80 protein-coding genes and 11 pseudogenes (1 of these 91 only partly in view) are annotated in these 97,391 nt (G+C 70.4%); 44 read left to right on the forward strand and 47 right to left on the reverse strand.

Going from position 1 to position 97,391, the window contains the following annotated elements; translation table 11 throughout:
• On the forward strand, nt 1-2,869 hold the 3' portion of the coding sequence (locus ABZS71_RS12680; RefSeq protein WP_356209366.1) for a hypothetical protein. It extends 860 nt beyond the left edge of the window; only the last 2,869 of its 3,729 coding nucleotides appear in the window; the start codon falls outside the window, past its left edge; the stop codon is at nt 2,867-2,869.
• A 13-nt stretch (nt 2,870-2,882) separates the two neighbouring features.
• Nucleotides 2,883-3,488, forward strand: coding sequence for a hypothetical protein (locus tag ABZS71_RS12685; protein WP_356209369.1), 606 nt, complete (start codon nt 2,883-2,885; stop codon nt 3,486-3,488).
• A gap of 628 nt (nt 3,489-4,116) precedes the next feature.
• Here ABZS71_RS12685 and ABZS71_RS12690 read toward each other — a convergent pair.
• A complete protein-coding gene (locus ABZS71_RS12690) occupies nt 4,117-4,530 on the reverse strand; it encodes an ATP-binding protein (protein ID WP_356209372.1) in 414 nt (137 codons plus the stop codon).
• Between the two features lie 41 nt (nt 4,531-4,571).
• Here ABZS71_RS12690 and ABZS71_RS12695 point away from each other — a divergent pair, with 41 nt between their 5' ends.
• Complete coding sequence (locus tag ABZS71_RS12695) at nt 4,572-5,333, forward strand: DUF5753 domain-containing protein (RefSeq protein ID WP_356209375.1); 762 nt, start codon at nt 4,572-4,574, stop codon at nt 5,331-5,333.
• The gene (locus ABZS71_RS12700; protein WP_356209378.1) at nt 5,330-5,551 is read left to right on the forward strand and encodes a DUF397 domain-containing protein; all 222 of its coding nucleotides are present in this window, start codon (nt 5,330-5,332) and stop codon (nt 5,549-5,551) included. Before ABZS71_RS12695 ends, ABZS71_RS12700 begins: the two co-directional genes overlap by 4 nt.
• A gap of 72 nt (nt 5,552-5,623) precedes the next feature.
• Here ABZS71_RS12700 and ABZS71_RS12705 read toward each other — a convergent pair whose 3' ends face one another.
• The 21 genes from ABZS71_RS12705 to ABZS71_RS12805 all read right to left on the reverse strand — a co-directional run bounded on the left by ABZS71_RS12705 (nt 5,624) and on the right by ABZS71_RS12805 (nt 30,209).
• Nucleotides 5,624-5,932 (reverse strand): hypothetical protein, encoded by a 309-nt coding sequence (locus ABZS71_RS12705; protein WP_356209381.1) that lies wholly within the window; start codon nt 5,930-5,932, stop codon nt 5,624-5,626.
• A gap of 5 nt (nt 5,933-5,937) precedes the next feature.
• On the reverse strand, nt 5,938-8,040 hold the full coding sequence (locus ABZS71_RS12710; protein ID WP_356209383.1) for an ATP-binding protein: 2,103 nt from the start codon (nt 8,038-8,040) through the stop codon (nt 5,938-5,940).
• Between the two features lie 5 nt (nt 8,041-8,045).
• The gene (locus ABZS71_RS12715) at nt 8,046-9,830 is read right to left on the reverse strand and encodes a hypothetical protein (protein WP_356209386.1); all 1,785 of its coding nucleotides are present in this window, start codon (nt 9,828-9,830) and stop codon (nt 8,046-8,048) included.
• The gene (locus ABZS71_RS12720; RefSeq protein WP_355851654.1) at nt 9,827-10,357 is read right to left on the reverse strand and encodes a hypothetical protein; all 531 of its coding nucleotides are present in this window, start codon (nt 10,355-10,357) and stop codon (nt 9,827-9,829) included. Before ABZS71_RS12720 ends, ABZS71_RS12715 begins: the two co-directional genes overlap by 4 nt.
• A 2-nt stretch (nt 10,358-10,359) precedes the next feature.
• Nucleotides 10,360-11,499, reverse strand: a complete 1,140-nt coding sequence (locus tag ABZS71_RS12725) for a hypothetical protein (RefSeq protein WP_356209389.1) — start codon at nt 11,497-11,499, stop codon at nt 10,360-10,362.
• Complete coding sequence (locus ABZS71_RS12730) at nt 11,496-13,559, reverse strand: hypothetical protein (protein WP_356209392.1); 2,064 nt, start codon at nt 13,557-13,559, stop codon at nt 11,496-11,498. The genes ABZS71_RS12725 and ABZS71_RS12730 overlap by 4 nt, the downstream gene beginning before the upstream one ends.
• 2 nt (nt 13,560-13,561) lie before the next feature.
• On the reverse strand, nt 13,562-14,869 hold the full coding sequence (locus tag ABZS71_RS12735) for a hypothetical protein (RefSeq protein ID WP_356209394.1): 1,308 nt from the start codon (nt 14,867-14,869) through the stop codon (nt 13,562-13,564).
• 12 nt (nt 14,870-14,881) lie between these two features.
• The gene (locus ABZS71_RS12740; protein WP_356209397.1) at nt 14,882-16,873 is read right to left on the reverse strand and encodes a phage tail protein I; all 1,992 of its coding nucleotides are present in this window, start codon (nt 16,871-16,873) and stop codon (nt 14,882-14,884) included.
• Complete coding sequence (locus ABZS71_RS12745) at nt 16,870-18,921, reverse strand: putative baseplate assembly protein (RefSeq protein ID WP_356209398.1); 2,052 nt, start codon at nt 18,919-18,921, stop codon at nt 16,870-16,872. The genes ABZS71_RS12740 and ABZS71_RS12745 overlap by 4 nt, the downstream gene beginning before the upstream one ends.
• Complete coding sequence (locus ABZS71_RS12750) at nt 18,918-20,876, reverse strand: putative baseplate assembly protein (protein ID WP_356209401.1); 1,959 nt, start codon at nt 20,874-20,876, stop codon at nt 18,918-18,920. Before ABZS71_RS12750 ends, ABZS71_RS12745 begins: the two co-directional genes overlap by 4 nt.
• Nucleotides 20,873-21,286, reverse strand: coding sequence for a GPW/gp25 family protein (locus ABZS71_RS12755; protein ID WP_356209404.1), 414 nt, complete (start codon nt 21,284-21,286; stop codon nt 20,873-20,875). Before ABZS71_RS12755 ends, ABZS71_RS12750 begins: the two co-directional genes overlap by 4 nt.
• A complete protein-coding gene (locus tag ABZS71_RS12760) occupies nt 21,283-21,978 on the reverse strand; it encodes a phage baseplate assembly protein V (RefSeq protein WP_355851630.1) in 696 nt (231 codons plus the stop codon). The genes ABZS71_RS12755 and ABZS71_RS12760 overlap by 4 nt, the downstream gene beginning before the upstream one ends.
• Nucleotides 21,979-21,980: 2 nt before the next feature.
• Nucleotides 21,981-23,162 carry a type IV secretion protein Rhs gene (locus ABZS71_RS12765; protein ID WP_356209407.1) on the reverse strand — a complete coding sequence of 394 codons (1,182 nt, stop codon included), beginning with the start codon at nt 23,160-23,162 and terminating at the stop codon, nt 21,981-21,983.
• 10 nt (nt 23,163-23,172) lie between these two features.
• Complete coding sequence (locus ABZS71_RS12770; protein ID WP_355851624.1) at nt 23,173-23,844, reverse strand: LysM peptidoglycan-binding domain-containing protein; 672 nt, start codon at nt 23,842-23,844, stop codon at nt 23,173-23,175.
• A gap of 112 nt (nt 23,845-23,956) precedes the next feature.
• Entirely contained in the window at nt 23,957-24,151 is a 195-nt protein-coding gene (locus tag ABZS71_RS12775; RefSeq protein WP_356209410.1) for a putative phage tail protein, read from the reverse strand.
• Nucleotides 24,148-24,666 carry a phage tail protein gene (locus ABZS71_RS12780; protein ID WP_355851618.1) on the reverse strand — a complete coding sequence of 173 codons (519 nt, stop codon included), beginning with the start codon at nt 24,664-24,666 and terminating at the stop codon, nt 24,148-24,150. Before ABZS71_RS12780 ends, ABZS71_RS12775 begins: the two co-directional genes overlap by 4 nt.
• Nucleotides 24,663-26,156 (reverse strand): phage tail sheath subtilisin-like domain-containing protein, encoded by a 1,494-nt coding sequence (locus tag ABZS71_RS12785; protein WP_356209413.1) that lies wholly within the window; start codon nt 26,154-26,156, stop codon nt 24,663-24,665. The genes ABZS71_RS12780 and ABZS71_RS12785 overlap by 4 nt, the downstream gene beginning before the upstream one ends.
• Before the next feature lies 1 nt (nt 26,157).
• Nucleotides 26,158-26,613: a phage tail protein gene (locus ABZS71_RS12790; protein WP_355851613.1), complete on the reverse strand. Its 456-nt coding sequence runs from the start codon at nt 26,611-26,613 to the stop codon at nt 26,158-26,160.
• Between the two features lie 20 nt (nt 26,614-26,633).
• Nucleotides 26,634-28,898 (reverse strand): phage tail sheath C-terminal domain-containing protein, encoded by a 2,265-nt coding sequence (locus ABZS71_RS12795; protein ID WP_356209416.1) that lies wholly within the window; start codon nt 28,896-28,898, stop codon nt 26,634-26,636.
• A 10-nt stretch (nt 28,899-28,908) separates the two neighbouring features.
• Complete coding sequence (locus ABZS71_RS12800) at nt 28,909-29,634, reverse strand: carboxypeptidase-like regulatory domain-containing protein (protein ID WP_355851608.1); 726 nt, start codon at nt 29,632-29,634, stop codon at nt 28,909-28,911.
• The gene (locus ABZS71_RS12805) at nt 29,631-30,209 is read right to left on the reverse strand and encodes a DUF4255 domain-containing protein (protein ID WP_356209419.1); all 579 of its coding nucleotides are present in this window, start codon (nt 30,207-30,209) and stop codon (nt 29,631-29,633) included. The genes ABZS71_RS12800 and ABZS71_RS12805 overlap by 4 nt, the downstream gene beginning before the upstream one ends.
• A 181-nt stretch (nt 30,210-30,390) precedes the next feature.
• On the opposite strand from ABZS71_RS12805, the gene ABZS71_RS12810 reads away from it, so the two are divergent.
• The 5 genes and pseudogenes from ABZS71_RS12810 (at nt 30,391) to ABZS71_RS12830 (ending at nt 33,005) form a co-directional block, all read left to right on the forward strand.
• Nucleotides 30,391-30,588 carry a hypothetical protein gene (locus ABZS71_RS12810; RefSeq protein ID WP_355851602.1) on the forward strand — a complete coding sequence of 66 codons (198 nt, stop codon included), beginning with the start codon at nt 30,391-30,393 and terminating at the stop codon, nt 30,586-30,588.
• A 154-nt stretch (nt 30,589-30,742) separates the two neighbouring features.
• Nucleotides 30,743-31,522, forward strand: a complete 780-nt coding sequence (locus ABZS71_RS12815; RefSeq protein ID WP_356209421.1) for a BTAD domain-containing putative transcriptional regulator — start codon at nt 30,743-30,745, stop codon at nt 31,520-31,522.
• A gap of 382 nt (nt 31,523-31,904) precedes the next feature.
• Nucleotides 31,905-32,249: pseudogene (locus ABZS71_RS12820) on the forward strand (hypothetical protein); the annotation flags it as partial.
• Between the two features lie 68 nt (nt 32,250-32,317).
• Entirely contained in the window at nt 32,318-32,509 is a 192-nt protein-coding gene (locus tag ABZS71_RS12825) for a hypothetical protein (protein ID WP_356209567.1), read from the forward strand.
• A 124-nt stretch (nt 32,510-32,633) separates the two neighbouring features.
• Nucleotides 32,634-33,005, forward strand: coding sequence for an ABC transporter permease subunit (locus ABZS71_RS12830; protein WP_356209549.1), 372 nt, complete (start codon nt 32,634-32,636; stop codon nt 33,003-33,005).
• A gap of 363 nt (nt 33,006-33,368) precedes the next feature.
• Here the strand turns inward: ABZS71_RS12830 and ABZS71_RS12835 are convergent.
• Nucleotides 33,369-33,488: pseudogene (locus ABZS71_RS12835) on the reverse strand (NAD(P)-binding protein); the annotation flags it as partial.
• Nucleotides 33,489-33,665: 177 nt separating this feature from the next.
• Here ABZS71_RS12835 and ABZS71_RS12840 point away from each other — a divergent pair.
• The 5 genes and pseudogenes from ABZS71_RS12840 to ABZS71_RS12860 all read left to right on the forward strand — a co-directional run bounded on the left by ABZS71_RS12840 (nt 33,666) and on the right by ABZS71_RS12860 (nt 39,394).
• On the forward strand, nt 33,666-34,859 hold the full coding sequence (locus tag ABZS71_RS12840; RefSeq protein ID WP_356209423.1) for a helix-turn-helix domain-containing protein: 1,194 nt from the start codon (nt 33,666-33,668) through the stop codon (nt 34,857-34,859).
• Nucleotides 34,860-35,595: 736 nt separating this feature from the next.
• Complete coding sequence (locus ABZS71_RS12845; protein ID WP_356209425.1) at nt 35,596-37,929, forward strand: molybdopterin cofactor-binding domain-containing protein; 2,334 nt, start codon at nt 35,596-35,598, stop codon at nt 37,927-37,929.
• A gap of 10 nt (nt 37,930-37,939) precedes the next feature.
• On the forward strand, nt 37,940-38,416 hold the full coding sequence (locus ABZS71_RS12850) for a (2Fe-2S)-binding protein (RefSeq protein ID WP_356209428.1): 477 nt from the start codon (nt 37,940-37,942) through the stop codon (nt 38,414-38,416).
• A 252-nt stretch (nt 38,417-38,668) separates the two neighbouring features.
• Nucleotides 38,669-38,869 (forward strand): annotated as a pseudogene (locus ABZS71_RS12855) (XdhC family protein); the annotation flags it as partial.
• A 270-nt stretch (nt 38,870-39,139) separates the two neighbouring features.
• Nucleotides 39,140-39,394 carry a hypothetical protein gene (locus tag ABZS71_RS12860; RefSeq protein ID WP_356209430.1) on the forward strand — a complete coding sequence of 85 codons (255 nt, stop codon included), beginning with the start codon at nt 39,140-39,142 and terminating at the stop codon, nt 39,392-39,394.
• 242 nt (nt 39,395-39,636) lie between these two features.
• Here ABZS71_RS12860 and ABZS71_RS12865 read toward each other — a convergent pair.
• Nucleotides 39,637-40,715, reverse strand: a pseudogene (locus ABZS71_RS12865) (integrase core domain-containing protein).
• Nucleotides 40,716-40,928: 213 nt separating this feature from the next.
• Between ABZS71_RS12865 and ABZS71_RS12870 the strand changes: the two are divergent.
• The 4 genes from ABZS71_RS12870 (at nt 40,929) to ABZS71_RS12885 (ending at nt 44,784) form a co-directional block, all read left to right on the forward strand.
• Nucleotides 40,929-41,804, forward strand: coding sequence for an amidohydrolase family protein (locus ABZS71_RS12870; RefSeq protein WP_356209432.1), 876 nt, complete (start codon nt 40,929-40,931; stop codon nt 41,802-41,804).
• Entirely contained in the window at nt 41,801-42,532 is a 732-nt protein-coding gene (locus tag ABZS71_RS12875; protein ID WP_356209434.1) for an amidohydrolase family protein, read from the forward strand. The genes ABZS71_RS12870 and ABZS71_RS12875 overlap by 4 nt, the downstream gene beginning before the upstream one ends.
• A gap of 145 nt (nt 42,533-42,677) precedes the next feature.
• Entirely contained in the window at nt 42,678-43,694 is a 1,017-nt protein-coding gene (locus ABZS71_RS12880) for an NAD-dependent epimerase/dehydratase family protein (RefSeq protein ID WP_356209436.1), read from the forward strand.
• Between the two features lie 61 nt (nt 43,695-43,755).
• Nucleotides 43,756-44,784: a dihydrodipicolinate synthase family protein gene (locus ABZS71_RS12885; protein WP_356209552.1), complete on the forward strand. Its 1,029-nt coding sequence runs from the start codon at nt 43,756-43,758 to the stop codon at nt 44,782-44,784.
• Nucleotides 44,785-44,874: 90 nt separating this feature from the next.
• Here ABZS71_RS12885 and ABZS71_RS12890 read toward each other — a convergent pair whose 3' ends face one another.
• The 7 genes from ABZS71_RS12890 to ABZS71_RS12920 all read right to left on the reverse strand — a co-directional run bounded on the left by ABZS71_RS12890 (nt 44,875) and on the right by ABZS71_RS12920 (nt 53,682).
• Nucleotides 44,875-46,524 (reverse strand): hypothetical protein, encoded by a 1,650-nt coding sequence (locus tag ABZS71_RS12890; RefSeq protein ID WP_356209438.1) that lies wholly within the window; start codon nt 46,522-46,524, stop codon nt 44,875-44,877.
• On the reverse strand, nt 46,503-47,489 hold the full coding sequence (locus tag ABZS71_RS12895) for an ROK family protein (RefSeq protein WP_355852818.1): 987 nt from the start codon (nt 47,487-47,489) through the stop codon (nt 46,503-46,505). The genes ABZS71_RS12890 and ABZS71_RS12895 overlap by 22 nt, the downstream gene beginning before the upstream one ends.
• Nucleotides 47,486-49,489 carry a family 20 glycosylhydrolase gene (locus ABZS71_RS12900; RefSeq protein ID WP_356209441.1) on the reverse strand — a complete coding sequence of 668 codons (2,004 nt, stop codon included), beginning with the start codon at nt 49,487-49,489 and terminating at the stop codon, nt 47,486-47,488. The genes ABZS71_RS12895 and ABZS71_RS12900 overlap by 4 nt, the downstream gene beginning before the upstream one ends.
• A complete protein-coding gene (locus ABZS71_RS12905) occupies nt 49,489-50,865 on the reverse strand; it encodes an enolase C-terminal domain-like protein (protein WP_356209445.1) in 1,377 nt (458 codons plus the stop codon). The genes ABZS71_RS12900 and ABZS71_RS12905 overlap by 1 nt, the downstream gene beginning before the upstream one ends.
• Nucleotides 50,862-51,800, reverse strand: a complete 939-nt coding sequence (locus tag ABZS71_RS12910; RefSeq protein ID WP_356209447.1) for a hypothetical protein — start codon at nt 51,798-51,800, stop codon at nt 50,862-50,864. The genes ABZS71_RS12905 and ABZS71_RS12910 overlap by 4 nt, the downstream gene beginning before the upstream one ends.
• A 107-nt stretch (nt 51,801-51,907) precedes the next feature.
• A complete protein-coding gene (locus ABZS71_RS12915; protein ID WP_356209449.1) occupies nt 51,908-52,726 on the reverse strand; it encodes a carbohydrate ABC transporter permease in 819 nt (272 codons plus the stop codon).
• Nucleotides 52,723-53,682: a sugar ABC transporter permease gene (locus ABZS71_RS12920; protein WP_355852803.1), complete on the reverse strand. Its 960-nt coding sequence runs from the start codon at nt 53,680-53,682 to the stop codon at nt 52,723-52,725. The genes ABZS71_RS12915 and ABZS71_RS12920 overlap by 4 nt, the downstream gene beginning before the upstream one ends.
• Before the next feature lie 305 nt (nt 53,683-53,987).
• Between ABZS71_RS12920 and ABZS71_RS12925 the strand changes: the two genes are divergently transcribed.
• The 9 genes from ABZS71_RS12925 (at nt 53,988) to ABZS71_RS12965 (ending at nt 65,340) form a co-directional block, all read left to right on the forward strand.
• Nucleotides 53,988-55,244 carry an extracellular solute-binding protein gene (locus ABZS71_RS12925; protein WP_356209452.1) on the forward strand — a complete coding sequence of 419 codons (1,257 nt, stop codon included), beginning with the start codon at nt 53,988-53,990 and terminating at the stop codon, nt 55,242-55,244.
• Nucleotides 55,245-55,300: 56 nt separating this feature from the next.
• Nucleotides 55,301-56,353, forward strand: a complete 1,053-nt coding sequence (locus tag ABZS71_RS12930) for a Gfo/Idh/MocA family oxidoreductase (RefSeq protein WP_356209455.1) — start codon at nt 55,301-55,303, stop codon at nt 56,351-56,353.
• Between the two features lie 39 nt (nt 56,354-56,392).
• Nucleotides 56,393-58,630 carry a heparinase II/III family protein gene (locus tag ABZS71_RS12935; protein WP_356209458.1) on the forward strand — a complete coding sequence of 746 codons (2,238 nt, stop codon included), beginning with the start codon at nt 56,393-56,395 and terminating at the stop codon, nt 58,628-58,630.
• A 3-nt stretch (nt 58,631-58,633) separates the two neighbouring features.
• Nucleotides 58,634-59,872: a DegT/DnrJ/EryC1/StrS family aminotransferase gene (locus ABZS71_RS12940; protein ID WP_356209461.1), complete on the forward strand. Its 1,239-nt coding sequence runs from the start codon at nt 58,634-58,636 to the stop codon at nt 59,870-59,872.
• On the forward strand, nt 59,869-60,630 hold the full coding sequence (locus ABZS71_RS12945) for an amidohydrolase family protein (protein ID WP_356209464.1): 762 nt from the start codon (nt 59,869-59,871) through the stop codon (nt 60,628-60,630). The genes ABZS71_RS12940 and ABZS71_RS12945 overlap by 4 nt, the downstream gene beginning before the upstream one ends.
• The gene (locus ABZS71_RS12950) at nt 60,627-61,505 is read left to right on the forward strand and encodes an amidohydrolase family protein (protein ID WP_356209467.1); all 879 of its coding nucleotides are present in this window, start codon (nt 60,627-60,629) and stop codon (nt 61,503-61,505) included. Before ABZS71_RS12945 ends, ABZS71_RS12950 begins: the two co-directional genes overlap by 4 nt.
• Nucleotides 61,502-62,464: a fumarylacetoacetate hydrolase family protein gene (locus ABZS71_RS12955; protein ID WP_356209470.1), complete on the forward strand. Its 963-nt coding sequence runs from the start codon at nt 61,502-61,504 to the stop codon at nt 62,462-62,464. The genes ABZS71_RS12950 and ABZS71_RS12955 overlap by 4 nt, the downstream gene beginning before the upstream one ends.
• A complete protein-coding gene (locus ABZS71_RS12960; RefSeq protein ID WP_356209473.1) occupies nt 62,461-63,723 on the forward strand; it encodes a DegT/DnrJ/EryC1/StrS family aminotransferase in 1,263 nt (420 codons plus the stop codon). Before ABZS71_RS12955 ends, ABZS71_RS12960 begins: the two co-directional genes overlap by 4 nt.
• 249 nt (nt 63,724-63,972) lie before the next feature.
• Nucleotides 63,973-65,340: a hypothetical protein gene (locus ABZS71_RS12965; RefSeq protein ID WP_356209477.1), complete on the forward strand. Its 1,368-nt coding sequence runs from the start codon at nt 63,973-63,975 to the stop codon at nt 65,338-65,340.
• A 336-nt stretch (nt 65,341-65,676) separates the two neighbouring features.
• On the opposite strand, the pseudogene ABZS71_RS12970 reads toward ABZS71_RS12965, so the two are convergent.
• Both ABZS71_RS12970 and ABZS71_RS12975 read right to left on the reverse strand, forming a co-directional pair.
• Nucleotides 65,677-65,862: pseudogene (locus ABZS71_RS12970) on the reverse strand (hypothetical protein); the annotation flags it as partial.
• Nucleotides 65,863-66,032: 170 nt separating this feature from the next.
• A pseudogene (locus tag ABZS71_RS12975) lies at nt 66,033-69,034 on the reverse strand (carbohydrate binding domain-containing protein).
• A gap of 641 nt (nt 69,035-69,675) precedes the next feature.
• On the opposite strand from ABZS71_RS12975, the gene ABZS71_RS12980 reads away from it, so the two are divergent.
• The gene (locus ABZS71_RS12980; RefSeq protein WP_356209555.1) at nt 69,676-70,014 is read left to right on the forward strand and encodes a carbohydrate binding domain-containing protein; all 339 of its coding nucleotides are present in this window, start codon (nt 69,676-69,678) and stop codon (nt 70,012-70,014) included.
• A gap of 164 nt (nt 70,015-70,178) precedes the next feature.
• Here the strand turns inward: ABZS71_RS12980 and ABZS71_RS12985 are convergent, their stop codons facing one another.
• The 5 genes from ABZS71_RS12985 to ABZS71_RS13005 form a co-directional block, all read right to left on the reverse strand.
• A complete protein-coding gene (locus ABZS71_RS12985) occupies nt 70,179-70,706 on the reverse strand; it encodes an ATP/GTP-binding protein (protein WP_356209558.1) in 528 nt (175 codons plus the stop codon).
• Nucleotides 70,707-70,755: 49 nt separating this feature from the next.
• Complete coding sequence (locus ABZS71_RS12990) at nt 70,756-71,193, reverse strand: DUF742 domain-containing protein (protein ID WP_355944105.1); 438 nt, start codon at nt 71,191-71,193, stop codon at nt 70,756-70,758.
• 37 nt (nt 71,194-71,230) lie between these two features.
• Nucleotides 71,231-71,707, reverse strand: coding sequence for a roadblock/LC7 domain-containing protein (locus ABZS71_RS12995; protein WP_356209480.1), 477 nt, complete (start codon nt 71,705-71,707; stop codon nt 71,231-71,233).
• Entirely contained in the window at nt 71,704-74,256 is a 2,553-nt protein-coding gene (locus ABZS71_RS13000; protein WP_356209483.1) for an ATP-binding protein, read from the reverse strand. Before ABZS71_RS13000 ends, ABZS71_RS12995 begins: the two co-directional genes overlap by 4 nt.
• A gap of 234 nt (nt 74,257-74,490) precedes the next feature.
• Entirely contained in the window at nt 74,491-76,068 is a 1,578-nt protein-coding gene (locus tag ABZS71_RS13005) for an ABC transporter substrate-binding protein (RefSeq protein ID WP_356209486.1), read from the reverse strand.
• Between the two features lie 491 nt (nt 76,069-76,559).
• On the opposite strand from ABZS71_RS13005, the pseudogene ABZS71_RS13010 reads away from it, so the two are divergent.
• Nucleotides 76,560-76,794, forward strand: a pseudogene (locus ABZS71_RS13010) (transposase); the annotation flags it as partial.
• Between the two features lie 146 nt (nt 76,795-76,940).
• Nucleotides 76,941-77,759, forward strand: coding sequence for a DeoR/GlpR family DNA-binding transcription regulator (locus tag ABZS71_RS13015; protein ID WP_356209489.1), 819 nt, complete (start codon nt 76,941-76,943; stop codon nt 77,757-77,759).
• 125 nt (nt 77,760-77,884) lie between these two features.
• Here ABZS71_RS13015 and ABZS71_RS13020 read toward each other — a convergent pair whose 3' ends face one another.
• Complete coding sequence (locus ABZS71_RS13020) at nt 77,885-79,378, reverse strand: FGGY-family carbohydrate kinase (protein WP_356209492.1); 1,494 nt, start codon at nt 79,376-79,378, stop codon at nt 77,885-77,887.
• A 65-nt stretch (nt 79,379-79,443) separates the two neighbouring features.
• On the reverse strand, nt 79,444-80,223 hold the full coding sequence (locus ABZS71_RS13025; RefSeq protein ID WP_356209495.1) for an HAD family hydrolase: 780 nt from the start codon (nt 80,221-80,223) through the stop codon (nt 79,444-79,446).
• A gap of 264 nt (nt 80,224-80,487) precedes the next feature.
• On the opposite strand from ABZS71_RS13025, the gene ABZS71_RS13030 reads away from it, so the two are divergent.
• From ABZS71_RS13030 to ABZS71_RS13055, 6 genes are all read left to right on the forward strand, one after another.
• Nucleotides 80,488-81,969 carry a rhamnulokinase family protein gene (locus tag ABZS71_RS13030; RefSeq protein ID WP_355852746.1) on the forward strand — a complete coding sequence of 494 codons (1,482 nt, stop codon included), beginning with the start codon at nt 80,488-80,490 and terminating at the stop codon, nt 81,967-81,969.
• A gap of 97 nt (nt 81,970-82,066) precedes the next feature.
• Nucleotides 82,067-83,092 carry an autoinducer 2 ABC transporter substrate-binding protein gene (locus ABZS71_RS13035; protein WP_355852743.1) on the forward strand — a complete coding sequence of 342 codons (1,026 nt, stop codon included), beginning with the start codon at nt 82,067-82,069 and terminating at the stop codon, nt 83,090-83,092.
• Nucleotide 83,093: 1 nt separating this feature from the next.
• On the forward strand, nt 83,094-84,647 hold the full coding sequence (locus ABZS71_RS13040; protein WP_356209498.1) for a sugar ABC transporter ATP-binding protein: 1,554 nt from the start codon (nt 83,094-83,096) through the stop codon (nt 84,645-84,647).
• Nucleotides 84,644-85,642, forward strand: a complete 999-nt coding sequence (locus ABZS71_RS13045; RefSeq protein WP_355852737.1) for an ABC transporter permease — start codon at nt 84,644-84,646, stop codon at nt 85,640-85,642. The genes ABZS71_RS13040 and ABZS71_RS13045 overlap by 4 nt, the downstream gene beginning before the upstream one ends.
• Nucleotides 85,639-86,673: an ABC transporter permease gene (locus ABZS71_RS13050; RefSeq protein ID WP_356209501.1), complete on the forward strand. Its 1,035-nt coding sequence runs from the start codon at nt 85,639-85,641 to the stop codon at nt 86,671-86,673. Before ABZS71_RS13045 ends, ABZS71_RS13050 begins: the two co-directional genes overlap by 4 nt.
• Nucleotides 86,674-86,723: 50 nt before the next feature.
• On the forward strand, nt 86,724-88,208 hold the full coding sequence (locus ABZS71_RS13055) for an FGGY-family carbohydrate kinase (protein WP_356209504.1): 1,485 nt from the start codon (nt 86,724-86,726) through the stop codon (nt 88,206-88,208).
• On the opposite strand, the gene ABZS71_RS13060 is transcribed toward ABZS71_RS13055, so the two are convergent.
• A complete protein-coding gene (locus ABZS71_RS13060) occupies nt 88,205-88,333 on the reverse strand; it encodes a hypothetical protein (protein ID WP_356209507.1) in 129 nt (42 codons plus the stop codon). The genes ABZS71_RS13055 and ABZS71_RS13060 overlap by 4 nt on opposite strands.
• Nucleotides 88,334-88,454: 121 nt before the next feature.
• Nucleotides 88,455-90,431: an aconitate hydratase gene (locus tag ABZS71_RS13065; RefSeq protein WP_356209510.1), complete on the reverse strand. Its 1,977-nt coding sequence runs from the start codon at nt 90,429-90,431 to the stop codon at nt 88,455-88,457.
• Nucleotides 90,432-90,858: 427 nt separating this feature from the next.
• Between ABZS71_RS13065 and ABZS71_RS13070 the strand changes: the two genes are divergently transcribed.
• Together ABZS71_RS13070 and ABZS71_RS13075 are read left to right on the forward strand one after the other, a co-directional pair.
• Nucleotides 90,859-91,422, forward strand: a complete 564-nt coding sequence (locus ABZS71_RS13070; protein ID WP_356209513.1) for a diguanylate cyclase — start codon at nt 90,859-90,861, stop codon at nt 91,420-91,422.
• 4 nt (nt 91,423-91,426) lie between these two features.
• A complete protein-coding gene (locus tag ABZS71_RS13075) occupies nt 91,427-92,434 on the forward strand; it encodes an SMP-30/gluconolactonase/LRE family protein (protein WP_356209516.1) in 1,008 nt (335 codons plus the stop codon).
• 53 nt (nt 92,435-92,487) lie between these two features.
• Here the strand turns inward: ABZS71_RS13075 and ABZS71_RS13080 are convergent.
• A pseudogene (locus tag ABZS71_RS13080) lies at nt 92,488-92,831 on the reverse strand (transposase); the annotation flags it as partial.
• Between the two features lie 185 nt (nt 92,832-93,016).
• Here ABZS71_RS13080 and ABZS71_RS13085 point away from each other — a divergent pair.
• The 3 genes and pseudogenes from ABZS71_RS13085 to ABZS71_RS13095 form a co-directional block, all read left to right on the forward strand.
• A pseudogene (locus ABZS71_RS13085) lies at nt 93,017-93,256 on the forward strand (site-specific integrase); the annotation flags it as partial.
• Between the two features lie 29 nt (nt 93,257-93,285).
• Nucleotides 93,286-93,612: a helix-turn-helix transcriptional regulator gene (locus tag ABZS71_RS13090; RefSeq protein WP_356209519.1), complete on the forward strand. Its 327-nt coding sequence runs from the start codon at nt 93,286-93,288 to the stop codon at nt 93,610-93,612.
• Nucleotides 93,609-94,121 (forward strand): hypothetical protein, encoded by a 513-nt coding sequence (locus tag ABZS71_RS13095; protein ID WP_356209522.1) that lies wholly within the window; start codon nt 93,609-93,611, stop codon nt 94,119-94,121. The genes ABZS71_RS13090 and ABZS71_RS13095 overlap by 4 nt, the downstream gene beginning before the upstream one ends.
• A 76-nt stretch (nt 94,122-94,197) precedes the next feature.
• Here the strand turns inward: ABZS71_RS13095 and ABZS71_RS13100 are convergent, their stop codons facing one another.
• From ABZS71_RS13100 to ABZS71_RS13115, 4 genes are all read right to left on the reverse strand, one after another.
• Nucleotides 94,198-94,503: an MFS transporter gene (locus tag ABZS71_RS13100; protein ID WP_356209525.1), complete on the reverse strand. Its 306-nt coding sequence runs from the start codon at nt 94,501-94,503 to the stop codon at nt 94,198-94,200.
• 14 nt (nt 94,504-94,517) lie between these two features.
• Nucleotides 94,518-94,892: a hypothetical protein gene (locus ABZS71_RS13105; RefSeq protein ID WP_356209528.1), complete on the reverse strand. Its 375-nt coding sequence runs from the start codon at nt 94,890-94,892 to the stop codon at nt 94,518-94,520.
• The gene (locus tag ABZS71_RS13110; RefSeq protein WP_356209531.1) at nt 94,880-95,431 is read right to left on the reverse strand and encodes an MFS transporter; all 552 of its coding nucleotides are present in this window, start codon (nt 95,429-95,431) and stop codon (nt 94,880-94,882) included. The genes ABZS71_RS13105 and ABZS71_RS13110 overlap by 13 nt, the downstream gene beginning before the upstream one ends.
• A gap of 325 nt (nt 95,432-95,756) precedes the next feature.
• On the reverse strand, nt 95,757-96,131 hold the full coding sequence (locus tag ABZS71_RS13115; RefSeq protein ID WP_356209561.1) for a VOC family protein: 375 nt from the start codon (nt 96,129-96,131) through the stop codon (nt 95,757-95,759).
• 559 nt (nt 96,132-96,690) lie between these two features.
• On the opposite strand from ABZS71_RS13115, the gene ABZS71_RS13120 reads away from it, so the two are divergent.
• From ABZS71_RS13120 to ABZS71_RS13130, 3 genes and pseudogenes are all read left to right on the forward strand, one after another.
• Nucleotides 96,691-96,972 (forward strand): hypothetical protein, encoded by a 282-nt coding sequence (locus ABZS71_RS13120; RefSeq protein WP_356209534.1) that lies wholly within the window; start codon nt 96,691-96,693, stop codon nt 96,970-96,972.
• Nucleotides 96,969-97,299: pseudogene (locus ABZS71_RS13125) on the forward strand (DNA cytosine methyltransferase); the annotation flags it as partial. The gene ABZS71_RS13120 and the pseudogene ABZS71_RS13125, both read left to right, overlap by 4 nt.
• A pseudogene (locus ABZS71_RS13130) lies at nt 97,299-97,391 on the forward strand (IS5/IS1182 family transposase); the annotation flags it as partial. The pseudogenes ABZS71_RS13125 and ABZS71_RS13130, both read left to right, overlap by 1 nt.

Here is a 97,391-nt window from a genome sequence, read left to right on the forward strand (position 1 = left end):
ACGGCACTCCGCAGCGGCCCCCGGCCAGCTGCGCAAGCACGAGGCGGGCGAGCTGCGCCAGTCCACCGCGCAGGCGAAGCGGCTCGGCACCGCGGCCATGGGCGCGATGGGCACCCAGCGGGTGCGGACCGGGCAGCGGGTCGACATGGGCAAGACCGGCACGAAGGGCCGGGACGAGGAGAAGCGGGCCCAGGTCACGGCGGTCCTGCAAGGGGTCTTCGACACGATGAAGAAGGACGTCGAGGCCATCCTCGACGGCCTCGACAAGCTGGTCGACGACCAGTTCGGCAGGGGTGAGAAGGCGGCGCGGGACGCGTTCACCGCCGAGCACAAGCGGAAGATGGACGAGTACAAGGACCGCCGGTACTCGGGCGTGAGGGGCAAACTGCGCTGGGTACGGGACAAGTTCGCGGGGCTGCCCGCCGAAGCCGACAAGATCTTCGAGGAGGCCCGCGACAACTACGTCCGCCGGATGCGGCAGGTGATCTCCGACGTCGCCGACACCATCGGCACGGAGCTGAACCGGGCGAAGCGCCGTATCGCGCAGGGCCGGACCGAGTTGCAGGCCGCGGTACGCAAGCTCCCGGCCGACCTGCGGTCCATCGGGCGGCAGGCGGCCGCCGAGTTCACCGACAAGTTCGACGAACTCACGCAGTCCGTGGACGACAAGGGCACCCAACTCGTCGACACGCTGGCCACCAAGTACACCGATGCGCTCAAGTCCGTCGACGACGAGATCGCCGCAGAGAAGGAGAAGAACAAGGGCCTTGTGGCCAAGGCCGTGGACGCGGTCAAGACCGTGATCAACACCATCCTGGAGCTGAAGCGGCTGCTGTTGTCGGTCCTCGCCAAGGCCGCGCAGGCGGTCATGCTGATCCTCAAGGATCCGATCGGCTTCCTGCGCAACCTGGTCTCGGCCGTCGGCGCCGGTCTGCGGCAGTTCCTGCAGAACATCGGCCGGCACCTGCAACAGGGCATCCTGTCCTGGCTATTGGGCAAGACGGCCGAGGCGGGCATTGAGCTGCCGTCGAAGTTCGACACCCAGGGCGTCCTGAAGATGCTCGCCTCCCTGCTCGGCCTGACTTGGCAGAACATCCGCTCCCGGATCGTCCGCAAGGTCCCGAAGATGGAACCGGCGATCGCGGCGGCCGAGACCGCGGTGCCGCTGGTCGCGGAGGTCCGCAAGCGGGGCGTCGCGGGGACGTGGGAGGACCTCAAGACACGCGTGGGCGACCTGAAGAAGGATCTGCTGGACAAGGTCATCGCCTACGTGACGCCCACGATCGTCGTCGCCGGGATCATGTGGATCATCTCGCTGCTCAACCCCGCGTCCGCCTTCGTACGGGCGGTGAAGCTGATCATCGACATCGTGCGCTTCATCGTCACCCAGGCACGCCAGATCTTCGAGTTCGTGGGCGCCGTGCTCGACGCGGTCATCTCGATCGCGAGGGGCGGCAGTGGCGGCGTACCGGGCCTGATCGAAAGCGCCCTGGCCCGCTCCATCCCGGTCCTGCTGGGTGTCCTGGCCGCGATCCTGGGCGTGGGCGGCATCGCCTCCCGCGTCAAGCAGATCGTCCAGGCGATGTCCAAGCCGGTGAACCGGGCGGTGGACTGGGTGATCGACAAGATCGTCGGCCTGGTGAAGAAGCTCTGGTCCAAGATCAAGTCGAAGTTCGACAAGAAGGACAAGAAGGAGCCGCGCAAATCTCGCAAGCCCAGCAGACACCAGAAACCAGGACGTCGGCCCGCAGGCTCGCGAAAGCCACGAGCCCGGCCAGACAAGAAGAAAGAACACGACGGCAAGGATGTCGAAGTACCGAAGCGGCTGACCGAACCCACAGAGCTCGCTATCAGCCAGGTTGGTCGCGAACTCGCCAAGGAAATCCAGGAGGCCCGCGACGGAAAGATCCTCCACCAGACCGGCGGCGACCCGAAACAGGTCACCAAGGTCCTGCTGGCCCAACACGGCGATGCCCGCTACAACAAGGCCAGTGGCACACTCATACTGCCCAGGCTGTCCGGCGGCATCACCGGTTCCCTCTCGGCACTCGGTGTACAGATCGCCGGCCAGACCGGCGTCTCGAAGGTCACGCTCGAAAAGAAGGGTGAGAATGCCGAGGTCTGGGGAGGGATCAACCCGCGGGTGCGGCTCGCGAAAATCAAGGGCCTACCGACTGATGAGGCGATTTTGCGGATCGCGGTGACGCAGGTCGGCATCGTGCAGTTCCTCAAGAACATCGCTTCCGGTACACCCATGACCGTTACTCAAGGCACGGTAACCGGCACAATCGGCATGCCTGAACTCCAAGCGGCGTGGACGAAACAGCCCAACGTCGACTTCCTCAAGACAAGGTTCCGTGGCGCGATGAAGGGACATCACGAATGGCTGCCGAGCGATTACATTCTCGAGGTGACCCAGCGCGCGGCCAGAGACCTCGTCGCGGGCCCGAAATGGATCGACCTGCAGCATGAGCTCCGCAGCGCCACGTTCCAAGTTGTGTACAAGCCCGCGTTGGCGGCGCCCATGATCGTCCAGGACAAGGTTGCTTCCGATACCACGAAACGCCCCTACAGCGTCCCGCACGGCCACGTTGGCGCGGTCTACTATCCGGGGCGGTCAGGCAAGGAGAAGACCGATGGCTCATCCACTTTCCACAACGAACTCCGTACCGCATTCACGGGCGCGTCAACCGTCAAGGCGTCCGCGCAGGCAGCGCACGCAGTCGCGAAGAGGTGGGTCTGGGACGGATCGCTGATATCGCCGGACATCCACCCCAAGTGCGTGGACAAGAACAGCAAGCAGATTACGGCTGCTGGCCAGGCGGTCAACGTGGCCAACATCGAAGCTCTCTTCCAGAAGTTCATCTGATGGACAGGACGATATGACCGAGTTCGACCACGAGCAACACCTGATCAAGGGCGACGCTGACGCCGCGCGCTCCTGGATCCAGTCGTCCGCCCTGCCCGAGGACCAGAAGGCCGACCTGCTGCAGTTCGTGGCCAACTTCTCCTCACTTACGTTCGTCAAGGAAGACGACGCCATCCTCGACCACTACGCCGAAACCGACAGGGTGGCGCTTCCGGCATGGCTACGCGAGGTGCGCTCAACGCTGGCTTTCGTCGATCCACCGATGCTGCTGCAAGTCGACGACTTCCAGTGGTACAACTCGCCGCGTTCCGACGACGTGGACGACATTTGGTACCAACTGCTATTCGGATACCACGGCGAGGAACAGCGCACGCTTTTCTTCGAAGACGCCAAGATCTACCGGATTGGAGTGTGGTGGGGAACCGATGAGTCCTACCTGGGGGTTGACCTCCACGCCCCAGGAGATCAGCGCATCTTCGACTTCTCCGGCGCTGACCTGCGCGATAACAAACTCGCCGGGCGTCCGGTGCGCGGCTCGCTATACCCGGTTTTCGAATCCTACGCCCAGTTACTCGCACACGTTGCTGAGGTACAGCCCCTCGACAGCGCCGCACTCTAGCCCAGGCCACCGGTCACTACCCCCACGAAGCGCGTCCAACCGGCGGCAGGCATATTTACTACATAACCACAAGTGGAACGACCGGCGTCGTGTGCATCATCGTCTTGGCCACGGCAGCGGCGTTGCAGGTATGGCAGGGGCCACTATGGCGCTATCCTCCGCAGTCGAGACATGACGTGGGGTGTCCGACTCTGGTTGACGGCGACGGCCGCCCAATTCTTCTGGGCCGTCGCCGGTGGGGCGGGCGCAACGGCTCGGGCCAGCGGGAATGGTGGTTTGGTGGGCGGCATCTGGGTCACCCCGGGGTTCCGCCGTCGAGCAGGTGAGCGTCCACCAATGCGGCTGCGTGAGGTCCTCCACCGCCAACTGTGCACGGAGGGCTCCGACTACCTGCCGGTACGCCCGCCACTCCACGCGCCGATGGGTTGGGCAGCCAGTTCCTCCTGCGAATACTCCCCGAGTATCACGCCCACGGACCCCTCCTTCAAGCGATCACCGGAACGCAATCACACCAAAATCTCAAGTCCGGTTGAGGTCAAAACGGCTTCGCTGCCCGACTCTCACCGTCACAAGGCAGGCCAAGCCCGAAGCGCGTTGGCAACCTTGGCGAACATTAGTGGGGCAGCCCTTAGAGGGGCAGCTCGAACCAGACGAACTTGCCGATGATGTTCCGGGGGCTTACACCCCACTTGGCCGCTAGCGTGTCCACGAGTAGCAGTCCGCGGCCGCGCTCGTCGTTGTCATCCGCTGTGCGCTGCTCCGGCTGTTCGTCCGAGGTGTCGGCGACTTCGACTCGCAGATAGCTGTCTGACAGCTCGTAGCGCACCTCGATCTCTCGCCCCCGTGGGACGCGTGCGTGTTGCACGGCATTGGTGACCAGCTCCGACAGGAGCAGTTCAGCCGTCTCCAGCACCTCCGTAGCGATCCGTCCCGTCGCCAGTTCCTGCCGCAATCGCTGGCGTGCACGCCGCACGCTTCGTGGGTGTCGCGGGAATCGCCAGCGTGCTGCCGAGCTGTCGGCCGGCATGGCGGGAGATGGCATGACTACTCCTCAGATCGAGCGGTAGCGCGCAGACCGGAGCAGTGAAGGGGCGAGCTTGGGCTGCGCATGAGAAGTGGCAGGACCGGGCGCGCATCCGCTGGGCCACGGTCAAGGCGCTTGCCGACGCCTGTGACGCGTCGGTTGAGGAGCGGGACGCTCTCGTGGGGGTGGCCAAGTCGCAGACCGATGGTTGGTGGGTCGGCAACAGCTCCGTGCCGGAGTGGATGGACCCGTTGGTCTCCTTCGAGCACGAGGCGGCGTACGAACACGTCTATGCCAACACCGTTGTGCCTGGTCTGCTCCAAACCCGTGCCTACGCGTTGGCGATCCACCAGGCGCGGGAGATGCGCAGCTCCGGCGACGAGATCGAGGGCATGGTGGAGGCTCGGATTCAGCGACAGCACATCTTGCGCAGAGACCCGGCTCTGCATCTCTGGGTGGTGCTCGACGAAGCCGTGCTCCGGCGTGACGTCGGAGGAGAAGCTGTCATGGCTGAGCAGATGGCCCATCTGCACGACATGGCTCAGACTCCGAACGTCGACATCCAGGTTCTGCCGTTCACCGCTGGAGCCCACGCAGCAGGCACGGGACACTTCGTGATCCTGGGCAGGGACGATGAGCAGAATCCGCTCAATTCCATGGCTGTTGTCTACATCGAGATGCGCCGTCGTGGCCTGTATCTGGACGACGCAGAAGACGTCGGGTCTTATAAATTGGCGTTCGACTACCTTCGTTCGCAGGCAGCCGACCCCTCAGCTTCTCTACGGCTGCTGGCCAAAGCCCGACAGGAGCTGTCCCCGTGACTGAGCGTGCCCCCTCTGGCCCGATAGCGCCGATTTGGTTCAAAAGTAGCCATAGCGGTGCAGAAGGCAACGAATGCGTTGAGGTGGCGACCGTCCGGGGCCGAGTTGGGGTGCGTGACTCCAAGGCTCCTGGTGGCCCCGTACTGTCCATCGCGGTTGATGCGTGGGCCGCCTTTGTAGGAGGAGTACGGGAAGGCGAGATCCACCACGGCGCATGAGTGCCCTGTCGGATGTGACGTCGGCCGTACTCGGCCATCACACGCCTGCTGCCAGCGAGCCTGTCAGTCGGCTCACCGACTCGGCGCGTCCTCGCAGCGCGTCTTCATCGGCATGACGAGCAGCGGTACAGCCGGGGCCGCCTGTGCGGCCACTTTGGTTGTGGCTGCGTTGCCGAGCTGGTCCTGGGCAGCGGTCGATGGTGTCTTGGCCAGCGCGTGCATGCCGTGGGCCAGCGTCGCATTGCTCACCGGCACCGGCACCACCTGTACCGGCGCCGGAGTCGGCACCTGCCGGGTGGCGGCCGCGGCCTCTGGGGCTCGGGCCGGGGGGATTGGGGCCACCAGGCGGTGGAGGGAGAGCGGGGGTTCGGTGGGCAGCATCGGCTTCACCCCTTGGACGCGTGGTCGAGCAGATGGGCGTGCGGGCCCAGTTCGGCCGGGCGGAGCAGGCGGGCCTCGCGCTGGAACTGGCGCGCCACGCCGCGTACGACATGGCGCATGCCGATCGCGGCGCCGCCGCCGTCCGCCGCGGCGAGGGCGGCCGTGCGGGCCGCCGCGGTGATGCTGGCGCCCGTCATGTCCAGGCGGGCCAGGGCGTCCAGGTCCACGTCGGGCGCCAGCGGTGCCTCCTCGGGGAAGACGAGGCGCCACAGTCTGCGGCGTTCGGCGGCGGCCGGGCGGGGGAAGTGGACGACGAAGTGGAAGCGCCGGGTGAACGCCGGGTCGATGTTGTCCTTCAGATTGCTGGTCAGGATCACCAGGCCGTCGCTTTCCTCCAGGCGTTGCAGCAGATAGCCGACTTCCAGATTGGCGTAGCGGTCGGTGCCGTGCTTCACCTCGCCGCGCTTGCCGAACAGGGCGTCGGCCTCGTCGAAGAGCAGGACCGCGTGGCTCTCCTCGGCCTGCCGGAACGCGGTCTCCATGTTCTTCTCCGTCTCCCCCACCCATTTGGAGACGACCTGGGCGAGGTCCACCTTGAGCAGTTCCAGGCCGAGCATGCCGGTGACGATCTCGGCGGACATGGTCTTGCCGGTTCCGGGCTCTCCGGTGAAGAGCGCCTTGACCCCGCCGTGCGCCGAGTGGCGGGCGAAGCCCCAGCTCTCGGCGATCCGGGGCCAGGCGCGGAAGGCGGAGGCGATCTCGAGGATCTGGCGGAACTGGACGTCGGGCAGGACCAGGTCGTCGACGGTGCGCCGGGGCATGATCGAGTGGACGGCGCTGCCGCCGCGTCCGCGGGTGACGGTGGCGATGGCAGGTTCGACGTGGTCGGCGACCGGCTCCGGATGCCCGTTGCCGGCCACGCGTGCCCCGGCGTCCGCGACCGAGGCCACGGCGCGCAGTTCGCCGCCGCTCATCCGGTACCGGACGGCGAGGTCTTCGAGGAGGGTTCCGTTCAGGTCCGGGAGCGCGGCCGACCACATCGCCCGACGGTCGGTGAACCCCGGTACCGGAACGGTGAGTTCGGCGTAGGCGCGCGCGGCCAGCAGGCCCGCCGGACGCCAGGGCTTCAGGCCGGTCAGGCACACCGGCACGCGCGAGCGCAGCAGCACGGCGGACACCGCGTCTGCGTGGAGGCGCTGCGGCTCGCCGTGCAGGTCGTCGGTGGGGATCCACAGCACCGCGCCCAGCACGACGGCCGTCCGCAGGTCGGCCTCGGGGTCGGCGGTCAGGGTCCGCAGCGGTGCTCCGGCGGCCCGGGCCAGCGCCTGTACGGCATCGAGCTGGCCGTCGGGCGGGCAGCCCCACAGCCCGGCCAGGTTGATCTCGCCGGAGCCCAGCGCACGGCCCAGCCGGGCGAGCCGGTCCGAGGACAGATACGGGGACGGCAGGCGCGGTTCCGGCGGCGCGACTTCGCCGGGGTCGTGGCCGACCAACCCGACGTCGCCGCCCCAGCCCAGCAGGAAGTCCAGCACCCCGGGGCCGAGGACCAGCTCCTGGGCGAGCTCGACCGCGGCCTCGCCGTGCGCGCGCAGCAGGCCGTAGCGGCGCAGCGGCCCGGCCGGGCCCAGGGAGCGGCGCAGGGCGAGGCGAGCCGCCGCGCTGTCCGCGCCCACCGCCACCAGCAGCTCCACGCTCGGCAGCCGCCGGTTCAGGTTGTCCACGATGTAGGCGTAGATCCGCTCGTAACCGCGGTCCAGTTCGGGCGCGGCCACCAGGAGCAACGCGTCCTGCTCCGCGCGGGTCAGGCCGAACCGGGTGGCGAGCGCGTCCAGCGGCAGGGTCGTGCCCTCGGCGGACACGCGCCGCCTCAGGTCCCGTTCGGCTTCCGGCTCCGGCTGCCGGGGTACGTACGGCTCGGCCATGGTGTCGGTGAAGGCGTGCACCTCGCCGAGCAGCACGTCGACCTGTTCGTCGGTCACGCAGTACGGCGTGAGGTCCGGCCTCGTGAGCCGGGCCGCGATCCGCGCCTGCCGCTCGACAGCGGCGCGCAGCGCCCGGTGCGCGTCGGCCAGCCGGATCCGCAGGTGCTCCACCGCTGGTTCGCCCATGTGTCTCACCCGGCCGAGAAGGTCAGGGTCCGGCCTCCCAGCCAGACCACGTCGGGCACGTCGGCGAGCAGGCCGCCGCGCAGGAGGTCCGCGTGGCGCCGTCCCATCGGGACGCGTACCCGGACGGCCCCGGGCTCGAACCGCACCGTGGCCTCCAGGTCGGCGAAGCGGCTCAGGGCCAGCAGCGGATCCGGTGTCTCGCGCTCGCGCCAGAGCGTCCAGGCGATCGTGGACAGGCCGAGCGCCGCGGCCAGGGTGACGGTGCGCTCCAGGCCGCCGTCCTGCGCGAGCGGTACCGCCCGGCGCTCGGTGACCAGGGCGGTGACCAGGTCCGCGAACCGCTCGGCGTGGGCGGGCAGTCCCGCGGTGAGGCGCACGTCCGGTGCCACGCCCGCGGCGGTCCACAGCGGCGTGCGCCAGGGCAGCCGCGCCACCGGATCGCCGCGCAGCGGCCGTACGCCGGTGAGGAACGGCACGCCCGCCGAGGCCAGTTCGCGCAGGGTGCCGGGGGGCAGGGGTCCGTCGCAGAGCAGCACGGGCGGCCGCCCGCACGCCTGCCAGTGCGGCAGCAGCCCGGCGGCCTCCGCGGCCCAGGCGATCGGGAACATGCCCTGGGCGTCGACGAGGAGCAGCCCGTCGTCGGCCCCCGTGATCAGGAGCGGGTCGGCGGGGTCGTGGCCGCGGCACACCGAGAGCGCCAGGACGCCGTCGAGGACCGGGAGCGCGGGGCGCACCTGGCGGGCGAAGGCGGCCAGCCGCTCCTCGGCGACGGGTGGGTGGAGGCCGGCGAAGGCGGCCGCGGCCTCGCTGTCCCGTTCGGTGCGGCGCCGGCCCCGTGCGGTCACGCCCAGCACTTTGTACGCCAGGGCCACCGCGAACAGCGGTGCGTCCTCGGCCAGTTCGATGCCGGCCAGGGCGGGTCCGATCGCGTCGAGGTACCCGATGCGTGCCAGTGGCCCGGCGAGCAGGAAGGGCAGCGCGGACCACACCCGTACCTCGTCGGTGGTACGCACCGCGACGGTGCCGCCCGCCGCCCCAGGCGGCTCCTCGGCGTCCCGGTCGTACGGGCCGGCCGGGGACCGCGCCAGCCGTACCGCCTCCTCGCGGTCCGCCGACGCCAGGAAGTCGGCGAGCAGCCGGGGCAGGTCCGCCGCGTCGACGCCCGCGACCGCGGCGCGCAGACGCTCGGGCAGCGCCTCGGCGGGCCCGGCCGCGAGGGCGCGCCCGACGAGTTCGGCGAGCAGCCGTGCGGCCGCCGTGTCGTCGACGCCGAGCAGGGCGAGCAGGTACGCCCGCACCGACTCCTCCGGCAACAGCGCGAGCAGCGCGTCCAGTTCGCCGCGCTCGGCGAGTTCGGCGAAGAGCGCGGCGGCGCTCGCGGCGGTCCACGGGTCCGGCGCCGCCGCGAAGGACTCCTCGAACGACACGGCGTCGGCGGCGGGCGCGTCGACGGGGATCTCCACCATCGGCACCGGCGCGAAGTGGACCTCGACGGGCGGCCCGCCGCTCGCGGACCATCCGGGCCATCCGGGCCGGCCCGGCCGGACGGTGACGGTCAGCGGCTCGGTGATCTCCACGTCGGGTCCGTCGGCCGCCAGCCGCTCGGCGAAGTGGTCCGCCAACAACTCCGGCAGGGCATCGACCACTTGGCGGACCAGGCCGCGTGGATCGGGCCCCCAGCTCCACCCACCGCGCCGGACCACGGTCACGGTGCACCGGTGCACCGTGATCTCGCCGGTCTCGCCGGTCTCGCCGGTCTCGCCGGCGGTCGGCGCGGTGGGCGCGCTCACGTCACCCCCGCCTTCTCCAGGTGGCCCGCCCAGCCGGTCACGAGCACCAGCACACCGTGCACGCTGCCCCCGACGAGGGTCACCGGCAGTTTCACCTGGGTCTGCTGGGCGGGGATCTCCCCCGCGAGCACATGGGTGTCCTGCTCGTCGGAGACCAGGGCGACGACGGGGGTGGGGCGGGCCGCGGCGACCTTCACGGTGACGGTGAGCCCGTCCTTGGCCAGCGCGATGCCGTCGGTCCACGACGCGAGGCGCACCAGCGCCGGTTTGGGTTTGCCCTCGGGCGTCACCTCGACCCCGAAGGCCAACGGCTCGGCGAGAGCGGCCGGTTCGTCGTCCACGGCCGCCACGGCGAGCTCCCTGGCGCTCAGCGGAAGGGTCGCGACGCGGCCTCCGCCCAGGGAGACGCGCAACGGCAGCGCGCGTCCGAGGAGTGCGGCCACATCGGCCGGGGCGCTGGCGCCGGTCAGGGCCAGCGCGCCCACGACGTGGCCGGTGTCGACCGCGTACACCACGGAAAGAGCCATCGTCAGCCACCGCCGTTCGTTGCCGCGACCGTCGCCAGGACGAGGAAGTCGACCGCCCCGGGCTGTTCGACGACCTCGGCCGGGGCGTCCAGGGGGTCGTACCGGCGCACCCGGCAGCGGACCCGCCGGTCGCTGTCCACGGTGACCTCCACCGGGCTGTACAGCGTCGAATCCCCCGCGGGCGGCGGTGTGCGCGGGGTCAGATGGACATGGAGCACGACCCGGCCGTCGGCGACCTGTTCCGGGGTGACGCCGGACGGCAGCGGGAGCAGCATCCCGTCGGTGGCCGCCCCGGACGTCACCAGCGTGCTGCCGGCCGGCATCCGGCCGCTGAAGGTGCCCGCGATCGCCAGGTTGCCGTTGGCGGCCACGGTCATCAGCGGAGCGACCGTGCCACTGCCCTGGTAGAGGCCGAAGACCAGGCTCGGCTGGTCGCCGCCGGACAGCACGAGCGCGGGCTTGCCCTCCTGGGCCGCCGGGCCCGTCCGCAAGGTCAGCGAGCCCGACCGGGCCGAGACGGTGTCCGCGCGCACGCCCGCGAAGCGCACCGCGACCCCGCGCGCCGTGGTCTCGACGCCGCTGAAATGGCCCTCCGTCCAGCGGACGTAGCCGAGCAGGACGAGCCAGCGGGCGGGCGGGTCGGCCGGTGGAGCGCCGATCGCGGGCGGCCGCTGGTCCGCGACCAGCCGCTCGTCGCCGAGGCGGCCGAAGAGGATCTGGTACGACTCCTCGACCCGGGTCTTCGCGGCGGTGCCGGTGCACGCGTCCGGCCGGGAGGCCGTGGCCGGTTCCCGGTCGGCCGCGGTGAGGAAGACCGGGTAGGGCTCGTCCGTCGGCTGGTCCGCGCCGTTGACCTCTTCGAAGTCGCTCTCGCGCAGCACGACCGGCTCGGTGACGACCACCTCGCGGCCGGTCCCGTCGACGGCGATCCCCGCCGAGACGCTCACCTCGACATGGCGGACGTTGGTCAGCGGGTCGGTACGGGGCTCGGTGACGAGGCCGAGCCCTTCGACGCTGCCCCACTCGTGCAGGTGCCGCGCGTGCCGGGCGGCCCGGCCGCGCGCGTACTCCACCGTGGCCGACAGGTCCGCGGCGGCCAGCACCTGGCCCTCGTGGAAGGCAGGGCGCAGTGGGCCCGTCATGACGTCTCACCGGGCTTCTGGGTACGGGGCGACCGGCTGCGCTTGGCCGGGGGCTTGGCGGGCTCGTCCCCGTGGTCCGGTGCTTGATCCGGTGCCTGGCCCGCCGCTTGGCCCGCTGCTTGGCCCGCCGCTTGGCCCGTTGCTTGGCCCGCTGCTTGTTCCGGTGCGCCTTCGAGCTCCGCGAGGCGGGGCGCGAGCCGTTCCGGCAGCTGCTCCTCCAGGTGGGTCACCTGCGCCCGCGCGCTGCCCATTTGGGCGCGCAGCCCCTCCAAGCTGGCGGTGAGATCGACGACTTGCGTCCTGAGCCGGGCGAGTTCCTGCATGCTGTCGGTGACTTCGCTGGGGGTCGTGTAGACCTGTTCGTGCAGTGCCTTGGGCGGCGTCTCGCCGGGTGCGGGGGTCAGCAGCAGGGACAGCATCTCCTCCAGGTCCCCGGTGCGCGGCCCGTCGCCGAGCAGTCCCTCGGCGTACGGGCGCACCACCGGGCCCTGCGGCGGGAGCGTCGGCTTCTGGTACCACGGCAGGGGTTGGCAGCACACGCGCTCGGCGAGCTCCCGCAGCCGGTAGAGCTTGGGCAGCCACTCGCCGTACGCCGATCCGCCCGGCAGCACCTGCTCCCGGGTGGCGGTGCAGACCCGTACGACATCGCAGCCGTCCAGCTCCAGATGCGCGAGCAGGACGTCGGTGTCGGTGCGGTCGCCGCACGGCGGGTTCAGCGTGGCGCACGCCGCGTCGGTCAGGAACCGGCGCACCGCGGTGCCCAGTGCCGCGGCCGCTTCCGCGATCTGCTGCACCTCGGCGATGGTCGCCTTCTCGGCGCTGTCCGGCGGCGGGGGCGGCAGCAGCGGCGGTACGTCGACGGCGGCGACGTCCTTGCGCAGCGCGCAGTCGGCGAGGTCGGCGGCCTGGTCCAGCCGGCACAGCAGCCACTCCCGGATCAGGCCGATGTCCGCGCGGAACTCCACCCGCAACGCGTGGCCGAGCGGCGTGCCCTGGGCCAGCATGCGCACTTCCAGCGGCGCGTCCGGGTCGCCCCGTTCCGGTACGACCCGGGCCGCGGTCTCGGTGACGACGGCGCGGGCGATCGTACGGCGCAGCGGGTCCGGCCACGCCGCTTCCCTGTCGGCGCCCCTGAGCCGCTCGCACGCCGTGCCCAGTACGCCGCGGGCCTCCTGCACGGTGGCGAGGTCCGGGTAGTCCTTCCGGAGCTGGTCCTGCCCGGCCGGGTCGTAGGTGTCGAACCGGGCGACGGCGGCGGCCAGTGCGCGTACGTGCTCGGTCATCTCGCGGGCCGTCGGCGGGGGCGGCGGGCCCTCTCCGCCCGCGTTCTCGCGCAGCCACGCGAAGGCGGTGGCGTACCGCTGCGCGTCGGCGGCGTCGAAGCGGAAGGTCCGGCCCGTGCCGAGCGACGCGACGAACAGGGCGTCGGCGTAGTGCCCGAGCCGCCGGTCGCGGGTGCGGGCCCGGTCGGCCCGTGCGAGGTCGCCGAGGCTCGCGAGGAGCCGGGTGCCGGGGTTGTGGCGGTGGTCCTCGAAGTCGTCGCACCTGACGACGTAGCGGAACCCCTCCTGGATCCTGGAGGGCACGCATCCCGGTGAGGGGCAGGGCTCCTCCGTGGCGTACGGTGCCACCGGCTCGACGGGGAGCTCCTGGTAGCGCACGTAGAGTCCGTAGCGGCGCCCGCCGTCGTCGGCGTTGTCGGCGCAGTCCTCCCCGCAGTCCACGCCGAGGGCGCTGATGCGCCGCTCCTGCACCAGTGCCCGTACGTCGACCCGTTCGGCGCAGGTCACCACGATGTCGTTTCCGGCGCAGTCCAGCGCGTGTCCGGGGTGGACCGCCACGGTTCCGCCGCCGCACGGGTCGCAGGTGACGCCGAGGCCGCAGATGACTCCCGGCCCGTACAGGGACCGGTTGCGCAGTCTGCTCTTCGCCGTCGTGTACTCGACCAGCAGGCTGAGATCGTCCTCGGTCAACAGTTGCCCTGCGAAGAAGCGGGGACGTACGAAGGCGGAGGTCCGGGTGGCGTCGCCACCGCAGCCGCATCCGCGGTCTGTTCGCATGATCAGCGCTCCTTCACAAAGAACCAGCTCTCGAAGACGTCCCCGCCCGCACCGGTGCCGGACGTCCAGGGACCGATGCCCGAGGGCGGGAGGTCGCAGCCGCCGTACGCCGCCGACAGGGTCGCGTCGGCGTCGATGGTCGGTACGCGTCCGCCGACGTGGGTGCCGTCGACCGGGCGGCAGCAGCGGTCGAGGATGAACGCGGCACGGACGGTGATCAGTACGCGGTCGCCGTCCTGCAGCGTCTCGCGCGTGGTCTGGCGGTAGCGGAACTGCCGGGTGAACTCGCCGCACTCGGCGTCCGGTTCGGCGAACGTGCCGCCCATGTACCAGGTGGAGGCGTTACGGCCGCTGCCGCCCTCGATCACCTGGAGCTCCACCACGCCGGGCTGCAGCGTGTCGGACCGTACGTCGGCGGAGAACCGCACCACGAGCCCGCCGTCCTCGTCCTGGGTGCCGAGGAGGGCCTTGGCCTCGTCGATGGTGTAGGTGTGTCCGTGTATCCAGTTGATGCCGGTGATCACCGTGGGCAGGTGGCGGCCGAACGGACGGCGTACGTTCATGTGGATCCGGTCGCGGCGCACCGGCTCGTGCCGGTCCACGCAGTCGATCCTGGCCAGCCACAGCACCTTGTGCTCGCAGCGGGAACAGCACGTGTCACAACGCTCGTCCACCGGCGGCTCGCACCCGGTGACCCGCACCTTGTAGCACTCCTCCGTCCAGCCGAACTCGCAGTCGGAGGTGTCCGCGCAGGCGTCGTTGTAGACGGCGCGGGTGGGTTCGACGGGCCGCTCGGCGTACTCGATGCCGACCCAGACGGTGTCGGTGTCCCGTTCGTGCGGGGGCAGCGCCTTCCACAGGTCGATCACGCAGCCGCCTCGCACCACGACCTCGTTGCCGTCGCAGTCCACGGCGAGACCGGGAGTGATCTTCACCTTGGCCCTGCGCCCGGTGTGCTCCGGCTCGGCACCGCTCCGTTCGGCCTGCTCCGACTGCCCGGCCTGCTCAGCCTGCTCAGCCTGCTCAGCCTGCTCCGACTGCCCGGCCTGCTCGGCCTGTTCGGCCCGTGCCGGCTCTTCGGCGGCGTCCGGCGGGCAGTCGTCCTCGTCCCGCGGCGCCGGTTCCACGTGCAGGCCGCACACCACGCCGTAGCCGAGCAGACAGCGCATGCGCAGTCTCAACTTCTCGCGGTAGTACCCCTGTTCGCGCTGGAAGTCCCGCGCGCCCAGCATCTGGCCGTGGAAGTAGCGCAGCCGGCGCAGCGGTGGCGCGTCGAACTCCTCTGTCCTTGATGTCTCTGTCTCCGTCATCGCCCCGTCCTCTCACGACACTTGTGTATGCGTACCGACGGCGGAGACGACTCCCACGCCGACCCCTCGGCGCAACCCTCTCGGTCCCGGCCTCAGCACCCCGTCGCGGTTCAGCCGCACGGGGTGCGCGCCGCCCAGCACGGGCGCCGGCAGCGGGACGAACGCGGTGTCCACGCCGACCGTGGACCGCGAACCGACCACGAACCCCGCGCCGCCGGTCCGTACCGACCCCACCGTGTGCGCGGGCGCCTGCCGCTCCACCAGCCGCCGCAGCGCCGTCCCGTCCGCCGATCCGGCGGGCAGGAGCACCCGGAACCGGTGCGCGTGCACGGTGAACGGGTCGCTGTCCGGCGCGCCGAACGCGCGCAGCGGCGCCGCGCCCAGCGCCGAGCCGCCGACCCGGAACCGGCTCGCCGACCGGCCGAACAGCCGCCCGGCGCCGAGCCCTTGGCCCGGCCCCGGCCCCTGTCCCTGTCCCGCTCCGGAGCCGCCGGCGGCCTCGCGCAGGTGCGCCCAGCGGCGGTCCGTCGCCAGCTCGTCGATGACCGGGGTCACCCCGAACACGATGCGTACCGCCTCCCGCAGCGCCCACGGCGTGCCCCGGCGCCGGTACAGCTCCGGGGCCGCGGCCAGCAGCGCGCGCCGGGTGCGGGCGTCCCAGCCCGCCTCGAACGACAGGCCCAGCAGACCGGCCAGCCACGGCAGCACCCGGTCCGGGACGCCGGCCGGGTCGAGGAGCGCCGGATACCGCTCGATCACCCGGTCGAGCTGGGCGAGCGTGGCGTCGAACAGCGACAGGAAGCGCTCGGTGAAGTCGTCGGCCGCGGGGTCCTGGCGGAAGGCGGGCGGCAGCAGGTCGGCGCTGGTGACCCGGGGGAAGTCCAGCCGGATCCGGCGTACGACCGGAGTCGTACCGCCGTCGCCCGACAGCCGCAGCCGCAGCCGCAGGAAGCGGCCGGGCGGCTGGTCGACGAGGAAGTCCGTGGCTCCCGGAGCCGACGCCTGCCAGTCGCTCTCGTCGTACCGGCCGTCCTCGCTCACCACGATCTCGACGGCGACCGCCGTCCCGGCGGGCACGCCGGCGTCCACGCGTACGCGGTGCCAGCGGCACCGCGAGATGCCGCTGTCGATCAGGGTGGTGACGTACGACCCGCTGGTCACGTACGCGTCGGTGGCCGGCGGCGCGGGATCCCGGGGCAGGCCCTGCCAGGTGCAGCAGGTGGTCTCGGGGCCGTCCGGGCCCTTCTCGCTCAGGCAGAACCCGTCCCCGTCCGCCGAGGAGAGCGCGGACGGCGGCAGGGCCGCGGCCAGTTCGTCCACGGTGACGGTACGGAAGGGGCGGCGGTGACCGCCCCGGTGGATCCTGAGCCGTCCGCCGTCGTCGGTGAGCAGCCACACGGTCCGCTCCGGTCCGGTGCGCAGGCCGATGACCTCGCCGCGCGCGCCGGTGCGGAGCACGCCGCGGAAGCCGCCCGTCGAGGCGAACCGCCGCAGGTCCGTGCTGCCCTGACAGGCCACCAGGACCTCGTCGCCGGGGGCCAGGGCGGCCCACCGCGGCCGCTCGGCCTGGATCACACCGGCGAGTTGCTCGCCCTCGCGGCGCCACACCAGGACCCGGTCGGACTCCACCACGGCCAGCCGGTGTCCGCGCGCGGCGACGGAGACCGGCTCGCGCAGCGGGGCGGGGTCGCAGTCGGGCGGCCGGACGGGGGTGAAGGCGCCGCTGCAGACGTCGCGGCGCAGCAGCCGCCGCTCACCCGGGACGAGCAGGTACCAGGCGCACGGCCCGCACCCCGGCGCGAGGCGGGGGTCGGGGAACCACGGCAGCAGTCGGCCCCTGGTGGGTCCTTCCGGCGCGGGGCCGCGGTAGGCGAGCCGGAGGCCGGCCGGGTCGTCGAAGCCGACGATGCCGTCCACGCCCGGCTCGCCGCCGCCGGTGGACTCGTCCCAGCCGACGTGGACGTCGAGGAGACGGAAGGTCGCGGGGTGTGGTGTGCACGTCATGGCCGGTCTCCTACCGGGATCAGCAGCGGGCGCTCCGGCCAGACGAGGGTGTGGGGCGGGAGGGCGTGGTCGGTGCAGGGCGGCCGGCGCACTCCGTCGACGGTGAGCGAGAGCCGGGTGACGGCCAGCACCCCGTCGACCGCCAGGAGCCGTCGGACCAGCGCCGTGTGGAGCAGCGCGCCGCCGAACGGCCAGCCCGCGCCGTCCTCCCCTCCGCGCAGCGGATCCAGGTAGGTGCGCACCGCGTCGCCGGCCCGGGCCAGGGCCGCGGCCCGGTCGAGGTCCGGGTCGAGCGTGACCCAGGACTCCACTCCGACGCGGCGGTACGGCGCGGGGGCGGCGACCACCGTGACCCCGGCGGGGGCGGCTTCGCGCGACAGGAAGTCGGCGACGGCCCGCAGGGTCGCGGCGGTGGGGACCGGCGGTTCGCTTGTGTCGTCGCCCGACGGTACGGGCGGTACGACGAGGACTCCCACGACGCCGGGGATCGGCACCCCGGCGAAGTCGGGGTGCAGGCCGGGCACGCCCCGGGCGCGGGCCACCGACGCACCGGGCGCGCGGGTGGCGAGCCGGCCGTAGTCGGCCGGGGCCACGGCCCGGCCGCGGGCCCGCAGTTCGCCGACGCCGCGGCGCATAGCGCCGGCGTCGGGCTCGGCGTCCGTTCCGCCGGAGGCCGGGAAGGGGTTGTTGACGCCGGTGACGAACGGGAGAGCGGTCACAACCCCGTTGACGGCACCCGCCCGTACGGCGCCGGCGCTGCCGCCGCCCACGCGGTAGCGCACTGCGCGGACGTTGCGGAAGCCGGGCGGGACGGCCGCGCCGTTGACGCCGTCCCCGAAGGTCACTTCGCCGCTGTCGTGGTCCACGGTGAACACCCGGTCGTCGGCGCCGTACCCGGCCAGGCTCTCCACCTCACGCCACCGGGACGAGGTTCCGGCCGTGGTGCCGAACACGTCGCCGCCCGCGTCGTCGTCGACCTCGATGACCACCGAGCCGGCGAGGATGGGCACCTGACTGAGGGTCATGCGCCGCCGCCCGGTCGCCGCGGGGTCCTGGACGGGCTGCAGCGGCTCGTCCCGGATGGTGCGGGCGGCGGTGGCGGCGACCACGTTCAGCCGCAGTCCGGACAGCACCGGCGCCGGTCCGGCGAAGGCGCCGTGCGCGATCCGCAGGCGCAGCCAGCGCAGCCGGGGCCGGGTGCCGAGCGGACTGCCCGGCTCCCACGAGCGCGGGACCCTCAGCTCGACGGTCCCGCTGGCGCTGAGCCCGGCCGTGGAGTCCCGCATCAGCTCGGCGGGTACGAGCCGGGTGCCGTCCAGCACGTCCCAGCGCAGCAGCGGCGCGGGCGGCAGCGGCAGGGGCACCGCCCCGCCGGCGCTCGCGGGCGCGGGGGGAGCGGCGACGACCACGAAGCCCAGCGACAGCCGCGGGTAGGGGCCGGCCGGCCCGGCGAGTCCGATCCACAGCCCGTTGCCGGGCTCCGGGTCCCGGCCGAAGGGCGCGAAGGGACGGCTGGGCCCGGACGGCCCCAGCGGCAAGGTCTCCAGCGTTCCGGCCTCCTGGACGGCGAGGGCGCCGAGGGTGGCCGGTGTGGCGTACAGGTCCTGGTCCGTCTCGTAGACGACCTGCCCCGCCGGGGTCGAGGCCGCGCTCTGGAACCCGGCCGGGACGAGCACGGAGGCGCCGTCCGGCGGGTTCACGGTGAACTCCAGGAGCGCTGCCGCCGCGCCGGCCGGGCGCCGTCGCACGCCCGCCGTCGCCAGGTGTTCGGCCAGCACCTTCTCCGGCAGCCGGTTGACGCGGCCGAGCACGGGTTCGGCCTGGGTGCCGAAGAGGCGGACGAGCGCGACGCCGGCGTCCTGGCGGTCGGGGTCGGTCCAGTCCGGGGTGTATCCCGCGATCCGGCCGCGTACGTCGGCGCGGACCGCCTCACGGGTCGCGTCGACCAGTTCGGGCTGGACGCCGGCCGGTCGGGGACCGGGCACGATCCGCCCGTCTGCCCTCTCCCGTTCCTGGGCGTCCTTCTCCCACCACACGTCGCCGGTCATGCCAGCCCCTCCCCCGGTTCGACGGCGGGCACGATCCGGGTGCGGACCGCCCGCAGGACGGGAAGTTCCCCGGCGCCGAGCGGCACCTCGTCGCAGTCCTCGGCAGTCCCGTCCGGGTCCACCCCGTCGAGGCCGATCGCCACGGCGGCGACGTCCGCGAGGTCCCCCAGCGCCCGCTGCGCGGCCCGCAGCAGGGCCGAGGGCCGCAGCGGCTGTCCGAACGGCCAGCCGTCCTGCTCCTCAGCGCCCACGAGCGGGTCGAGGAAGCGGCGCAGCGCCGCGGTGAGCACGGTGGACACGCGGGTGCGGTCGGCCGGGTCGCCCGACAGGGCGACCCGCAGCGTCACCTCGCGGTAGCGGGGCGCGCGGACGAAGACCTCGGAGGTGAGCAGCCGCGCCTGTTCCAGGCGAGCGGCGACCGCGCACAGCATGCCCGGGTCGGGGAGCGGCGCGGCGACGAAGTCCTCGCGGGCGAGGTCGTCCCGGGGCGCCGCCGGGACGATGTGGACGGTCACCGCGCCGGGCACCGTGGAGCACGGGAAGCCGGGGTGCTCGCCGAGGGACGGGTACGCGCGGGCGACGTCGACGCCCGGTGTCGTACGGGCCAGGGTGACGAAGTCGTTGGCGGTGACCGCGCGGGTCACCTCCCCCAGGGACGCGGCCGCGCGCCGGCGCGCCTCGGTGATCGTCTCCGGGTCCGCGCCGCCTTCGGCCCGTACGAGGTTGGCGGCCGAGACCGCTCCCGACGGGGCCGGAAGGTCCGCGGCCAAAAGCCAGTTGCCGGTCATGCCGCCGTTGCCGCCTCGGCCGCCGCCGGTCACGTACGCGACGTGCCCGTCCGGGTCCGGGCGGGGGATGCGCCCGGTGAGTCCGTCGCCGAACACCAGCGCGCCCTCGGCCCGATCGAGCACGAAGATCCGGTCGGCCGGCGCGCCGAAGGTGAAGTCCGGCATCGGCTGCCACTCCTGACCCGCCAGGCGCAGGGTCGCCTCCAGGAGGCGGTCGGCGGCGTCCGGCAGGACGAGATGCTGGCCGGGCAGCCTGAGCCACGCGTCGATCTGCTCCTGGAGGTCGGCGCCGCGCGCGGTGCGGTGCCGGCGGTGGTGCGCGGCGGACACGTTGACGGCGAGTTGGAGGAGGCGGGGCGGGGCCGCGTACGTGGCGGCCGGGGTCGACACCAGGAGCCCGGTGTCCCGCGTGGACCAGCCGGCCGGGGGGTGCAGCCGGACGACACCGGACCGCCTGAGCCCGGCCGTGCCGTCCTCGACCTTCTCGAACCCGCCGGAGACGTCCGTGCCCGGCCGGAACCAGGACCAGGTCAGCTCCGCGGGAGGCGGCACATCGGCGACCGCCCCGGGCAGCCACGACGGCGCGGACGCGGCGGGCGCGTCCAGCTCGACGAGCAGGCTGAGCGGGCCGGGCGCGGGGTGCGCTCCGGTGAGCGGCAGGGTGAACCGGACCTGTGCCGGGGCGCCGTCGCTCGCCAGCAGCGCGATGCCGCGGCGGGCCCGCAGGTCCGCTGTACGGTCACGGTCGGTCCACACGGTGGCCTCACCGCCCTCGGCGAGCGGGAGGACGGCCACGTCGTCGTCGAGGGTGAAGACGACCTGCCCCGTGGGGTCCCGGGTCAGCGCCGTCCCGGCGGGGACGACCGGGACGGCGGTGCCCGCCTGCCGGGCGGCGACGCGCAGCACGGTGGCGGCGGGGCGGGCGGGGCGCGGCGGTTCGACGCCGAGCAGCCGCAGTACGGCGACCACGAGCGCGTCCGGCACCTGGTCGAGCCAGTACAGCCGCTGCTCGAGGAGGTAGGCGAAGAGTTCGAGGAGGGTGACGCCGGGGTCGGCGGGCGCGTGCAGCGTCCAGGTGCCGTCCGACTCGGCGGGGATCCGCCGGCGGATGGCCGCCATCATGTCGGCCCAGGTGAGGTCGTCCAGCTTCGGCGCGGGCAGCGTCATGGTGTGCTCCCGGTGAGGCCCGTGAGTCCGGTGTAGAACGGGAACACCAGGTTCGCCTTGGTGTTGCTGCGCCGGATGCGGTAGACGACCGAGACGGTGATCCGCGACTCGTCGGCCGGGTCGGCCTCCGCGCGGACCTCCTCCAGTTCCACCCGCGGCTCGTGGTCACGGACGGCGGCGGCGATCGAGTGCTCCAGGTCGCGCAGGTTCTGCACGCTGCCGGGCGCAAACACCAACTCGTGTGCTCGGGTGCCCAGTTCGGGCCTCATGACCCGCTCGCCGGTGCCGGTGAGCAGCAGTGCCCGCAGACAGTGCTCGATGCTCTCCTCGCCGACGGCGTACCCGAGCCGCCCGGACGCGTCGGGCAGGATCGGGAACCGCCAGCCGGTCCCGAGGAACTCCTCGCTCATGCCGTCCTCGCCTTCTTGGCCAGCACGGCGGGGGTGAGCGGCGGGGTCGGCAGGCCGGTCGGCCCGGCGGCGGAGGGGTGGGTGTGCGTGTTGAACGCCTGGAGCAGCGCGTTGCCGAGCACGAGCGGTTCGGTGGCGCCGCCGCCGAGGTCGATGGAGGGGGAATCGACCGTCACCTTCGGCGCCTTGAGGGTGATCTCGCCCTGCGCGGTCACGGTGACGCTGCCGCCCTCGGCCGCGGTGATCCGGATCGCCTTGCCCTGGTCGTCCAGCTCCACCACGTGTCCGGCGGCGGACTTGATCCGTACGGCGGCCTTGGACTGTGTGTCGTCGAGGAGCACTTCGTGGCCGTGCCGGGTCCGGATGATCTTCTGGTCGCGGCCTTCGGTGCGGGCGGTCGGCGGCTTGTCCTCGCCGTTGTAGAGGCCGCCCAGGACGATCGGGTACCGCATGTCCCCGTGGACGAAGGCGACGAGCACCTCGTCGCCCTTCTCAGGGACGAACACCGAGCCGTAGCCGTTGCCCGCGTACAGCTGGCCGACGCGGACCCAGTCGGTGACCGTGGTGTCGTCGAACCAGGGGAACTTCAGCTTGACCTGGCCTTCGTCGTCGCCCTCGTTCTCCACGACGAGCGCTTCGACGACGCCGTAGTAGCGCTTGTCGGTGGAGCGGGCGCGTGGCGTGCCCCTCATGGTCACTGGTCCCCCTGGTGGATCCGCCGTGCGGTGAACTGGGTGAAGAAACCACTGGTGTTGAGGGTGTGCTCGACCCGTTTGACGAAGTACGTGCCCGAGAAGCGGCGGCCGAGGCCGTAGATCTCCAGGTTGTCGCCGGGCCGCAGCTCGGGCAGGCCCGCCACCTTGCCGGTCGCGGTGATGAACTCGTAGGCGCGCTCGCGCAACAGGCTGATCGCCAGTTCGCGGGCCTCCTGGTCGCTGCCGACCGGCGCGTCGACCATGACCTCCTGGCGGCCCTGCAGGGTGGACTCGGCGACCTGCGGCCCACTCTGCCCATCGGCCGTGTTCTGCCCGGCCGGCAGGTTCTCGGCGGTCGCGGTGAACGCGATCGGCTGTTTGGTACGGGGATCCCAGCCGCGCACGGTGACCTTGCTGACCTGCTGGGACACCGTCAGCGTCGGGGTGAACTCCATCAGGTTGGGGACCAGCCCCTCGGGCTGGTTGGTGGGGCCGGTGCTCAGCCCCGGTGCGTACGCCAGCCGGTATACCCGAATCGGGCGCCCGTCGCGGCCGTCGGTCGGCTTGATGAAGTACAGCGTGTCCTCGCCGGTCTTCGGGTCCGGCAGGATGTAGCAGTCGAAGTCGAGCCGCTTGGCCCGCTCCAGCAGGAACGTCGCGTCGTCCTGGTTCTTCTGCACCACCCGGTCGTGCGTGGGCCCTTCCCCGGTGACCTCGATGCGCAGGTGGTTGCGCTGGGCGATCTGCTCGGCGATGCGCCAGTCGGGCAGATTGCGGTAGATCTTGGTCTCGTTCTCGGTGGGCTTGCGGTCCTTGAGCCGCAGCAGCCCGTCCACGCCGCTGACCTGGACGGTGGGCGACGCGCCGTCGGTGAACTTCGGGCTGAGCGTGGAGATGGTCCCGGTGGCGACGGTGAGCAGCTGGTCGGCGTAGCCGAGCCGGACCGAGACCCGGCCGCCGAGCCGGAAACGCGGCGAATCGCTGTGCTTGAACCGCAGGTTGGCGTCGTCCCAGTTGTTCAGGGTGAGGTCGAAGCCGGACATCTCGTCGATGTCCCGGTTCACCTTGATATCGATGATGTCGTTCTTGGTGGACGGGTCCATCTCCAGGCCCTCGATGCGCACGTCGAACTCGGGCGCGTACCGGTCGGGCGATGCGACCTCGGGTACGGGGGTGCTCATCGCGCGCTCCTCACGGCAGCCGGGGCACGGTCAGCACCCGGCCCGGTCGCAGGTCCCGTGGGTCGCTGATGCCGTTGGCGCGCGCCAGCTCCCGCCAGGCGTCGGGCCGCCGGTACAGCGCGGCGGAGATGGAGCTGAGCGTGTCGCCGCGGCGCACCACGTAGCTCTTCTCCACCGTGGGCGACGAGCGCGGTGTCTCGGCGACCTGCACGGCGGCCGGGCGGAACTCCTTGAGCGAGAGGTCCAGCATGGCTCGCAGCGGCACGCCGTCCGGCCGGAACAGCTGGTAGTTGACGTCCAGCTTCTCCACGACACCGGTGAAGACCTCCTCGTCCCAGACGAACCGGACGACCGGCGGCGCGTGTTCGCGGCTGTCGGGCCGCAGCAGGTTGCGCACCGCGTTGACGTAGGCCTTCCGTACGTTCTCCAGGGTGTCGGAGGTGTCCACCAGTGCCTGGACCGTGAGGGTCTCCGTGCCGCCGCGGACGTACTGCAGGGGCGGTGTCTCCAGGCCGGGGATGGTGATCTCGGCGAACGTGTTGCTCTTGCTCAGCTTGTAGTCGGTGGGGTTGAACCGCAGCGGGATCCGCCGCTGCCGCTCGTCGGCGATCACCGGCCGGACGATCTCCAGGCGAGCCTGGGCGGCGCCTTGGCGGGCGAAGGACACGGGTGTCACGCTCACGGCGCCTCCTCGTTCTCCCCCGGACTCCGTCCGGGGGCACCCCCTTCTCCGCCCGCGCGGCGACAGCGCGGCTCCCCACCCGGCTGCGGCCCGGCGGCCGCGCGCGCGACGCTCACTGGTGGCCCTCCCCGTCGCCGAAGCGGCGTTCGGTCTCGGTGTGCCTGGCGCGCGCGCACTGGTCCTCGTACAGCTTCGCCCAGGCCTGGATGTGCTTGTTGAACAGGCGGGTGAACACGGCACCGTCGTCGCCGTCCACCTGGAACCGGACCTCGAGGTGGTGAATGGTCACCTTCGGCACGTCGGTCACCTCCCTTGGCTCTGGCGCGACAAGGCGTTCGCCGCGGCGTCCTGCAGGACCTTCGTCAGCCCCTCGTGCGCGATCTCCAGCGACTCGATGGCGATCGCGTTCTGCTCCGCGTGCAGGTCCGGGCCGCTCCACTTGGCGGCGAGCCCGCCATGGAAGGCCCACGCCGCGCCGGGCACCCCGTCCGGGCCGAGCACGATCACCGCGCCGTCGCGGCGGGCGCCCAGCGAGTCGGCGAGCCCGGCCTGGTACCAGGCCCACAGCCCCGGGTCGCGCACCACCCCGCGCTTGAGCGTGATCCGGTTCCACGAGTGGCGCAGCGGCAGTTGGTGGACCGAGTCGTTGCGGCCGCCCTCCGGGTAGCTCGTCACCTCCAGCTGCGCGCCGAGCCCGGTGACCTCCTGGAACGCGCCGGACGCGGCCAGTGGCAGCAGCAGCGCCTGCGCGGGCGGCAGATACGCGTCGCCGGGGTCGAGGGTGACCAGGAAGCGGTATTTGGGCAGCGGATCCAGGGTCATGCCTCGATCACCTCCAGGCCTCGGTCCTGGCCGAGTACGAGACGCAGCCGGATGAACTCCATGGGGACGGCCGGGGCGACCTCGATCTCGCAGACCAGCTGCCCCGGGTCCTGCTCGGGCGGGTTGTTCGTGTCGTCGCACACCACCCGGAACGCCTGCTCGGGCCGGGCGCCGGCGAGCGCCCCGGACCGGAAGGCCGACAGGAGCACGGAGGTCAGCCCCCGCACCAACGTCAGCCGCAGTTCGGGCGAGTTGACGTCGAACACCAGCGGGCTCGCCACCCGCCGGATCGCGCGCACCAGCAGGTGCACCAGCCGGCGGTGCGCGATGTAGCGGGTGCGCGGGTCGGCGGACAGGGTGCGCCCGCCCCACACCATCAGCCCCCGCCCGCGGGTGCACCGGATCAGGTCGATGCCCGCGTCGAACAGCCGGACCTGCTGCGGCTCGGGGTACTCGGCCACGAGGTCGACCGCCTCCAGGATCACGGCGTTGGCGGGCGTGTGGTGCGCCCCCCGCTCGCCGTCGAGGCGGGCGATGACGCCCAGGACGTGCCCGGACGCCGGGACGGTCCGCAGTCCGTGCCCGTCGGGGGTGCGCAGCGGCGGGTGGTAGACGGCGGCGCAGCCGAGCAGCCGGCTGTCGCCCGTGGCCGCCAGGGAGCCCACCCAGTCGACCGCCTCGTCCACGGAGGACAGCCGGGGCGGTACGTCCAGGACGGCGAGGCGGTCGTGCAACGGCTGTACGCTCCGCAGCAGTTCGAGCACCACGTCGGTGTGCGTGGTGCCGGACAGGTCCGCGCCGAGGTCCGGCAGCGCCACCAGCGCCGGTTCCGGCAGTTCGGCCTGTACGGTCACGGCGTCCGCGTACTCGCTGCGGGTGGGCGCCGCGTCGGCGCCGCCCGCGAGCGTCAGGTCCCAGGACATCGAGATCGGGCCGGGCCGCCCCGGCGGCGGTGGCGGCCCGTCCGGGACCAGCCGGATGTAGCGGGACCCGGTCAGCCGGTCGGCCACGTCGGCGAGCGGCAGTCCGGGGAAGGTCTCGGGCGCCTCGCCGGGCATCAAGACCCGTACGCCCACGGTGGGCGGTCCGGCGACCGTGCTGGCCTGGTAACGGATGGCGACGCGCCCGCCGTTGGCCCAGGCTCCGGGGCTGGTGGCGACCACCTGGTAGCGCGTGGCGGCCCATCCGCTCAGCGGACCGACCGTCCACCGTGTCCGGGCCGAGGTGGCCGGCCCGGACACGCGGAGCACCCAGGCGGTGCGGCCGCCGTTCTCGAAGAAGCCGCGCAGTGCGTACGGGGTGGCGAAGGCGCCGTCCGGCGGTCCGAAGGCGCCCACGACGTCGTTCCAGCTCTCCACTCGTACCGGAGTGCCGACCGGGCCCCGGCGGAGCCGGCCCAGGAACGCCGCCACGTCCGTGCGCAGCGGCTCCGTGGCGGAGCCGCGTGGCGCGAACGTAAGGGATACCCCGGGGAGCGCTTCAGCGGCCATGTCAGACGTCGATCTCCAGCTTCTCGACCGCCAGGACGAGCGTCTCCATGGCGATCTCGTTCTTGGTGGCGCTCAGCGTCGGACCGGTGTACTTGGTCGGCCAGCCGCGGTCGAAGTTCCAGCGCATCGCCTCCTGGCGGTTCTCGTCCAGCAGCACGATCGAGCCGGAGGTGCGCCGTACCTTGCCGTTGAGCGCTTCGACCACCCAGGTCCAGAAACCGACGTGGCCGGTGACGCCGCGCTTGAAGGTGAGGTTGGTGAACTTCTTCAGTCCCGGGATCTTGCGGACGGTGATGTCCTCGCTCCCGGTGCGGTACTCGATCGGCGGAACCTCCAGCTCCAGCCCGCTCACCTCGGTGAAGGACCCGCTCACCGCGACCCCGTCGTCGCTGACGTTGGTCACGATGATCTGGAAGTTGTAGGACGCGTACGGATCGTCCCTGGTAACGGGCGGCATGGTGGCCTCTCCTCGGGCACTCAGGCGAGTTGGGTCTCGCGGGTCTTCTGCTGGATCCGGAAGATCACGAACTCCGCCGGGAAGACCGGCGCGACGCCGATGACGCAGATGAGCCGGCCGTTGGCGAGGTCGTCCTCCGTCATCGTGGTGCGGTCGCAGGCGACGAAGAACGCCTCGTCGGCGGTCGTGCCGGCGAGCGCGCCGCTGCGCCAGACCGTGGTGAGGAAGTTCGTGACCGTCTGGCGGACCAGGGCCCACAGCGCCTCGTCGTTCGGCTCGAACACCACCCACTGGGTGCCCTCGTCGATCGACTCCTCCAGGTAGAGGAACAGCCGCCGGACATTGATGTACTTCCACGAGCTGTCCGAGGAGAGCGTGCGCGCGCCCCACACCCGGTGGCCCAGCCCGGGGAAGAACCGCAGCGCGTTGATGCCCTTGGGGTTGAGCAGGTCCTGATGCCGCTTGGTGACGTCCTGGGCGATGCCGTCGGTCAGCCGGATGCCCCGGATGACCGCGTTGGCCGGTGCCTTGTGCACCCCCCGCTCCACGTCCACGCGCGCGTAGACCCCGGCCATGTGGCCCGATGGCGGCACCTCGACGTCGCGGTTGGTCGACGGGTCGCGGGTGACCAGCCACGGGTGGTAGAGCGCCGCGTACTTGGTGTCGAACGGCTCGCGGAACGCCTGGACGCCCTCGATGTCCAGGCCGTCCTGCGGATCGAGGATCGCGAACCGGTCCCTGAGCAGCTCGCAGTGGGTGACCAGGGCCGATTCGACCGTCCCGGACCACACACCCGGCACCGCGCAGACGGCCACCTCGTCGATGTCCTCCAGCCCGGCGATCCCGGTGCGCTTGCCGCTGCCGCCGTCCTCGCCGACGAAGTCGGCCACGCTCAGGCTCCCGTAGGCGTCGTCCCCGTTCGCCAGCGTCAGCCAGGATCCGACCGCGGGCACGGGGAACTTCGTCGGGTCGGTGGACAGGGCGGCCAGAGCCCTCGCCCGCACCAGCTGCGAGCGGCCGGCCAGGGTGGTCACCAGGTTCGCCGGCGCGTCGCCGGTGAGCCGGAGGTTGCGGTACGTCTCCGCCACCACGGCCCCGGACGGGTCGGTGAACCGGGCGTCGACCTGCGCCTCGACCAGGTGCAGCCGATCGGTTTCGAACAACGTCCCGGGCACGTTCCCGTCGAGGGTGACGACGTCCGCGGCGATCGCCTCGACGGTGCGGATGGTCAGGTTGGTGCCATCGTCGAGCTGGACGACGGCGCCCTCGTACAGCCGGCTCGCTCCGCCGACCCGCAGCGTCGGCCCCGCCGAGGTGTTACCCCGGCGCACGCGGCGCACCAGCAGCCCACTCCGCCACGCCTCATGTGCCGTGCCGGACGGCAGGGTCAGCGTGACCTTCCCGTCCGCCGGCTGGCTCACCCGGACCTTGAACCGGCCGGAACCGATCTGCACCCAGACGTCGGGCGGCAGGTCGTCGGGGTCGAGCCCGGTCACCGCGGCGACCTCGACCGTCTCGCTGTCCGCGGCGGCGTCCGCGGCCAGCTGCGTGACGAACAGCGCGCCCTCCTGCGGATCCGGCAGCACCGGCAGCGCGGCTCCGGCCATCGGCTGGATCCGCACCTGGACCGCGCCGCCCCACGAGCCGGGGCTGACGGCGGTGAACTCCAGTGCCTGTTCCGCGCTGCGCGTCCCGATCTGCACGTAGTCGCTGCGGCCCGTCCTGACCTCCGCGGGCAGCGCGGCGTCCAGTTCGATCCGGTGGGCGGGCGCGTCGTAGGCGGCGACACCGGCGGTGTGGATCGACTGCTGGTCGTCGCCGCGGAAGATCTGGATCTGCTGCCCGACGCCGGCGAACCCGATCAGGTGGCCGAGTTCCAGGCGGGTCGCGCCCTTGGCGGCATCACGGGCGACCGGGCTCACCAGGCCGTGGCCCAGCACGCCCGAGGCCGGCCTCGCCTGCCTGCTGGCGACCCGCTTGACGTACAGCCGCTGACCGCCGTTGTCGAAGAAGCCCTTGACCGCCAGCGGGAACAGCCACCAGCGGCCGCCTTCCGCCGGATCGTTCGCCCACGTGTCCCGGACCAGGGCGTCCGGCTCGCGGAGGAACCCGCCGAACGTGTTCTGGAACTCCAGGAAGTTGGTGACCAGCTTGGGCTTGCCGGTGTACGGACCGCGCACGGTGACCCCGGCCATGCCGGCCGTACTGGTGCTCACCCCCGCGATCGGCCGTGGTCCCGCATCGATCTCCTCGATGTAGACCCCGGGGCTCAGATACTCCGCCATGGACGGCTCCTCACTGCTCGCGGATCTCTATGACGTGTCGGCGCTCGGTGTCCTGGGGCAGCCGCACGACCAGCGATCCGGACCGGCCCGGCCGTTCGGTGGCCTGCAGGCGGAATGTCTCCTCGACGGCGTGCTCGTCGGCCTTCTCGCCCTCCCACCGCAGGGCGAGCCGGAAGGCGCCCGCGGCATCGGACAGGGTGCGCTCGTGCCATGGCGTCAGGTCCAGGCTGGTCCGTCCCCGGGCCTCGACCAGCACGTTGGCGATCGGCGCCCCCGTGGCCGCGTCGACCACGGCGCCGTGCACCGTACGCAGACCCGGCGGGTAGGGGAAGGAGACGCTCGGCAGCAGCCGGACCAGCCGCGGCTCGGTCACCACCGCCGGCGGGTGGGCGTCGTCATGCGGGTACACCAGGAACTCGACGCCCACCAGACCGGCCGAGAACGGCTGACCGTCGGCCGGGTACAGCGGCTGGTAGCCGGCGGCCGCGAAGCGGGCCCGGTGGCGCCGCGGCCGGGCCGCCCACGGCTCGCCGCACCTGCCCAGCCCCGGATAGGCGAAGGCAGCGCTGGGTGTGCGCACCGCCACGTCGTCCAGCGGCAGCCAGTCGCCGTCGTCGAACCGGTCCAGCTGGACCGCCACCCCGGCGCCGCGCACCCGCCGGGCGTAGTCGTCGAACGGTATGAACCAGGCCGGGCTGGAGAGCGTCGAACGTTCCAGCGGTACGAAGCGGCTCATGGCATCGCCGCCCCGCTGATGACCCGGCTGTGCACCGGGCGGACCGCCGTCTCGACGGCGGAGTCCAGGTTGACCACGCGGACCTCGTAGTTCAGCGACAGCCGGTACGGCTTCTGAATCGCGTACCAAACCCAGGACTTCTGGTCCAAGGTGAGCGGGGTCAGGCTGAGGTGCAGCGAGTCGGTGCTCGCCGCCAGGCTGCCGGACAGCTGTGCGCCGTCCAGGATCGCGTCGTCGTAGAACGTCTGCAGGGCCCGTCCGAGCATCCGGTGCTGGGTCGCCTGGTCACCGCCCCAGGGGGTGACCAGGTACCGCAGCAGCAGAGCCATCGGCGGCTTGCGGGAGGTCGGTGCGTCGGGTGGCTGGGAGCGCACCGGCGGCCGGTTGCGCGACGTCGGGTCCTCGGCGATCTCGTAAAGGAACACCGTGAGTTTCGGCGGCGGTGTCTGTACCGTCTCGGAGAGGTCGTTGAGTTCCGCGATCGGCGGTTCCACCTGGCTGAGCCCGCGCAGGGCCTGGGTCAAGGTCTCCACGACGACCGTCGAGACGTCGGCGACGACGCCGAAGTCACCCATTCGAATCCTCCCCCGCTCCGCGCTCGAAAGCGTGTACCGAGAGGATGCCGGTCCCGGCGTGGCCGGACCGCGATTCGCGCATCACACGAGCGTCACCAGCCCGTTTTCGCAGCCGGCGATGACGTAGCCGGACACGCACCGACAACGCCGGGGTGACACGGACCAGGCATATTTTCCTTTCATGGAAATCCCCTCAGAGCGGACCGGCGTCCTGATCCTCCGGGTGTGGGTGGAAGACGGCAGGCCGGACGGGTTCCGTGCACGCATCTTGCGGACGGGCGGCCGGCACCAGGCGCCCCCAACCGCGGTGAGCGCGGTCGACGACGTGCTCACCGCCGTGCACGCCTGGCTCGACCAGTTACTCGAGCCGGACAGGTGACGTTCCCGCGACGTTCCGGTGATGCCTGGCCATATAACGTCCTTTACCCCAAAGGCCGAACACACGATCATGATTTGCTCATAACATGGCTTCTGAGCATCCCGATTGCCAGCATGGGATGGGTCGCTGAAGCCAATATCGTCCCGGGGGGCCGATGAGCGCAGAAGGCCACGTCATAACGTTGAGACTGCTCAAAAGCTTCGCGCTATCGGTCGATCACAAACGCGTTCCGATTTCTTCCAGCGCCCAACGCCTCCTCGCGTTCCTCGCCCTGCAGGACATGCCACGAACCCGAACCTACGTGGCCGGAATGCTGTGGCCGGACGTCACGGCGTCCCGCGCCAACGCCAACCTCAGGTCGTCTTTGTGGCGCTCGACGCGAACGGGACATCAGGTCATCGACGCGTCCACGCAGGAACTGGCGATCGCCAAGCAAATCAACGTGGACATACACGCGGCGGCGACGCGCGCGCACCGGCTGCTCGACATGTCACGCCCGTGCGACGACATCCTCACCGCGCAGACGCGGGCGGACCTCTCGGCCGACCTGTTACCCGAGTGGTCGGAGAACGAGTGGGTGCTGATCGAGCAGGAGCAATACCATGAACTCCGGCTGTATGCCTTGGAGGCGATGACCGAACGGCTGACAGCGGCGGGCCGCCACGGCGAGGCCGTCGCTGCCGGGCTCGCCGCCGTACGCGCGGAACCCTTGCGGGAAAGCGCTCATCGCGTACTTATGAACGCGCATCTCGCCGCCGGCAACAGAGGCGCGGCACTGCGGCAATACGAACAATGCCGCCGCGTCCTGCTCGACGAGCTGGGCCTGGAGCCCTCCCAGACGCTGACAAACCTCGTGCCACCTCACTCCGAGGGGGCACCCCGGAGACCCCAGCGCGTCGGATCGTCTGCCGCCCAGCGAGCGATGTCCCGGTAGAAGGCGCGGACGAAGACGAGCGCGTGGCGGTAGCCCGCGCTGGGCCGCGCCCCCCTTCCGGGGTCCCAACGTGCCGGAGCCGGCCCTTATGGGGCTCGGAAAGTCATCGCTGCAGCTTTCGTCAGGAAGCATGATGGGTCGTGTCAGTACGCCTGTCAGCTCTTGCGATGGCTTGCACTGCTTGCTCGGTCAAGTGCGGCGGCCGTACAAGGCTCTGTGAGCACAAGCGTCCCGGGGAAGGCCAAGGCATCGTCCAATGCGTCTGAGATCGCGAGTTCCCGTGCCGATGGCGCCCTGCACGCACCCGCCTGTCCGTACGTCCACGCCACTCGACGCCCGCACGGTATCGTACGTCGAGCAATCCCCCGCACCGGAGGTCATCGTGAGTGCGCAGCCAGACGGCCCGTATGGACCACTGATCCCCATGCCCGACCTCACGCCGGATGCCCTGCGTGCGGCTGTTGCTCGTATCGCTCCCAGCAGGATCCCCGCGCTCACTCAGCACCTGTTCGAAGCAACGACAAACGCACAGGAGACACAGAGCCTCGCCCCCCTGCGCGCTTTCGTCCACTCATGGGCTGTGTTCATCGCCATCGAGCGACATCCGGCACGTGCCGCCCGCCTCCGTGAACTCGAACAGATTGTGGATATGGCCGAACAGGACCCAACGGCTGCCATCGACGAAATTCAGCAGATCCGCAAGGCGGCGGAGGCCGAGGCCGGGCTGCGACCGACTGGACGTGGGAATACAACCCGAGCGAGGAGCACGTCGCCGGCGGACTTGGGCCGGGCGTCGTGGCAGAGGTCGAGCGGCTGGCAACCGAACTCGCCGCGCTTGGGGTCGACGCGGCAAAGGTAGGTCGCCCCTTCGACAGGGAAGGCGGACTCCGAGAATTCGACATTCTCGGCGGACGCGGCTTCATCAACTTCCTCGCAGTAGCACGCCACCACCGCATCTACGTCTGCAACGTCACCTGGCACGGCTGAGTTGCGACCCCGTGGCGGACGTCGGCGGGGTAGCCGGAGCGCTCGTCGAGCAGCGGAAAGGTGTATGGGATGAGCGACGCCCACTCGGTGGTGAGGGGCGGCCCCGTCGGGTGCCGCTGGCCGTCTGGAATCTCACCGCGTTCTTCCGGCAGATGCCGACGGAGCTGGAGAAGGCCGCCAGGTCGACGGGTGCACGCCCGCACAGGCCTTCCGCAAGGTCGTCGTCCCGCTCGCCGCGCCCGGCATCTTCACCACGGCGATCCTCGTTTTCATCTGTGCCTGGAACGAATTCCTCATCGCCGTCAGCGTGGTGAACGACAAGCAGATGATGAACGCCAACGTGATCGTTTCCCTCTTCACCGGACAGTACAAGTACGACCAGCCGTTCGGGACACAGATGGCGGCCGGCGTCGTGGTGACGCTGCCGCTGGTGCTCGCGGTGCTGTTCTTCCAGCGCCGCATCGCGGACGGACTCACCGCAGGAGGACTGAAGTAATTGACCCCGCCGACGAGCACCCGTGCTCCCTTGCAGGCACCGGAGGAGTGGGTGCTGACCACGGACGACAAGCCACCTGACACGCCTGGGCCTCACCCTGGCCACCTGACGAACCATTAGGCAACACAGTCCCACAGGGTTAGACAGGCGACGGCCGTGCTGCAGCGCATGCCACCGCGCTCAGTCAGCTGATACCGCCGGACCCCGAACCGCGTCTGGCCGTTGCAGTCCTCGTTGCGCTTGTGTCCGGCCTGCTCGGCAGCCTCGACGAACGCCGTGGCGAGCGGGTGGTCGGACCGGCCGTCGCTGACCGTCAGCGGCCCACCCACCCCGTGCCACTCGTCCTCGCCTCGCTTCCTGGGCGGTGTCGGGACCGCCCGCCTCGATCAGCGCCACTTGGACGCCGGGATCTTCGGACAGCCGCGCCGCCGGCACACAGCCCGCGGACCCGGCACCGACGATGACATAGGCGTATGCAGTCATCCAGTCTCCGGTGACCGACGAGGACACGGACTGAGCGAACGCTCCAGGCCCAATCCGCGGTGAAATACGCAGACCCGGATGTTTGCGCCGCCGACGCGACCGGGGCCATGGGCAGTGGCCGACAATAACACCGCACTCTTCGTGCCCGTGCACAATTGCGGGGTCTACCATCTGCGCATGACCATGCCGCCCAGCGCTGAGACGCGCATGACCGATCTGCTCGACCGGCTCCTGGGCCCGGTGGACTCGCTGACCGACGAACTGACCGCAGAGATCCTCAACGGCGAGCACTCGTACGCCGAGAGCACGCTGCTGAGCCATGAGCAGCTGCGGACCGCTGTGCACGACAACCTGTGCACACTGCTCATGGCCTTGAAAAACGGGGGTGTGCCCACCAACATGGACGCCCCGCGGGCGGCAGGCCGCCTCAAGGCCGAACGAGGCATCCCCCTGGCCGCCCTGCTGCATGCCTTCCGCCTCGGCGGGCGGTTCATCTGGGACCGGCTGCTGGCCATGGCCCTCGACCAGGACAGCGCCACCTGGCTGCTGCACAGAGCCTCGGACGTCTGGGTGATCATCGACGAGTGCTCCAGCGCCGCTGCCGATGCCTACCGCACCGCGGTGGAGGAACAGGCACGCCGCGATGCCTCCGCACGCAGCGTCATGCTCACAACGCTGCTCGACGGCACCGCGGGGAACAGCTCCAGCGCCTGGGAGGTCATGCGGGTCCTGCGGCTGGACCGCAAAGGACCCTTCCTGGTGGTATGCGCCGAGATCAACGACGGCGCCGATCCCCTGCCGGCGGTCGAGGGACAGCTGCGGGCGGTCGACATCAATTCCGAGTGGATCCACGGGGCAGGCAGCCTGCTCGGCCTCCTCGCCCTCCCGAACGAGCACATGGCCGTGGCGGTGGAGGAACGGCTCGACGGCATCGCGCTCTCCCGCGTCGGCATCAGCCGGTCCTTCACTTCACCCATAGACGCGCCGAACGCTCGGCGGGAGGCCCAACTGGCGGCCAAGTGCCTGCCCCCAGGGGCCCCCGGCACACACATCTACGGCAGCTCACCGATAGCCCTGCTCGCGGCGACCTCACCCGACGCCGCTTCCGAGGTGGCCCATACGGTCTTCGGGCCGCTGCTCACCCTGCCGACGGCGGAACGAGCCGTCCTGCTGGACACCTTGGACATCTGGTTCACCGCCGGCGGCTCGACCACACGGGCCGCCGAGCACCTGCACTGCCACCGCAACACCGTCCTGTACCGGCTCAACAGGATCACCGAACTGACCGGCCGGCGAACCAGCGATGCGGACTCCTCCGCGGAGCTGTACGTTGCCCTGCAGGCCGCGCGTCTGGGCACCATCCCGGGATGAGGCCTCGACCGGCATGGACACCGGTACGCGCAGCCCACCCCGACACGCCAGTCCCGCCCCGAGCGAGGTGCTTTGTGCGGGCTCCCGGCTGAATGCGGAGCAGCGAGCGGCGCGGCCCGGCCGGTCGGCGCACGGACGACGCGCTGGGTAGGCAGCCGCAGCGTGCGGAGGCACTGGCGGTCGCCTGTGATGGCATTGGGTAACAGCTCCAGGCCGAGGGAGCCGGCGCAGGCGATCATGGCACCGCGATGCTGCACAGACAGGGAAGCCCTGGCGAGCGCGGTGTCGTCCACCCAGTACGACGCTGAGGTCCTCCCGGAGCGCAGGCCAAGCGGACGCGCTCCGGCGATCACACCGAAGGCCGGCGCGGCGCAATCTTCTGGTGGGCGGGGAACTGGCCGACGCGGCACTCGCAGATCAGCCGGCCTCGGTCCAGGACGTGGAGGAGCTGGTGTTCCGGCACGGTACCGGCCGAGGGGGCACGGGCGTCAGCATGCCTGTCCGTGTCTCCTCATTCGAATGCCGGATTCCGTTTGTGATCGCGCACAATCTGCTGCCCTCTTCGCTGGTGCTCGGCCCAAAGACCGGGAATGTATGCGGTTCTAGGCTCTGGTCCGCTCGCCGATGGGGAGCCCGACAACTGGTTGTGCCCAGTGCTCCCTGCCGCGCTTGTCCCGGGAATCACCTGTCTGCCGATCTCGAGAGCGGACGACTGGGCTAAGGAAAGGAATGCGCAATGACCGACGTCCCTGCCAGGGGTGGCCGCACCACTGGACGCGGGGAGCGCGCGCAGCTCGGCCGCCGCGCGTTCATTGGCTATGTGCTGGGCGGAGCCACGCTTGCCGTGGCCGCCGACCTCCGGCTGGGCACACCTGCCTACGCCGTGGTGCCCTCGGCGCCCCAGACCCCGGAGCTGTACGACCTTGAGGATCTGCAGACCGACGCCGCGCGCCCCACATCCGCGCTGATCAAGATCGTACTCAACGAGGACGGCACCGCATCGTTCGAGCTTCCGCGGATGGAAGTTGGCCAGGGAATCACCACCTCGACAGCGATGATCATCGCTGAGGAGCTCGACCTGCCGGTCGACAAGGTGCACGTGACGTTGGCGCCGGCCCGCCCCGAGTTGGTGTTCAACCAGCTTACCGGCGGATCAAACACCACGGTCTCAACCTTTACCCCTGTACGTGTCGCCGCGGCGATCGCCAGGAAAGCGCTGCTGGAAGCCGCGGCGATCGAGCTCGGGTCGGCAGTGGCGCTGCTGAAGTCCAAGGAAGGAGTGATCGTCGCGCCTGACGGGTCGTCACTGACTTATGGCTCGCTGGCCACCAAAGCGGCCAGCCGCACCGTCAAGGCGGTGGAGGTCGAGCTGAAGCCCGCTTCGAGCTTCTCGGTGATCGGCAAGCCCTACGGGCGGGAGGACGCCCGACGTGCGGTCACCGGGCGGAAGCAGTTCACGATGGACCTTCAGGTGCCAGAGGCGCTGCCGACCATGGTCTGCCGTCCGCCCACACTGAACGGATCGCCGAAGTCGGTGCGCAACAGCGCCACGGTGCTTGCCATGCCGGGCGTAACGGATGTGGCGAAGGTCGACACAGGAGTCGCCGTACGTGCGGAGACGTTCGGGCAGTGCATCGACGCGGTGCGTGCGCTCGACGTGGAGTGGGAACCGGGCCCGGTGGAGGGCGAGTCCGACAAGACGATCCTGGCCCGGCTGAGCAAGGCCGAGCTGCCGCTGGCGGTCCCGAAAGTCCCGCTGCTGGCGGGCAAGGTAGAGGCGGACTTCACCTTCATGTTCCGCAGCAGCGCCGCGCTCGAGCCGAACTGTGCGATCGCCGACGTCCGGTCGGACCGTGCGACGGTGTGGGCGGGACTGAAGTCGCCGATCGTCGCGCAAGGTGACATCGCCAAGGCCGTCGGGCTGCCGCAGAACGCGGTCACCGTCAACGTTGTGACCGGCGGAGGGTCGTTCGGACACAAGCTCTTCGGTGACGCCGCCATCGAGGCCGCCAAGATCTCCAAGGTGATGGGCAAGCCGGTCAAGCTGATGTGGCATCGTGCCGACGAGCCTCGGCAAGGGCGGGTGCACCCCATGGCGAGGTCGCGGATCCGGGCTACGTACCTGGCCGGGGAGGTGCTGACCTTCGAACAGCGGCATACCAGTGTAGTCACCGACTTCAGCCACGGACTCGGCGAGATGGTCACGGCGATGGCCGACAGGCTGCCCACCGGGCTCGGCGGACTGGGGTTCTCCGAGAGCATCTTCACGCTGACCCAGGAACTTCCCTACAACTTCGGCGCCGTCACCCAGCTGCTCAACGAGACCGACACGCGCTTCAACACCGGAAGCATGCGCAACATCTACTCGCCGGATGTGGCGTGTGCCAATGAACTGGTGGTCGACCAGCTCGCCCGGAAGATGGGCAAGGATCCGCTGGCATTCCGGCTTGCCGTCCTCAAGAACGACCGGGTCAAGGCGGTGCTCCAGAAGGTCGCTGACGTGGGGAAGTGGGGCAGGTCGATGCCCGCCGGGACGGCGCAGGGCATCGCGATCCACAGCGAATACAAGGGAGCGACCGCGGTGCTCGTCGAGATCGACTGTCGACCCGAGACCGTGAACCGCAAGATCAACAACGCGGTGACCGGGCCCCGGGTGACCAAGGCGGTGATCGCCGTGGACGCCGGACTGGTGATCAACCCCAAGGGCCTCGAGGCCCAGATGCTGGGTGGTGTCGCGGACGGGATCGCACTCGCCCTCACCAGCAGCCTCCACCTGCGCGACGGGCGCTTCCTCGAAGCCAGCTGGGACAACTACTTCTACACCCGGCAGTGGAACGTCCCCTTTGACTTCGAGTGCATCGTGATGCCTTCTGACTCCGAGCAACCCGGTGGTGCGGGCGAAGCCGGGGTGGCCGCATCCGTGGCCGCGGTCGCGTGCGCCTACGCCCGTGCGACCGGCACGATGCCCACACGGTTCCCGATCAACCACGACACGCTGTCCTTCGAGGTCAAGTCCTTCATCCCACCCGTTCCCGAGTCGCCGTCCGACGGCCTGAGCCACACCTACTGAGGAGCGCACCATGAGCACGCACACCTTCATCCTCAACGGCAAGCGCGTCACCGTCGACGTCGATAACAACGTTCGGTTGCTGTGGGTCCTGCGTGACGTACTGGGCGTCACCGGACCGAAGTACGGCTGTGGCATCAACGTCTGCAAGGCCTGCACGTCCCACTTCAACGGCAAGGCCTTCAACCCTTGCTCTGTGAAGGTCGAGGACGTGGGGCCGGACGACGAGATCACCACCATCGAAGGCCTGCCCGCCCCGGTCGGCGCAGACCTGCACCCCATGCAGGAGGCCTGGCTGGAGTACGACGTGGCGCAGTGCGGCTACTGCCAGCCCGGGCAGATCATGGCGGCGGTGGCCAAGGTCAAGCAAGCACGGGCTGCCGGTCATGAGATCGGCGACTCCGATCTCGACGAGATCCGGAACATCTGCCGCTGCGGTACATACAACCGCATCCGGGAGGCGATCAAGGCGGGCGCTGCGAACATGTGACCCGCCCCTGCCCCGAGTGCGCGCCGCACAGGGCAAGACGCGCACCTGCGCCAGCTTCGCGGGCAGACGTGCATATGTACTGGCGGACCATCAAGGGCCTCCCTCACAGTCGGCAAGGCCCTGCGCCCGAGCAGGCCTGGCGTGCGGCGTCGCACGGTGCGGCGGCCAGGCCGGACGGATCACGGCCGCCGTCGCAGCAGTCAGTGAACGCCGCCGGCGGCCACGAGATCGACGACGCCGACCTCGATGAGAGCGGATGCGGTGGTCGTCGACTGGCCGCACCGCTACCTGGAGTCGCAGGCGTTGGACGGACGCAGCGTGATCTGCGTGCTCACCCACGACGCCAAGTTCGACGTCCCGCTTTTGCAGCGGGCTTTGCGGCTACCGATCGCCTACATCGGCGCGATGGGCTCGCGTCGAACCCACCTGCAACGGCTGGAGCTGCTCGGGGAGTGACCGCCCCGTGATCCAGAGAAAACATCCAGCTCAGCTGCCGTGGTGGCCGCCCGCCGAAGTTCGACAAGGCGGACCGCGAGCGTCCGCCCCGGTGACCGTCTTCGGCATCCCGCACCGCCTCACGCGACTGCGCCATTGGAGGGGATCGAGCGACCGCCATTGGGCCGAGCGGACCAATTTCAGCGTTCCTATACGACTTCTTCGCGGTTTTTCTTGTTAGATCTAATTGCCAGTTGATTTTCCGACTGCCACTCATTCGGAGGAATTATGCAGATCAAGAAGAAGGCGGCCTTTCTCGCCGCAACCGCCGGCACCCTGGTGCTCCTCGGGGCCGGCACCGCGGCCGCCCACGGTGGCGAAGAGGAAGTTGCGACTCCCAGCACTGTCCAGACGTGCAGCGTCAACACCGGCGACATCTCCTTCACCTCAGGTGACACCAAGGCCGGGGACGTCGGGGAGAACTCCCCCTTCGGTAACAACGCGGTCGTCATCAGCGTCAGCTGTTTCAACACTCCCGGCTAACACCTGGAGCGGCTTCGGCGACCACCGTCACTGAGCCAGGGCGTTCCCCTCAGCCCCTCCCGGGTTGAGGGGAACGCGGCACTCACCGCCGTACCCGGATCAGCGCATGGGTGCCGCTCGTACGCCAGGTGTCTTCCTGGGCGTCCAGCGCGGCCACCGTCGGCGCGTCGAGGTCCGCGACTCCCTACCTGTGCCGCTCGAAAACACGATTCCGTGTCGTGGGTGGTGGCGATGCAGCTCGGTCAGGCGGCGTGGTGGTGCTCGTTGCTCAAACCACCCAGGATGGGATGTCGTCGGAGTCGGTTGGCTTGAAGGTCGGTGACGGTGGCTGGGGTGGGCGGTTCGGCGCTTTGCGGGGGTAGTTGTTGACGGGACTGAGGTGGGCGGTGTTGGTTGTAGTGCCGGACGTACTCGGCGAGCACGGCGTGGGCCTGGGCCTCGTTGTAGATCAGGATCCGGTCGAGAATCTCGCGGCGTAGGGGCCCACGGCTCTTTCGCAGATCGCATTCGCTTTCGGTGCCCGGGGCGGGCTGAGCAGGACTTCCACCTCGTCGGCTGCGAAGACGGCGTCGAAGGAACGGGTGTACTTGGTATCCCGGTCCCGGATGAGGAAGCGCAGCGAGTCCATGCGGCACCCCATGGTAATGGCGAGATTCCTCGCCTGCTGGGCGGTCCACTGGGCCGTGGGGTGGGCGGTGACACCGGCGAGGTGGACGCGCCTGGTGCCGTGCTCGATGAAGACCAGGGCGTACAGGCGCCTGAGTGACACGGTGTCGAGGTGCACGAAGTCGGCGGCGATGATGCCCTGGGCCCGGGCGGTGAGGAACTTGCCCGGGTCGGGCCGGAGCGCTGCGGTGCGGGGTCGAGGCCGGCGGCCTGCAGGATTCCCCACACGGTGGGAGGCCATCGGGTAGCCGAGCCGAGCGAGTTCGCCCTGTATCCGCCTGTGGCCCCACGTGCGGTTCTCCCGGGCCAAGCGCAGGATGAGTTGCTTGACGATAGGCGCGGTGGAGGTCTACCAGGGCGACGGCGCGGTGGGAACGTCCACTTCCGGGCGATGTTGCCGGTGCCAGACCAGCGGAGTTGTGGGGGTGACCGCGAAGACCTGGCACCAGCGCCCGCGCGGGACCAACCGGGAGAGGACGGCGAGCCAGAGCCGATCGGCCGGCTCGTACCGGACCCGGGCGATCTGACGGCGCAGCACCGCGTTCACATGCCGCAGCGCCAACACCTCCGCATCCTTGGCCATGCGACCGCGCAACACGGCAGCGGGCATCTCGATCAGATTCCGAACCAGCGCGCAGACGACCGACAGCGACATCCACAGATCGTCCCAGACCTGTCAGACCTGTCGAGGCCGAGTCGCCAGGATCAGCAACATGCAGGCCACAGCGCCGAATCGTGTTTTCGAGCGGGACACGCCGACAGGAACGCCGAAGGGTCCTCGAGGGATTGGGGATCCCATGCATCTTCATTATCGGCGCTCTCTAAGATATATTTTCGGACGTCCTAAATAGGCTTCGGGGAGGCCGGGGTGACCGGACCGCACATCACTGACGCAAGCGGCGAAGCACCACATCCACGCGACGCACTCGGTATCGATCTGTGCATCGACCTCGACATCGACACACTCCTCGGGCGGTACCCCGACCGGCCCGGCCCGGCCGGCGACCCGGCCGGCGATCCGGAGGGCATCCGCGAGACACTGCGCGCCCACGGCATCGCCCGCGCGGTCGTCAGCTCGCTGCGTGGCGCGCTGTGGGACACCGCGGCGGGCAACGCCGACCTGCTGTCAACCGCGGCCCGGCACCCGGACCTCTTGCCCGCCGGCGTCGTCGACTTCCGCGATGCCCTGTGCGCCGACCGGGTGATCGAGCAGCTCGCGCGGTCAGGCGTACGGGCCGTCAGACTGTTCCCGGACGAGCAGCACGCCGACCCGGACTTCCCTGCCTTCCGGCACATCGCCAAGCGCGCGGTCGCCCACGGCCTGGTCGTACTGGCGGGAGGTGACATACGGCGAGTGTGGAGACCGCTTGCCGGCCTCGACGCGCAGGTGGTGTTCCTCGACACGCACTTCTACGCCTTGGCCGACTTCATCCTGGTGGCCCGGGACGAGCCCGGCTTCCATACCTCGACCAGATTGCTGAATTCGCCGGACGCCTTGGAGACCGTAGCTGCCGAAGTGGGGCCGGAGCGCCTCCTGTTCGGCTCGCGAACACCGCTGTACGAGCCGGTGGTACCTCTGCTGCGGCTGGCCCGGTCCGGCCTGAACGACGAAGCGCGGGCCATGGTCGCGGGCGGCAACGCACGCCGGCTGCTCGCGCCGGCGTGCGTACGTGCCGACGGGGACGCGGGCCCCCGGACCGCGGGGGCCGAAATAGCCGACGGTGGACCGGAGGGGAAGGCGTGATCATCGACGTACACGCCCACTGGGGCCCCTGGTTCTTCGCCATGGACGTCTCCGACGTAGTGGACAACGTGCAAGTGATGGACCGTTACGGCATCGACCTGCAGATCGTCTCCGCGACCGAGGCGGTCGTCTACGACCCGCGGACGGGCAACCGCCGTCTCGCCGACGTCCTCACCCGCACCGACCGGCTCCTCGGCTATCTCGCCATCAACCCCCGCGATCTCGCGGCAGCCGAGCACGACATCGCCGAACTGCTGCCCACCGGGCGTTTTGTCGGCGCGAAGATCCACACCGACTACACCGACAGCCCCGTCGGCTCACCCCAGATGCGGGACGCGCTCACGCTTCTCGACGAGTTGGACCTGCCGGTTCTCGTGCACACCTGGGACCGGGCGGTGCTGGAGCTGGCGCAGGTCTGTGCCGAACTGCCGCGGCTTCGCGCCATCGCCGGGCACATGGGCGGGCTCGGCTCGCACTGGGCGGTCGAGGCGACGCGTGTGTGTCCACGGTTGTACCTGGAACCCTCCTGCTCGCACGCCCCCGCCGGCCGGATCGGGCAGGTCGCCGAGCACGTCAACCCGCACCGGCTGCTGTTCGGCACGGATTCGACGCTCATCGACCCGGCGGTGGCGCTGGGCGCTGTGGCGGCGGCCAGGTTGCCCAAGGACGTCATGGAACGCGTGATGTGGCGTAACGCGGCAGAGCTCTTCGCGCTCCCGACTCCATGACTCCGACTCCCCATGTCCGGCCCCGCCAGGCGCCATGGCATCCGTCCGTCGGCACGGTGCGGGGCGGCCGCGGACCGGCGGGCCCTTCCTGCGTAAACCAACAGAAAACGCCGACGACGGGCCGAAAGCCCGACCGGGAGGTTGTGTGCGTACCGAAGCCGAGCTCGACGAGGCGCTGACCAGGCCCTCTCAAGCTCTCATCGAGTCATTGTCCGGCCTCGACGGCGACCTCGTCGTCCTCGGTGCCGGGGGCAAGATGGGACCGAGCCTCGTCCGTCTGGCCCGGCGTGCCATCGTCGAGGGCGGTCTCGCCACCAAAGTGATCGCCGTCTCCCGTTTCGGCTCCGGCGACACGGCCGAGCGGCTGAGCGCGGACGGTGTGAAGGTGATCCGGGCCGACCTCGGCGACGAGCGGGACCTCGACCGGCTGCCGGAGGCCGCGAACGTCGTCTACATGGCCGGAGCCAAGTTCGGCACGACCGGCAACGAGCACCGCACCTGGCACGCCAACAGCTATCTGCCCGGGCGCATCGCCGAGCGGTACCGCGGCGCGCGGATCGCCGCCTTCTCCACCGGGAACGTCTACCCGCTCCTACCCGTGCACTCCGGCGGCGCCACGGAGGCCACACGCACCGGACCGATCGGCGAGTACGCGATGTCCTGTCTTGGCCGGGAGCGGCTACTGGAGCACGCCTCGGTCACCTTTGGCACCCGGGTCGTGCTGCTGCGCCTGAACTACGCCATCGACCTGCGGTACGGCGTGCTGCTCGACATCGCCAGGCGCGTCCGCGACGGCGAGCCCATCGACGTGTCGATGGGCTGCGTCAACGTCTGCTGGCAGGGCTGGGCGAACGAGGTGGCCCTGCGGGCGCTGCACCTGGCGGCGATTCCGGCGGTGCCGCTCAACGTCACCGGGCCGGAGACGGTGTCGGTGCGCCGCATCGCCGAGGCGTTCGGGGCCCGGCTCGGTGTCGAGCCGCTGATCGTCGGCGAGGAGTCGGGGACCGCGCTGCTGACGGACGCCACCGAGGCGCACCGGCTGTTCGGTTACCCCACTGTTGCGCTGGGCCGGCTCATCGGCTGGACCGCGGAGTGGCTGCTGAGCGGAGCCCCGGTCTGGGACAAGCCGACGAAGTTCGAGCGACGCGACGGGAGTTTCTGACGTGACCATCCCCCCACCATCCGTGGAACCGCCCGCCGAGCTCCCCGCGGAGTTGTCCGCGATGCTGCACAAGGGCTGCGTCATCCCCGCTCACCCGCTTGCTCTGGACGAGCACCGCCGACTCGACGAGCGCCGCCAGCGCGCACTCACCCGCTACTACCTCGACGCCGGTGCCGGCGGCATCGCCGTCGGGGTGCACACCACGCAGTTCGAGATCCGTCGGCCCGACGTGGGACTGCTGCGGCCGGTGCTGGAGCTTGCCGCCGAGACGGCCCGCGAACACGCCGACCGTACGGTGCTGCTGGTGGCCGGCGCCTGCGGGGAGACCGCTCAGGCGGTCGCGGAGGCGGAACTGGCAGCGTCGTACGGCTACTCGGCGGTGCTGCTCAGTCCGGGCGGTCTGAAGCACAGGAGCGAGGAGGAACTGCTCGACCGTGCGCGGCGCGTGGCGGCGGTGCTGCCGGTCATCGGCTTCTACCTCCAGCCGGCGGTCGGCGGGCGGGCGCTGTCGGCGGCGTTCTGGAGAGCCCTCGCCGACACCCCGGGCGTCGTGGCGATCAAGATCGCGCCGTTCGACCGCTACGCGACGGCGGACGTGGTACGTGCTGTCTGTGCGAGCGAGCGCAGGGACGAGGTCGCCCTCTACACGGGGAACGACGACAACATCCTTGCCGACCTGGTGACTCCGTTCCGCTTCCGTGCCGGCGAGGAGATCGTGGAGAAGTGGATCGTCGGCGGGCTGCTCGGGCAGTGGGCCGTCTGGACGCACAGCGCGGTGCACATGCTGGAGCAGGCGCACGCGGCCGCGCGCGGGGACCAGGCGGCAGCGTCGCGGGTGCTGCGGCTGGGGCCGCAGCTCACCGACGCCAACGGTGCCGTCTTCGACGTGGCGAACGGCTTCAGCGGTTGCATACCCGGTATCCATGAGGTGCTGCGCGGGCAGGGGCTGCTGGCGGGCCGCTGGTGCCGGGATCCGGCCGAGGGCCTCTCGCCCGGTCAGGCCGAGGAGATCGGGCGGGTCCGTCGGGCCTACCCGTGGCTGACCGATGACGAGTTCGTCGCCGACCGCATCGACGGCTGGCTTCGCTGACGCCCGGCCACGGGAACCTGACGGCTCCCACAGACCCGGCCGCCGCATGCTGCGTCTCCGCGCGCGGCGGCCGGGTGCGGGCCACTCGGGTCAGGACGCCAGCTGCTGCGAAACCTCCCCGGCCAGTTGGGCGAGGTCGGCCAGACCCTGAGCCTTTGCCGCACGGCCCAGTGCCGCGGCCCGACGGGCCGCGGGCTCCGGGCTGCCCGCGCGGTAGTCCCTGACCACGAGGTCGGCCATGGCGGTGAGCGACCTGCGGGCGTCATCCGACACCGGTGCCGACCTCGCCCCGAACAGCAGCTGGTACACCCCGTACACCTGCTGCACCTCGTGGTACGCCTTCGTCGCCCGCTCCGGGTCGTGTATGTCGAAGTCCGGCAGGAGCGCACGGGAGTTGGCGGACAGGTTCCAGCCGGCCCGCGTCTCGAATCCACCGTTCGCGACGCCGAGGCCCGTGGTCTCGACGTCGTCGATCAGCGTGTCCACCCAGAAGTTCGTCACGCCCTTGGCCTCGTACAGCCGGAAGGCGATCGTCGCACTGGTCTTGCCCGCCAGGTACGGAGCGAGATCGACCTCGACGGTCTTGTAGCGTCCCGCCTCGTCCAGTGCGGCGTCCTGCTGCCAGGCGACCTGCCCGTCGACGAGGAGCTGCTTGAGGTGGTAGCCCGCCGACACACCGCCGTTGTAGTACGTGTCGTCCTGCTGGAAGCGGATGCGGTGCGGCCCGTCCGGATCCACCGTCACTGTCTGGGCGGCCTCGGCGTAGCCGCCGGGTTGGGTGGGAACGCCGGCCGGGACGAAGAGGCTGAGCCGGCCGTCGCCGGTGCGGGCGTGGTTGTCGTTGCGCCAGTCGTCGGCCGGGTCCAGCGGCAGGATGTAGGTCATGGTGCCGCCCAGCTTGCCCGCCGCGGTGTACTCGGCTCCCACTTGGGTCGTCTCGCGCACGTACTGCGGTGTCGGTGGCATCGGGGTCCCCGACAGTGCGCTGGTGTAGTTCATCAGGTACAGCTGCTTGCCGTACGGCACGAGTTTGGCCGACGCGGCGTCGAGCTGTGCGCGCAGTGAGTCCGTGCGCTGGGTGTTGCGGTACGGGTCGTCCCGGTAGGCCATGATCAGCCCGTCGGTCACGGGGGCGTACGCGTCCGCGAACTGCTGGGTGATCGTGCCGTTGTAGACCTGCGGCATGAATCGCAGCGACGGGTTGACCGACTTGGAGGTCTGCCGCATCCGCTGGACGTAGTCCGGGGTGAACAGGCCGAGGTTGTGGTTGAAGTCGTCGATCGCATAGCCCTTCAACGCCGGATAGCGCGTCGAGAGCGTCGCGATCTCCTTCGCCCACCTGAGGTAGTCGGTGGTGAAGGGATAGGAGCACCGCGACGGTGAGCACTCGGTCGGCGGGACCAGATAGACCCACACATCGAGCCCGTGCCGCTGCGCCGCGGGGAGGAACTCGGCACGCAGATCGTCCCAGTCACTGGGGGCGTCCCAGATCAGGTAGATGAAGGTGTCGTTGTGCAGGTGGTCGAGCTTGCGCAGGGTCGCGGGGGTGTCGACGTGTCGGTAGCCGTCCGCCCGCGGGTCCGCCTCCCGGATCTCGCCGCCGTACGACGCGAGCATCCCGTCGGAGTGGGGCGCGGACGGCGGCCCGGCCGCCGCCGGCATGGTGGTGAGGGCCGTCGCGACCAGGGCAAGGAGCGCGATGAGGGCACGCGTGGTCGTCAGGAGCCTTGGGATGTGCAAGGGTCCTCCTTCTGGGGTGAGGTGGAAGGGTCGCGGGCGGTGCCGAGCCCGTCCCAGGCGAGCGCGGCGGCGCCGATCGCACCCGCCCACGGACCGAGGCCGGCGGGCAGCAGGGGCACTTGATGGATGCCGGCGAGCCGTGTGCCCAGGGCGGCGTGCAGCGGGCTGAACAGCGCGGGTCCCGCAGCGGCGAGGCCACCTCCGACGATCAGCGCGTCGGGATCGATGACGGCGGAGGCCGCGGCGATGCCGTGGGCCAGGGCGTGCACGGCTTCGCACCACAGCCGGGCGGCGACGGCCTCTCCGGCGTGGGCTCGTTGGGCGACCTCCTGTGCCGTGACCCGTTGGGGCACCTGGCTTTCCGCCCGGTAGCGGCGCTCCAGCGCCGCGGCGGAGCCGATCGCCTCCACGCATCCGGACTTGCCGCACACGCAGCGCGGACCGGCGGGGTCTGCGATCAGGTGCCCGATCTCGCCGGCACTGCCACGCCGACCGGGGCGGACCCGGCCGTCGAGAACGATCGCCGCGCCGACACCGGTGCCGACCGTGACGACGACAAGATCGCGCAGCCCGCGGCCCGCCCCCGCGCGGGACTCGGCGAGCGCGGCGAGCCGCACGTCGTGTCCGACGCGGGTGGGCAGTCCGGTGCGCGCGGCGGCAAGCTCGCCGACGGGCCAGTCGTGCCAGCCGATGTTCTCGGAGAAGAGACCGATGCCGGCGTCCTCGTCGACCTGGCCGGGGATTCCGATGCCCATCGAGGCGATCCGGCCGGACATGCGGGAGGCGTACGCGAGGACCTCGTCGACCGCTCCGAGGATGCGCCGTGTGGCCGCCTCCGGTCCGCCGTCGGCACCGGTCCGGAAGGTCCAGCGTGCCAGTGTGCGCAAGTTCCGGTCGGCGACCACGGCCTTGACCGAGGTACCTCCGACGTCCACGCCGATCACGTACGCGGGGGCCGGATTCACCGCGCGTCGCCTTCTGTGTGAGCAGCACCTGCAGGCGGATCCGGGGCCGCCTCCTCCGCCGGATCCGCCGCCCAATCCTCGGTCGGATCTGCCGTCGGATCCGCTGCCAGTGCCCGCAGTCGACGCAAGGGGTCCGCGGTCTTGGCGGCGGCGACTGCCTCGGCGCCCTTCCCGGCGTACTGGTCGGACAGGGCCGCGGTGAAGGCCTCTCGCCATCGGGCCCATGCGTCCAGCAACCGCCCGACCTCCCGCTCCGAGCGGCGATGTGCGGCGTCCAGTGCCGGATCGGCCTGGGTACGTCCGTCGGCATGTGCGTCGGCGTGCCACGCGGCGGTGCGGCAGGCTGTCTCGGTCTCGAGTTCCAGCAGTGCGTGGCGGGCGCACAGCGCGAGCACCTCCTCGCCGTGCTCGATGAACAGCGCCTCGGCGGAGCGCAGGTAGTGCGGTTCGCGGCGGGTTACGCCGGCTTCCGCCTGGCGTAGCCCGGCTGCCGGCGGTCCGAGCAGCCGGTCGATGTCGTCCCTGGTGGCATCGGCGTTCCAGTACAGCTCCCCGGAGGCGGCCAGGGACGGCCAAGCGGACGCCAGCGGCTCGGTGGGCGGCGAGACCGTGCTGTAAGCAGCCCATGCCGTGCTCACGACGCCGGCGGCGCCCAATGCCCGTGCCTGCCGGGCCCATACCGCGGCGTTGGCGATGCGGCGCCCCCACAGGGGAAAGCAGACGTTTTCGCCGTCGCAGCCGCGCACGCCCGAGGCCCCGATCAGGCGGCGACCGCGGGCCGTGATCGCGCGGGCCCACGGCAGCGCATGCCCGCCGAGGTCGTCGGCGTCGTACTTCACCGCTCGCAACAGCCTTTGCTCGTCGGCAGGCAGCGACTCCAGGTCCACCAGCCGCGCATCGGGGGGAAGCCCGGGCAGCGCCTCCGGGTCGAGGCGCAGTGCCGCGCTCGCCACGATCGCCGGCGGGTTGCCCCACCGCACATGTCCGGTGCGGTCGCGGTGGGCGGCGTACTCCCAGGCCATCACGATCGTCTCCGGGGGCAGCTCGTCGATTATCGCGGGATCGCGCTCGGCGTACAGCACGTCGTCCCAGACCACCGGTCGCCGGCCCCGCTCGACCACCAGCCGCGCGGCCCGGGAGACGTACTGGCTGTACAGCTGCGGGCGTCCGTGGTCCGCGACATACGCGAGGCAGCGTTCGCAGGTTCCCAGCGACCACGGTTCGTCGCCGCCGATGTGGACGAGTGAGGCGTCCGGGTGGGCGGCGAGCACCTCGTCGAGCATGGTCGTGAACAGGCCGAGCGATCCGGGGTGCAGCGGACACAGTTGCTGTCGCCGGTCGTCCTCGGCGAGGTGGGCGTGGGCCGGACGGCACAGCGCGTACTCAAGGTGCCCCAGGCACTGCACGAGCGGGACGACGTCGATGCCGAGTCGCGCGGCGTCGTCGAGCAGGCCGCGCAGTTGGTCTTCCGTCAGCGCGTGCGGGGCACTGATCCCCAGCGTGTCGCCGTAGGGGAACTTGTCCTCGTACTCGACGAGCAGCGTATTGATCCTCCACCGGCCGAGCCGGCCGAGGACGTCGCGCAGGAGGTCGAGGCTCGGCATCGGGCCCTTCAGATCGAGGTGCACGCCGCGCAGCGCCAGGTCGGGGAAGTCCACCAGGCGGCCGCAACCGGGCCCGACGGCGGCCAGCGTGGCGGCCGCGTACAACAGACCGCGCGCATCGTGGGCGACCAGCTCGATGCGGTCCGGGCGGGTCTCGACGACGTACGCGTCGGTGTGGTCCGGCGGGGAAGTGGCGCGCCCGTCCCGGTCGGCGCCGGCCACGATCCGGCCGGGTGCGCCATCCGGCCGCAGCCGCAGTCCGGTGAACGCGGCCACCGCGCGGCCGGCCTCGACCGCGTCCGGCGGACAGTGCACCACCGAGCCGGGAGGCGCGGTGAACCGGCCGGGCCGCGGGTGCACCGCCTTGGGGCGAGGGAACACATCCCGGGCGTCCATCAGCGGATCCCGTTCCTTCCGATGTCGGGGACGTACAACTCGCCGTCCCGCACCCGCAGCAGTGCGGGCCGGTGGGCGGCCAGTTCCGCGTTGCCGTCCGGGGCGTACTGCCGGCTGTTGCACTCCAGCGCCGGCACGCTGCGCGACAGGTGCGCGGCGAACGCGGCGGAGTGCTCCAGTGCGGCACCGACGCTGGTGAGGTCCTGCAGGGTGAGGAACCTGCCGTGGCGGCGCGCCCAGCAAGCGGCCAGCAGGGTCTGGGTCTGGCCCTTGGCGGTCTTGACCGCCACGCCGCTCCATCCCTCGGCGGCCAGCTCGTCCAGGCGGGTGGCGTCGTCGGCGCCCTCGTCGGCGACGATCGGCAGCTCGGCCCCGAGGGTGGCCAGGGCTCCGGGGTGATGGGACGCATCGCGTGGGAAGGGCTGCTCGGCGTAGACGAGGGCGCGGCGGACTTCGGGGGCGTCACGCTCCAGCAGGCGGAGCACGGTGAGCAGTTCTTCCGGACCGCCGTATGCCTCGTTGGGGTCCAGCGACAGGCGCGGCCGCGCCGGTCCGCCGCCGCGGGCGGCCAGCGCCTCGGTGGCCACCCGGTACACCTCGCGCACCCGTGCGGCGTCGTGGTCCGGGGCGGTGCCGTGCACCTTGAGCTTCAGCCACCGCACTCCATCGCGGCGTACCCAGGTAGCGAGGTCCCGGGGCGGGCCGTCGGCGGTGGCAGGGCGGTCCGGGCCGCCCGATTCGGCGGGCGTCAGCGGTTCGTCCACGCCGACGACGTGCTGCACGGGCAGCCTGGTGGCCGGCTTCCCGGCGAGACAGTCGGCGGGGTGGCGCCCGGCGAAGGCCGGGCCGAGGTAGTCGGCCAGGTCCGCGCCCAGGTGGTCGGCGTCGTAGAGCCGGTAGGCACTGGCGCCGGCGGCGCGCGCCCAGGCGTCGTGCAGCGCGGTGTCCACGGGCGCCAGGCAGAGCAGCCCGGCCAGCCGCGGTATCGGGTGCGGCAGCCGGCGGGCGGTACGGGCGTGCCCGGGCAAGTCGCCGAGTGCGCGGGCAAGTCCGACGCCGAGGCGGAGCGGGTCGTGGTACCCGTCCGCCGCGAGGACGGCGTCGCGTGCCAGCTCGACGACGGTGCGCATGACCGCGTCCCGGTCCTCGCCCTGGCACGGTGTGCCGCCGTACGCCCAGGGGTGGGAGAGCAGCACCGTGCCGTGCCCGCTCGCCCTGGCGCCCTTCCGATTGCGCACGCCGAGGGTGACCTGCGCCTCGGTCAGGCCGGTGATGGGTCCTGAGCTGAGCACCAGGGGGGTGCGGAAGGGTACGGCCCGGTACCGGACTTCGGCATGTTCGACGCGTACGTCGCTCGGGCGTGCGGTGGGGGTCACCGCGCCGCACCGGATCGCCCCGCGGCCCCCGGGTACCGCGCGTCCCGGTATCTGGCCGCGAACGCGGCGCCGTCGTAGGAGACGCCGTCCACGGCGGGGTCGTCGAGTGCCACCCAGCGCCCGCCTTCGCGTTGCGAGGCGCGTGCGGCGAGCGCGGCCAGCTCCGGCTCCATCAGTGCGGTGAGCGGCAGCGGTGCGGGGGCCTGCCCGGCGAGGAAGGGGAGTACGGCGGTGAGGAGGCTTTCGTAGAGCCGGCCGGGCTCGCAGATCAGGTGCTCGACGTCCGTCTCGGTCAGGACGGTGGCGTGGAACGGGTGCCGCGCGGCCGTGGGGCCGAGACTGACCATGCCGGTACGCCCGTCGTGCCAGGCCAGTTCCACCCTGTGCTGGACGTGTCCCCCCAGATGCCGTGCGGCCGACACGCCCGGCCCCAGCAGCCCGTGCAGCAGTGAGTAGGCGTGGACGCCGTAGTCGAACGGGTCGCCCGAGCAGCCGACCAGCGCGAATTCCGCCGGGTCCGCGGGGTGGCGCTCGTGCCATGCGGCGGCCTCGGCACACCAGCGCAGCGACGAGCCGCCGGCGATCCGCACTCCTGCCTCGGCCCACGTGCACATCTGCCGCAGGTCGGCCGCTCGCCCACCGAAGGGTTTGTCGACGAACAGGGCGACCCCCGCCTCGGCGAACGGAGCCGCCCGTTCGACGCGCCGGTCCCAGTCGCAGCCGTGCAGGAAGGCGGCGTCCACCTCGGCGGCCATGTGCGGCAGGGAAGTGAAGACCTGTGCGATGCCGTGGCGGTCGGCGAACCCCCGTGCGTAGCCATGGGGGTGGACGTCGCCACTGTCGTGAACGCCGACGACTTCATGGCCTGCGGCCCGGATCAGCGGCAGAAATGCCTCCGGGTGCGAGGTGTCGAGGTCGACCAGCCCGATGCGCATGGTGTGTCCTTTCGGGTCGGGGGTGTACGGCAGCGCGGGCAGGGCCGGCCCAGGGCGGCGGCGGCCTCCCGCGGTCGGCGGCCGTGCCGAGGCGCCCGGTGGGGCCGTCAGCCCTTGACTGCGCCCTTCATGCCGTCGATGAAGTGCTTCTGCATGGCGATGAAGAAGACGATGACCGGCAGGATCGCCATGACGGTGCCGGCGGCCAGGCTGCGCACGTCGTCGCCGAAGATTCCCTGCAGGTACGCCAGGCCGAGGGAGATGGGGTACTTGTCGTCGCTCTTGAGCACCACCAGCGGCCAGATGAAGTTGTTCCAGACGTTGAGGAATCCGAAGATCGCCAGCGTCGCCAGGGTGGGACGCACCTGGGGCAGCACCACTCGCCAGAAGATCTGGAACTCGTTGCAGCCATCGATGCGGGCGGCGTCGGAGAGTTCACGGGGCACCTGCTCGAAGGCCTGGCGCAGCAGGAAGACGCCGAACGCGCTGAGCAGGCCGGGCAGGACCACTCCGGCGAAGCTGTCGACCATCCCGAGTTGGGAGATGACGAGGAATCGGGGGACGAGCATCACCTCGCCCGGCAGGAACATGGTGGACAGGATCAGGAAGAACATGAACTGCCGGCCGCGGAACCGCATCCGGGCGAGCGGGTACGCCGCCAGGGCGGATACGGCCAGATACGCCGGCACCGTCAGCAGCTCCAGGAGCAGCGAGTTGAACAGATAACGGGGAAAGGGGATCTTGGTCCAGGCCTCGGCGAACCAGTGCAGGACGGGAGGGAGGGGGAGGATCTGCGGTGGGAAGGAGTAGACCGGCTGGTCCGGTGACTTCAGCGCCGAGGACACCAGGATCAGGAACGGCCCGATGAACAGGAGTGAGACGAGAGAGAGCAGCGCGTAGAAGAAGATCTTCGTGCGAGTCTTCATGTGTCGGTCACCGTCCTCCCGCGTGTGACCTTGTAGCTGATCACCGACAGGACGACGAGGATCGCCCACAGCACCAGGCCCATGCTGTTGGCGTAGCCCACGTCGAACCGGCGGAACGCCTCGTCGTAGATGTAGTAGCCGAGGGTCATCGTCGAGTCCTGCGGCCCGCCCTGGGTCATCACGAACACCGAGGTGAAGACCTGCATGGAGTCCAAGGACGCGAGTACGACCACGACCGCGACGTACGGGCGGATCAGCGGGATCGTCACGTACCGGAGCCGCTGCACCGGCCCCGCGCCGTCCACGTGCGCCGCCTCGTACAGCTCACGCGGGATCGACTGCAGCCCGGCGAGATAGATCATCATGTAGTAGCCGATTGACTTCCAGCTCTCGACGACGACGAGCGCGGGCAGGGCCCAACCGGGTTCGAGCAGGTACTGCACCGGCTGGTCGAGGATGCCGAGCGAGGTCAGCACCCAGTTCAGTATGCCGCGCTGGTGGAACACGTAGTTCCAGGCGATGGCCACGGCCACCATCGAGGTGACGACGGGCAGGTAGTACAGCAGCCGGTATGCCTTGATGCCCCGCAGCGGCAGGTTGACCAGGACGGCCAGCAGCATCGGCACGACCACGAGGATCGGCAGCATCCCCAGCATGAACAGGAACGAGTTGCCGAGCGCGGTCCAGAACCGGGGGTCGTGCCAGAGGTGTTCGAAGTTGCCCAGCCCCACCCACGTGGCGGGCGACACCACGCGGTAGTCGTAGAAGGACAGTTGGATCGCCGTTACGGCCGGCCAGGCGAAGAAGACCCCGAGCAGCCCGAGCGCCGGTGTCAGGAACAGGTAGGGAGTCGTCCGCCGATGCCGCGGCACCCGGCGCTTGTGCGGTGCCGGTTCCGGCGGGCCGGCGCCGCGCCGCTCCAGCGGCGCGTGTTGCAACGTGTGAGTCCTCGTCATGCCTCACCCTTCGTCGGGGCCGGACCGGGGCGGCCGGCAGCCCTGCGCGCTTCTCGATCGCCGTTCGCCGCAACCTCTTGACAGCGCGACAGCGATGAATAGCCTGTGTCCGAAACAAAGATTTGGGACAGCCGAAATTGGAAAGTGGGGGGAAAGTAGCCCCGCGCGTACGGGCTGTCAAGGGTTCCTACGGCCCGTCACCTCACCCGTTGGAAGCCGTCGGTTGATGCAGCCTCCGGCGGTCTGCACACACCTGGAGGTCTGCTGTGAGAACGGGCTCGCTGCGCCGACAAACCGCCATTGCCTTGGCGGTAGCCGGCCTTGTCACCGCCTGCGCCCCGGGGGCGCAGAAGTCGTCCGACGACGACCAGGACTCCGGTCCAGCCAAGATCGAGTTCTGGACGATCAATCTGAAGAAGAATTACAACGACTACATCCAGGGGCTGATCGACCGCTACCACAAGGACCACCCGGACGTCACGATCCGCTGGGTCGACATCCCCGGCACCAACGTCAAGCAGAAACTGCTGTCGGCGATCGCGAGCGGTGACACGCCCGACGTCGTGAACCTCACCAACATCGACCTCGAGCAGTTCGTGCCATCACTGGCCGACCTCGGCGAATACGTGACGCCCGAGCAGCGCAAGCAGTACATCCCGTCGCTGATGGCACCGCTGCAGCGGGACGGCAAACTCATTGGGATCCCCTGGTACAACGGCGGCGCGCCGATCTCCATCGTCAACCCCGCTCTGGTGCGCAAGGCCGGACTGAACCCGGACGAGTCACCCAAGACCTTCGACGAGGCGCTGAGTTGGGGTGCGAAGGTCCACAAGGCCGATGCGAAGACGTACGGCATGAACGGCATCCCGGACGCAACCATCCTGCAGATGGAAGGCATCGACGTCCTGTCCGCGGACCGCAAGAAGGCGGCGTTCAACACTCCCGAGGCAGCCGCCGTCCTCGACAAGTGGCGCGCCGGCTTCAAGAACGGAGCCATCGCTCCCGGCACCACCGTCAAAGACGACCGGCAGTATCCGCAGACGCTGGACAACGAGCAGGTCGCCTTCAGCGCGAGCACCCTGCCGTTCAACCTGCTGAACATCCAAAAGAACAGCCCGGACGTCTACCGCAAGCTCAGGGTCGGGCCGGCCGCTGTCGGTGGGAGCGGCCGCTACGTGCTGCCCGACCAGCAGACGTTCGTCGTCCCGGCCGCGTCCAAGCACCGGAAAGTGGCTGCCGACTTCACGCTGTACTTCACCAACGCGGCCAACCAGACGGCCTTCTGCAAGCTGGTACCGATCTACCCCTCCACCAAGGAGTCGTTGAAGGACCCCTTCTTCAGCACGTTCAAGCAGGGCAACCTCATGGACCAGGCGCGCAAGGTGATCGCCGAGGAACTGCCCAAGCTGAAGCTCGGGTTCTACGGCACCGGCAAGGACGACGAGCTCAACGAGCGGTTCAGAGAGCACATCAGGGCCTTCCTCACCGGCTCGAAGTCCGCGAAGCAGACGCTGGGCGAGACCGAGAAGGAGTGGAACGACATCCTCGCCAGCAAGAGCTGACCCGCGTGTGCCGGCCGGCCGCCGCGCGGCACGTACATCGACACAGGAGATCAGGGATGGATCAGGTACGAGTGGGCATCGTCGGCGCCGGCATCATGGGTCGTGCGCACGCCGACGTGCTGCGCGGACACCCGGGGGCCGTGGTGACCGCGGTCAGCAGCCGCCGCCGTGGGCCGGCCGAGGAGCTCGCGGCCCACGCGGGCGGCGCCCGCGTCCACGCCGGCTACCAGGAACTGGTCGCCGACGACGCCGTCGACCTGGTGGTCGTCGCGACCCCTGACCACCTGCACGCCGATGTCGTCGTGGCCGCCGCGGAGGCCGGACGGCACGTGCTGGTCGAGAAGCCCTTCACCACCTCCGCCGCGGACGCCGACCGGGCGCTGGCCGCGGTCCGGCGGGCGGGCGTCAAGGCGATGACGGTGTTCAACCACCGGTGGGTGCCGTCCTACGCACAGGCCAAGGACCGGATCGCGGCCGGCGACATCGGCACTCCGGTCCTCGGCTACGCCCGCAAGAACGACCGCATCCACGTGCCCACGCGGATGATTCCATGGGCCGCCGACACCACGGTCTCGTGGTTTCTCTCCAGCCATGACATCGACCTCGTGTGCTGGCTCTTCGACGACCAGGTCGAAGAGGTCTACGCCAACGCGGTCAACGGACGGCTGACCGGGCTCGGTGTCGACACCCCGGACGCCATCCAGGCCCAGGCACGCTTCCGCGGCGGCGGCGTGGCGACGTTCGAGGCCTGCTGGATCTACCCGGACACCTTTCCCACGATGACCGACTCGTTCGTCGAGATCGTCGGCAGCGACGGAGTCATCCACCTCGACCGCAAGGTCGAGCAGATCGAGATCGCCACCGCCACGGCTCACGAATACCCCCGCAACCTGCTGCAGCGCACCGTGCACGGACGTCCCGCCGGAGCCGTGGCCGAGGCCGTGTGGCACCTCGTCGACTGCATCGCCGGCGACACCGAACCGGTCGTGAGCCTGGAGAGCTCACGGCACGTCACGGCGGTACTGGAAGCCATCCACCGTTCCATCGAGACCGGTGCGCCCGCGCCGGTGGCGGGGTCGACGGTGGCGCACCGGACAGAGGCGGACTGAATGCCGGTCGAGAAGCCACCGCACGTCGACGAAAGGAGGATGCGGCAGATTACCGACGCCGCCCTCCTCGCCGGCCTCGACGCGGACAAGCCGCAGCTCAGGGCCGTCACGGCCGCGGCCGCCACGGGTGACCTATCCGCCGCGCTCGCCGCGCTGCGCGGGCATCTCGCCGGCCGCGAGGACCCCGCACCGGCCCTCGACACGCTCCGCTGGGCCGGCCACGTCGCCGGCACCGATGCGGCAGCGAGGGTGATCGCCGCCGCCGACGGGCTGCTCACCGGGCGCACGGACTTCACCGACCCGGCGCACGGCAAGTCCGGCCTGTACGCGTACCACTACCTGTACTGGGCTCAGCCACTGGTGCACGCCGCGGCCCTCACGGGCGACGAGCGGTACGTCCGCCGGTTCGCCGGGATCCTCGACGCGTGGTACGCGAGCCGGGACCACGTCCGCGGTGAGTGGCCGGGCCTGCACCCCGTCTGGTACACCCTCGGTGTCGCCGGCCGGTCCCAGGTCCTGATCCAGGCGCTCCGCGTGCTGGGAACCTCGGTGGCGCTGCCGGACGGCACCTGGCTGTCGATCGTCAAGACGCTGCTGGGCGGCGCGCGCTGGCTGACCGAGGAGCACGACACGTTCCGGCATGGCAACTGGCAGCTCACCGGCTGCTCCGTGCTCGCCCAGATCGCGGCGTTCCTGCCGGAGTTCTCCGAGTCGGCCGGCTGGGCGGAGGTCGCGCGCGCCCGGCTGGACGACCACTTGGAGCTGGACGTCTACGCCGACGGCGGGCACTACGAGCGCACGCCGTCGTACCACACGATGTGCCTGGGCTCCCTCCAGATCGCGGCCGTCGTGGGCGAGCAGTACCTCGGCTGGGATCTCGCGGCGCACCCGCGGTTCGCGGCCATGCACGACTGGCTGCTGTCCCTGACCGCACCGCCCGGCTGGGTGCCGCCGTTCAACGACTCGCACCTCGTGTGGAGCGGCGAGCACCTGCTGCGCGGCCACTACCTCCTCGGCCGCCCCGCGTACAAGGAGCTCGCGGAGCACACGCTGTCCGCGGAGCGGATCCGCGAGGTCCTCGCCTGGCTGCCCGCACGGCCCGGCCGCGGCGCTCCGGCGGACGAGTTCGCCGCGGCGCCGGGCGCGCGCCCCCCGGCTGGATCGGCGTTGCTCCCGCAGAGCAAGTTCGCGGTGCTGCGGGCGGAGGGCGGGGACGCCACCGGTGCCGACGGCCTGTACGCCGCGGTCAACTGCGGCCCGCTCATCGAGCACGAGCTGGAGAGCCACAGCCATCTGACCGCGGTCGATCTGCTGCTGTGCGGGTACGGCGAGCCCCTGGCCTGGGAGGCCGGCGGCCCGGACAGCTACGACGACCCTCGCTACCACTCGTGGTACCGCTCAGCCTGCGCGCACAACACGGTGACGCTGCCGGGCGAGGACATGGCCGAGGACCACGATGCCGAGGTCGGGTTCTTCGCCACGCTCCCGGAGGCTGACGTGCTGGCCGCCGTGCACACCGGACACGGCACCCCCCACCGCCGCACGGTGATCTTCGTCCGGCCCGGTGCGGCCGGCCCCGGATACTGGCTGGTCCACGACGAGTTGGCGGAGGCTGGCGCCTTCCAGTGGCTGCTGCACTCGCCCCGCCCGTGGATGCCGTCGGGCACGCACCGGCACGGTTACCGCACCGCCCGGGGACCGGGCCTGCTCGTCCTCCCCACCGAGCCGCACCGCGTGCACGAGGTGCGGACCAGCGAGGGACCCTGCACCGTCCCGGACCCCGCGGCCCGCGGCTCGGCCCCCGGCACGCTGCACGGCCTGGCCTTCGGCTACGACGCCGGACCGGCCGCCGTCGTGCTCGCACCGTTCCGCGAGACCCCGCCCCCGGTGGAGGTGACCGCCGAAGGCCAGGACGTCCTGGTGCATACCGGGCCGACGACCGACCGGATCGGACCCGGCCGGCTGGTACGGGTCGGCGCGGACGGCGTGCGCGTCGCCGCGCTGTGGCAGGGCGATCGGCTGGAGCACGAGGGTCGGGTGCTGCTCGCCGGCCGTGGCATCACCGCGGCCGGCCTCACCCGGACCGCCGACCGGCTGACCGTCACCGCCGAGTGCCGCGCACGGACGACCCTCACGGTGGGCGAGACCTCGGCGCGGCAGGTCCGGCTGAGCGGCGTCATCCTGCCCGAGACCACCCACGGCGCCGGCGGCGGTCCGGTCCGCGTCGTGCTGCCCGCCGCGGGCCGTTGGACCGTCGAGATCGAAAGGAGCCGGTGACCGATGCAGCCGACCCGTACAGGGGCCTCCGTCCCACCGACACCGGTTCGCACCCGTCCATGGCCCGAGTGGCCGATACCCGACGCGAGCGGACGCGCCCGGCTTGCCGACGTGTTCGACGGCGGCGAGTGGAACGGCGTCACCGCCCCCGCGGTCCTGGACTTCGAAGCGGCGTTCGGCCGCTATCTGAACGCCCGGCACGCCACCACCTGCGTCAACGGCACGGTGAGCCTGGAGATCGCCTTGTCCGCACTGGGCGTCGGATCCGGCGACGAGGTGGTCGTCCCGCCGTACACCTTCCTCGCCACCGCCACGGCCGTGCTCGGGGTCAACGCCCTGCCGGTTTTCGCCGACATCGATCCCGAGACGTACTGCCTCGACCCCGAGGCGCTCGAAGCGGCCATCGGTCCGCGGACCGCCGCGGTGATCTGCGTGCACCTCGGTGGCCACCCCGCCGACCTGGACCGGCTCACCGAGATCTGCGAACGGCACGGCGTCGCCCTCATCGAGGACGCCGCCCACGCGCACGGGGCACGGTGGCGTGATCGGCCGGTGGGGACGTTCGGGCAGTACGGATCGTGGTCGTTCCAGGGGTCGAAGAACCTCACCGCCGGTGAGGGCGGCGCGCTGACCACCGACGACGACGCGCTCGCCGTCGCGGCCCGGGAGATCCGCAATTGCGGGCGGGCCGAGGGCGGCCCCTGGTACGAGCACTACCGATTCGGCGGGAACTGGCGGCTCACGGCCTTCCAAGCGGCGCTGCTCTCGGCCGGCCTGGAACAGCTGCCGGGCCAGGTGGAACGGCGCGAGGAGTGCGCCGCCCGCCTGGACGCGGAGTTGGCGCGCATCGAGGGCATCCGCCCGCTGCGCCGCGACCCCCGCGCCACGACGCACGCGCACCACCTCTACCTCTTCCGCTACGAGCCGGAGGCGTTCGGCGGACTGCCTCTGGACGCGTTCACCGCGGCGCTGCGACACGAGGGGATCCCCGCGATGCCCGGCTATCCGCGACCGCTCAACCGGCAGCCGCTCTTCGCGGAGCGGCGGTTCGACCAGCGCGCCACGGGATGGCGCCCGGAGTATCCGCCGACCCGGTTCGACCGGCTCGACCTCCCCGTGTCCGAGCGGGCGTGCCGCGAGACGGTGTGGCTGCCGCACCACGTACTACTCGCGCCGCCGGAGGAGATGAGCGACGTCGTGGAGGCTGTGGACGTGGTGCGGAGGAGGCGGCTGGCGTCGTGACGTCCGGGCCCGGCGTCGAGTTGATCGACGCGAACGCGATGCTCGGCCGGCTGCCGACCACCGACGTGGGTGGGGGCAGCACGGCGGAGCTGACCAAGACGATGGACCGCATGGGCATCCGCGAAGCCGTGGTGACCCACACCGCGGCGTGGCGGCACGACGCGCCCACCGGCAACCGGATGCTGCTGCGGGAGACCGCGGATCAGCCGCGGCTGCTGCCGTGCTGGGTGGTGCTGCCGGACACCTGCGGGGAGACGGGCCCGCCGGAGCGGTTCCTCGCCGATGCGGAGCGGGGCGGTGTGGTGGCCGTCCGGGCGTACCCGGCCGACCACGGTTACCACCTCGGTGGTCGCTCGGCCGCCGGGCTGCTCGAGGCCCTGGCCGCGGCCCGACTGCCGCTGTTCGTGGACGCGGAGCAGCTGACCTGGACGGAGGTGGAGCAGACCGCGACCGCTCACCCCGACCTGCCGATCGTGGTCTGCCGCACCGGCTATCGGGCGCTGCGGGAACTCGCCGGCGTGCTCGCGCGAACCGTCAACGTTCACGTCGACCTCTCCGGACTGTCCAGCCACCTGGGGCTGGATTGGCTTGCCGAGCGGTTCGGCCCCGAACGGCTGATCTTCGGTACGGGACTGCCGGTCCGGGATCCCGCCGACGCGGTGACCGGGCTGCTGTGGTCGGAGCTGGACGACGTCCAAGTGGCGGCGGTGGGCGGGGGCAACCTGCGTCGGCTGCTGCGGCGTCAGGAGGCTGTATGACGCGCCCACCCCACCGCGCGAGCGGTGCGCCCGGGAACACATCCGGATCGGCGGCCTGCGACCCGGCCGCCGATGTCTTCGCGCGCCGCCCGATCACCGGGATCGACGTCGTCGACGCCCATGCCCACCTCGGCCCGTACAGCCGGTTCTTCACCCCCGACCCCGGCGCCGAGGCGATGATCCGGGTGATGGACCGCTGCGGAGTACGCCAGGCCATCCTGTCCGCCACCCTCGCCATCGAGCTGGACGCCCGCGCCGGAAACGACGAGACCGCCACCGCGATCGCCCGCCATCCGGACCGACTGGCCGGCTACCTCACCGTCAACCCCTTCCAGGACCCCGAGGAGGAGATCACCCGGTTCGCGGACCATCCCGGCATGGTGGGCGTCAAGCTCCATCCGGACCTGCACGAGTACCCGATCACCGGACCCCGGTACGCGCCCGTGTGGGAACTGGCCGAACGCACGGGACGGCCGGTGCTCACCCACACCTGGACCGGCTCGGCCTTCGACGATCCCGGCATGGTGGCGGAGGTGGCCGAACGGCACCCGACGGCGCGCATCCTGCTCGGTCACTGCGGCGCCCTGCCCCACGGCTACGCACGCGTCATCGAACTGGCCGGACGCCACCCGAACCTGTATCCGGAGATCTGCGGCTCGTACTTCACCGGGCCCTGGCTGACCCGCATGGTCGCCGAACTGGGCGCCCACCGAGTCGTCTACGGCTCGGACTTCCCCTTCATCGATCTGCGCCACTCCATAGGGCGGGTGATCTTCGCCGACCTCGACCCGCTGGAGCGGGCCGCGGTCCTCGGCGGCACCATCCGCTCCCTGCTGACCCCCACCGCTTCACAACCCAACGAGGTGCCCCTGTGAGACTCGCCAGCATCCGCGTCCCCGGCGGACTGCGGCCTGGAATCGGCGTGGCCGCCGCCGACGGCTGGTCGGTGGTCCGTGTCGACCTGCTGGATCCGGCAGCTCCCGAAACCGTCCTCGACCTCCTCTCGCTGCCGGGCGAAGAGCAGCGCCGCTACGCCCGGCTGGCTGCCGAGGCCGCCGGCCGATCCGGGCACCCGGCGGTCACGGCCTTGGAGGAGACCCCGCTCGGTCCGCCCGTCCAGCCGTCGCCGAAGGTGATCTGCCTCGCCCTCAACTACCGGGCCCATGCCGCGGAAGGCGGCTTCGTGGCCCCGAAGCGACCGGTGATCTTCTTCAAAGGGCCGAACAGCCTCACCGGGCACGGCGCGGACATCGCTGTGCCGCCGATCACCCGCCGCATCGACCACGAGGGCGAGCTCGCCGTGGTCATCGGCCGCCGCTGCAAGGGCCTCACCGACGAGAACTGGCAGGAGGCGGTGGCCGGATACGCGGTGATGAACGATCTCACCGCGCGGGACCTGCAGTTGGCCGACATCGAGGCGCGGCACCCCTGGGACTTCTCCAAGAGCATCGACGGCTACGGTCCGATCGGCCCGTGGCTGGTGACGCCGGACGAGGTGCCCGACCCGCAGGTGCTGGACCTGGAACTCCGAGTCGACGGTGAACTGCGGCAAAAGTCCACCACCGGCCGGATGATCTTCGGCGTACGCGAGCTGCTCACCTACATCTCGTCCGCCGTGACGTTGGAACCCGGCGACGTCATCGCCACCGGCACCCCCGACGGCATCGGCCCGGTACCGGACGGGTCGACGGTCGAGGTACGTGTGGGAGACCTCGGCGTTCTGCGCAACCGCGTCGTCTTCGACCACGCGTCCCCGCGCGGGCCGGCTGCGGGCCCTCCCGGCGAGCCGGCCCGCACGACCACCCCCGATCAGGAAGGAGGCGAGCCGGCGTGAGCGACCGTCTGGCACGCGATGGCGGAACCCCCGTACGGAGCACGCCGTTCCCCACCGCCATGGATCCGCAGGGCCGGACGCTCGGTCCCGCGGAGGCAGAGGCTCTGGCGCGGGTTATCGACTCCGCGCGTCTGTCGTCCAACGGAGGCACCGAAGTCCCCGCGCTGGAGCAGGAGTTCGGCACCATGTACGGCGTGCCGCACGCCGTGGCCTGCACATCGGGCACCGCGGCCCTGCACCTGGCGGTCGGAGCGGTCGATCCCGCGCCCGGGGACGAGATCATCACCACACCGGTCACCGACTTCGGCACGATCATCCCGATCCTGGCGCAGAACGCGGTACCGGTCTTCGCCGACGTCGACCCGCTCACCGGCATCGTCGACCCGGCGAGCGTGGAGGCGTGCGTCTCCGAACGCACCCGGGCGATCATCGCCGTGCATCTGATGGGGGCGCCCGCACCGGTCGACGACCTGGCCGCGATCGCCCGCCGGCACGGCCTGATCCTGATCGAGGACTGCGCCCAGGCGTACCTCACGGAGCTGCCCGACGGTAGCTACGCCGGCACCCGCGGGCACATCGGGTGCTTCAGCCTGCAGCAGTACAAGCACGTCACCTGCGGAGACGGGGGGCTCGCGATCACCGGCGACGACCACCTCGCTGAGCAGATGCGACTGTTCGCCGACAAGGGCTGGCCACGACACACCGGCGAGCGGACCCACCTGTCCTTCGGCATGAACTACCGGATGACCGAGTTGCAGGCCGCTGTGGCCCGGGTGCAGCTGACGAAGCTGGCCGGTGTCGTGGCCCGCCGCAGGGCCGCGGCCGCCCGGCTGGTGGCGGGACTGCGGGAACTGGAGGGGCTGCACCTGCCGAACGAGCTCGACCGGCATGCGGTATGGCTCTTTCCGCTGGTGCTCGACCCCGAAGTGGCCGGTGGCACCAACGCCGAGTACGCCAAGGCGCTGGAGGCCGAGGGGATTCCGGTCTCCGCCGGTTACCTGAGCCACCCCGTGTACCGCTACCCGGTGCTGTCCCACAAGCGCCTCTACGGCGGCGCCGGCTTCCCCTTCACGTGCCCGCCCGCGCGCCGCGACTGGGAATACGGTGAGGGCCTGTGCCCGAACGCCGAGGAGCTGATCAACCGAACCTGGCTGATCGTGCACTGGAACGAGGCCTACTCCGACTCCGATGTGGACGACATAGCCACCGCGTTCCACAGGGTGCACCGGGCCTTGCGCAGCACGCGGCCGGCGGTGTGAACCGGCGGTGAGGCGTGATGGATCTTCCGGCCGGTACCGCGTCCGTCCCGGCGGCGGTACCGGCCGGAAGGTCGAGAGATGGCAGGAGCCCCGCGGCCGGGCCCACCGGAGGAGGGGGCCGATGGGCGATAATGACGTGCTGAAGAGGGCCTGGAGCGGAATAGGGACGGTCACCGCCCCTGTCCTGTCCGGGCGGCCGTCGGCCATGCCATTGCGCAAGCTGATCCGACTCAAGAGTGGGAGCTCACGGTGAGCGACGCCTACGAAGGGGCGATGCCGTACCGGCCTGTCGTCGGCGTGGTCGGGCCGACCGACCTGGTCGAGCAGATCATGCACCTCGGTGCCGACCTGTCCGGGGACGGGCTCGAGTGGCGCCTCGTCGGCGTCGCATACGAGGACGAGACCGAGGTGGCCCGGGAGCTGGCCCGGGTGGAACCGGATCTCGACGTCTGCCTGTTCGCCGGTCCGCTGCCGTACGACCTGGCACGCAAGGCGAGCGAGATCGACGTGCCCGCCACCTTCATACCACTCTCCGGTTCCGCCCTGTACGGCGCCCTGCTGCGGGCGGCTCTGGAGGACCGCCACGACATCCGCCGACTCAGCGTCGACTCGATCCCGCGCCGGGAGATCGAGGACGCCTACACCGACATCGGACTGCCGATCGACGACGTTCATGTGCTGGAGTACCAGAGCCCGGACTCGCCGGCCGAGTTCGTCGCGTTCCACGAGGAGCTGTACCGGCGCGGCACGACGACCGTGGCGCTGACCAGCGTGCGTTCAGTCGCCCACCGGTTGTCGGCATCCGGTGTCCCGGTACTGCGGACGATGCCGACCACGGAGACGATCCGGACCGCGCTGCGCACAGCGGCCCTGCTCGGCATCGGCAACCGGCTGGAAGACTCACAGATCGCGATCGGCATTGTCGAGGTACCGGCCGTGGCCGGCGGACCGCTGAGGACGGCTGGCGACCTCGGATACCAGGAACTGCGGCTCGCCTTGCACCGGTTGCTGCTCGACGAAGCGCGTGCCATGGGCGCAACGGTGCTCCCCCGTGACGATCACAGTTACCACGTCGTCGCGACCTTCGGATCGGTGGTGGCGGCAACTCGGGACTTCAGTGTCCTGCCCTTCGTCGAGACGGCACGCAGGGAGCTGGGGCTGGATGTGGAGCTCGGCATCGGCCTGGGCATGACCGCTCGTGACGCCGAGGCGAACGCTCGGACCGCCATGTCCCGGGCGCGGGGCGAGGACGGTCAACAGAGCTACGTCGTGGGGCACGACGGCCACGTCCTGCAGCTGTCGGGGCGTTCCCGCACCCGCCGTGCCACGTACGACGACACCCGTATCAAAGCCTTGGACACCATGGCACGGCTGGTCGACGCGCTCCGCGACACCGATGGTGCCACGGAAGCCGGTCCCGTCGTAGTGGACGCCACCATCGTGGCCGAACTGCTCGCCGTCACACCACGGACGGCCCGCCGCCTGCTGCTGTCGCTGGTGGAGTTGGGGCTCGCCTGGCAGATGCCACCGCTGCGTACACCCGGGCCCGGTAGACCGCGCCAGACTTACCGTCTGCTCCTAGAACGGTTCGAGGAGACGGACACCGCCCGAGCCTGAGCCGCGGAAACCAGCTTCCCCCATCCCATGACCGTTCAACATCACCGCCGGCGGCCCCGGCAGGGGCCTGCGCCCGCTGCGCGACCCGGACGCCGCCAAGGACAGCGGCGACGACGCATAGATCCAGGTAGGGAGGCTGCGCCGGGGGCACTGCCCTCGGCGCACCCCGCGAGAACGCACGAGCCATGGCGCCTCAACCGTCGGAGGCGAAGCGGTCCAGCCAACATTCGAGGTGTTGGGGTCAGGCTGCTTACCGGGTGCGTGCCTGGCCCCAGCGTCGCTGGCACTCGGACCCAGCTCTCGGCTTCAGCCTGAACACATCCACTTGACTGGTGCGCGAGCATCGGCGTAGCCGAGCATCCGCGGCTTGCCGGCACCGAGGATGTGGAGCGCATCGGCCAGCTCCTTAGCGCGCTGGGTGTCCTCTGCCCAGGTCGCCGTGACGACTGCGGTTCGAGCTCCTGCGGCCGCGTGGCGGGCGAGCACGCCGCCCGCCGATGGCCACCTATTACCGGGAGGCACGGTGTGACTCCGCCTTCCAGTTGACCCGACTGGCCAACTGGAACGCTGAGTTCAACCCCGCTTGGTGGCAGCGCCTGAGCGCTACCGAGGTCGCGACAGTGACCGTCGTGGCAGGAGTATGGGGCCGGCAGCGTTCACTGCCGGCCCCACGATTCGAGACTCTTGCCGTATTACTTCAGGTAGGGACCGGCGGTTCCGATCTTGCCGGTGCCGCCCAGGACGTAGACCCGCAGGTTGCCCTTGCCGGGCGCGGCGACGGTGAGCTTGCCGTCGGTGACGACCTGGGTGTCGCCGGTGACGGCGTCGGTGTAGGTGCCGTTGGGGATGCCGGTGTAGGTCGCGCTGTGGGTGACGGTGACGAGCGCGAAGCTGTCGGTGGTGCCGCTGGTGTAGCGCCGTTTGAAGGCCATCTCGCCGGTGATGCCCTCGGTGGAGTACTGGCCCATCTGCAGGGCGGGGATCGCCCGCCGGATCTCGTTGAGCCGCTGCACGTGCTTGACCAGCGGCTTCTCCAGTGTGGTGGCGACGGCGCCGGTGGCGGAGTCGACCTTGGAGAAGTCGGAGGCTTTCACGTCACCGGCGACGTGGTCGCCGTAATAGGCGCGGCCGGTCGTGGCGAGCGGGCAGGTGGGCCCGCAGTCGATCTTCTTGCCGGCCTGGAACTCGATCTCCGACCCGTAGTAGAGGGTGGGGATGCCGCGGAACGTCCACATCAGGGACATGTTCTCGGCCCAGGCGTCGGTGCCTCCGGAGTAGCGCTCGCTGCTCTTGTTGGGGCCGTAGTCGTGGCTGTCGACATAGACGACGTTGTAGGTGGCGTCGTTGTAGCTGTCGTCGGAGTCCTTGCCGTTGTTGAAGGCGTTCTCGGCGTTGCCGAAGTTCATGTGCATGCGCATGTCGATGACGTTCATCCCGGAGAACTTGCTGTGGTCCGGGGCGTGGTACGTGTTGCCGTTGAGGAACGCGTTCGTCGACGTGGGCTGGCTCGCCGGGCCGGCCTGCTGCTCGTAGTTGTACATCTCGAGCGCGGCCTTCTCGTCGTCGGCGCTGTACTCCTTGCGTTCCTTCCAGGTGAAGAACTGTGCGGAGTGGTTGACCGAGCCGCGGTTCCACTTGTCGTTGACGAAGGCGGCGACCTCGCCGAAGACGAAGAAGTTCTTCGCGGCCTCAGCGCCGTGCTGCTGGGTGACGCGCTCGTAGATGGCGGGCAGGAAGCGGCGGTTCCAGGTGGTGCGCGGGATGTGCACGGCGGTGTCGACGCGGAAGCCGTCGACGCCCATGTCGATGTACTTGTTGTAGGCGCCGATCAGGTAGTTCTGCACCTGGGCGTTCTCCGTGTTGAAGTCGGCGAGGTCGTCGTGCAGCCAGCAGGAGCGGGAGTCCTCACCTTCCCAGTTGCCGATCCAGCAGTTGTGGTAGAGCGCCTTGGGGAACATGCCGGAGGTCGGGTTCGGCCACTGGCAGTTGTAGATGCGGTAGCCCTCGGGCGAGGTCCACTGGGTGGGCTTGCCCCAGTCGACGCAGGTGTTGCCGGGGGGTTCGGCGGTGGACCACAGGTCGCCGTTGTAGTACGACTTGCCGGTCTTGGGGTCGATGGTCAGGCCGTCGTACTCGAAGCCGGGCTGCTTCTCGTCGTAGTACCAGGCCCAGTCCTTGTCACGCACGCCGTAGACGGTGGGGACGAACAGGCCCTTGGCGCCCCAGCGGGAGGAGTGGTTGTAGACGACGTCCTGGTAGATCTTCATGCCCTTGGCGTGGGCGGCGTTGATGAGGTCCTGGTAGGAGGCGCCGGCGGACTCCAGGCGGGGGTCGACCTTGTAGAAGTCCCAGCCGTGGTAGCCGTGGTAGTCGTAGTCCGAGCGGTTGAGGACAACGGGGTGATCCACACAGCGGAGAAGCCGAGGCCCTTGATGTAGTCGAGCTTGTTGACCAGGCCCTTGAAGTCGCCGCGGAACATGGGGTCGTTGTTGGCGGCGTTGCCCGACTTCTCGTGCTGGTTGCCGCCGCGGTTGTTGGAGCTGTCGCCGTCGTTGAACCGGGCGGTGAGGACGAAGTAGATCGGGTCCTTGCGCGGGTCGGTGCCCAGCGGCTTGCCGGGCGCGGGCGTCGGGGGCTTCTCCCCGGTCGTCGCCGTCGCGGCGGCAGAGGCCGCGGAGACGTTGCCGGCCGCGTCCGCGGCCTTGACGGTGTACGTATAGGTGGTCCTCTCCTCCAGGTTCGCGTCGGAGAAGACGGTCGAGCCGGCGTCGGTCACGACGGTGCCCTTGGTGCCGCCGGTGCGGGTCACCTGGTACTTGGTGACGCCCTTGTCGTCGGTGGACGGCTCCCAGGTCAGCACGATGGACACGCCGTCGGCCTTCGCGGTGACCTTGGTCGGGACGGTCGGCGCCTTCGTGTCGGGCACCTCGCCGGCACACGGGTCACTGGCGTCCTTGGTGACGGTGTTGTTCTTGACGGTGGTGACACCGGTGGGCAGGGCGTAGTCGGCGCCCTTGTTGTTGTCCCAGACGCCGTTGCCGTTGTTGAACGCGGCCTTCATCGAGGTGGCCGTGCCGAGATCGATTTCCTTCTTCCACCAGCCGGTGCACGCCGCCTGCATGCCGACGCCGGGCACGGCGGTCCAGGAGCCGCCCGTGGGCTGGTAGTGGATGTTGGCGGTGGTCCAGCCGAGGGTCTGGGTGGAGTAGTAGACGGTGGCCTTGTTGCCGTCACCCGGCGTGGGTGTGGGCGTCGGGTCCGGGTCGCCGCCACCCGCGCAGGGGTCGGAGTGGGCGACGACACCGTCCTTGACGGTGACGTTGCCCGTGCCGAGGTCGTAGTTCTTGCCGGAGTTGTTGTCCCATGTGCCTGAGCCGTTGTTGAAGGTGACCTGCAGGCCCTCCGCGGCGCCGAGGGTGACGGTCTTCTTCACCCAGTCGGTGCAGGCGGTCTCCATCTTCACGCCCGGGACCGTGGTCCAGGAGCCGCCGTCGGGCGCGTAGCGCAGGCTGTACTGAGCCCAGCTCTTCGTCTTCCTGTAGTAGAAGACGGTCACCGTGTTGTCGGCCGCGGCGGCAGGGGCGGTCGTGGGTGAGGGGTCGCCGGGTAGGACGGACACCAGGCCCAGGATGCCGCTGGCAGCCACCGCGGCGGCTAAGGGCCGTCTGAGCAGCCGTGTGCGGGTGCGTTTCATGCATCTCTCCAGAGAAGGCCGCGGCGTGGCCGCGGCGGCCGGCACTCCGGGCGCCCGAGGGGTGCGCCCCATCCGGTCGCCTCCCTTGACGCGCCTCAGGGCTCCAGTACGAGTCCCCGTACTGGAAGAACGAGCGGAAGCTTGCAGAAACTCCTTACGACAGCTGGAAGTTACCCGTACCTGACGGAGCCGTAAAGAGGTCGGGCTAGGGCTGAGGTCAGGTACGCCCGATCGTCCTCCTGGCGCACTGCTGCGCACCGGGATGCGGATGTTCATTGCGGGTAGATGACGGTGCAAGCAGACAGGCGCCCGGCAGGTCCCCACCGCGAACGGTTCCCGGCGCTGCAAATTGTTTCGCAACTTCTTGCATGCAGGCGGCCGTGGTTGAGGCGCGCAACCCGGCTCGATCCGCTTCCCCTTGGCCAGTCAAGGAGCCGTTGACACATGAAACCCCTGTTGAGACATCGCCTGCGCGGGCATCGCTCGGTGCCCGCTCTGGGCCTGGCAGCCGCCTTGCTGGCGACTGCCGTGCCCGCCACCGCGGCGACGCCTGAGGCCGCGACGGAGTCTGCACCACTCGCCGCCCAGACGGCACGACCGTCTTCCACTACACCGGGACCCGTAACTGGTCCCAGTACAACCTGCACTGGGCACCCACCGGGAGAACGTGGACGACCGTACCCGGCACCCGCATGGAAACCGCCTGCACCAACTGGGTGAAGAAGACCATCGACCTCGGCTCGGCGACCGTCCTGCAAGCCACGTTCAACAACGGCTCGGGCACCTGGGACAACAACGGCGGCCGCAACTACCAACTGCCGGCCGGCAACGTAGCCGTCCGCGACGGGCAGGTCGTCCAGGGCGACCCGCGCGGCCCCGGAACCGACCCCGACCCGGGCGACAAGCAGGCAAAGGTCTTCTACGCCACCGGCTCCTTGAGCGCGGCGAACATCCACTACCGCCCCGACAGCGGCTCGTGAACCACGGTCCCCGGTGTGGGCATGACGTGCCGTCGTAGTTCGCCCACGCAAAACGCTCGGCTGGGAAACCCCAGCCGAGCGCCTGCACAAACTCCTCGCTGCCTGATCAACCGTCCACGTGTTGCAACGATCCCCAGAAACCGCCGTGAACGGGCGTGTGCTGCCTACGCCTCGGCGCGCTTCAGCGCATGGTCGAGTACCACCAGCAGTGCGTCGAGCACCGAGCCCCGTTCGCGGGCGTCAAAGACGAACAGCGGGACGTGGTCGCTGACGTCCAGCGCCCAGCGCACCTCATCGAGCCCGTGGGCGACCTCGCCGTCGAAGGCATTGATCGCCACCGCGAACGGGATGTCCTTGTGCTCGAAGTAGTCGACCGCGGCGAAGCAGTCGTCGAGGCGGCGGGTGTCGACGATCACCAACCCGCCCAACGCGCCATCCACCAGGTAGTCCCACATAAAGCCGAAACGTTCCTGGCCAGGCGTCCCGAACAGGTACAGCTTCAGTGTCGGGTCGAGGGTGATGCAGCCGAAGTCCATGGCGACCGTGGTGGTGGTCTTATGGGGGGTGTGGCTGAGGTCGTCCACGCCCGCCGCCACCTCAGTCATCGACGCCTCGGTGGTGAGCGGTTCGATCTCCGAGATCGACGCCACCGTCGTGGTCTTGCCGACGCCGAACCCACCCGCGATCACCATCTTCACGGGAAGGGGCGGCTGGTCGGTCTCGCCCGGGACGCACGGTGGGTCAGTCCCGTTGGCTGTCAAGGTGTATCCCTTCGGATTCGGCGACGGCACGAAGACCATCGATCACCTTTCGCAGAACGGAGGCGTCACGGAAGGCATCGGCACTGGGCACGTACACGGCGAGGAGCGCGTCGGCGCGCAGGTCGGCCGCGAGCACACGGACGACGTTCAGATGCAGGCGCAGCTTCGCGGCGACCTCAGCCAGCGACTGCGGCTGCCGGCACGCGGCGACGATGTCGCGGTGTTCGAAGGCCAGGGTGTCGAGGGTGGACAGGCCCAACGAGGTAGCCACGACCTGGGTCTCGATGGGGAGCGGCGCTTCTGCGTCGCTGCCCGCCACCCTCCCCGCGGTCAGCAGGAACGGCCGGATCGCCGAGGGGCGGCCGGCGGATCCCGAACCGCCGGAGCCCGGGTGGTGCTGACCACCCTCGGACGCCATTCCAGTTCTTTCCTTTCTCCATGTTGTGCCGGACCGATCACCCGGTGGTTGCGGAACCGACGCTGTTCTTGAGCTCGAGGACCAGCTCGGGGCTGAGGGCCGCGCCCACGCGGTTGGCGAACAGGGTCATCTCGTAGGCGACGCTCCCCAGCTTCGCCTCGTTCGAGGTGACCACGCCGAGCACGGATCCGCTGCCGATCGCGGAGACGAGGAGATGGCCTCCTTCCAGATCTATGATCACCTTGTTGAGTGCGCCGAGGCCGTAGTTGCCCGAGGCGCCGACGGCCAGGCTCGTGATCCCCGAGACGATCGCCGCAAGGCGCTCGGAGTCCGCGTGGTCGCGCAGCCGCGAGACGGCTATCAGCAGACCGTCGGAGGAGACGGCAATGGCATCCACCACGCCTGCGGTCTCCGTCGCGAATCGGTTGAGCAGCCAAGTGAAGTCCTCTGCGGCGGCACGCAGGTCAACGGGCTCCACTGGGTTGGATTCAGTCCCACCTGTCGACGTGGTCACTGCCCCACTCCTTCCGGTCCCTCCGGGGGTTCTGGTGTTGCCGGCGTCTGAGTCGGTTGTTGTCCCGGCTGTGCGCTCTCGCGCTCGGCCCGTTCCACCGCCTCCTCGAACTCTTCGATGGAGGAGCGGACCGCCTCGGCGTCGAGGGGCTGCCGCGACGTCGGAGTCGGTTGGCGTGCCGCCGAGGCGTTCGTGAGCGTCGCTCCGCGCACGCGGCGCCGCAGCGGCGGCGTGGCCGGTGCCGGGGTGCGCGCCTCGCCATCCGGGTGCTCCCGGGCCTCGGCGGTGGCCCTTTCGGCGGTGTTCCCGGACCCGGTTTCGGGGGCCGGTCCGGCCGCGTGCGCGGTCCGCGGGATGCGTCGCGGAAGCGGTGCGGGACCCTTCCCGGTGCTGTCCTGCGGTGCGGTGCCTGCGGGGGCCCACCGCGATGGCCGGGGATGCTGCGGCGGAACGGCGGATGTCTCGGCAGGCCCGGTGAGCGCTGGGGACTTGGCGGGTCCCGCGGGCCCGCTCCGGGTGGAGAGGGCCGACGAGGGGGAGTCGTCGTCGCCCGCGAACGTCGCGGGGGCGCGGCTGGGCGGCACGAGCAGCGTCGAGGAGATGAAGACCCTGCTGGTGACCCCGCCGCCCAGGGTCGGGGTCAACGTGGCCCCGATGCCCCAGCGCCGGGCGATCCGGCCGACCACGAAGAGCCCGAGGACCTTGGTGGGGGCAAGGTCGAGCCGCTCGCGGCGCACCAGCCGCTCGTTCTCCTCCTTCAGGCGCTCCGCGCTCAAGCCGAGGCCATGGTCGACGACCTCGACCACCGCCCCCTCGGCCTGGGAGCGCACCCGCACCTCGACACGGCTCTCGGCAGGGGAGAACGCCACCGCGTTCTCCATGAGCTCGGCGAGCATCAGGGTCAGATCGCCGACGATGTCGGGGGCGACGGTGACCTCGTCCAACACGCGCAGGTGGATCCGCTGGTACTCCTCGATCTCGCCGAGCGCGGCCCGTACGACGTTGGTCAGCGCCGTCGGCCGGGCCTCAAGTGCGGTCTCCGCCACCCCCGCGAGCAGCATCAGACTGTCGGCATTGCGCTGCAGGCGTACCGCCAGGTGGTCGATCTGGTAGAGCTGGTCGAGCAGCGCCGGGTCGGTCTCCTCACGCTCGACCGCATCGATCAGCGCCAGCTGGCGGGCGGTCAGGTTGTCGACGCGCCGCCCGACGTTGCCGAACATCTCCGCCACGTTGCGCCTGCTGAGCACCTGGCGCTGCAACAGGGCCGCGGCTGTCTCCTGCACCTCGTTGAACGCCTCCGCCAGCGTGCCGATCTCGTCGCGTACCGGCACCGGGACCGCCTTCAGCCTGAGCCGGGTGTCGTCCTCGGCCTCGTCGTCCGCCACCCGCGCGAGCTCCTGCCCCGTCGCCCTGGCCACCTGCTGGGCCGCGGCGGTCAGCATCCGCACGGGCCGTACGACGGAGCGCCGGACCAGGAGGGAGAGCAGCAGCCAGAAAGCGAAGATCAGCACCACGCCGGCGAGCAGCCACCCCACTCGCCACCAGGCCTCGGAGGAGGCCCGGTCGCTGTCGTCCGCGATCTGGTGGATAAGTGACCGGGTGACCTCCAGCCGGGTGGACGCCTGCTTCTCGTACGTCGGATACGCCGCGATGGCCTTGTCAACGGCCGCCCGCACCTCGTCGAGGTTCTCGGCCTCCAGGGAGGAGGGATTGAACTGGAGGGACGCGAACTCCGACCGGATGGCGTTCTGGTGCGCGTTGCGCTCGATCCGGGTCAGCTGGCTGCTCTGCGCCGCCGAGGCGATCCGGGTGAAGCGCTGGGCGTGGTGGTTGTAGAGCTGGAGACTGCCCACCGCTCCGGTGAATTCCGTAAACGCGCTGGAGTCGCCGGTCTGGGCGGAGAAGACGCCCGTCTCGAACGTGGCGTGCGCGGCGTCCGCGCGCAGCAGGGTGTCGAGCACGTTCTCGGGCGACGACACCACACCGCCCGCAGATCCGCCGAGGCCGAGCCCGTCGATGAGGTTGGAGACCACGGGGCCGTAGGCCGGATCGATGCTCTCGGCCGGGAGGTAGGCGCCTTCGACTGTCTTGCGCAGCCCGGTCAGCCCGGCGACGCCCTGCAGCGCCCTGCCCTCCGCCGCGGGAAGGCGGGATCCGAACGCGGAGCGGACCTCGGCGACCTGGCGGTCGACGGCGCGCTGGGCCCGGCGGTAGTCCCGGGGCGACGGCGCGGGCCCACCGGGCTCGGCGGCCTGGTAGTGCACCGAGAGCAGAATCGCCTGCTGATGCTCCCTCTGCAGGTCGTCGACGAGGGAGGCGACCTGTTCGCTGTTGCGGACGAGGGCCGCGGTGCGCGCCGCTGACTGGGCCTGTGCGACCTGGCCCGCGACGACGTAGACGAGGATGGCGGCGACGACCGCAACGGGGATGATCACCAGCACATTGAGCTTGCGCTGGAACGGCCAGCGGTCGAGGAGAACATCGGCCCTTCGCCGAACCCGGGCTCCCCGACGTGCCTGTTCCGCTGCTTCCACCTTGTGCGGGGACACCGAGCCTCCGGAACGATTTCGTACGGGCAAGCTGCTCTGTTGCCCCTGCTTCATCTGTACCGCTTGTCCGAACAGGCGGAGACTACAGCTTTTTGGCCCGTGCGGTTCAAGCGTCGTGCATAGAGAACTGTGACGATCGGCATGCCGGTCGGTCCCGGGCCGTGCCTCCGAGGAGCCCGGCGTTCGAGCGGCGGACTGTGCCCTGCTGGGCGGCGCCCCTGCCCGGCTTCGGCCTCAGCCGCCGACGGAGAAGTCGCGGAACCGGTAGTCGGACAAGGGGTGGCTGGGGGTCGGGACCAGTCCGCTGACCCCGGCCGCGTACGCGTCGACCTGGTTCTTGAAGCCCCAGACGATGTAGCCGCCGCGCTCGTGCTCGATCTTCTGGGCCGCCTTGAGCAGTTCGTTGCGCTTGCCCTCGTCGAACTGGCCGCGGGCCTGGTTGATGAGGGAGACGAACTCCGGGTCGTTCCAGTGCGTCTCGTTGTACGGGGCGCCCTTCATCGAACCCTGTTCCACCTGAGCCAGGTAGTTCCGCGTGAACCAGTAGTCCATGGCGAACGGCCACCTCAAGTACTTGTCACCGTAGAAGGTCCCGGAGTCCGTCTTACGGACCCGCACCGTCACCCCGGCGCCCCTGGCCTGCTGGGCGAAGAGCTGCGCGGTCTCGACCGCGCCGATGCCGATGCCGTTGGAGGTGACCAGCTCCACGTTGAGCCCCTCGTACCCGGCGGCCTTCAGCAGGAATTTGGCCTTGTCGAGGTCCTGGACGCGCTGCGGCAGATCGTGGTTGTACGCCGGGTCGAAGGGTGAGTACAGGTCGTTGCCGATGCGTCCCTGTCCTCTGAGTACCTGGCGGACCATCTGAGGCCGGTCGACGATCAGCCGCATCGCCTGGCGGACCCGGTCGTCCTCGAAGGGACCGGCATTCACGCGCATGGTCAGCGGGGTCCAGGCACCGGGCTCCGAGATCAGCACCTTGCAGCCCTGGGCTTCGACCAGCTTGATCTGCTCGAGCGGCAGGTTGTCCATGGCGTCGATCTCGTGCCTGAGCAGCGCGTTGACCCTGGCCGTGTCGTCGGGGAAATCGATGATGTGCAGTTGGTCGACGTAGGCCGGGCGGCGCCAGTAGTCGTCGAACCTGGTGAAGACGCTTTGGTCCCCGGGGGTGAAGGACTTGTACACAAACGGGCCGGTGCCGACGGGTTTCCTGAGGTCGAAGTCGGCCGGGACGATAGCCATGACAGTCTGCGCGAGCAGGTCCTCCAGCAGGGCATACGGAGCCTTCAGCGGGATCCGCACGGTCAGGGAGTCGAGCCTCTTGAGGTCCGCGACGTCGACCACGGAGAGGCTGGTCGCCCCGGCGGTGGGCACCTTGGGGTCCGCGATCCTGCGCAGGGAGGCGATGACGTCGTCGGCGTCCAGGGTCTTGCCGTTGTGGAACTCCACCCCGGAACGCAGCCTCAGCGTCCAGATCGTGCCGTCCTTGGACGGCTCCATCGACTCCGCAAGCAGGGGCTTGACACGGTATCTCTCGTCATGCACGAACAGCCGCTCGAACAGATTCACCGCCCGCGCGTGATCGGGCCAGATGACGGGGTTGTGAGGGTCGAGGGTGTCCTTGGCGCTGCCGCCGGTACAGCCGATGCGCAGGAGACCGCCCTTGTTCACGGGCTTGGCTCCCGAGGAGTCGCCGCCGGACCCGGAGCACCCCGAGAGCAGGCCCGCGGCTGCCGCGGCCAGCAGGCCGCCACCACCGCGCAGGACGGTTCTTCTCCTGATCGTGTCGGTGGGGCGGTTTGCGTGCTCGGTCATGGGCAGGTCTCGCATTCACATCGGGGCCGCTCTCTTGGCGCGCTGACCGCTCGGCTGACGCGCAGCACCGAGACATCTACAACGCGGCAAAGGACAGTCGGCCGGGCTTCCCGCACACCACAGCCGACCACCACGCCAGCGCGGTCATCACCCCATTACGCTGGTCATGGAGATTAGAACATACACATATCGAACACCCATCGAACATCGGGAAAAGGTACGAGGACCCGGGCCGGGTCTGCCGAACGGGGTGGATCGGCTCATGGCCGGGGATCCTGAGCAGTTCACCGCGGGCGCCACGCCGGTCACCGACGCGGACGCGGCCGAGGCCGACACGCCCGGCCCCGACTCTGCCCGGGCCTTCATCAAGGACTTGATGTGACTGCTCCGGGCCCGGACCGTTGATGCGGGCATGGGGCGGCGCGATGTGACGGACCCGAAGTGGAGCGGCTTCGGGCGTTTCTGCCAGTGAGCAATGGCCGTTGTGGTCGGTGGCGGATCACCGACAGGTGATCGAAGGGATCCCGCATCGGGTGCCGACGGGGGCAGTGGCGCCACCTGCCCGAGAGATACGGGCCGTGGAAGACGGCGTATGAGCACCATCGGCTGTGGTCGGCCGACGGCACCGGGGAACGTCTGCTGCGGCAGGTCCAGGCCGCGGACGACGCCGCAGCCGAGATCGACTGGGACATCGCAGCGGACTCCACCAGCGTGCGTGCACCGCAGCGGCACACGGGCTCGCCGGTCCGCCGGGGTTGTGACAATCACCTCCCATTGTTACGTGCGGAATGTGAAATGAAACAGTCATGAGGTGAGATACTAGCTGGCCGCGCTGAGCGCGCCAGCTGATCCGAATTCATCCTGGGGGTCGAATGTCCAGCTCTAGAAAGGGTTCCCGCCAGGCTTCAGGCGTCGGCGTCCAGCCGAACGTGCAACGCCGGGAGCGGATCCGGGAACAGGTACTGGCTACGGGCTTCGCCCGGATCGAGAATCTTGCCGAAGAGTTCTCGGTGAGTGTGATGACCATCCATCGGGACCTCGACGTCCTGGCAGAGCAGGGCTGGCTCCGCAAGATCCGCGGAGGTGCCACCGCGCATCCGTCGGCGCTGCTGGACACCAGCGCCCGGTCCCGGCTGTCGGCGATGGTGGCCGAGAAGCAGCAGATCGCCCGGGCGGCCCTCGGTCATGTCTCCCGTGGCCAGACCGTCATCATCGACGACAGCACGACCGCCTTGCAGCTGGCGCAGCTGCTCCCCGCACAGGGCCCGATGACGGTGATCTCGAACTACCTGGCGGTGGTGAACGCGCTGGCCGGCGAGGCGGGTATCGAACTGATCGCGCTCGGCGGTGCCTATTACCCGGCCTACGACGCCTTCTTGGGCCTCCAGACCAGGGAGGCCATCCGCCCGCTGCGGGCGGATGTGCTGTTCATGTCGACCACGGCGATCAGCGATGGTTCGTGCTTCCACAAGTCGCAGGACACCATCATGATCAAGCGGGCGCTCATGGAGGCCGCCGAGAGACGCGTCCTGTTGCTGGACCACACCAAGTTGGGCAAGCGCGCCCTGCGCCAACTGGCACCGCTGACGGCGTTCGACATCGTGATCGTCGATGCGGCCATTGGCCCTGAGGATCTGGCGGAGCTGCGGGGCTGGGGGGTCCCGGTCGAGGTCGCGCCGCCGACGCCCTGACAGTTTCCCGGCGGGACCGCACCCTCGGGGACCTCGGGGACCTCGGGGCCCCCCACCGCGGCGTTCGGCCGTCACCCGCCGAGCGGTGGTCTCCACACGCCGGTCGCCCGCCCAGGGGAGATGCCTCACCCGACGCCGGTCGCGGAGCGGGCCTCCGGCCGCACGCTGCCGCTCCACCACCCCCGCTGCGCCAGCTCGGCGACGAACCTCCCGTAGCGGTCCTCCAAGGCCGCTTGCTCGGCGGCGCAGGGCTCGATGACCGGGCCGGTGCGAACCATCGCCGCCGTGGCCTCCGGCAGGCCGCGGTGGGCGCTGCCGACGGAGGCGAGCATCGCCGCGCCGAAGGCGCTCTCCGCCTGGGCCACGGGCTCGATCGGCCGACCCAGCACCGTGGCCCGGATGCGCAGCCATGCCTCACTGCGGTTGCCCCCGCCCGCGGTGAACACCCGGTTGACCGGAGCGCCGAGGCCCCCAAGGCAGTCGTAGGCGAGCCGCTCGACGAAGGCCACGCCCTCCAGCGCCGCCCGGTAGGCGTCGACCTCCCCGTCGGGCATCCCCGTGGTGAACCCCCGCGCCTCGGGCACGGCGAAGGGGAACCGCTCTCCCGTACGGGCCAGGGGGTAGCACACGACGCTCGCCGGACCGCGTGCCTGCGCGGCGGCGTCCAGCACCGGACGGCGCGCGGCCGGCCACGTTGCCAGCGCTTCGCCGCCGGTGTTGGAGGCGCCCCCCGGCATCCAGTGGCCGTCCGGCAGCCGATGGCTGTAGACGGGGCCGCCGGGGTCGCGGATCAGCGTCCGCGAAATGCCCTTGACGACCAGTGTGGTTCCGAGCACCGAGACGAAAGACCCGGGGAGGGTGCCACCGCCGGCCAGCTGCCCGGTGCAGCCGTCGGTCATGCCGAGCCGGATCTCGCATCCCCGCGGCAGCCCGGTCCGGGCCGCCGCGGACGCTCCGATCGCCCCGACCGGCGTAGTCGGTGGCAGGACCGTCGGCAGCAGGCCGAGATCCGCGCCCAAGGCGTCGAATGCCTCCAGCGCCCACTCACCGGCCAGCACGTCGTAGCCACTGCGCAGCGCATGGCTCCAGTCCAGTGCGGTGGGTGCCCCCACCAGCCGCCAGGCGAGCAGGTCGGCGGTGTGGCACACCCGGAAGACCTCCTGCCCGCGGTGTTCGGAGAGCAGCCGGGCGATCCGGCCGGGACCGAAGGTGGGACCGACCCGGACCCCGAGCCTGGCCCAGCGGTCGCGGCCGGCGAATGCCGCGGTCGCGGCCTCGCTCCGCGCGCGGGCGTCGTCGTACATCACCGCGGGCCCCAGCGGCCGTCCGCGCCGGTCGACGGCGACCACGGTGCCGGAGGTGGAGGTGATGGCGAGTGCCCGGATGTGTTTGCGGCGGGGCCCGAGGGAAGTGGTGACCCGCATCAGCGCCGTGACGGTCGCCGGCCACCAGGACCGCGCGTCCTGTTCGGCGGCACCCGGCTGCGGGCGCACGGGTGACGGCAGTTCGGCGACGGCCCGGGCGTGGACGGTACCGTCCGGCCCGCAGCACAGGGCCCGTACCTGCCCGGTGGAGACGTCCACACCGACGAACAGCGGATCGGCCGACCCGGACCTCATGACCCGTACCTCCTGACCCGTACTTCCTGATGCGCGGTCCTCACCCGTACCTCCAGACGCGGACCTTACGGCACTGCCGCCCGCCGTTTGCCGGAGCGCTGCAGGGCGTCCAGCACGCCGGGGAGTTCGGTGAGGGAGGAGACGGCCGCGTCGGCCTCCCGGAGCTGCTCGGCCGTGGGTGCCGACGGTGCCTCGCCCCGCAGGACCCACACCGTTCGCACGCCCACGGCCCGTGCCGCCCGCACGTCGTTGTCCAGACGGTTGCCGACGTGTGCGGCCCGCTGCGCCGGCACCCCCGCTTCCGCCAAGGCGTGCCGGAAGATGGCCGGGTCGGGCTTCTCCGCCCCCACCACCCCGGAGAGGGCCCAGACATCCACGTAGGCCGCGACTCCGTCCCGGTGCAGGGCCTCGGAGACCCGTGGGTGCTGGTTGGCGACCAGGGCGATCCGGTACCTGCCCGCCAGCGCCCGAAGCGTGGGCAAAACGTCCGGATAGAGCGCGTCCGGTGGATGGTGCCAGTACCGGGACGCCAGGGCGGAGAGCCGCTCACGGTCGGCCCCGGGGACGAACCTCTGCGCCAGCCGGGTGCGCAGGGAGCCGCGCTGCTCCCGGCGGTGCTGCTCGCACACCCGGTGGAAGGCTGCTTCCTCGACCTCTCCGCCCAGCTCCCGCACGGCGCGCAGCAGGGCTCGGGCGTAGCAGGCGTCGTCGTAGACGGGTCCGCCGACGTCGAGCATGACGAGTTCGATCGGCTCCGGCGCCCCCGGCTCGCTGCCCGCTCCGGCCCCTGTCGTCATGATGCCCGCGCGCGGCGCTGGGCCTGCGGCGACAACCTCGCGATCCATCCCGCCCCCTCTCGTGTCACATTCAGGTTGAGAATCTAACGTTAAATCTTGCCGTCCTAGCGCAGGCAACGTTAAATTTCCTGAGCTTGGTGACATTGGTCGTCGGTGAGCGTCCCATCTGTCGGGCCGCCGTCCAAGGAGGGAGAGCGCTGTGCCCTGTACCGTCCTGTTCCAGCCGGTGAGTGCCGCGCCGACACCGCTCCTGTCTCCTCGGGCCGGCACCGCGGGCCCGGAGAGTCACAGGATCGCGGGCGGGGGCCGGCGATGACGGCGATGCTCGCGGTGGATCTGGGCGCGGAAACCGGGCGCGCCACTGTCGGCCACTTCGACGGGGAGCGGCTGCGCCTCGAGGATGTGGCGCGCTTCCCCAATGTGCCCGTCCGTATCCACGGAAGGATGCACTGGAACGTCCTGTCGCTGTTCGGGAAGGTGCGGCGCAGTCTCGCCGAGGCGCGGGCCCGGACCGGCGGGCGGATCCACTCGGTCGGGGTGGACACCTGGGGCATCGACTTCGGCTTGGTGGACCGGGCCGGGCGGCTGCTGTCCGGTCCCGTGCACTACCGCGACCCCCGCACCGAGGGGGCCACCGTTTCCGCTGCCGCGATCGCCGACGCCTTCGAGGTGTACCAGCGCACCGGGACGCGAACGATGTCCATCAACACCCTCTACCAGCTCTACGCGATGGCCATGGCCGAGGACCCGGCCCTGCAAGCCGCCGACCGGCTGCTGTTCGTCCCCGACCTGTTCCACTTCTGGCTGTCGGGCGAGGCGGCCAGTGAGTACACCGTCGCCACGACAAGCGAGTGCTTCGACATACGCGGCGGACTATGGGACAAGGACCTGGTGGAGCGGTTCGGGGTGCCCAGCCGCCTGCTGCGGGAGACGGTCGCGCCCGGTACCGACCTGGGGCCGCTGACCGCGGAGATCGCCGAGGAGACCGGGCTCTCCGGGACTCGTGTGGTCGTACCCGCGTCCCACGACACGGCCAGCGCCGTGGTCGCGGTCCCCCTCCCAAGCGCCCCCGACGGCTCGGCCTTCGTAAGCTGCGGCACCTGGGCCGTGGTCGGTGTGGAGCTCGGCGCCCCGATCGTGGACGACCGGACTTTCGCCGCGGGACTGTCCAACGAGGGTGGCCCCTTCGGCACGGTGCGGCTGCTGCGCAACGTGATGGGGCTCTGGTTGCTGCAGGAGTGCCTGCGCTCCTGGGTACGGCAGGGCGCCGACTGGTCCTACCAGGAACTGGTCACCATGGCTGCCACCGCCCGCCCGCACCGCTGCTTCATCGACACCGACGCCACCGAGTTCCTCCGGCCCGACGAGCACATGCCCGCCCGGGTCCGCGGCTTCTGCACACGCACCGGGCAGCCCGCTCCCAACAGCCCGGCCGAGGTGGTCTGCTGCGTCCTGGAGAGCCTGGCCATGCGGTTCCGGGCCACCCTGGACGACATCGAGGGCATCACCGGGTGTCCCATCGGCACCGTTCACATCGTCGGCGGCGGGGTGCGCAACGCCCTGCTGTGCCAGTGGACCGCGAATGCCACCGGACGCCGTGTGCTGGCCGGACCGGTGGAGGCCGCCAGCATGGGCAACCTGCTGGTCCAGGCACAGGCACTCGGCTGGATCGACTCCCTGGACCAGGCACGGGAGCTCTCCCGGGCCTCCACGGCCCTCACCTCCTACGAACCCCGGGACCCGAAGGAGTGGCAGGACGCCTACGAGCGGTACTCGGCGGTCCTGGCCACCTGACACACCCCCACCCCCTCGGGCCGCAGCCGTACCGGAGGCGGCCCGGAAACCCCCACCCGAAACCGCTCGGCGCGAGCGGACCGAAAGGAACACCCCGATGGTGCACATGCGTAAGTGGATCGCTGCCGCCGGTGTTGCGGCCACCCTGGCCGTGACCGCCTGCGGTTGCAGTACGACGCCGAACGGCGGCTCCGGCGCGGGCAACGCCGGCAAGAAGGTCCGGGTGGCTTTCGTGCCGAAGCTCGTGGGCATTCCGTACTTCACCGCCATGCAGAAGGGCGGTCAGCAAGCGGCCAAGGACCTCGGGGTGGACTTCACCTACCAGGGGCCCTCGACTGCGGACTCGGCCTCGCAGATCCAGACCATCGACGGTCTGATCTCTCAGCACGTCGATGCCATCGCCGTCGCCCCCGACGACCCGGCCGCCATCGCCCCCGTGCTTCAGCGGGCCAAGGCCGCCGGCATCAAGGTTTTCACCTCCGACACGGACGCCCCCGGCAGCGTTCGCCAGGCGTTCGTCCAGCAGGCCACCGACGAGGCCATCGGCAAGGCCCTGGTGGACTCCCTGGCCTCGCAGATGGGCGGCAAGGGCAAGTGGGGGATCGTCTCCTGCGGACCCACCGCGAAGAACCTCAACTCGTGGATAGCCGAGCAGAAGTCCTACACCCGCAGCAAGTACCCGGACATGCAGCTGGTGGGCGTCAAGTACGCCGGCGAGGACCAGGACAAGGCCGCCAGCATCGCCAAGGACCTGATGAGCGCCAACCCGGACCTGAAGGGCCTGGTCGGCGAGTGCACCACCTCCGCCCCCGGTGTCGCCCAGGCCATCACCGACGCCGGCAAGATAGGCAAGGTCTTCTCCACCGGCGTCGCCACGCCGAGCGCGATGAAGAACCACATCAAGAGCGGTGCCATGGCCAAGGTCGTGCTGTGGAACCCAAGCGACCTGGGCTACCTCACAGTCTGGGCGGGCAAGCAGCTCGTTGAGGGCAAGACCCTGGACGCCTCCACTGTCGGGAAGATCAAGGGCGTCAGCTACAACGGGGCGGACAAGACGCTCCTGCTGGGCGAGCCGCTGGTCTTCGACAAGGGCAACGTGGCCCAGTACGCCGGGAAGTTCTGACATGGCGCCGGTTTCCACCACCGGTGAAGCGGAGGGCGGGCACACAGTGCCGCTGCTCGCCCTCCGCGGCATCGAGAAGCACTACCAGGGGGTCTACGCCCTGCGCGGAGTCGACTTCGAGATCCGCCCCGGGGAGGTGCACGCCCTGCTCGGTTCCAACGGCGCCGGCAAGTCCACCCTGATCAAGGTGATCGCCGGGGCGGTCCAGCCCGACGGCGGCGACATCCGGCGCCTGGACGAGCCGGTCCGCATCACCGGAGCCCAGGCGGCCTTCAAGCTCGGCATCGCCACCGTCTATCAGGAACCCCACGTCTTCGCCGAACTGTCGGTCCTGGAGAACGTGTTCGCCGGGCGCGAGCTGCGCACCCGCTTCGGCGGCGTCGACTGGACCGGGCAGCGAAGCCGGGTCCGGGAGCTGCTGGACGGCCTGCGGATGGACCCGGACCTGGCGGACGCGCGGATGAGCGACCTGACAGTCGGCCGGCAGCAACTGGTGTCCATCGCCAAGGCGCTCGTCCACGAGGCCCAGATCCTCATCTTCGACGAACCCTCCGCGATCCTGTCGGACCAGGAGACCCAGGACCTCTTCGAGGTCATCACACGCCTGCGGGCCGACGGCGTCGGCATCGTCTACATCAGCCACCGGCTCGGAGAAGTCTTCACCATCGCCGACCGGGCGACCGTGATGCGCGACGGGCAGGTCGTCGCGTCCGCCCCGGTCAGCGAGCTGACCGAGAGTGAGATCGCGCGTCTGATGGCCGGCCGGGCGCTGGCCGGGCTCTCCCAGGAGCCCCGGCCCGCTCCCGGAAAGCCGGTCCTGCGGACAAACCGGCTCGGACGAGCCGGCGCGTTCCGCGATGTGGACATCACGGTCCGCGCCGGGGAGATCCTCGGCCTGTACGGCCTGATCGGATCCGGCGCGGACGAGCTCGCCCAGTGCTTGTACGGCATCGCGCCCGCGGACACGGGTGAGGTCCACCTGCACGGAGAGCGCATCACCGTGCGGTCCACGGCGGACGCCGCCAAGCGCGGCATCGCTCTGCTCCCCAGGGACCGCAAGGCACAGGGCATCTTCGGTCCGCAGAGCATCGCCTACAACATCTCCATCGCCCACCTCGGCGAACTGCGCCGCCTCGGTGTCGTGGTGGACCGGAGCCGGGAGAAGTCGATCGCCGCGGACTTCCTGCGGCGGCTCGCCATCAAGGCTCCGGACGTCTCCACCCCCACCAGCGCGCTGTCCGGCGGTAACGCGCAGAAGGTCGTGCTCGCGCGCCAACTGGTCCGGCGCCCGGAGCTGCTGCTGCTCGAAGAGCCCACCCAGGGCGTGGACGTGGCCGCCAAGGAGGAGATCCACCGCATCATCCTCGAGCTGGCCGCCGAGGGAACCGCGGTCATCGTCGTCAGCACCGACCTTCCCGAGGTCATGGCACTGGCCGACCACGTCGTGGTGATGCAGGACGGCGCCGTGCGCCGCACCTTCGACCGTGGAGCGCAGAGCGCCGACGTGCTGCAGGCCGCCATCGGCACCGTGCGCGAGGAGGACACCACCGCATGAGCACCCTTGACACACCCACGGCGGCCGGCGGCCGACGGCAGCTCCCCGCCGCGCTCGGCCGGTTTCTGCGAAGCAACGAAGCCAGCCTCATCGGCGTCCTCGTCGTCCTGTGGCTGGTCCTGGGCGTCACCTACGACCCCTTCTTCACCGGCCACAACATGGCCAACATTCTGCGTGACATCTCGCTGATCGGGATCGTCGGCGTCGGCATGACCATGGTGATCATCACCGGCGGCATCGACGTGTCCGCCGGATCCGCACTGGCGGTCTGCTCCGTCCTCATCGGCCAGAGCCTGCACGCCGGTCAGCCGACCGCGGTGGCCGTGCTGATCGGCGTGGCCGCCGGCGCGCTCCTCGGGCTGTTCAACGGACTGCTGGTCGCCTACGGCCGGATCCACCCGATCATCGTCACCTTCGGCACCCTGAACCTGTTCCGGTTCGTCTCTTACCAGCTCACCGGTGGCAACTGGGTCACCGGGCTGCGCTCGAGCCTGCACGACCTCGGTGTGGGGACCCTCCTCGGCGTTCCGGTCTCCTGGTGGCTGACCATGCTGCTCGCCGTCCTCGGCGGCCTCTACCTGCGCCACCGGCCCACCGGCAGGCACCTGTACGCGCTGGGCAGCAACTCGGAGACGGCACGGCTGTCAGGGGTGAACATCCCCCGCCGGCACATCGCCGTCTACACGCTGACCGGTCTCCTCGTGGGCATTGCCGCGCTGGTGTTCGTCGGCCGCAACGGCGGCGTCCAGACCAACGTCGGCACCGGCTTCGAACTGCAGGTCATCGCCGCGGTCGTCCTCGGCGGCACCAGCATCCTCGGTGGCAAGGGCACCGTCCTCGGCACCTTGCTCGGAGCCTTGCTGGTCGGCACCGTCGCCAACGCGCTGACCATCACCGGCGCGCCCGCCCTGTTGGAGGGCCTGTTCCTGGGCCTGCTCATCGTCGCCGCGGTGGGCGTCGACATCCTGCGCCAGCGAAGGAGGACCGCCGCATGAGCACCGTCACCACCCCCACCCCCACCCCCACCCCCACCCCCGCGGCCGACCGCGGCACCCACCCGGTGACCGCGGTGGTGCGCCGGGTCCTCACCGACCGCACCCTGCTGCTGGCGGTCGTGCTCATCGCGGTCGTGCTGTTCTTCGGCGCGCGGGTGCCCTACTTCCTCACCTACACCAACCTCGCGGGCAGCATGGGCTACGCCGTCGAGGTCGGCCTGCTCGCCCTCGCCGAACTCATCGTCGTCGTCAGCGGCCGCGGCGCCATCGACCTGTCCGTCGGCTCGATGGTCAGCCTGACGAGCATGATCTTTGGCCTGGCGGCGACCCAATGGCACCTCGGCCTGGCCGGCGGCGTGGCGGCCACCCTGCTCTGCGGCCTCGCCCTGGGCGCGATCAACGGCTTCCTCATCGCCTATCTGCGCTTCCCCGCCATCATCGTCACCCTCGCCACTCTCTACGCCTTCAGCGCCATCCCCCTGGTGCTCACCGGCACCGTCCCGATCTCGAACCTGCCGCCCGAGCTGTTCAAGCTGACCCAGTACCTCTCCGGCATCCCGACACAGGTCTTCTTCATCTACGTGCCCGTCATCGTGGTCGTCTGGTTCCTCCTCAACCGCACCGGATTCGGACGCCGGTTGTACGGCGTGGGGACCAACGACGTCGCGGCCCGCTTCGCAGGCCTCGACGTGGCCCGCACCCGCTTTTGGGCCTACGCCCTCTCGGGCCTGCTTTCCGGACTGGCCGCCGTCGTCACCACCGCCCGCTTCGCCAGCGCTCGCCCTGACGCGGGCGTCAACATGGAGCTCATGGCGATCACCGTCGCCGTGCTGGGCGGCGTCGCCATCACCGGCGGCGTGGGCCGGGTCTCCGGAGTGGTGCTGGCCACCCTCACGGTCACCGTCATCAACAACGCCATCAGCGTCGCCAACTACCCGGCGATCTGGCAGGTCGGCACCCTGGGGTTCGTACTGCTGCTGGCCGCGCTGCTCAACTCGGTGGCCCAACGCGTCTTCGGGAGCGGCGGATGACCCCCCGTCTGTCGGTTTACGCCCGCGCCACCACGGCGCCAGAGCGACCGATGAGCGCACTCGTCCTCGGCATCGACATCGGCACGTCCAGTTCCAAGGGGGTACTGGCCCGGGCAGATGGCACCGTGGTCGCACAAGCCGAGATACCCCACACGGTGTCCCTGCCACGCCCGGGCTGGGCCGAGCACGACGCCGAGCAGACCTGGTGGGCGGATGTCGTTGAGCTGTGCCGGCGCCTGCTGCCGCACGCCGACGGCCCCCTGGCCGCCGTGTGCACCAGCGGCATCGGACCGTGCCTGCTGCCCGTCGACGCCTCCGGCCGCCCCCTGCGCCCGGCCATCCTGTACGGCATCGACACCCGCGCGACCCGGGAGATAACAGAGCTCACCGAGCGCTATGGCGAGGAGCGGATCCTGGCCCGCAGCGGCTCGGTCCTCACCTCGCAGGCCGTCGGACCCAAGCTGGCCTGGCTGCGCCGCAACGAACCGGAGGTCTACGCCCGGACCAAGCGGTTCCTCATGGCGTCGTCCTACGTGGTCGAACGGCTGGCCGGCGAATACGTCCTTGACCACCACTCGGCCAGCCAGTGCGACCCGCTGTACGACCTGCACACCGCGAGCTGGATCGAGGAGATCGCCGCCGAGATCGCTCCCGGAGTCCGGCTGCCCCGGCTGCTGTGGCCGGGCGAGGTCGCCGGCCACGTCACTGCGGCGGCGGCCGAGGCCACCGGCATCCCCGCAGGCACGCCGGTCGCGGCGGGCACCATCGACGCCTGGGCCGAAGCGCTCAGCGTGGGCGTACGGGACCCCGGCGACTGCATGCTGATGTACGGGACCACGATGTTCCTCGTCCAGGTACTCGACCGACCCGTGGTGGACCGGCGGTTGTGGGCCACCCGCGGCATCGTTCCCGGCACGGCCAACCTGGCCGGAGGGATGGCCACCTCCGGGGCGGTCACCGACTGGCTGCGCCGGCTGGTGGGGGGGTCGTTCGGGGACCTCACAGCCGAGGCTGCCCAGATCCCGGCGGGGTCGCACGGCCTGGTCATGCTGCCCTACTTCGCGGGCGAGCGGAGCCCGCTGTTCGATCCGGACGCCCGCGGCGCGGTTCTCGGCCTCACGCTGCGGCACGGCCGGGGGCACCTGTACCGGGCGGCGCTGGAGGCGACCGCGTACGCGGTGCGGCACCACCTGGAGGTGATGGCGCAGGCGGGCGCCGAACCGGCCCGACTGGTCGCCGTTGGCGGCGGCACGACCGGCGACCTGTGGACCCAGATCGTCTCCGACGTCACCGGCCGCCCCCAGGACCTGCCCGAGCAGCGGATCGGCGCCAGCTACGGCGACGCCCTGCTCGCCGCCGTCGCCGCGGGTCTGGTACCCGAGGAGGGCGCCACCTGGGCGCGCACCAGCCGCACCGTGCAGCCCCGGGCCGAGGGGCGGGAGGTCTATGACGAGTTGCACGACGTCTACCGGCAGCTCTACCCGGCCACGAGGGACCAGGCGCACGTGCTCGCCGGCCTGCAGCGCCGCGGCTAGTACTCGCTATCGCTGCTGGTCAGGGCCTTGTCGTCGAGGACGACTCCACCTTCAGCGCCTGAGCCCGCCTCGCGGCGAAGTCCGGTGGATCCGGCCAGGGCCGTCTCGACGTCGTCGCGGGTCATCTTCGAAGGGCCGGCGGGCCGACCGCGAGTCGGCCGAGTCACTGCCGGAGGTGAAGGTGACGGCCCCGGGCCGTGGCCGTGGGGACCGGAACCTCGGCTCGTCACTTCCGGCCCTGGCCGGTCAGCGTGCGAGCGCGGGGATGATGCCGCCCGCGAGAATCGCCTCACGCTGCCGGGAGGAGAGACGGTGGCGGACGAGGTACTCCTCATCCCGGGTCGCGTTACGGATGCGGAGTGTCGGGTCGCTCGTCGGGGAGAGGGCCTCGTGCAGACCGGACAGGTGCAGCCGGTCGTTGACCTTGATGCCCGCGTAGTCGTCGGGATCGTCGAACTGGAGGGGCAGAACACCGAAGTTGATGAGGTTCTGCCAGTGAATGCGGGCGTAGGATTTCGCGATGACAGCTCGCAGTCCGAGGTAGCGCGGGGCGATGGCAGCGTGTTCGCGGGAAGAACCCTGTCCGTAGTTCTCGCCGGCGACAATGAGGTGTCCCGTGTCCTGTCGGACCGCCTCGGCGCGCCGGGGGTAGTCGGGATCCAGCCGGGTGAGGGTGAATTCCGCCAGCTTCGGGATATTGGACCTGTAGGGCAGGGCTTTCGCCCCGGCCGGGGAGATCTCGTCGGTCGAGACGTCATCACCGGCCTTCAAGAGGACCGGGCCTCCGATGCTGTCGGGCAGAGGATCGAGATCGGGTAGTGCGGAGATATTGGGGCCGCGTTCCAGCTGAACCCCCCTTGCCTGGTCCGGCGGCAACGGCGGTTCCAGCATGGCGTTGTTGACCGATGGGGGCTTGGGTGCGTCCGGCGCGGGAGTGGTCACTGAGAGGCGGTCGGCCCAGTCACGCGGATCCGTGATGGCGCCGGTCAACGCGGAGGCGGCGGCGGTCTCCGGTGAGCACAGCCACACCGCGTCGTCCTCGGTGCCGGAGCGACCGGGGAAGTTGCGCGGGAAGGTCCGAAGGGAATTGCGTCCTGAGGCCGGCGCCTGTCCCATGCCGATGCAGCCGAGGCAGCCTGACTGGTGGATTCGGGCACCGGCAGCGATCAGGTCGAACGTCGCACCGGTGCGCGTCAGGTCCTGGAGGATCTCGCGGGATGTCGGGTTGATGTCCAAGCTCACCCCGGCTGCGGTCTGACGCCCCGCCACCATGGCGGCAGGGACGGCGAAGTCGCGGAATCCGGGGTTGGCGGACGAGCCGATGACCGCCTGGCTGATGGGCTCTCCGGCGACTTCCCTGACCGGGGCGACATTTCCCGGGGACGTCGGCCGTGCGATGAGCGGCTCCAATGACGACAGGTCGATCTCCTCGTCGAAGTCATAGGACGCATCCCGCTCCGCGACGATCTCGACGAAGTCATCAGCACGCCCCACTCCGTCGAGGAAGGCGCGCACCGCCTCATCCGAGGGGAAGACGGTCGTGGTGGCGCCGAGTTCCGCCCCCATGTTCGCGATGACGTGCCGGTCCATGGCGGTGAGGGAGGCCAGACCGGGTCCGTAGTACTCCAGCACGCGCTGGACACCTCCTTGCACCCCATGACGGCGCAGCATCTCCAAAATCACATCCTTGGCGCTGACCCACGGCGGCAGTTCACCTGTCAGCCGAACGCCCCAGACTTTCGGCATGGTGAGATGGAGGGGCCGCCCGGCCATGGCGAGTGCCACTTCCAGGCCGCCGGTGCCGATCGCCAGCATTCCGAGTGAACCGCCCGCACAGGTGTGCGAGTCGGAGCCGGCCAGAGTTTTGCCAGGAGCACCGAAGTGCTGCATATGGGTCGGGTGTGAGACACCATTGCCGGGTTTGGAGAACCACAGGCCGAAGCGGCGGGCCGCCGAACGCAGAAAGAGATGGTCCTCGGCATTACGCTCGTCGGACTGAAGAATGTTGTGGTCAACGTACTGAACGCTGACCTGTGTCCGGACCCGGTCCAGGGCCAGTGCTTCCAGCTCCTGCATCACCAGCGTGCCGGTAGCGTCCTGGGTGAGCGTCTGGTCCACACGCAGCCCGATCTCTTCCCCCGGCTCCATACGGCCGGACAACAGGTGATCGCCGATCAGTCGCTGCGTCACGGTGCCTTGTGCGTAGCCACGGGGCGGAGCCATCGAGGTACCACCTTCCTGGGGCGGAGCGGCCGGACCTTCCGGGCGCCCCACGGCGAGGTTCCCGGTCAGCCACACCCATAGTGCACCAATCGCTATGAGTCACCAGGTAGCCCCGTCCTGCACCGGACACCACGGACACCGGATCCTCGTGCCGTCGGCCCCCACAGACCCTTCCGGCCCTGACGCGCGTACACGCCGGGCGCGTGGAGCCCTGTGCGCCCGGGAGCCGCCTCTCCACGGGGGGCTCAATCAGCGGGGCCCCGAACGGGCGAAGAGTCCTCCACGACAGTTTGTCCCGGATGCGACCAGGGCACCCGGCTCACACGGTTTTCGCTCTGGAGGCGGTATGACTCTTCCCCGTAGTCCGGTGGCCCGCGCATGGCGGCGTTGGCGGCGGCCACGCGACCTGTTTGTGCCGCGGGAACCCATGGATGTCGAGGACGCCAACCGGCGTTTTCTGATGTACGGGGCACTGCCGCTGTGGTTCGTACCGGCCGTGGTGGACTGGGCCATGCACCGCCGGACCCGGATCGAGGAGACCTCCGGCACGCGCGAGTCGGCGCTGCACGCGCTGATGATGACGGAGGCGGGGGTTCCGGTCGCGATGGGGCTCCTCGCCCGGGTCAATCCGCTCGTACTGTCGGTCATGGGCGGTGCTGCCGTGGTCCACGGCGCGACTGCCCTGTGGGACGTCAGTCTGGCCACCGGCGAGCGTGAAGTGCGCCCGGTGGAACAGCACATCCACAGCTTCCTGGAGGTCCTGCCGCTGTCGGCGCTGGCATTCACATCGTGTCTGCACTGGGACCAGGTCCGGGCCGCCCTGCGCGGGGGCGACACGGCGGAGGACTGGAAGCTGCTGCCCAAGGAGAACCCGCTGCCCGCCCGCTATCTGGCGGCGATCGGGGCAGCCATCGGCGCCTTCGTCGCCCTGCCCTACGCCGAGGAGATGACGCGGTGCGTCAAGGCGGCCAGGGCCCGTAAGACGGCGTGAGCCCATGGTGCGACAACACCGCTCGCGAGCGGCTGGGGCAGCCGGGGCGACCGGAACGGTCGAGCCGCTGCCTCACCCGCGCATCGTCGCCCGTGACACACGAGGACCGGAACACGTGGCGCTCGACGCCGACGGCCGGATCCTGACCGGTACGGCGGACGGGGCGATCTGGCGGCTGACCCTGTCGAAAACCGCGGAGCTCGCCAGGTCCGAGGTGATCGCCAACACCGGCGGAAGGCCGCTGGGCCTCGTCCCCTCCCCCGACGGCGAGCTGCTGGTATGCGACGCCCGGCGCGGCCTGCTGCGCGTCGACCCGCGCGGCGGGGCGGTGCGCGTCCTCGCCGACGAGGTGGACGGCGTCCCGCTGCGGTTCTGCAGCAATGTCGCCACGGCGGCGGACGGCACGGTCTACTTCACCGTCTCCAGCCGCCGCTACGCCCTGGAGGACTGGCTGGGCGACATCCTGGAGCGCACCGGCACCGGGCAACTCCTGCGGCTGCGGCCCGACGGCGAGCCGGAGGTGCTGAGGGACGGGCTGCAGTTCGCCAATGGAGTCGCGCTGGCACCGGACGAGTCGTTCGTCGCCGTGGCGGAGAGCGGCGCCCGCCGCATCAGCCGCTACTGGCTCACCGGCCCGCGGGCGGGGAAGGACGACACGCTCATACGCGACCTGCCGGGCTACCCCGACAACCTCTCCCGCGGTGCCGACGGGGTCTTCTGGGTCGCCCTGGCCGGGCCGCGGGAGCACGCCGTGGACGTACTGCACCACGCCTCCCCCGCGCTCAGAAGGGCGGCATGGACCGCCGTCAAGAGGCTCCACCCCCGCCCCCGGCCCACCGTGCGCGTGCTGGCGATCCGCCCCGACGGCCAGGTCGCCCGCCATCTGCTGCGCCGCCGGTCCCCGTACCGGATGGCCACGAGCGTGTGCGAACACGGCCGCCATCTGGTGCTTGGCAGTCTGCTGGAGCGGGGCATAGCGGTATGCGAGCTCCCGGCTCACCCGTCGTCGTAGCATCCGGAACGACGGCGCTGAGCCTCATCCCGGCGCCACCTGACCCTCATCAGCGCGTCCAGGTGGCGGCGGCGGAACCGGGCGATCGAGCGGAAGTCGGGGGCCTGGTCGGCGGCGAGGAACCGGAAGGCGACATCGTCGGCACACTTGCGCTCGATCGCGCGCGAGGAGCGGACGTGGTGTAGCCGTAGATCAGCAGCCGCACCATCAGCCGCGGGTCGTAGGGCGGGTAGCCGCGCTTTTCGGTGTAGTCAGCCAGGACCGGCCCGCGATCGAGCACCTCGTCAACCAGATCGGCGACGAACCGGGCCAGATGATCCTCCGGCAGCCAGTCGTCCAGCGACGGGGGCAGCAGCAACACCTGGTGTGGATCGAACGCCCGGAACGTCTTGTCCACCCCCGTCGGACGAACCTGCGGCTGCTCCTTCTCGACCGGCTCTCGAACAGCCCATCCCCACCATGCATACCGAGATCATCCCGCACGAATGATCACGAACCGCAGGCGGGTTACCCGTTACTGAGACACGCTCCTAGCCCAGGAGATCGGAGCGCAGAAACGCAGACGGCACGTCGAAGCAGGTCAGCTCGCAATCCCTGCGTGACGGCCTGAACGAAGCCGTCGAGCGGCACCTTCCCTACTGGGCCGCCCGGCTGACCCCGCACGTCCTGCGACATTTCTGCGCCAGCCAGATGTACCTGGCAGGCATGGATCTGCTGGCCATCCAGGAACTGCTCGGCCACAGCTGGATCGCCACCACCATGCGGTACGTGCACGTCCGGCGCACCCACATCGAGGACGCCTGGCTGCGAGGACAGCAATGAGCCGCCCAGCGTCTGGAAGGACTGATCCCATGAAGTGGAACCTGCGACTCGCGGCAGCGAACCGCGGAATCTGGAAGGCCAGCGAACTGCAGCGAATGCTCGCCGAACGCGGGCTACCGATGAGCGCGGGCAAACTCTCCGGGCTGTGGTCGGGCCAGCCGAACAGCATCAAGCTCGACGAACTCGAAGTCTTCTGCGCCGCGTTGGACTGCGGCCCCGAGGAACTGCTGATCCGTGAGCCAGAATCCGTAGCCGCCGCCGCACCCTCCGAGTCGGAGACGTCCGAGGCGATCTGCCAGTCGTCTCCCGTGATCCGGCCACGTAGTCCGCGAGGCCGCAGCAAACCACCGCTATGACCAGCGCTCGGTACGACACGAGACCGGTCGGCTCGTGCCTGGACTGCTTCGCATGGGGACCGTTGTGGTGGTACGGACGGTGCACGGCCTGCTACGCCTTCCGCCGGCTCCATTACGAGGGCAAGTGCGGCAGCTGCCGGCGGCACATCGCCGTCAAGCAGCGTTACTGCCGCCTGTGCTGGCGCGAAGCGCACCGCCGCGTGAATATCGACCGGATCACCACAGGGGCGGGCATCCCGCACTGCGGGCCCCTGGCCCCGTTCCTCCAGCAGATCGACTGCCATCAGCTGGTGTTCGTGACGGACTATTTCCTCTCCAACCTGTTCAGCGGCCACAACGCCACCCTCGACCGCTTGCGAGCAGACCGCTGGCTCGACGAAGCTCTCGACCGCGGGCCCGACCCACTCCACCTGGCCGCCGTCTTCGACATCAGCACGGCCACCGCCATCCGCTACGCGAACGCCGCCCGCTCAATCCTCGAACCGGACCCCGAACAACAACCGCCCTGACCACCCACGTCACGACGAATAACAAGTCATCTCATTCGGCGAGTCTGCGGTAGGGGATGAGGGTGCAGGCAATCGCTCACCGTTGCCCCTCCGCCGTCACCGCCCGATCATCCCTGGTCGTCGCACGTTGTTTGCGCGCTGCCGTTCGGTCCCACCAGGCCGGGACGAGGGCTGCCAGCATCAGGAGCGCGGTCAGGACGAATGCCCAGGGGTAGCCGGTCAAGCCGGCCACCGCGCCGAAGCCGACCGCACCGATGCCCATACCCGCGTCGTAGGCGACATTCCACAGGGCGCTCACCGTCCCATACCCGGAGGCCGGGACCCGGGAGTACATCAGCGTGATGGTTGCGCTCTGGGTGATGCCGAAGCCGACCCCGAACACGGCCGCACCCACGACTACCGCGACGGGGACGCCCGTGAGGCAACGACGAGGATGCCGGCGGCTGAGGCGACCAGCCCCGGCACGACCAGCCCGGCGGCTCCGCGCCGGTCGGCGTGCCGACCGGCGAACCAGCGGGATGCGGTCGCGGCGGCCGGTTGCACGAAGAGAGCCGCGGCGACCACGCCGGAATAGCCCGGCGCCACGGCCAGTGGCAGAAAGGTGACGACGATCCCCGCGCCCACTGCCGTCACCGCGAACACGGCCGTGGGGCGGCCGAGCGTGCCGGAACGGGCCCCAGCGAAGATCCCCAGGGACGGCCCCGACGCCGCTTCCCGGCCAGGCAGGCCCGGGACGGCGGCGATGGCGACCAGGGCGATCAGTGCCGCCACCGAGCAGACGGGCCCGTACCCGTGTGCAATGCCAGCCAGGCCCCGAGCGGCAGGCCCACCAGCGACGGCACACCGGCCATGATGCCGATCAGGGCCAGCCCCTCCCCGCGGCGTTCGGGCGGGATCAGCGACGCCGTCAGCGCCCCACCCGCCACCAGGGTGAACGCGAAGCCGAGCCCCCGAACAAGGCACACCGCCACGATGCACGCCAGACTCTGCCACACGGTCAGGGCCAGTGCCGGAGCACCCAGCAACAACAACCCCGCCCCCAGCATCACGCGATAGCCACAGCGTGCGGCCAGCCATGGAGCTATCAGCTCGCCGGCCACCGTGGCCAGCATCAGCGCACCGGTGACCAGGCCCGCCTTGTCGCTGCCCCCGCCCGGCGCGCTCTGCGCGTACGCCGGGACGACCGACAGCAGCAGATAGAAGCTCGCCGAGGAGCCGACGACCGTCACAAAGCGCAACAGGAGCGGGCGGGTCACCAGGCGCGGCCGCGCCTCGGCAGCTCGGTGTTCAGGATCGACGGATGAGGCCATAGGGTGAAACCTAAGGGGACGGAGCCGCCGCCCAACACCGGTGACCGCTTGCAAGAGCCACGAACCGTGCAACTCCCTTACCACGTCATCTCATTCAACGATCCCCACCCCGACAAGTTATCGAACCAGCAAAATGAGATGGCCTGTGAAGCATATTGCACAAACCCACGGCGCAAACCCACGGCGCAAACCCACCACACCGTCTTCGACGCGCTGGTGCTGGCCGTGGCGCTGGGATGCATCTGGCTGATCGAACGCGGGGTCGAGATCCCCTCCCGGCGGCAGATCCTGACGCCGCCTCAGTGGCTGTTGTGGCCCGGTGGACTCAGTGGAGGCAGAGGCAGAACGGATGGCCGGCCGGGTCCGCGTAGACCCGCCAGTTGGCCTCCGGGCGGAGCTGGTCCGTCCGCTCCAGCACGGTCGCGCCGAGGGTGAGCGCCCGCTTCTCCTCCCCGTCGAGGTCGTCCACGTCGAAGTCCAGGTGGAGCTGCTGCGGGCGTTGCTGGCCGGGCCATTCGGGCGGTCGGTATCCGTCCACCCGCTGGCAGGCCAGCGGCGTCCCCTCGAACCCGTGCACCTCGACCCAGTCGGGATCCTCCGGATCCGCGACCACCCGGCCGCCGAGCAGATCCGCGTAGAACTCCGCGAGCCGTACCGGATCGGCGCAGTCCAGCGCGACCGCCTGCAGCTTTCGAATCACTTCCGACACCCCTCGCTCCTCGGCCGCTTCCGCGACGCCGCTGTACGGGAGGGGTCGTACCCGCCGCCGCGGCGGGCATGCGCGGCGGTACGCCGGACCGCCGCCGGGCTTCACCCGAGAGGGGAGGCGGCAGCGGGATCCGCCATCCGCTACGCGAACGCCGCCCGCTGAATCCTCGAACCGGACCCCGAACAACAACCGCTTTGACCACCCACGTCACGACGAATAAGGCACATTGCACAAACTCACATCTAAGCCCCGCATGCACCGCACCCCCCGCCCGTCAAAGAATCCAACTCCCCAAACCGGGCTTCCGGAAACTTCCACCCTCATTGCGCGCAGAGCCGCCCTGTCCATCGAAGTTCAACACAAAGAAGTTTCAGTTCCGCTGAACTCCGGGCGGTACATCGACCTCGGATGGTCCCGCGCAGACTGCGTCCGTTATCTGACCTCCATCGGCCTGGCGGGCACTCCGAAATCGAGCTGCCTCGGTTGTCCATTTCACGGAAACGCGAAGTGGCGGAATATCCGGGACAGCAGTCCGGAGGAATGGGCGGACGTGGTCGCGTTCGACGCGGCCATCCGCCGGGACAACGCCCGCGCGAACGCCTCCGGGAACCGGCTGCTGGGGCAGGCGTTCCTGCACCGCTCCCGTGTGCCGCTCTACCAGGCCCCCATCGATCACGTCACGTCCGCCGAGTGGGCTGCGCGCCAGCAGGAACTCGACGACCGTGCTGCCGCGGTGGAGGAGCTGGAGAACGGCGTGGTCAACGGCTGCTCCCCCTGGGCCTGCCGCGGGCAAAGTGAGCCGGTGCAGGACGACTTCGGGCTGGCCACTTGACCGTTCCGGACCTGTTCGCGGGACCGGGCGGCTGGAGCCACGCGCTGTCGGTGCTCGGCGCGCGGGACATCGGCCTGGAATGGGACGAATGGGCCTGCAAGGCCCGTGCCGCAGCTGGCCAGTTGACCATCCAGACCAATGTGGCGATGTATCCCGTCCGGCCCTTCGTCGGTAAGACCCGTGATGCATTGCCAGTCCGCCCTGTCAGGCATGGTCGATGGCCGGCAAACGCCTCGGGCTGGTCGACCAGCCGCTGGTGCACAGGTCGCCGACCTCGCCGCCGGCGGCACTCGCGCAAAGCTGCTCGCCGCCTGCCAGGACGAGCGGAGAAGGTCGACCAGGCCGCCAACCGCAAGAAGAAGGGTTCTCGCGGCGGCCGCCCAGTCGGTCACGATCCGGACCTGTACAAGGACCGCTAC

The sequence above is a fragment of the Streptomyces sp. NPDC005393 genome, from assembly GCF_040606675.1.
Lineage (GTDB): Bacteria > Actinomycetota > Actinomycetes > Streptomycetales > Streptomycetaceae > Streptomyces.

Coding starts and splice junctions, on each gene's coding strand:
- ABZS71_RS12685 (WP_356209369.1), top strand. CDS start 2,883: ATGACCGAGTTCGACCACGAGCAACACCTGATCAAGGGCGACGCTGAC.
- ABZS71_RS12690 (WP_356209372.1), bottom strand. CDS start 4,530: ATGCCATCTCCCGCCATGCCGGCCGACAGCTCGGCAGCACGCTGGCGA.
- ABZS71_RS12705 (WP_356209381.1), bottom strand. CDS start 5,932: ATGCTGCCCACCGAACCCCCGCTCTCCCTCCACCGCCTGGTGGCCCCA.
- ABZS71_RS12710 (WP_356209383.1), bottom strand. CDS start 8,040: ATGGGCGAACCAGCGGTGGAGCACCTGCGGATCCGGCTGGCCGACGCG.
- ABZS71_RS12720 (WP_355851654.1), bottom strand. CDS start 10,357: ATGGCTCTTTCCGTGGTGTACGCGGTCGACACCGGCCACGTCGTGGGC.
- ABZS71_RS12725 (WP_356209389.1), bottom strand. CDS start 11,499: ATGACGGGCCCACTGCGCCCTGCCTTCCACGAGGGCCAGGTGCTGGCC.
- ABZS71_RS12730 (WP_356209392.1), bottom strand. CDS start 13,559: ATGCGAACAGACCGCGGATGCGGCTGCGGTGGCGACGCCACCCGGACC.
- ABZS71_RS12735 (WP_356209394.1), bottom strand. CDS start 14,869: ATGACGGAGACAGAGACATCAAGGACAGAGGAGTTCGACGCGCCACCG.
- ABZS71_RS12740 (WP_356209397.1), bottom strand. CDS start 16,873: ATGACGTGCACACCACACCCCGCGACCTTCCGTCTCCTCGACGTCCAC.
- ABZS71_RS12745 (WP_356209398.1), bottom strand. CDS start 18,921: ATGACCGGCGACGTGTGGTGGGAGAAGGACGCCCAGGAACGGGAGAGG.
- ABZS71_RS12750 (WP_356209401.1), bottom strand. CDS start 20,876: ATGACGCTGCCCGCGCCGAAGCTGGACGACCTCACCTGGGCCGACATG.
- ABZS71_RS12755 (WP_356209404.1), bottom strand. CDS start 21,286: ATGAGCGAGGAGTTCCTCGGGACCGGCTGGCGGTTCCCGATCCTGCCC.
- ABZS71_RS12760 (WP_355851630.1), bottom strand. CDS start 21,978: ATGAGGGGCACGCCACGCGCCCGCTCCACCGACAAGCGCTACTACGGC.
- ABZS71_RS12765 (WP_356209407.1), bottom strand. CDS start 23,162: ATGAGCACCCCCGTACCCGAGGTCGCATCGCCCGACCGGTACGCGCCC.
- ABZS71_RS12780 (WP_355851618.1), bottom strand. CDS start 24,666: ATGACCCTGGATCCGCTGCCCAAATACCGCTTCCTGGTCACCCTCGAC.
- ABZS71_RS12785 (WP_356209413.1), bottom strand. CDS start 26,156: ATGGCCGCTGAAGCGCTCCCCGGGGTATCCCTTACGTTCGCGCCACGC.
- ABZS71_RS12790 (WP_355851613.1), bottom strand. CDS start 26,613: ATGCCGCCCGTTACCAGGGACGATCCGTACGCGTCCTACAACTTCCAG.
- ABZS71_RS12795 (WP_356209416.1), bottom strand. CDS start 28,898: ATGGCGGAGTATCTGAGCCCCGGGGTCTACATCGAGGAGATCGATGCG.
- ABZS71_RS12800 (WP_355851608.1), bottom strand. CDS start 29,634: ATGAGCCGCTTCGTACCGCTGGAACGTTCGACGCTCTCCAGCCCGGCC.
- ABZS71_RS12805 (WP_356209419.1), bottom strand. CDS start 30,209: ATGGGTGACTTCGGCGTCGTCGCCGACGTCTCGACGGTCGTCGTGGAG.
- ABZS71_RS12810 (WP_355851602.1), top strand. CDS start 30,391: ATGGAAATCCCCTCAGAGCGGACCGGCGTCCTGATCCTCCGGGTGTGG.
- ABZS71_RS12815 (WP_356209421.1), top strand. CDS start 30,743: ATGAGCGCAGAAGGCCACGTCATAACGTTGAGACTGCTCAAAAGCTTC.
- ABZS71_RS12840 (WP_356209423.1), top strand. CDS start 33,666: ATGACCATGCCGCCCAGCGCTGAGACGCGCATGACCGATCTGCTCGAC.
- ABZS71_RS12845 (WP_356209425.1), top strand. CDS start 35,596: ATGACCGACGTCCCTGCCAGGGGTGGCCGCACCACTGGACGCGGGGAG.
- ABZS71_RS12850 (WP_356209428.1), top strand. CDS start 37,940: ATGAGCACGCACACCTTCATCCTCAACGGCAAGCGCGTCACCGTCGAC.
- ABZS71_RS12860 (WP_356209430.1), top strand. CDS start 39,140: ATGCAGATCAAGAAGAAGGCGGCCTTTCTCGCCGCAACCGCCGGCACC.
- ABZS71_RS12885 (WP_356209552.1), top strand. CDS start 43,756: ATGCTGCACAAGGGCTGCGTCATCCCCGCTCACCCGCTTGCTCTGGAC.
- ABZS71_RS12900 (WP_356209441.1), bottom strand. CDS start 49,489: ATGGACGCCCGGGATGTGTTCCCTCGCCCCAAGGCGGTGCACCCGCGG.
- ABZS71_RS12910 (WP_356209447.1), bottom strand. CDS start 51,800: ATGCGCATCGGGCTGGTCGACCTCGACACCTCGCACCCGGAGGCATTT.
- ABZS71_RS12915 (WP_356209449.1), bottom strand. CDS start 52,726: ATGAAGACTCGCACGAAGATCTTCTTCTACGCGCTGCTCTCTCTCGTC.
- ABZS71_RS12920 (WP_355852803.1), bottom strand. CDS start 53,682: ATGACGAGGACTCACACGTTGCAACACGCGCCGCTGGAGCGGCGCGGC.
- ABZS71_RS12930 (WP_356209455.1), top strand. CDS start 55,301: ATGGATCAGGTACGAGTGGGCATCGTCGGCGCCGGCATCATGGGTCGT.
- ABZS71_RS12935 (WP_356209458.1), top strand. CDS start 56,393: ATGCGGCAGATTACCGACGCCGCCCTCCTCGCCGGCCTCGACGCGGAC.
- ABZS71_RS12940 (WP_356209461.1), top strand. CDS start 58,634: ATGCAGCCGACCCGTACAGGGGCCTCCGTCCCACCGACACCGGTTCGC.
- ABZS71_RS12950 (WP_356209467.1), top strand. CDS start 60,627: ATGACGCGCCCACCCCACCGCGCGAGCGGTGCGCCCGGGAACACATCC.
- ABZS71_RS12985 (WP_356209558.1), bottom strand. CDS start 70,706: ATGGTGATCGCGGGTGGGTTCGGCGTCGGCAAGACCACGACGGTGGCG.
- ABZS71_RS12990 (WP_355944105.1), bottom strand. CDS start 71,193: ATGGCGTCCGAGGGTGGTCAGCACCACCCGGGCTCCGGCGGTTCGGGA.
- ABZS71_RS13005 (WP_356209486.1), bottom strand. CDS start 76,068: ATGACCGAGCACGCAAACCGCCCCACCGACACGATCAGGAGAAGAACC.
- ABZS71_RS13015 (WP_356209489.1), top strand. CDS start 76,941: ATGTCCAGCTCTAGAAAGGGTTCCCGCCAGGCTTCAGGCGTCGGCGTC.
- ABZS71_RS13020 (WP_356209492.1), bottom strand. CDS start 79,378: ATGAGGTCCGGGTCGGCCGATCCGCTGTTCGTCGGTGTGGACGTCTCC.
- ABZS71_RS13025 (WP_356209495.1), bottom strand. CDS start 80,223: ATGGATCGCGAGGTTGTCGCCGCAGGCCCAGCGCCGCGCGCGGGCATC.
- ABZS71_RS13030 (WP_355852746.1), top strand. CDS start 80,488: ATGACGGCGATGCTCGCGGTGGATCTGGGCGCGGAAACCGGGCGCGCC.
- ABZS71_RS13035 (WP_355852743.1), top strand. CDS start 82,067: ATGGTGCACATGCGTAAGTGGATCGCTGCCGCCGGTGTTGCGGCCACC.
- ABZS71_RS13040 (WP_356209498.1), top strand. CDS start 83,094: ATGGCGCCGGTTTCCACCACCGGTGAAGCGGAGGGCGGGCACACAGTG.
- ABZS71_RS13045 (WP_355852737.1), top strand. CDS start 84,644: ATGAGCACCCTTGACACACCCACGGCGGCCGGCGGCCGACGGCAGCTC.
- ABZS71_RS13050 (WP_356209501.1), top strand. CDS start 85,639: ATGAGCACCGTCACCACCCCCACCCCCACCCCCACCCCCACCCCCGCG.
- ABZS71_RS13055 (WP_356209504.1), top strand. CDS start 86,724: ATGAGCGCACTCGTCCTCGGCATCGACATCGGCACGTCCAGTTCCAAG.
- ABZS71_RS13060 (WP_356209507.1), bottom strand. CDS start 88,333: ATGACCCGCGACGACGTCGAGACGGCCCTGGCCGGATCCACCGGACTT.
- ABZS71_RS13065 (WP_356209510.1), bottom strand. CDS start 90,431: ATGGCTCCGCCCCGTGGCTACGCACAAGGCACCGTGACGCAGCGACTG.
- ABZS71_RS13070 (WP_356209513.1), top strand. CDS start 90,859: ATGGATGTCGAGGACGCCAACCGGCGTTTTCTGATGTACGGGGCACTG.
- ABZS71_RS13075 (WP_356209516.1), top strand. CDS start 91,427: ATGGTGCGACAACACCGCTCGCGAGCGGCTGGGGCAGCCGGGGCGACC.
- ABZS71_RS13090 (WP_356209519.1), top strand. CDS start 93,286: ATGAAGTGGAACCTGCGACTCGCGGCAGCGAACCGCGGAATCTGGAAG.
- ABZS71_RS13095 (WP_356209522.1), top strand. CDS start 93,609: ATGACCAGCGCTCGGTACGACACGAGACCGGTCGGCTCGTGCCTGGAC.
- ABZS71_RS13110 (WP_356209531.1), bottom strand. CDS start 95,431: ATGGCCTCATCCGTCGATCCTGAACACCGAGCTGCCGAGGCGCGGCCG.